Annotated in this window: 95 protein-coding genes, 1 tRNA gene and 1 pseudogene (2 of these 97 only partly in view); 61 read left to right on the top strand and 36 right to left on the bottom strand. The window is 46.4% G+C overall.

What is annotated here, in order from left to right; all coding sequences use genetic code 11:
• From BMW79_RS27035 to BMW79_RS27025, 3 genes are all read right to left on the bottom strand, one after another.
• Positions 1 to 390 carry the 5' portion of an RNA polymerase sigma factor gene (locus BMW79_RS27035; protein WP_089900566.1) on the bottom strand. The gene continues 207 nt to the left of window position 1, outside the view, so 390 of the gene's 597 nt are visible here — the first part of the coding sequence; the start codon lies at positions 388 to 390; the stop codon falls past the left edge of the window.
• Between the two features lie 461 nt (positions 391 to 851).
• The gene (locus tag BMW79_RS27030) at positions 852 to 2183 is read right to left on the bottom strand and encodes an ankyrin repeat domain-containing protein (protein WP_089900560.1); all 1332 of its coding nucleotides are present in this window, start codon (positions 2181 to 2183) and stop codon (positions 852 to 854) included.
• 4 nt (positions 2184 to 2187) lie between these two features.
• Positions 2188 to 3378: an ankyrin repeat domain-containing protein gene (locus tag BMW79_RS27025; RefSeq protein WP_089900556.1), complete on the bottom strand. Its 1191-nt coding sequence runs from the start codon at positions 3376 to 3378 to the stop codon at positions 2188 to 2190.
• A 344-nt stretch (positions 3379 to 3722) separates the two neighbouring features.
• Here BMW79_RS27025 and BMW79_RS27020 point away from each other — a divergent pair, with 344 nt between their 5' ends.
• Positions 3723 to 6173, top strand: coding sequence for a DUF5686 and carboxypeptidase-like regulatory domain-containing protein (locus BMW79_RS27020; protein WP_177192349.1), 2451 nt, complete (start codon positions 3723 to 3725; stop codon positions 6171 to 6173).
• Here BMW79_RS27020 and BMW79_RS27015 read toward each other — a convergent pair whose 3' ends face one another.
• Positions 6174 to 6698: a GNAT family N-acetyltransferase gene (locus BMW79_RS27015; RefSeq protein WP_089900550.1), complete on the bottom strand. Its 525-nt coding sequence runs from the start codon at positions 6696 to 6698 to the stop codon at positions 6174 to 6176.
• Between the two features lie 43 nt (positions 6699 to 6741).
• On the bottom strand, positions 6742 to 7347 hold the full coding sequence (locus tag BMW79_RS27010) for a DUF4304 domain-containing protein (RefSeq protein ID WP_143059279.1): 606 nt from the start codon (positions 7345 to 7347) through the stop codon (positions 6742 to 6744).
• Between the two features lie 110 nt (positions 7348 to 7457).
• Here BMW79_RS27010 and BMW79_RS27005 point away from each other — a divergent pair, with 110 nt between their 5' ends.
• The 4 genes from BMW79_RS27005 to BMW79_RS26990 all read left to right on the top strand — a co-directional run bounded on the left by BMW79_RS27005 (position 7458) and on the right by BMW79_RS26990 (position 11062).
• The gene (locus tag BMW79_RS27005; RefSeq protein ID WP_089904314.1) at positions 7458 to 7895 is read left to right on the top strand and encodes a DUF6194 family protein; all 438 of its coding nucleotides are present in this window, start codon (positions 7458 to 7460) and stop codon (positions 7893 to 7895) included.
• A 37-nt stretch (positions 7896 to 7932) separates the two neighbouring features.
• On the top strand, positions 7933 to 8496 hold the full coding sequence (locus BMW79_RS27000; RefSeq protein ID WP_089904311.1) for a Crp/Fnr family transcriptional regulator: 564 nt from the start codon (positions 7933 to 7935) through the stop codon (positions 8494 to 8496).
• An 89-nt stretch (positions 8497 to 8585) separates the two neighbouring features.
• Entirely contained in the window at positions 8586 to 8933 is a 348-nt protein-coding gene (locus tag BMW79_RS26995; protein ID WP_089900544.1) for a nuclear transport factor 2 family protein, read from the top strand.
• Between the two features lie 80 nt (positions 8934 to 9013).
• Positions 9014 to 11062 (top strand): endonuclease/exonuclease/phosphatase family protein, encoded by a 2049-nt coding sequence (locus BMW79_RS26990; protein WP_218150458.1) that lies wholly within the window; start codon positions 9014 to 9016, stop codon positions 11060 to 11062.
• A gap of 11 nt (positions 11063 to 11073) precedes the next feature.
• On the opposite strand, the gene BMW79_RS26985 is transcribed toward BMW79_RS26990, so the two are convergent.
• The 4 genes from BMW79_RS26985 to BMW79_RS26970 form a co-directional block, all read right to left on the bottom strand.
• Complete coding sequence (locus BMW79_RS26985; protein ID WP_245752694.1) at positions 11074 to 14088, bottom strand: glycoside hydrolase family 38 N-terminal domain-containing protein; 3015 nt, start codon at positions 14086 to 14088, stop codon at positions 11074 to 11076.
• 112 nt (positions 14089 to 14200) lie between these two features.
• On the bottom strand, positions 14201 to 15706 hold the full coding sequence (locus tag BMW79_RS26980) for a RagB/SusD family nutrient uptake outer membrane protein (RefSeq protein ID WP_089900541.1): 1506 nt from the start codon (positions 15704 to 15706) through the stop codon (positions 14201 to 14203).
• Positions 15707 to 15763: 57 nt separating this feature from the next.
• Complete coding sequence (locus BMW79_RS26975) at positions 15764 to 18832, bottom strand: SusC/RagA family TonB-linked outer membrane protein (protein WP_089900538.1); 3069 nt, start codon at positions 18830 to 18832, stop codon at positions 15764 to 15766.
• 181 nt (positions 18833 to 19013) lie between these two features.
• Positions 19014 to 20324: a glucosidase family protein gene (locus tag BMW79_RS26970; protein ID WP_089904304.1), complete on the bottom strand. Its 1311-nt coding sequence runs from the start codon at positions 20322 to 20324 to the stop codon at positions 19014 to 19016.
• A 245-nt stretch (positions 20325 to 20569) separates the two neighbouring features.
• Between BMW79_RS26970 and BMW79_RS26965 the strand changes: the two genes are divergently transcribed.
• On the top strand, positions 20570 to 21301 hold the full coding sequence (locus BMW79_RS26965; protein WP_089900535.1) for a GntR family transcriptional regulator: 732 nt from the start codon (positions 20570 to 20572) through the stop codon (positions 21299 to 21301).
• Positions 21302 to 21389: 88 nt separating this feature from the next.
• On the opposite strand, the gene BMW79_RS26960 is transcribed toward BMW79_RS26965, so the two are convergent.
• Positions 21390 to 22277 (bottom strand): hypothetical protein, encoded by an 888-nt coding sequence (locus BMW79_RS26960; protein WP_089900531.1) that lies wholly within the window; start codon positions 22275 to 22277, stop codon positions 21390 to 21392.
• A 154-nt stretch (positions 22278 to 22431) separates the two neighbouring features.
• Between BMW79_RS26960 and BMW79_RS26955 the strand changes: the two genes are divergently transcribed.
• The gene (locus tag BMW79_RS26955) at positions 22432 to 26463 is read left to right on the top strand and encodes a DEAD/DEAH box helicase (protein WP_089900528.1); all 4032 of its coding nucleotides are present in this window, start codon (positions 22432 to 22434) and stop codon (positions 26461 to 26463) included.
• A 3-nt stretch (positions 26464 to 26466) separates the two neighbouring features.
• Here BMW79_RS26955 and BMW79_RS26950 read toward each other — a convergent pair whose 3' ends face one another.
• Both BMW79_RS26950 and BMW79_RS26945 read right to left on the bottom strand, forming a co-directional pair.
• Positions 26467 to 27225: an SDR family NAD(P)-dependent oxidoreductase gene (locus BMW79_RS26950; RefSeq protein ID WP_089900524.1), complete on the bottom strand. Its 759-nt coding sequence runs from the start codon at positions 27223 to 27225 to the stop codon at positions 26467 to 26469.
• Between the two features lie 10 nt (positions 27226 to 27235).
• Entirely contained in the window at positions 27236 to 28954 is a 1719-nt protein-coding gene (locus BMW79_RS26945; RefSeq protein WP_089900521.1) for an IlvD/Edd family dehydratase, read from the bottom strand.
• A gap of 228 nt (positions 28955 to 29182) precedes the next feature.
• On the opposite strand from BMW79_RS26945, the gene BMW79_RS26940 reads away from it, so the two are divergent.
• The 6 genes from BMW79_RS26940 (at position 29183) to BMW79_RS26915 (ending at position 35211) form a co-directional block, all read left to right on the top strand.
• Complete coding sequence (locus BMW79_RS26940; protein ID WP_089900518.1) at positions 29183 to 31957, top strand: outer membrane beta-barrel family protein; 2775 nt, start codon at positions 29183 to 29185, stop codon at positions 31955 to 31957.
• Between the two features lie 6 nt (positions 31958 to 31963).
• Positions 31964 to 32731: a GLPGLI family protein gene (locus tag BMW79_RS26935; RefSeq protein WP_089900513.1), complete on the top strand. Its 768-nt coding sequence runs from the start codon at positions 31964 to 31966 to the stop codon at positions 32729 to 32731.
• Positions 32732 to 32742: 11 nt separating this feature from the next.
• On the top strand, positions 32743 to 33555 hold the full coding sequence (locus tag BMW79_RS26930; RefSeq protein ID WP_089900510.1) for an AraC family transcriptional regulator: 813 nt from the start codon (positions 32743 to 32745) through the stop codon (positions 33553 to 33555).
• Positions 33556 to 33623: 68 nt separating this feature from the next.
• On the top strand, positions 33624 to 34073 hold the full coding sequence (locus tag BMW79_RS26925; protein ID WP_218150456.1) for a VOC family protein: 450 nt from the start codon (positions 33624 to 33626) through the stop codon (positions 34071 to 34073).
• 104 nt (positions 34074 to 34177) lie between these two features.
• Positions 34178 to 34444, top strand: a complete 267-nt coding sequence (locus BMW79_RS26920) for a hypothetical protein (RefSeq protein ID WP_089900507.1) — start codon at positions 34178 to 34180, stop codon at positions 34442 to 34444.
• 251 nt (positions 34445 to 34695) lie between these two features.
• Positions 34696 to 35211, top strand: a complete 516-nt coding sequence (locus BMW79_RS26915) for a hypothetical protein (protein ID WP_089900504.1) — start codon at positions 34696 to 34698, stop codon at positions 35209 to 35211.
• A 37-nt stretch (positions 35212 to 35248) separates the two neighbouring features.
• On the opposite strand, the gene BMW79_RS26910 is transcribed toward BMW79_RS26915, so the two are convergent.
• Entirely contained in the window at positions 35249 to 35680 is a 432-nt protein-coding gene (locus BMW79_RS26910) for an acyl-CoA thioesterase (protein ID WP_089900501.1), read from the bottom strand.
• A 190-nt stretch (positions 35681 to 35870) separates the two neighbouring features.
• Between BMW79_RS26910 and BMW79_RS26905 the strand changes: the two genes are divergently transcribed.
• Positions 35871 to 35955, top strand: a tRNA-Ser gene (locus BMW79_RS26905).
• Between the two features lie 68 nt (positions 35956 to 36023).
• On the opposite strand, the gene BMW79_RS26900 is transcribed toward BMW79_RS26905, so the two are convergent.
• The 3 genes from BMW79_RS26900 to BMW79_RS26890 form a co-directional block, all read right to left on the bottom strand.
• The gene (locus BMW79_RS26900; RefSeq protein WP_089900498.1) at positions 36024 to 36782 is read right to left on the bottom strand and encodes a hypothetical protein; all 759 of its coding nucleotides are present in this window, start codon (positions 36780 to 36782) and stop codon (positions 36024 to 36026) included.
• Between the two features lie 131 nt (positions 36783 to 36913).
• Positions 36914 to 37669: an SDR family oxidoreductase gene (locus tag BMW79_RS26895; protein ID WP_089900495.1), complete on the bottom strand. Its 756-nt coding sequence runs from the start codon at positions 37667 to 37669 to the stop codon at positions 36914 to 36916.
• Positions 37670 to 37753: 84 nt separating this feature from the next.
• Complete coding sequence (locus BMW79_RS26890) at positions 37754 to 38131, bottom strand: helix-turn-helix domain-containing protein (RefSeq protein WP_089900492.1); 378 nt, start codon at positions 38129 to 38131, stop codon at positions 37754 to 37756.
• A 645-nt stretch (positions 38132 to 38776) separates the two neighbouring features.
• On the opposite strand from BMW79_RS26890, the gene BMW79_RS26885 reads away from it, so the two are divergent.
• Positions 38777 to 39586, top strand: coding sequence for a hypothetical protein (locus tag BMW79_RS26885; RefSeq protein ID WP_089900488.1), 810 nt, complete (start codon positions 38777 to 38779; stop codon positions 39584 to 39586).
• 74 nt (positions 39587 to 39660) lie between these two features.
• Complete coding sequence (locus BMW79_RS26880; RefSeq protein WP_089900485.1) at positions 39661 to 40446, top strand: methyltransferase domain-containing protein; 786 nt, start codon at positions 39661 to 39663, stop codon at positions 40444 to 40446.
• Between the two features lie 132 nt (positions 40447 to 40578).
• Here BMW79_RS26880 and BMW79_RS26875 read toward each other — a convergent pair whose 3' ends face one another.
• Both BMW79_RS26875 and BMW79_RS26870 read right to left on the bottom strand, forming a co-directional pair.
• Positions 40579 to 41766, bottom strand: a complete 1188-nt coding sequence (locus BMW79_RS26875; protein ID WP_089900482.1) for a hypothetical protein — start codon at positions 41764 to 41766, stop codon at positions 40579 to 40581.
• A gap of 318 nt (positions 41767 to 42084) precedes the next feature.
• Positions 42085 to 42462 (bottom strand): winged helix-turn-helix transcriptional regulator, encoded by a 378-nt coding sequence (locus BMW79_RS26870; protein ID WP_218150455.1) that lies wholly within the window; start codon positions 42460 to 42462, stop codon positions 42085 to 42087.
• A 177-nt stretch (positions 42463 to 42639) separates the two neighbouring features.
• Here BMW79_RS26870 and BMW79_RS26865 point away from each other — a divergent pair, with 177 nt between their 5' ends.
• The 10 genes from BMW79_RS26865 to BMW79_RS26820 all read left to right on the top strand — a co-directional run bounded on the left by BMW79_RS26865 (position 42640) and on the right by BMW79_RS26820 (position 57884).
• Complete coding sequence (locus BMW79_RS26865) at positions 42640 to 43242, top strand: FMN-dependent NADH-azoreductase (RefSeq protein WP_089904298.1); 603 nt, start codon at positions 42640 to 42642, stop codon at positions 43240 to 43242.
• Between the two features lie 301 nt (positions 43243 to 43543).
• Positions 43544 to 44119 carry an RNA polymerase sigma factor gene (locus tag BMW79_RS26860; RefSeq protein WP_089900476.1) on the top strand — a complete coding sequence of 192 codons (576 nt, stop codon included), beginning with the start codon at positions 43544 to 43546 and terminating at the stop codon, positions 44117 to 44119.
• 153 nt (positions 44120 to 44272) lie between these two features.
• A complete protein-coding gene (locus BMW79_RS26855) occupies positions 44273 to 45475 on the top strand; it encodes a FecR family protein (RefSeq protein ID WP_089900473.1) in 1203 nt (400 codons plus the stop codon).
• A 445-nt stretch (positions 45476 to 45920) separates the two neighbouring features.
• Complete coding sequence (locus BMW79_RS26850) at positions 45921 to 49547, top strand: SusC/RagA family TonB-linked outer membrane protein (protein ID WP_177192348.1); 3627 nt, start codon at positions 45921 to 45923, stop codon at positions 49545 to 49547.
• A gap of 6 nt (positions 49548 to 49553) precedes the next feature.
• The gene (locus tag BMW79_RS26845; protein WP_089900467.1) at positions 49554 to 51029 is read left to right on the top strand and encodes a RagB/SusD family nutrient uptake outer membrane protein; all 1476 of its coding nucleotides are present in this window, start codon (positions 49554 to 49556) and stop codon (positions 51027 to 51029) included.
• 52 nt (positions 51030 to 51081) lie between these two features.
• Positions 51082 to 51924, top strand: a complete 843-nt coding sequence (locus tag BMW79_RS26840) for a hypothetical protein (protein WP_089900464.1) — start codon at positions 51082 to 51084, stop codon at positions 51922 to 51924.
• A 31-nt stretch (positions 51925 to 51955) separates the two neighbouring features.
• On the top strand, positions 51956 to 52882 hold the full coding sequence (locus tag BMW79_RS26835; RefSeq protein ID WP_218150454.1) for an ABC transporter ATP-binding protein: 927 nt from the start codon (positions 51956 to 51958) through the stop codon (positions 52880 to 52882).
• Between the two features lie 13 nt (positions 52883 to 52895).
• Positions 52896 to 55208, top strand: a complete 2313-nt coding sequence (locus BMW79_RS26830; RefSeq protein ID WP_089900460.1) for a Gldg family protein — start codon at positions 52896 to 52898, stop codon at positions 55206 to 55208.
• A 6-nt stretch (positions 55209 to 55214) separates the two neighbouring features.
• Positions 55215 to 56519, top strand: a complete 1305-nt coding sequence (locus BMW79_RS26825; protein WP_089900457.1) for a MutS-related protein — start codon at positions 55215 to 55217, stop codon at positions 56517 to 56519.
• Positions 56520 to 56552: 33 nt separating this feature from the next.
• Positions 56553 to 57884: a MutS-related protein gene (locus BMW79_RS26820; RefSeq protein WP_089900455.1), complete on the top strand. Its 1332-nt coding sequence runs from the start codon at positions 56553 to 56555 to the stop codon at positions 57882 to 57884.
• Positions 57885 to 57938: 54 nt separating this feature from the next.
• Here BMW79_RS26820 and BMW79_RS26815 read toward each other — a convergent pair whose 3' ends face one another.
• On the bottom strand, positions 57939 to 58919 hold the full coding sequence (locus BMW79_RS26815; RefSeq protein WP_089900452.1) for a hypothetical protein: 981 nt from the start codon (positions 58917 to 58919) through the stop codon (positions 57939 to 57941).
• A gap of 194 nt (positions 58920 to 59113) precedes the next feature.
• Here BMW79_RS26815 and BMW79_RS26810 point away from each other — a divergent pair, with 194 nt between their 5' ends.
• The 9 genes from BMW79_RS26810 (at position 59114) to BMW79_RS26770 (ending at position 70491) form a co-directional block, all read left to right on the top strand.
• Positions 59114 to 59845: a DUF6597 domain-containing transcriptional factor gene (locus BMW79_RS26810; RefSeq protein ID WP_089900449.1), complete on the top strand. Its 732-nt coding sequence runs from the start codon at positions 59114 to 59116 to the stop codon at positions 59843 to 59845.
• Between the two features lie 63 nt (positions 59846 to 59908).
• The gene (locus BMW79_RS26805) at positions 59909 to 60454 is read left to right on the top strand and encodes a dihydrofolate reductase family protein (RefSeq protein ID WP_089900446.1); all 546 of its coding nucleotides are present in this window, start codon (positions 59909 to 59911) and stop codon (positions 60452 to 60454) included.
• 242 nt (positions 60455 to 60696) lie between these two features.
• Positions 60697 to 61257, top strand: coding sequence for an RNA polymerase sigma factor (locus tag BMW79_RS26800; protein WP_089900443.1), 561 nt, complete (start codon positions 60697 to 60699; stop codon positions 61255 to 61257).
• 90 nt (positions 61258 to 61347) lie between these two features.
• On the top strand, positions 61348 to 62322 hold the full coding sequence (locus BMW79_RS26795; RefSeq protein ID WP_089900440.1) for a FecR family protein: 975 nt from the start codon (positions 61348 to 61350) through the stop codon (positions 62320 to 62322).
• A gap of 30 nt (positions 62323 to 62352) precedes the next feature.
• A complete protein-coding gene (locus tag BMW79_RS26790; protein ID WP_089900436.1) occupies positions 62353 to 65628 on the top strand; it encodes a TonB-dependent receptor in 3276 nt (1091 codons plus the stop codon).
• 163 nt (positions 65629 to 65791) lie between these two features.
• A complete protein-coding gene (locus BMW79_RS26785) occupies positions 65792 to 67222 on the top strand; it encodes a hypothetical protein (RefSeq protein WP_089900433.1) in 1431 nt (476 codons plus the stop codon).
• Positions 67223 to 67306: 84 nt separating this feature from the next.
• Entirely contained in the window at positions 67307 to 68707 is a 1401-nt protein-coding gene (locus tag BMW79_RS26780; protein ID WP_089900430.1) for a hypothetical protein, read from the top strand.
• 54 nt (positions 68708 to 68761) lie between these two features.
• Entirely contained in the window at positions 68762 to 69493 is a 732-nt protein-coding gene (locus BMW79_RS26775; RefSeq protein ID WP_089900426.1) for a hypothetical protein, read from the top strand.
• On the top strand, positions 69490 to 70491 hold the full coding sequence (locus tag BMW79_RS26770; RefSeq protein ID WP_177192347.1) for a S41 family peptidase: 1002 nt from the start codon (positions 69490 to 69492) through the stop codon (positions 70489 to 70491). The genes BMW79_RS26775 and BMW79_RS26770 overlap by 4 nt, the downstream gene beginning before the upstream one ends.
• 89 nt (positions 70492 to 70580) lie before the next feature.
• On the opposite strand, the gene BMW79_RS26765 is transcribed toward BMW79_RS26770, so the two are convergent.
• Positions 70581 to 72131, bottom strand: a complete 1551-nt coding sequence (locus BMW79_RS26765) for an FAD-dependent monooxygenase (protein ID WP_089900418.1) — start codon at positions 72129 to 72131, stop codon at positions 70581 to 70583.
• Positions 72132 to 72226: 95 nt separating this feature from the next.
• Here BMW79_RS26765 and BMW79_RS26760 point away from each other — a divergent pair, with 95 nt between their 5' ends.
• From BMW79_RS26760 to BMW79_RS26750, 3 genes are all read left to right on the top strand, one after another.
• Positions 72227 to 73198 (top strand): helix-turn-helix domain-containing protein, encoded by a 972-nt coding sequence (locus BMW79_RS26760; protein ID WP_089900415.1) that lies wholly within the window; start codon positions 72227 to 72229, stop codon positions 73196 to 73198.
• Positions 73199 to 73278: 80 nt separating this feature from the next.
• The gene (locus BMW79_RS26755; RefSeq protein ID WP_089900412.1) at positions 73279 to 76020 is read left to right on the top strand and encodes a family 78 glycoside hydrolase catalytic domain; all 2742 of its coding nucleotides are present in this window, start codon (positions 73279 to 73281) and stop codon (positions 76018 to 76020) included.
• 169 nt (positions 76021 to 76189) lie between these two features.
• A complete protein-coding gene (locus tag BMW79_RS26750) occupies positions 76190 to 78193 on the top strand; it encodes a PAS domain-containing sensor histidine kinase (protein ID WP_089900409.1) in 2004 nt (667 codons plus the stop codon).
• Positions 78194 to 78329: 136 nt separating this feature from the next.
• Here BMW79_RS26750 and BMW79_RS26745 read toward each other — a convergent pair whose 3' ends face one another.
• On the bottom strand, positions 78330 to 79835 hold the full coding sequence (locus BMW79_RS26745; protein ID WP_089900407.1) for a glycoside hydrolase family 43 protein: 1506 nt from the start codon (positions 79833 to 79835) through the stop codon (positions 78330 to 78332).
• 262 nt (positions 79836 to 80097) lie between these two features.
• Here BMW79_RS26745 and BMW79_RS26740 point away from each other — a divergent pair, with 262 nt between their 5' ends.
• Together BMW79_RS26740 and BMW79_RS26735 are read left to right on the top strand one after the other, a co-directional pair.
• Entirely contained in the window at positions 80098 to 81018 is a 921-nt protein-coding gene (locus BMW79_RS26740) for a hypothetical protein (RefSeq protein ID WP_089900404.1), read from the top strand.
• Positions 81015 to 81428 (top strand): hypothetical protein, encoded by a 414-nt coding sequence (locus BMW79_RS26735; RefSeq protein ID WP_089900401.1) that lies wholly within the window; start codon positions 81015 to 81017, stop codon positions 81426 to 81428. The genes BMW79_RS26740 and BMW79_RS26735 overlap by 4 nt, the downstream gene beginning before the upstream one ends.
• A 379-nt stretch (positions 81429 to 81807) precedes the next feature.
• Here BMW79_RS26735 and BMW79_RS26730 read toward each other — a convergent pair whose 3' ends face one another.
• A complete protein-coding gene (locus tag BMW79_RS26730; RefSeq protein ID WP_089900398.1) occupies positions 81808 to 82377 on the bottom strand; it encodes a Crp/Fnr family transcriptional regulator in 570 nt (189 codons plus the stop codon).
• 471 nt (positions 82378 to 82848) lie between these two features.
• Entirely contained in the window at positions 82849 to 83526 is a 678-nt protein-coding gene (locus BMW79_RS26725; protein WP_089900395.1) for a TIGR02117 family protein, read from the bottom strand.
• An 88-nt stretch (positions 83527 to 83614) separates the two neighbouring features.
• Between BMW79_RS26725 and BMW79_RS26720 the strand changes: the two genes are divergently transcribed.
• Positions 83615 to 84358, top strand: coding sequence for a hypothetical protein (locus tag BMW79_RS26720; RefSeq protein WP_143059278.1), 744 nt, complete (start codon positions 83615 to 83617; stop codon positions 84356 to 84358).
• An 89-nt stretch (positions 84359 to 84447) separates the two neighbouring features.
• On the opposite strand, the gene BMW79_RS26715 is transcribed toward BMW79_RS26720, so the two are convergent.
• The 5 genes from BMW79_RS26715 to BMW79_RS26695 form a co-directional block, all read right to left on the bottom strand.
• Positions 84448 to 85362 carry a bestrophin family protein gene (locus BMW79_RS26715; RefSeq protein ID WP_089900390.1) on the bottom strand — a complete coding sequence of 305 codons (915 nt, stop codon included), beginning with the start codon at positions 85360 to 85362 and terminating at the stop codon, positions 84448 to 84450.
• Positions 85363 to 85374: 12 nt separating this feature from the next.
• Positions 85375 to 85860: a hypothetical protein gene (locus BMW79_RS26710; protein WP_089900388.1), complete on the bottom strand. Its 486-nt coding sequence runs from the start codon at positions 85858 to 85860 to the stop codon at positions 85375 to 85377.
• A 109-nt stretch (positions 85861 to 85969) separates the two neighbouring features.
• Entirely contained in the window at positions 85970 to 87328 is a 1359-nt protein-coding gene (locus tag BMW79_RS26705) for a sensor histidine kinase (protein WP_089900385.1), read from the bottom strand.
• A complete protein-coding gene (locus tag BMW79_RS26700; RefSeq protein ID WP_089900382.1) occupies positions 87312 to 88031 on the bottom strand; it encodes a response regulator transcription factor in 720 nt (239 codons plus the stop codon). The genes BMW79_RS26705 and BMW79_RS26700 overlap by 17 nt, the downstream gene beginning before the upstream one ends.
• A 17-nt stretch (positions 88032 to 88048) precedes the next feature.
• Entirely contained in the window at positions 88049 to 88624 is a 576-nt protein-coding gene (locus BMW79_RS26695) for a histidine phosphatase family protein (protein ID WP_089900380.1), read from the bottom strand.
• Positions 88625 to 88870: 246 nt separating this feature from the next.
• Between BMW79_RS26695 and BMW79_RS26690 the strand changes: the two genes are divergently transcribed.
• A complete protein-coding gene (locus BMW79_RS26690; RefSeq protein ID WP_089900377.1) occupies positions 88871 to 90004 on the top strand; it encodes a terpene synthase family protein in 1134 nt (377 codons plus the stop codon).
• A gap of 5 nt (positions 90005 to 90009) precedes the next feature.
• Here the strand turns inward: BMW79_RS26690 and BMW79_RS26685 are convergent, their stop codons facing one another.
• Positions 90010 to 91746 carry a hybrid sensor histidine kinase/response regulator gene (locus tag BMW79_RS26685; protein ID WP_089900374.1) on the bottom strand — a complete coding sequence of 579 codons (1737 nt, stop codon included), beginning with the start codon at positions 91744 to 91746 and terminating at the stop codon, positions 90010 to 90012.
• Between the two features lie 257 nt (positions 91747 to 92003).
• Here BMW79_RS26685 and BMW79_RS34005 point away from each other — a divergent pair, with 257 nt between their 5' ends.
• Together BMW79_RS34005 and BMW79_RS26680 are read left to right on the top strand one after the other, a co-directional pair.
• Positions 92004 to 92171, top strand: coding sequence for a hypothetical protein (locus tag BMW79_RS34005; RefSeq protein ID WP_177192346.1), 168 nt, complete (start codon positions 92004 to 92006; stop codon positions 92169 to 92171).
• A 62-nt stretch (positions 92172 to 92233) separates the two neighbouring features.
• Positions 92234 to 93307, top strand: a complete 1074-nt coding sequence (locus BMW79_RS26680; protein ID WP_218150453.1) for a class I fructose-bisphosphate aldolase — start codon at positions 92234 to 92236, stop codon at positions 93305 to 93307.
• Positions 93308 to 93346: 39 nt separating this feature from the next.
• Here BMW79_RS26680 and BMW79_RS26675 read toward each other — a convergent pair whose 3' ends face one another.
• Both BMW79_RS26675 and proB read right to left on the bottom strand, forming a co-directional pair.
• On the bottom strand, positions 93347 to 94594 hold the full coding sequence (locus tag BMW79_RS26675; protein WP_089900369.1) for a glutamate-5-semialdehyde dehydrogenase: 1248 nt from the start codon (positions 94592 to 94594) through the stop codon (positions 93347 to 93349).
• A gap of 36 nt (positions 94595 to 94630) precedes the next feature.
• On the bottom strand, positions 94631 to 95665 hold the full coding sequence (proB, locus tag BMW79_RS26670) for a glutamate 5-kinase (protein WP_089900365.1): 1035 nt from the start codon (positions 95663 to 95665) through the stop codon (positions 94631 to 94633).
• A 117-nt stretch (positions 95666 to 95782) separates the two neighbouring features.
• Here proB and bla point away from each other — a divergent pair, with 117 nt between their 5' ends.
• Complete coding sequence (bla, locus tag BMW79_RS26665; RefSeq protein ID WP_089900362.1) at positions 95783 to 96682, top strand: class A beta-lactamase; 900 nt, start codon at positions 95783 to 95785, stop codon at positions 96680 to 96682.
• 40 nt (positions 96683 to 96722) lie between these two features.
• Here the strand turns inward: bla and BMW79_RS26660 are convergent, their stop codons facing one another.
• The gene (locus BMW79_RS26660) at positions 96723 to 97193 is read right to left on the bottom strand and encodes a hypothetical protein (protein WP_089900359.1); all 471 of its coding nucleotides are present in this window, start codon (positions 97191 to 97193) and stop codon (positions 96723 to 96725) included.
• Between the two features lie 69 nt (positions 97194 to 97262).
• Positions 97263 to 98342: pseudogene (locus BMW79_RS26655) on the bottom strand (alkene reductase).
• An 88-nt stretch (positions 98343 to 98430) separates the two neighbouring features.
• Between BMW79_RS26655 and BMW79_RS26650 the strand changes: the two are divergent.
• The 4 genes from BMW79_RS26650 (at position 98431) to BMW79_RS26635 (ending at position 101311) form a co-directional block, all read left to right on the top strand.
• Positions 98431 to 99345 carry a helix-turn-helix domain-containing protein gene (locus tag BMW79_RS26650; protein WP_089900356.1) on the top strand — a complete coding sequence of 305 codons (915 nt, stop codon included), beginning with the start codon at positions 98431 to 98433 and terminating at the stop codon, positions 99343 to 99345.
• A gap of 15 nt (positions 99346 to 99360) precedes the next feature.
• On the top strand, positions 99361 to 99630 hold the full coding sequence (locus BMW79_RS26645) for an ArsR/SmtB family transcription factor (protein WP_089900353.1): 270 nt from the start codon (positions 99361 to 99363) through the stop codon (positions 99628 to 99630).
• A gap of 152 nt (positions 99631 to 99782) precedes the next feature.
• The gene (locus BMW79_RS26640) at positions 99783 to 100535 is read left to right on the top strand and encodes a glucose 1-dehydrogenase (RefSeq protein WP_089900350.1); all 753 of its coding nucleotides are present in this window, start codon (positions 99783 to 99785) and stop codon (positions 100533 to 100535) included.
• 26 nt (positions 100536 to 100561) lie between these two features.
• On the top strand, positions 100562 to 101311 hold the full coding sequence (locus BMW79_RS26635; RefSeq protein WP_089900348.1) for a glucose 1-dehydrogenase: 750 nt from the start codon (positions 100562 to 100564) through the stop codon (positions 101309 to 101311).
• Positions 101312 to 101554: 243 nt separating this feature from the next.
• On the opposite strand, the gene BMW79_RS26630 is transcribed toward BMW79_RS26635, so the two are convergent.
• On the bottom strand, positions 101555 to 102982 hold the full coding sequence (locus BMW79_RS26630; protein WP_089900346.1) for an aminotransferase-like domain-containing protein: 1428 nt from the start codon (positions 102980 to 102982) through the stop codon (positions 101555 to 101557).
• Positions 102983 to 103178: 196 nt separating this feature from the next.
• Positions 103179 to 104609 carry an aminotransferase-like domain-containing protein gene (locus BMW79_RS26625; protein ID WP_089900344.1) on the bottom strand — a complete coding sequence of 477 codons (1431 nt, stop codon included), beginning with the start codon at positions 104607 to 104609 and terminating at the stop codon, positions 103179 to 103181.
• A gap of 97 nt (positions 104610 to 104706) precedes the next feature.
• Between BMW79_RS26625 and BMW79_RS26620 the strand changes: the two genes are divergently transcribed.
• The 11 genes from BMW79_RS26620 (at position 104707) to BMW79_RS26570 (ending at position 113336) form a co-directional block, all read left to right on the top strand.
• A complete protein-coding gene (locus BMW79_RS26620; RefSeq protein ID WP_089900342.1) occupies positions 104707 to 105054 on the top strand; it encodes a nuclear transport factor 2 family protein in 348 nt (115 codons plus the stop codon).
• Positions 105055 to 105081: 27 nt separating this feature from the next.
• Positions 105082 to 105522: a carboxymuconolactone decarboxylase family protein gene (locus BMW79_RS26615; RefSeq protein ID WP_089900339.1), complete on the top strand. Its 441-nt coding sequence runs from the start codon at positions 105082 to 105084 to the stop codon at positions 105520 to 105522.
• 117 nt (positions 105523 to 105639) lie between these two features.
• Positions 105640 to 106530 carry a DNA-3-methyladenine glycosylase family protein gene (locus tag BMW79_RS26610; protein ID WP_177192345.1) on the top strand — a complete coding sequence of 297 codons (891 nt, stop codon included), beginning with the start codon at positions 105640 to 105642 and terminating at the stop codon, positions 106528 to 106530.
• 9 nt (positions 106531 to 106539) lie between these two features.
• Positions 106540 to 107025 carry a methylated-DNA--[protein]-cysteine S-methyltransferase gene (locus tag BMW79_RS26605; RefSeq protein ID WP_218150451.1) on the top strand — a complete coding sequence of 162 codons (486 nt, stop codon included), beginning with the start codon at positions 106540 to 106542 and terminating at the stop codon, positions 107023 to 107025.
• Positions 107026 to 107153: 128 nt separating this feature from the next.
• Positions 107154 to 108572, top strand: coding sequence for a pyridoxal phosphate-dependent decarboxylase family protein (locus tag BMW79_RS26600; protein ID WP_089900329.1), 1419 nt, complete (start codon positions 107154 to 107156; stop codon positions 108570 to 108572).
• On the top strand, positions 108565 to 109488 hold the full coding sequence (locus BMW79_RS26595; protein ID WP_089900326.1) for an EamA family transporter: 924 nt from the start codon (positions 108565 to 108567) through the stop codon (positions 109486 to 109488). Before BMW79_RS26600 ends, BMW79_RS26595 begins: the two co-directional genes overlap by 8 nt.
• A gap of 124 nt (positions 109489 to 109612) precedes the next feature.
• Positions 109613 to 110053, top strand: coding sequence for a GNAT family N-acetyltransferase (locus BMW79_RS26590; RefSeq protein WP_089900323.1), 441 nt, complete (start codon positions 109613 to 109615; stop codon positions 110051 to 110053).
• Positions 110054 to 110060: 7 nt separating this feature from the next.
• Positions 110061 to 110624, top strand: a complete 564-nt coding sequence (locus BMW79_RS26585) for an NUDIX domain-containing protein (RefSeq protein ID WP_089900320.1) — start codon at positions 110061 to 110063, stop codon at positions 110622 to 110624.
• A 20-nt stretch (positions 110625 to 110644) separates the two neighbouring features.
• Positions 110645 to 111466, top strand: coding sequence for a 23S rRNA (guanosine(2251)-2'-O)-methyltransferase RlmB (gene rlmB / locus BMW79_RS26580; protein ID WP_245752690.1), 822 nt, complete (start codon positions 110645 to 110647; stop codon positions 111464 to 111466).
• Positions 111467 to 111503: 37 nt separating this feature from the next.
• Complete coding sequence (locus BMW79_RS26575) at positions 111504 to 112355, top strand: hydroxymethylglutaryl-CoA lyase (protein ID WP_089900317.1); 852 nt, start codon at positions 111504 to 111506, stop codon at positions 112353 to 112355.
• A gap of 9 nt (positions 112356 to 112364) precedes the next feature.
• Positions 112365 to 113336, top strand: a complete 972-nt coding sequence (locus tag BMW79_RS26570) for a GSCFA domain-containing protein (protein ID WP_089900314.1) — start codon at positions 112365 to 112367, stop codon at positions 113334 to 113336.
• A 74-nt stretch (positions 113337 to 113410) separates the two neighbouring features.
• On the opposite strand, the gene BMW79_RS26565 is transcribed toward BMW79_RS26570, so the two are convergent.
• Complete coding sequence (locus BMW79_RS26565) at positions 113411 to 114871, bottom strand: MFS transporter (RefSeq protein WP_089900310.1); 1461 nt, start codon at positions 114869 to 114871, stop codon at positions 113411 to 113413.
• A gap of 161 nt (positions 114872 to 115032) precedes the next feature.
• Between BMW79_RS26565 and BMW79_RS26560 the strand changes: the two genes are divergently transcribed.
• Positions 115033 to 115343, top strand: the beginning of a protein-coding gene (locus BMW79_RS26560) for a patatin-like phospholipase family protein (RefSeq protein ID WP_089900307.1). It continues 1960 nt past the right edge of the window; only the first 311 of its 2271 coding nucleotides appear in the window; the start codon lies at positions 115033 to 115035; its stop codon lies off the right edge, out of view.

The following is a 115343-nucleotide window of genomic DNA, read 5'->3' as shown; positions in this document are numbered from 1 at the left end:
CATCGCCTTTTGTACCTGCTGGAGGATATCCCTGGAATAAATGTGTGCTTCCTCTTCCCGGTGGCTTTCCAGGAAGTAGTTGCGTAAATATTTCAGGTAATTATCCTGGGCATTTATTTTCCGGAGACGGCTATATATCAGGTTACGTGCACTGATAAACAGAAAACCTTCAAGATTGGCCACTGTGGAAAGGGTGGTCCGTTTCTCCCAGATCATGGTGAAAACGTCCTGCGTGATATCTTCGGAAATCTCGGGAGATTTGCTCAGGGCCAGGGCTGCCGAGTAAATCCGCTCCCAGTAACGATCAAACAAACAACGGTATGCTTCCGGATCTCCTGCAGAGATGCCATTCAACAGATCACGATCGCTGCTATTTAAGTAACACTCCATGAATAGTAGGTGCAGGATTTATATTTGAAAACGGAATGTGCTAAAAGTAATAAAATATTTATGGGTAGCGATGGGAAAGTTTTCGGGGGAATATTTATTGTAAAGCAGGCTGCATGTTGAAGTATACGATGGAATCTGACCTTGTTATTCTATATTTATGCTCTTATTCTATACTATGCGTGTAAAAACTAAAATAACCCATGATGTTCCTGAGGGGTGGAAAAAGAGCAAATTAGCCAGGATATTGTCACTTCTTGCAGCGATTTTCTTTTGTACAATGGCCGCTTTGGGTTGTTATGTCCGATTCTTTTATGAGCCAGACTCACCTCTTTACATAGCGGTAGGTAACGCCAATCATACATTGAACTTTTGTCTGGGCATGGTATGTTGTTATATTTATTATTGTATAAAACGCAAATAAAAAAGAGCTGTCTGATTTTTCCAGGCAGCTCTTTTAGTTTTTACACCCCACTCAACACCTTCGCTTTCTCCGCATCAAATTCGGCCTGCGTCAATATCCCTGCATCCAGCAATTCCTTCAGATCCATCAATGCTTTTTTCTTATCGGTGGCCGGTGGCGCCGTTGTAGCCGCAGCTGCTGCGGTGGCTTTGGCTGCCGGTGAATGATGACTGAGCAACAGCGTGGCTATTTCATTAAATCCTTTGATAGCAGCATAGTCTATTGCCTTTTGTTCTTTTGTGTTGACGACCGTCACATCGGCGCCTTGTTCCAGCAGGTATTTCACGATGTCCTTCTTTCCGCCGGAAACGGCATAATGAAGGGCGGTATTCCCCGACTCGTCCTGGATATTCACATTGGCATCGCGCTCCAGCAAAAGCTTGACCATGCTCAGGTGCCCGTTCTTCGCAGCTACATGTAACAGGCTTTCACCGCCATAGCTGTAGGTATGGCTAAAGCTGAAAGTGCTTTCGAGCGACAGGTTATTACTGCTTTCTACCCAGTCGAGGTAACTGTTCATACTGGTGGTGGCTTCGGATAGCGGCTGACTGAAATCCACGGCCACGCCTTTATCCAGGAAGAGGCTTACCATTTCCTTCTGGTTATTGGCGCAGGCATACCAGATGGGAGACAGTCCGTTTTTGGAAGTGATTTGTACGTCTGCACCATGACTCACCAACAGGTTGGTAAGTGCGCGGTTGGTGTCATAGCAGGCAATTAGCAGGGGAGATTCTCCGGCATCATTGGTTTGATTTACATCCGCTCCATTTTCAATAAGACAGGTGGCCATAGGAACATTTTTGGCCCGCACCGCCGCAATCAGAGGTGTTTCCCCGGCTTTGTCGCTTGCATTTACATGGGCACCATGATCCAGCAGCGCCTGCACAATTTCCTTGTTCCGCCATGCTGCTGCAATCAGCAGGGGAGTAGCCGCCTGGTTGTTGGCCTGGTCCGCATTCATTCCTTTTGCCAGCAAGGTATCAACCAGTTCCTTCTGCCCGGTTCTGGCAGTCAGATGCAGGAGATTGTTGCCCTGGTGATCATTGATGTCGGTTCTGGCACCGTTTTCCAGCAGGTACAAGGCGGTTTGTTTTTGTTTCTGCAAACACGCAAAATAGAAAGGGGTTTCACCGTTATGGTCTTCATAATCCAGCTCCGCACCTGCTTCCAGTAATAGTTTTACGATGTCAAGATAACCCTGGTGGGCGGCGTAGTGAAGTCCGGTTCTACCTTTTTCGTCGGTATATTTTACATCTACTTCGTTATTAGCCAGTAGTATTTCTGCAATTTTTCTTTTGCCGCTTTCACAGGCAACTATAAAAGACATGGACATGTTATCAGGATTTATGTTTCAGGAGCAGTTCTACCGTTTTTGATTTCAGGTTATCCTGTGCCGCCAGGTCGAATGGCGTCTGGTCCTGGTCGTTGGTGACATTCACGTCGGCGCCTGCTTCAATCAGCAGTTTCACTTTGCGATATAACTGTTTGGCGGCTTCCTGCTGGTAATTTACATTGTATGCACATACTTTATGGAGAAGGGTATTGCCCTGGTCATCACGGCGTTCGAGTTCAATGGCGCCGGTATCCATGATGGCCTGGAGTACTTCCGCCGGATATTCTGCGACCCAGTCGAGTGCAGCTTTGCCTTTGGAATACCACGGAGAGGTCTGGTATATATCTGCGCCATCAGCAATCAATGCTTTGATCAGGGCGGTTTCACTTTCAGAGCCACGGCTACGCATCCGTATGGCGCCACAGATGATTGTTTCTCCGTTATTATTGATCATTTCGAAATCAGGCGCGGCATATTGGGTAAGGTGTTTGTACAGTTCTGCGGTGCATACATGGTGAACGATGGCCGTATAAAAAGCGGATTCTCCTTTTTTGTTCTGTTGGTTGAGATCTGCGCCATGTTCCAGCAGGAAGGTGCTATAGGCTTTTGTTTGCTCGCCTATAACCAGGTGTAGCGGCGTTTCTCCGGCTACATTACCGGCATTGGGATCTACACCGTTGCGGATCAGGTAATCGAGATAGAGCAGCCCCTTGTCTGTTTTAATACCGTAGGTCCGTACAACTTTATATAAATAGGTGTGATCGTAATTATCTTTCCGCTGAAGGTCGCAACCGGCGGCAACGAGTAGTTCAATATGCGCCAGCGGAGCATTCTTTGTAAAAGCCAGTTCCAGCAGGGTTATATCCGCAACGGCGTCATTGATATTGTCTGTCCTCGACAGGAAAGACTCCAGGAATGCCAGTTCTTCCGGCGTATCACCAAGATTCCTGAAGATGGATTCAAAAATGCTGCCGTCTAGTTTATCGTATTCATACACATCGAGATCCACAACGCGATCCTTTACCAGCCTGTCTACCAGGTCAAAAGCTTTTGCACGCAGGAGGGTATCTGTTATTTGTCTTTTGTCAAAATCGGCGAGGTTGGCGGGTAATTTTTCTCCCTGTTCCAGTCGTTGGCGGGCATCTTCCAGATTACCTCTTCGTAAAGTTTGGGTAAGTTCAGTTACTTCGTACATAAATTCCTGTTACATTTTGGGTTAATGATGATTACCGGCATGGTCCCGGCTTTTCTGTTTCAATATGGTCCGCATTGCTTTTGCGGGTTGGAAAATAAGCAGGAATGCCGACATGGAGAAATGAAATTTTTCTTTATATAAAGAAGAATAAGCCATTTCCGGCTGAAAAGATGAAAAACGGTTAACCTTGCCGCAATAGGGGGAAGGATGAATTGCAGCGTCATATCAATAGCGGTAACATGGGAAGGTCCCATTTTATATAAGCGTGAATAATATTGATGCGGTCTACCTACAACTGTATTGGAAATCCCTGGATTTTCTGTTTCTGCCTGCTTTTTATCGTCATGAAGATTCATGCGCAACAACCGCTGATGGTGACCGGAAAGGTGGTATCAAAGTTTACAGAAGAACCATTACCTTTTGCAACCGTTTACTGGAAAGCGGCTGGCTTTGGCTGCATGACAGATAGCGTGGGTGGTTTCAGTCTCAAAAGAAGTCATCGCGCCATAGATACACTGGTGGTCCGCTATGTAGGTCATCACCTGGCATTTGTACCCGCGCCGGTGGCTTACAGCCAGCCGGTACTGCTGATCCAGCTGGAAACCATTATGAAAGATGTGGTGGAAGTAAAGGAGAAGATGAACCGTGGCCTGATCTGGTGGCGGAAAATTGTAGCGAATAAGCCGCAGAATGCACCCGGCCATTACGATACGTACTATGCAGAATTGTATAATAAATTAGAAATTGATATTGCCAATCTCCATAAAACTAAATGGCAGCATTCTCCTATGCTGCAGCCGTTCCGGTTTTTACTGGAACAGGTAGATACCACCTCCGAAAGCCAACCGTTTCTGCCGGTTTTTCTTAGCGAATCTATCAGCGATTATTATGTGGTAGCAGCTCCGCCCCGTGTAAGGGAGGAAATTAAAGCCTTGCACAGCAGCGGTATCAGGAATGAATCCGTGATGGAATATCTTGGTGGCATCAACCAGAAAATTAATTCCTACCAGGACTATATGCAAATCTTCGGAAGAGAGTTTGTAAGCCCGGTGGGAGTTACCGGCAATAAATACTACGACTACAAAGCCCTGGATACCGTCTGGCAAAATGGTTCACAGTATTTTCACCTTGCTTTTACGCCAAAGCGGGAAGGCGAAAATCTTTTTAAGGGCGATTGCTGGATCCATGCCGGCACCTGGGCGCTGCAAAGGATCAGCATGAGCGTGGCCGGCGCCGTGAATATTAACTTTGTAAAACGACTTGATATTATCCAGGTATTTGCCCCTTTAAATGAGAAAGAATGGGTAAGTGTAAAAGATAAATTTATCGTAGAACTGGCGCCCATGGGGAAAGACAAAGCCACATTCATTGCCCGCAAAACGAGTTACGCACAGAAAATAAAAGTAAACGATTCCAGTATCGCCGTGCGGATAAATAAAAACCGCAATAAGGAAGAAGTGGTAATTGCAGATACGGCTACCACTACCGGGAATGAATACTGGCAACAAAGCCGCCCGGAAGCATTGACCGGCAACGAAATACTCGCTGCCGGCCTGATAGATACACTGAAATCTATGCCGGCATTCAAAAGGTTGTGCGATAAAGCCACGCTCCTTTTTGACGGCCATATTAAAATGGGAAAAGTAGAAATAGGTCCGTGGTACAAATGGGTAAGCCGCAACCCGGTGGAAGGCCTGCGGCTGCGCTTTGACCTCGGGACCACGGCCGCATTCAGCCAACGTTTGCGCCTGTATGGTTATCTTGCCTATGGCACCCGCGACGAATCGCTGAAAGGCAAAATGGGCATGTCCTGGGATCTGCCAGGTAACGGTGAATACACACTGCTGGTATCTTATAAAGATGACCTGGATAATCGCCAGCGGGGTTTCAACAACGAAGAAGTTTCACTGGATAATATATTCGGTCAGGCTGTGCGGCGCCGTGGAATTCCGCAGAAATTTATCCGCGAGAAAGAAATGAAACTCAGTGTTATCAAAAAGCTACCTTTTAATTTTTCAGTGGAAGGTACCGTGATACACAGCAGTTTCAGCACCTTTGCGCCACTGCCGCCCCAGAAAATTTTTCTTCGCGATGAAGACGCCGGTAACGTCGTGAATGCAGAAGGACAATTGAAAATAAGATACGCACCCGGCGAAAGGGAAATACATACCCTGCGCAAAACAAGACGTATACGCAGTCAGCTGCCGGTGGTAGAAGCACGGTGGACCATCGCGCCGCAGGGCGTGCTGGGTAGCAAATACAGCTATGAAAAGTTGGACCTGAGTGTAAGTCATCGCTTCCGTATTCCGCAATGGGGAAGGGTAAGCTATATGGTATATGGCGGAAAATTCTTTGCAGACAGACTGCCATTTATGTTGCTGCAGATACATCCCGGTAATGAAACGTATTACTATAACAAAGAATCATTCAGCCTGATGAATAAATATGAATTCATCAGCGACCGTTATGCAGGAGTGAATATTGAACATACTTTCGATGGGAAATTACTCAATCTGCTGCCCTTTATGCGGAAAACAGGTATCCGTCAGTTCTGGAATGTGAAATCGGTGGTAGGCGATCTTTCACCGGCCAACAGGATCTATAACAGGATAGAGTATCCGGGTTATGGCATGCGTTCCTTTAAGGGGAACGTATACACGGAAGTAGGTACCGGCCTGGATAATATTTTCCATTTCTTCCGCGTAGATGCGGTTTGGCGATTATACCCTAATGGGGCGGCCACTTCGCATAAATCTAACTTCGGGATTTTTGGCAGTTTCAGGTTACAGTTTTAACTACACCGCTTCAAATTCTTTTGGGTACTGTACGGTGCCGCTGATATTTTCTAATCCATTTTCTACCAGCTCCAGACCCATAAACACTTCGGGTGGTATTTCAAAAGGGGCTTTGATTCCCCATTTTTCTGCGGGAACGAAACCAAATTTTGGATAATAATGTTCATGACCTAACACGATAACAGATGTAAATCCCAGTGCTTTTGCTTTCGCAATACCGGCATTAATCAGCTGACCGCCGATCCCGGTTTTCTGGAAAGACGGACTAACGCCAACAGGTGCCAGAGCTAAGCTCTCAAACACTTTCCCATCGGAGCTGATAATATTAATTTTTGTAAAAAGTATATGACCAACCACGGTATTGTTGATGCTGGCAACCAGCGACAGCTCCGGTATAAACGCCGTCGTGTTTTTCCGGAGAGCATCCACCAGCCTGGCTTCGTCTTCCTGTTTGAAAGCGGCATGATGCAGGTCATATACAGCGTTGTAATCTGCCGGTTGTTCTTGTCGTATGTTGGGGTGCATTTATTATGTTCTGGTGTGTTACAAAACTTCGGATTTCACATTTTCAGGAGAACGGAATACTGAATATGCCATATTCTTTCCCATGGCTTTTCAGGATTTCATTCATCTTGCCTTCGAAGAAAGGCCATCTCTTATCATCGCCCAATAATTTTTTCAAGGCGTCGATGTATGTTTTTAGTAAAGTGTGATTGTCTGTCAGCGCCAGGTAACTTACCAGTTTTTCGTAATTCTCCAGTCCTCCACGTTCACACATCAGTTTAACAAGATCATTGGCAGATCGAATCTTATCAAGTACGTCCATGGCCAGGTCCAGGTCGGTGGTTATTTGTGCGGCAGTAGTGGTATCCGCCATATAACGGTCCTGCCCGGCATTGATCAGGTCTGCGATGCGCCGTCTGAAATGACATTCAAATTCTTTGGGTTGCCCGTTTTCTGCGATGCCAATGGTACGGTCCAGTTCCGGTGAGTAGATGCCAATATTGATGTAGAAATAAGCTTGCTGTTGTACTTTGCCTTTCTGGATATTAACATCAAAAACAAGATCCTGGGTTGTTTTATAAAAGTCCAATCCTTTTTTACGGAATTCATTTTTCTTTAACAAGGGTGCAATGGCGCCTGATACCAGCAGGTCGAGAGATGTTTTTGTCATGGCATTAAAATACAAAAAATGCGTTTTCTACCCAAAGGTTTTCATCATTGATGGTATTTTATATCTTTCGGTTTACTTCATTTTCTCTTACAGAAGTTTTAATTGAACATATGAATTCAGCCACTATCCAACGTTACATCACAGAAAATTTACAGGACAGCCGTTTGATTGAAGCAGAAGGAGACACCTTTTTCTTTTATGGCGCCGATAATAATTTTCCGTTTGCCACGATTGTAACCAAAGACAATGACTTTGATCATTTATCGAATCTTAACCGTGCTGATGTGTATCGGCTGAACATCGGTGTTGGCGCGGAAACATTCCGGAAATTATTTGACAGGAAAATTTCCCGGGAAGATGCAGAACATCCGGAATTGCTGGGCTACGATTTTACCGCCCTTGACCAGTTGATGCCTCATCCCCTTTATGGAAGAATGTATTGGATATCGGTACTCAATCCTGGTGAAGCTACCTTTCAACAGCTCAGCCCCTTACTGGAAGAGGCTTATCAGCTGTCGGTAAAACGGGATGCAAAACAGCAGGGCTAGACCGGGTTTTTTAGAAAAAATCACGGTAAGTTTGGAAATGGAAAATTTACTGCGATACATCCATTCCCTGACACCGTTCAGTGAAGAAAGCTGGCAAACGCTGCAACCCGCACTGACGGAAATGGAACTGCAAAAAGATGAATTCCTGCTGGAAGCAGGTAAAGTATGCCATGCGCTTTACTTTATTGACAGCGGCTTTTGCAGGGCCTGGTACAACAAAGATGGACAGGACATCAACACCGCTTTCTTTTTTGAAAATGACATTGCCACCAATATCAGCAGTCTGGCTACCGGGGAAAAATCCGCTTTCTCTATCCAGGCAGCGGAACAATTAAGCGTGGTCCGCTTTGATGTGAAAACATTGCGGGAAGTATCTGCCAAAGATCCTGCTATTGATGCGTTGGGAAGAAAATGCCTCCAGCTCATCGCCGCAAAACAGGAAAAACATGCAGCAATGTTTAAGCTGATGACCGCACAGGAACGGTATGAATACCTGCAACAGCAGGATGGCCGGCTACTACAGCGGGTATCTCTTACACAACTATCCTCCTACCTGGGAGTGGCCCGCGAAACCCTCAGCCGCATCCGCAGCAGAAAATGATGCCTGTTGTTTTGTGACGATTGTCACAGGTGAAAACGATATCAGCAAAGGATCTTTGCAGATATATTCACCTTTAAACAGCAACAGATATGAATACGACTCACTCAAAAGAAACCGTGTTACGGTTCCTCACTGCCCTGAATGAAGAAAATTTCACTGCCGCACGGGCATGTGTAAACGAAGAGCTGACCTTCAACGGCGTACTGGGCGTTCGTCATGGCGCCGACGCATATTTTAAAGATATGGAACGGATGAAATTGAAGTATACCGTCCGCAAAGTGTTTGCAGAAGATGACAATGTGTGCGTCTGGTACGATGTAGTAATGGAGGGCATCAGCGTACTTACCTGCGGCTGGTACCAGTTGGTTGGTGGCCGGATCCAATCTTTCCAGGTAGTATTCGACCCACGGCCGTTATTGCCTCCTGTCGGAAAATAGTCATGAAAAAAATAAAAAGCCGGTTTATCCAAACCGGTTTTTTATTTTGTGGAACGAAGTGAACAATAAAAAAACGAACAATGACTATCAAGGGTTTCTTCCGCTATTGGAAAATGGAGGCTTTACTCATCATATGCCTGTTTTCCGGCGCGCTCTTATCTCATGCACAAACCATCAACCAGGCGCTCCTGCTGGATGGTAACGACAATAATCCCTGCATAGGTATGGATATTATCCGCCGGGAATGGACCATTGAAGCCTGGATCAAAGGAAACGACAATGTATGGAAGGAACGCGAAGTGATCATAGGTGGAGGCGAATACGCTGAATACCCGCATGTCGATAATCTGCCTTTGATGATTAAAAACGGTCATCTGCACAGCGCAAAGGCCAATATAACGGCGCCGGGTATACTGGATAACAACTGGCACCATGTAGCCGCTACCTGCAACGGTGCGGAAACAAAATTATACCTCGATGGAAAGGAAGTAGGCAGCGCTAAAGGGGCCATCGACATTTTACCAGGAGCTATTGGTACCAATGACCAGGACTCCAGTACTTTTGGCGGCTATATAGATGAAGTGAGGATATGGACAAAAGCCTTACCGGCAGCTACTATCCGCAAATGGATGTATCAGCCGCTTACTGCCCGCCATCATGATTTCGCTGCACTGAAAGGCTACTATCCCTTCGATGATATGCAGGACGATGTAAGTCTGAATATCGTAGGGAAAGGCCACCAGGCCTATCATATGCGCAATACCCGCAAAAAATACAAAAGTACACTGCCACTGGCTACCCTTGCGAAAAACGATAATCCATTGTTCAGCATACCGGCGGGCAAACAGCAACTGTTCAACGCCGTGACTATACAAAGTGAATGGGATGCAGATCAGGGTGGCGCCAATGAACAGGTCCTGAAGTTGCGTATTGTTGCTAACGGTAACGCCTCTCCGTTGAAGCTGACCAGCCTGCAATTGGATCTGTCCCGTAACACACGCTTGTCTGATATAGGAGCTGTGCATGTATACTACACCGGGCAAACCCCAAGGGCTGCCAATAGAAAGGAATTGTTTGGAACCGGGAATGTTCCGCAAAGGAGTATGAAATTAATACTGCCTCCGGCAGATGGATACCCGCTTCAGAACGGAGTCAATTATTTCCTGGTTACTTTCGATGTGAAAAAAGACGCAGTGGCAGGAGATACCCTGTATGCTGATGTTACTTCGTTTGCACTGAACGGTGTCGCCTATACGCCGGAAGCAACGCATAGTAATATTGCCAAAACAGTATTGCCGGTACAACCCAATACAGTAAAGCTTTTGCAATGGAATATCTGGCATGGCGGTGTTCACGTAGGGAATAGCGGCCGCGAACGGGTAAAGGAACTATTGCTCAAAACCAACGCAGACATTATTTCCATGCAGGAAGCTTATGGTACGCAGGAATTCCTGAAGGAGTCGCTGGGTTACCAGCTGCAGACTTCTGCACCCGGCGCCAACCTCGCGCTGTTCAGCCGTTATCCGCTGGAGAAACATCTGTCTAACGATAATTTTAAGTCCAATACAGCGACTGTTCAGCTGCCCGGCAACCGGAAAGTGCTGATCGGCAACTGGTGGCTGAGATATGCTTATAAACATGAATACACCGACTTTTACCCTATCCCCGGATTTAATACCGACGACTGGATCAGGGAAGACAGCGAACTCGCGGTAACGGATGCACGAAAAAATATGCAGCAGGATATTGATCCGCTGCTGAAAGCAGATGCTTCATTGCCGGTGATATTAGCAGGGGATTTTAATTCGGGGAGTCATCTCGACTGGACCGCCAGGGCGGCATTTTTGCATTACGGCTATGGTCCGGTGGCCTTGCCCACATCGAAAGTAATGCTGGCGGAAGGTTACCGCGATAGTTACCGGGATCTGCAACCTGATGAGGTAACACATCCCGGCGGAACTTTCGCGGCTATCTATGGACATCTGCAAACTTCACGCATCGACTTTATCTACTATAAAGGACCGGGTATCAAAGCCCTGTCTTCCAAAATTATCCGGACCGCCCCCGAAATAGATGATGTGTGGGCTTCCGATCATTCGGCGGTTTTAACCGTATTTAATATAGAATAAGAAACGTCCTTTTATTTCCTGGCGACACGGATCATCAGGATGCCTTTTGCAGGTATCTCAAAACTATCTGACAGCGTTTTCTTGTTGGTTTCCAGTAAATCACTTTCAGAGATGCTCAATGCATTCTTTGAAGTGAGCGTCACCGTGGCTGTATGATCGGCACTGTTGACCAGTTGCAGCAGTACGCCATTGCCATCTGCAGCAGGGTAAAGATTTTCCACATACACCGGTCCTCCGTTTATATCGAAGAAAAGACGTTCTGAAGCAGGGCCGCTGGCGGCAGTAACAACAGGCGGCTGATGATGTTCCAGGCCTGCACGATTTACCACGGCGGCATCATAGGCGCCATGTACCTGCAGGTAGTAGTGAAAGGTGGTTGGCCCTTCCTGGTCGCGGCGGAAATTGGTATGCCAGAGATTATTCATCACCCAGGAAGAAATGAGTGGCTGCTGTTCTGTGAAGGCGAGCCAGCGGGGTGAATTATGCAGCCCGCCCAGCAAACCCGCTGTAGGATATTGCCCGATTTCAAACAATGGTGCATCCGGGCTGGACCAGGTAACGCCTACGTTTTTATTGGAAACATCTACCCAGCGTTGCTGCGTATACCAGTTCCTGTTAGTATACGGCAGTTGATCTGCTTCGGCGCGGATACTTCCCCAGGGAATACTGTAACGTACCTGTGCGCCCGGTACATGGAACGGAAATACAAAGTGTACGCTTTCCTTATCGCCGATGGCTTTTTTGTCGAGGGTATTGATGAGGGTAATCTGGTCGCTGCCTGCTGCCAGCCTGATTTCCCGGGTGAGTGAATTGGCGCCGGGTGCAGGTGTAGTGATCAGTAAACTTACCACCAATGGTCCTTTTTCTTTGATCCGGATATTGGCTTGGGCGCTGGAAACTACCTTTTCAGCAGAATCGCCTGGCATATAGGAGTATTGATTCAGACCGGCAGCATCGGCCAGGTTGCCATCGTAGCCCTTTTTGCGTAGCTCTGTGATATTGCCGGTGTTGGGATCTACCCGGATGGTGTAAAGGCCATTATCCAGGCTGTTGGCTGTGACAGTAGCTTTCGTGCCGGTTGTTTGTGGGCCGGCATGTATGGTAAATCTTTGTTTGGAAAATGGCGGAAGTGCGGTGGCTAGAAATGCCAGTTCGCCGGTACTCAGTCTTTGCGAGGGTAATTTTTTCCCCTGGCTGTCTTTTACCTGGTCGCCTGCCTGGCTAAGAGCCGCCGGTATCAATACCACTGCGGTATGTGGCTGGCCGAGCGTATTAAACACATCTACTGCATTGGCTGTATTTCCCGTATATTCTTTAGCGTTATCCCCAGCGGCATTTGCAGCCCCGTTGGTACTGCTATCCAGCAATGCGATCGACTGCTGCTGTGCGTTCAGTGCAAATGCCTGCTTGTATCGCCATTGGGCGATTGCTTTAGGATCCTGTGGTTCTGATACGCTGTTATACGCGCCCCAGGTATGTTCGTTGAACATCAGCAGGTTCAGCCAGGTATTATGAAAAGAATCTGCAGGGTAGCCTGGTTTATTGCGGATAGCCCAGATGGCGCCCGCCTGTTGCAGCCGGTCGGAGGCCTGCCGGTTAATGGCAGTTTCCCTGGCGCCGGAGGCGATGCCGTCTGTCCAGTATTCAGTGTAATCACCGCTCATGACCGGTATTTTATCTTTCCAGGCGGTTTCAAAATCCTGGAAGAATTGTTTTACGGAGGTGATCACCAGTTGGGGAGATGCGTACCGCTCATTCCATGCTTTTACTGCGTCCGGCAGTTCGGGGTCTATGGGTGCATTATCGCTCATGGCCCAGGTAAGCAGGGTCATGTTATAGGGAAATGTTTTTTGCTCCAGCTGCGAGAGATAATCAAACAGGTATGGGTTCAGAAAATTATCGCTGGGTTTGCCCGTATAATAAGGTTTGGGATCTTCCACGGTAAAGAAGTTCGGGATTTTACTTCCTTTCAGCGTATAGCCGATAGAGTAGGGGGAGGATTGCCAGAACAGCACCTGTTGCTGACCGGAGGCATCGCGCCAGTAGAAAGGTTTATCGCGCCATTGCCCGGAGCTGCCGATGCGGTCGTTGGCATTGGGCGCACTGAGAAAGTAATGAACGCCGGTAAGATTCGACTGGCTGATCAGGCCCCATGAAGCGCCTGGTACATCTCCCTGGAACATGGTGTGGATCTGCATCCCGTAATCTTTTGCCAGGCGGGCGCCGGTGCTGAATAATTGCAGCAGCTGGGCGGAAGAGGTTGCACTGGTATTGGTATTGGCATAAGCGCCATCCAGGTTGATCCAGCCTTTCTGTACTGCTTCTTTGAAGGCCTGTTTCTTTTCGTTGCTCGCAGTGGAAAGATATTTATCTACTACCCAAAGGGCTTCTGTATTCCATTTAAAGCGGGCTTCCACCGGATAGTTGGCCGTGCGGGCCGCTATTTTGATGGCTTCATCAATGTTGTTCATATGAATGGCCAGCACTTTTGCCTGTACATTCGTATAGCCCACGTCCACATGGGAGTGCGGCATAAGATACACCTTCCATTGCCGCGCCGGTGCTATAATACAGCGGGCGGTATAAGTTTGTCCGTCGCTGACCAGGCGTACAAACAGCTGGGCATCCTTCTCCACCGGTGGTCCGGGGAGTGCCAGTTCATAATCCGTCATACCAGCGGTGCTGGCAGGTAGCGTGGTGCTGTCTTCCCGCCCATTAAATTGGGTATACACCGTAGCAGCCTTATAACTGCTGCCTCCATGAAAACGGATCCTTACCATGCGTGCTGCGGCGCCATGATCCCGGAGATAGGCGACGGTAGGCTGTAATTCAATGCTGGTAAAGGAAGTTGACTGATTCGCCGGATTCGTTTCAGCAGATGTGCGGCGTTGCCGGTTGGTCTTCGTGTCTGGGGAAGACTGGCTGTGGCTGGCGGGAATAACGGCCTTCTGCGCAAGAGCACAGGCGCTTCCGAGGCAGCTACATAACAGGAGTGATGCTATGATATGCTTCATATGTACAAACATACGTACATATTTTAGGATTATGAATAAATAGCTATCTGAAATCACGAAAAAAGATCGGGGAGATGACCGCCTTAACGAGTGGTCATCTCCCCGAAACTAAAAAAGTATACGCTTAGAATCCGGTATTATTCGGAAGCAGTTTAGGATTTACATCTATTTCCTGTTTAGGAACAGGGAACAGCAGGTTCTTTTCCGCGAAAGTGGCGCCGAAAACGGTTTTGTGTCCTACGAAATTATCCCAGGCACCGGTTACATCATTATGTACTTTCCGGGTCCGTACCATATCGAACCACATTTTATTTTCAAAGCACAGTTCATAGTAGCGTTGGGCCCATACTTCCTGTTCGAAAGCAGCCTGCGACATACCTGCTGGCAGCGGTGCCAGCTTCGCACGGGCACGTACGCGTCTCAGGTATTCAATAGCATCCGCGTTGGGAGCGCCTTCCGCACGGTTGGAAGCTTCCGCATACAGCAGGTACACATCTGCGAGGCGGTAAAGCGTATAGTTGAGATCCGACTTAGCGGTACTTACAACAGCAGAAGAATCAAACCATTTATAGATGTAAGGTCCTTTAAACGTAATGGTATCAACGGCAGGGTTTTTCTTCTTGTACTTGGTATAGAAGAATTGTCTTTCCTGTACACGTTTGTCACCGGCAGGGAAAGACGCAATAAACTGCGGAGTAGGATACACTGCTCCATACTCATCAGAATACTGGGAAATACCCGCGTAGTTAGGAATGGTTAAAGGTGTCAGTGGATTGATACTTGGCACGGCGGCCGCGTATTGTACCTGAAAAATAAATTCGCCGGTATTTTTATTTGCCGGGTTGATCATGTCAGTGTATTCAGGGAAGAGGAAATAACCGCCCTGTGTGATCACGGCCTTGGAGGCTGCGGCGGACAGGCCATAATACTGGTTACCGCCGTTGATAGCCGCTCCGGCGTAAGTCAGGTATACATCTGCGAGTAATGATTGCACGAGCCCCATTGACACACGGCCGGTTTTATCGGACCATGGCAGCGTGGATTTGGCGGCAAGTACCAGGTCTGGAATAATGATCTGGTCGTAAATATCCTTGGCTGCAGTGCGTGGCAGATTCAGGTTCAGGTCTTTTGGCACTTGGGTTACACTGGGAACCGCACCATACATTCTCACCAGGTGAAAATAGTAGAGTGCGCGCAGGGTATGCGCTTCGGCCAGCATGTTTGTTTTAACAGCATCTGTAACTTTTGCCTGCGGCAAATTCTGGATGGCCAGGTTACAGGCGCCTATACCCATGTATAAACGTTGCCACCAGGTATCGAAATAGAAGGAGGTCGCATTGTAGCTCAGGTTCTGGAAACTGGCAAAACCGGTTTGTCCCAGATCACTGTTCGATTTGCCTGTCATGAACTCCATCAGGTTGTAAACATTACCACCATAGGAAGACGGCTGGCCCTGCAAAAAGCCCTGCAGATACTGGTAAGAGCCATCTGCAATGGCTCTTGCCACTTTGGGATCCGACAGGTCGGCATCCGGCGGAATGAAATTCGAAGGTTGCTGTTCCAGGAACTTTTTGCAGGAGCAGCTAAGCAACACCAGCAAGACGAGTATGATATGTTGAGTCGTTTTCATTTTCTTATTTTTAAATTCACTAAAAAGGTTATCACATCAACGGGTACACGTTTTTCATCAGAAGCTGACATTCACACCCAGGTTCCACACGCGTGGGCGGGGATAAGGGAAGAAGTCGATGTTCTGGGAGAAACCGGTGTTGGTACCATAACCGAAGTTAAAAGTGTCTACTTCAGGATCATAACCAGTGTATTTGGTGATCAGGAAAAGGTTTTGCACGCTCGCATAAATGCGGAACTTGGTGATATGGCTTCTTTCCAGCCATGATTCCGGGAAGGAATAACCCAGGGTGAAATTCTGACCTCTGATATAGGAACCATCCTCTACCCACCAGGTATCAAAATGGGAATCCTGTGTGAATTTGTAGCTACGCACCTGTGCAATATGCGTGTTCTGATTTTCCGGAGTCCAGGCATTCAATACAGTAGCCAGGCTGTTTGCCAGCGTCTGACGGTCTTCGGTAGAGTGCTTGAACGCAGCAGCGGTATTTACACCCTGTACAAAACGGATATCAAAAGTGAAGTCCCATCCTTTCAATTTAAATGTACTGCTGAAAGTACCGGTCCATTTTGGATATGCACGGCCTATGATGCCGTATACCGCGTTGCCATTGGCGTCATACTCATATTTTCTGTCGCCGGGTAACAGGGAATGCTTGGCTGCTTCCGCTGCTTCATCGGTGCTGTAGGTACCTAAGCGGTTCATACCATAAAACGAACCAATGGGTTCACCTACCCGCAGGATATTGGTCTGACCCAGGAAGTTGGGACCAGGGAAGATATCTGCGTTACCATCGTTGAGCGTCAGGATTCTGTTTTTGTTGGTCGCAAAAACAAAGGTGGTACTCCAGGTAAAGTTTGGTTTCTGGATGTTGATCGTGCTGAGGTTTACTTCCAGACCGGTATTTCTCACTTCTCCCACATTTTTATACACATTGGGGGTGTACATACCGGCAGACCATGGAATAGGCGCTGCGAGCAGGAGGTCGGAGGTTTTACGGTTGTAGTAATCCACGTTCAGGTTAATGCGGTTATCTACCATTACTAATTCCAGACCTGCATCAATCTGGTTGGAACGTTCCCATTTCAGATCAGGGTTACCCACATATCCGGGGATCAGGGTGGGTTGGTTGGCGCCATTTAACACCACCTGGTCTGGTCTGAGTTGTGCTAAACTCTGGAACAATCCAATTTCCTGGTTACCGGATGTACCGTAACTGGCGCGGATTTTCAGGTTGTTGATCGTTTTGCTGTTTTTCAGGAAGTCTTCTTCAGACACACGCCATGCGGCGGCTACTGAAGGGAAGAACGCAAACTGGTTGTCCTTGCTGAATTTGGAAGAACCATCATACCTGCCGGTAGCAGTAAAGAGATATTTACCTTTAATGCTATAGTTCACACGCGCATAGTAAGAGTTCATCGACCATGGCTGTGTCTGGGAAGTGATATTGGCGCGTACCGATCCTGCCGCCTGGTAGTTCCACTGGAAGTAATCAGACAGGAAGTTCTGCGTTTCCGAGAGATTGTTTTGTGCATTGTATTCCAGGAAGGAAATACCGGCAATGGCGTTTAAGGTATTGTTGTTTTTGAATGTTTTATTGTAAGTCAGGTAGTTTTCTGACTGCCAGTATTTGTTGTAGTCGTTGGTAATCCTCGCTACACCACCCTGGTCCTGTGATAAGTGGGGCAGGTTACCGGCAGAATAGAAGTTTGCTTTATTGCTGATCTGGTCATAACCAAAGTCTGTTTTGAATTCCAGGTCTTTGGTAATGCGGAACTGCATATAGAAGTTACCCAGGGTATGCATCTGGTTGTTCAGGGTATACCTGTTCTGGGCTATCTGTACCGGGTTTGGACCTCCTTCCAGACCGGCAATGTCGTAGTTGCCTGCCCAGGTGCCATCAGGATATCTTACCGGAACGATGGGTACTTCTTCCGTTACCATCCTGGGTACGTTCAGGGAACCATTACCATCAGATACCAGTCTTTGGGTACTGGATACGATATTCAGGCTACCGCCTATTTTCAGCCAGTCTTTTACCTGGTCATCAAAAGTGGCCCTGGCGGAATATCTTCTGAACCAGGAATTGATCATCAGACCATTCTGATCGAGATAACCGAGGGAAGCGCTGTATAAGAGTTTGTCGGTACCGCCCTGGAAATTCAGCTGGTGACTGGTAGAAACGGCTGGTTTATAGGTTTCCTTTTCCCAGTTGGTGTTGTACAGTGGTTTGTTGTTTTCATCAAACAGCAAAGGATAGTGGGCGTGATCCAGTATAGCGGTAGGCGTCCAGGTGCCATGATCCGGGTCGAACTTGGTGGCATTGGCAAAAGCTTCGTTATAAACTTTTACAAATTCATCGGAGTTCAGGGTCCGGAGGTGGCGGGCCAGGGTGCTTACGTTTACATCTCCCTGGTAGCTTACCTGGGTGGGGCCTGATCTACCGCGTTTCGTGGTGATCATGATTACACCGTTGGCGCCTCTGGCACCATAGATCGCGGTAGAGGAGGCATCTTTCAATACTTCGATAGAGGCGATATCGTTCGGGTTGATGGCATTACCATCTACACCGGCCACACCGTCTACTACATATAGCGGGTCAACAAACGAGTTGATGGAGCCAATACCACGGATACGCACTTTAGCTGCCTGGCCGGGGGCACTGCTGTTGATGTTTACATCCACACCGGCAATTTTACCCTGCAAAGCCTGTGAGATGTTGGGAACAGGTGCGTCCATGATCCTTTCTGCTTTTAAGGAAGATACGGCACCGGTGAGGTCCGATTTTTTCACCGATCCATAACCGATCACCACCAGGTCGTTCAGGGTGTTTACCTGCACTTCGAGGGAAACGTTGATAGTGGTTTGATTGCCCACCACGACCTCCTTGCTTCCGAATCCGGTGAAGGAGAATACAAGGACGGCATTCTGATTCGGAACCGTAACGGTGTAAACGCCATCCACATTGGCAATGGTGCCGGTGGACGTACCTTTCACAGCGACCGTCGTATTGGGGATCGCGGTTCCGTCAGCGGCACTGGTGACCTTGCCGCTTATCTTAATCTGGGCCATAGCCTGCATGGAGAATAGCAGGCATGCAAGCACATAAAATAGTTTTGCTTTCATAACAAGTCTTTAGAGATGATGGAATAATAGCCGGTAAATTGTACGTTTCAGTTGATGTTAGTCATAGATGTGTCTATGACTGCAAGTGAGATTTGGTTTTATTCATGTGATGATGTGTTTTTAATCAGTTAGATCCGGTTGATGAATAAATAATAAATGAGCAGGCTTAATTGTTTAATTATTACTGCTGATTAATTGCCCATTTTTTCAAAAGCGTGATGGCGTCTGATAAAACACCTGCTTCTCCCCGAAAATTGCCTGATCCTTTTGGAGTGCCTGTCTGAACGTCGTACCATTCGAAGAAACCGTTGTGAGCAATGACGCGGTCGGTCATGGGTTTGAGCTCTGCTACTGCTTCCTGTATAAATCCGTTTATAATGAGGGCTTGTATCATGCGTCCGCCAAACCAGGTCCAGTCGCCTGCGTTCTGATACACATAAGGGTGCATATTCGGAAACTCCTGCGCGGGGTAAGGCGGGTATACCGTAATGCCAATGGTGGCGAATTTTTCTTTGGCGGCGGCCTGTGTCATTTGCCGGTTAATAGCTGCTATTTCGCTGGCGGTATGGAATCCTGCCAGTATCGCACAGGCGGAGCCTCCTGTATAAAGTATTTCCTTTTCGTTGAAGGACGGGGAAAACGGACTGCCGTCCAGGTAAAGATGCGGGATATATTTCTGTGCTTTCGTATCCCACAGGTATTTGCGTACATTTTTGCGGATCCCGGCCGCTACGGCGCGCCAGTCCCGTTGCGCCTTATAACCGGGAGGCTGCATGGCCAGGAAATCCTGGATGGCGATTACGAACATCGCGTTATCGTAAATATCTATCGCCCACTTCGTTTTATCGTTGATAGCCACGCCCCAACCGGTTTCTGGTTGAACATCCCCCCAGTCGATGGTAGTGGCTCCGGTGATTAAACCATATTTTTCCGACCAGCGCTCTTTCAGTAGATACTCCATGGAGGCCTCTATCCGTTGCAAAATCGTTTTATCATTAATCACTAAAAAAAGGAAGGCCTGATCGCCGGTAGCTGTCACGTATTTTTTGATCGCCTGGATCAGGGAAGTTTCCTGGTCGGTTTCTACTGTATTCTTATGCGCTGCCCATTCCGGCGCCAGATCTGAATAACGGTACTGGTAGCCGCCATTCGCCTTTGCGCGCGGGATAACGCCATCAGGGATATTCCCGTCTGCCGCCTGCATCCGGAAAAAAAGCAGCAACATTTCTTTCACCTGGGCATGTGGAAGTACCTGCAGGGAACCGTTAATAAAAGTATTGAAATCCCGGATCCATACTTCTCCGTAAGAAGTACCCGCCGTAAAGTCTGTCAGTAATCTCAATGCACGCGCCTGGACCGTGTCCAGACGGCTATCTGCCAGTATCGTGGCAGCAAGGTTTTTTGGGTTATTCTGAGCAGCCAGGTTTCCGGAAAGGAAAACAGGAAAACCAATACCTGCTATAAAGGGAATTATCGAAAAAATCTTTTTCATAATGTGGCCCCGGATATTATGTACAAACATATAAACATAAATTTATTAATGCAAGAAAAGTTTTTAACATCGTCTTAACAAGATCGTATGCTAATAATTAATTTAATATCAAATAATTATGATGTTAAAAATAAATTCATATTAATTAGTCGTACTTATTCTTATCTTGAAGCGCCACCATACATACTGCCAAAATAAGCGCAGGTAAAATTGTTTTTCTTGTTTATTTCCCCTTGCTTTGCTGCATGAATTTGAGTATAGATCATAAAAATCCTTTACCACTTCATATACAGGCAGAAAACCTGTTAAGGAATATGATAAAAGATCCACAGTATGCCGGTGGAAAATTTTTACCTAACGAAGTCCAGCTCGCCAAACAACTGGCGATTTCCAGATCTACCTTACGTCACGCTTTAAATAAACTCGTATACGAAGGACTGCTGACCAGGAAAAAAGGAGTGGGAACAAAAGTAGCAGAAGCTGCCATCAGTTCTAAATCAAAGAACTGGCTCAGTTTCACGCAGGAAATGACCGCGCGTGGCATTGTTATCAAAAACTTTGAACTGCATGTCACCTGGGTATTGCCGGATGAAACCATTGCCAATTTTTTTGAAATTAGCCCTAACAAGAAAGTACTGAAACTGGAACGTTTGAGAGGTAAAGCGGAAGGACCTTTTGTATATTTCATTTCCTATTTTCACCCGAGAGTGGGATTAACCGGTGAAGAGGATTTTAAACGTCCGCTGTATGATATACTGGAAAAGGATTACATGACGGTAGCCACTTTATCCAAAGAAGAAATCAGCGCAAAATCTGCCGATAAATTTATTTCGGGCAAACTGGAACTGGAATCAGGAAGCCCTATCCTGTTAAGAAAACGGTTTGTATTTGATCAGGGAGAACGACCTATCGAATATAACCTGGGTTATTACAGGGCCGATAGTTTTGTATATACGGTAGAAAGCAGAAGAGAATAGTTTGCGCTTTTAATAAGCGAAACAATAGAAACGGATCAACAGGAATACCACATCGTATTCCTGCTGATCCGTTTTTCATATTGCCTGTTTATGGCTTAGGAGCGGCGGCTACATCCTTTGTAACTGCCGGCCATACACCTGGCGCAGGGAAGCTCACACCTTTGGTAGCGCCTCTTACACCGGCATCCTGACCGAAGTAATACAGTGGCCAGCCTTTGTAGGTTAATTGTTTTTTACCGGCTACGGTAATGCTGCCGAATAATGTTTTGTCCAGCGTAGAGGGTACTACGATCTGATCCGTTTCGTAGATAGGCCATACCGCATTATTGGAAAAATCCGCTTTTGTAAATTTGTTGATGTTGAAACTATCCTTGCTGAATGCATAGAGCGTAAGTCCTTTAGCATCGGTGAAATACAATGTTTTACCGGTGCCTTCCGTATGATCCGCCAGGTAGTTTTTTCCGTCGGATCCAACGAGCTGGCCGTTTACAAGCTGTATGGAGTAATCTGCTTTAGCAACAAACCAGATGCCGCCAACGCCTTCTCCATTTGTCTGTCCGGGCGCTTCACGTACGTTGTAGCCGCCGGATGGTGGCGCATAGTAATACAGCGGCCATCCTTTATAGGTAGATTGCTTTTTACCATCGGTGGTGGTGATGGAGCCAAAGTCCTTGATGTCCAGGCCCGTTCCGAGTGCTGCCTGCGCCAGGTTGTCGCCGGCATAGTACACCGGCCATACGGCCGCACAGCCACCCGTGCAATTGTTGTTACCATTAAAATCATTGGAGAAATAATAAAGGGAATTACCATCTACGTCCGTCAGATGATTCCCTAAGGTAGCGTTGCTGCTCAATTGTACCACTGGCTTAGGTGTGGGAGGAGTGGACGGATCATCGTTTTTACTTCCGCAGGAAGAAAACGCAATGATACCAGACAAGGCTATCAATGAAAGAAGGGTGTTTTTTACGCAGTTCATACTGTTGTGATTTTTAGAAATTTGAAATAACATACGCTGTTGCGGGCTGTTGGTCAGTAACAGCCGGGTCAGACAATCGGTACTTATGCGTATTCGATAAAAACAGTAAAAAGGTTGTCTCCCGCTGAAAATATTTTCAGCTACTTTTGTTGCTATGGTCAATGAAAGTTTCTACCTCCGGCAATATGAATCCCAGGAAGGCGATACACGGCTGGTGATGGACGTAATGTCTGTGTACATGTATCCCCTGGAAACATTTACCATTACAGACGCGGTAAACCGGGTGGAAGAAATAAAAGGTATCAGGATCAGTGAAATCATAAAACACCTGATGGCATCCGGGTTGGTGATAAAGCATGTGACAGGCAATTATTCGCTGATCCCGGAATTGAACTTTATTCTTTTTCCGCTAAATATTAAACAGGCGCGTTATGCTACTTTGCTGGAAAGAACCCGCTACGCAGTACACGCCTTTTACAGCATCAGTGCCCGTATCCAGGATCTGCAGCAGGTGTTGGTGGCGTATTTTACGGGCGACCGCTTTTTATTATCGCCGCCTGTCCGGAAAATAGAACTGGAGCTGTCTGAATACCAGCCCTATCTTTCCTACCTGTTATATTTCCCCGTTTATGCCGGATTACTGGCCTTTTTCAGCCAGGAAAGCATGGACAAAATTGTATCCTTTGCATTAAAATACAATTTGCTGAAAATGCCACCGGTAGAGGAACTGGAAGCTTTTGCCCGGCAGTATGGCCAGGATTTTCCGGAACTGATGCTGTTGCAGGGACAACTACAGATAGCACCCGCTGATAAAACAGCGGATGATCTTTATGCCCAGGCAGTGATCCTCCTGTATCAGCGGCAACCTGAAAAAGCCCTGGCTTTTTTTGAAAAAGGAATCAAACGTCAACGGCAGTACGATAAAAAGAATACACTGCCGTTATCACCGTTGTTTGCGTTCTATTACGCCTTCACACTGGCTGTACTGCCGGGTGAACACGTAAATGCACTCATCACAAAAATTGTGAGCGCCTATGAACGCAAATTATTTCCGGCGATTACGCCTGCCATTTGCTTACTGCATTTTCATGCCGGCCGGAAAGAAAAAGGAGAACAATTGTTACTGCTGATTCTGGAAGGTGATGAAAGTTCTCTCCTGAGTTACTTGTCTGTATTGTGTTTGCAGCTGCTGCACCCCAAAAGTAAATTGCTGCGCAACTTTAGTATGACCGCTGCCCGGGTCATGAACCTGGGTATGGAACGTCACTACCGGTTACTGACCTACGAATATTTATATTTATTTAAGGGAGATGACTACCAGGGATATGCCTCTCTTTTCCAGGAAGCAGGCGCCATTGCCGGTTATCCGCCGGTATTTTCACAGATGGAGCAAACACCTGACTGGGAGCGATTGTTAAATACCCTCTTAGGGGCGGATAGCCATCTCACAAAAAAAGAAAAACAGGTGGTCGCCACCCGCCTGATTTACCTGGTAGATTTTGATCACTATAAAATACAACCGGTGTTGCAAACCTCGCAAGGCAGCAACACCTGGAGCAGTGGCCGCAATGTAGCGCTGAAGAAACTCAAGGAAGGAAAGGCGGAAGCCATGACTGAGCAGGATCTGCATATAGGCGCTACCGTACAAAAGGATCACTATTACAACTACGACGGTGAATCCTATTCCTTTGCAGAAACAGTCTGGGAAGAAATTGCCGGTCACCCGTTATTGTTTTCTGCAGATGATATCACGCTGTCTGTAGAAATCATTAAAGCACAGCCCGAACTAAGCGTTAATAAAACCGGCCATGGATATACCTTTAGCGCCAATATTGATGACTATGTCAGCGAAACCGTTTTTGTAAAGGAAACCAATACCCGCCTGAAAGTGATTCACCTCACGGCCCAGCAACGACGCCTGTTACAAACATTGCAGCAGATTCCGGTGGTACCTGCTGCGGGCAAGGATAAGCTGATCCAGGTGTTGAAAAGCATCGGCGCACACCTGACCATCCATGCGGATATGGGCGATATTGCCGCCAACATCAACAAGCGGCCGGGCGACAGCCGTATTGTAATTCAACTGCTGCCACTCGGCGATGGCCTCAAAGCCGGTATCTATGTGAAGCCATTTACCATAGATCCTCCTTACTGCAAACCAGGTATAGGGGCGCATAATATTATCGGCATCAGCAACGGAGAACGCTGGCAGGCCATCCGCGATCTCGCTAAAGAAAAAACTAATGTAACGGCGTTGCTCAACCTCATACAAGGCGCTATTGAACAGGATCTTGGTGATGATACCATCATCTTTGAAGACCCGCTGGACTGCCTGCAACTACTCGAAATTATTCATCAGTATCCCGAACTCGTAAGGGCCGAATGGCCCGAAGGAGAACGGTATAAAGTCCGTCAGCAGGCAGGATTCGCGCAGCTGAGCATCTCCCTGAAAGAAAAAGATCACTGGTTTATGTGCACCGGTGAACTGAAAATAGATGAAATGACGGTGCTGGCGCTGAAAGACCTGCTGGATACCACCCGCACGGTAAAGAAGCGATTTATCGCCTTGCAGAACGGGGAGTACCTGGCATTGACGGGCGATTTACGCCGACGGTTAAACGAAATGTCCAGCGTTGCAAATATAGATCAACAGGATATCAGTATACAGCCTTATGCAGCACCTGTGCTGGATGAACTGCTGGAGCAGGCAGGTAGTGTTACCACCGATGCTGCCTGGAAAGCTTTTTCCCGTAAGCGCAGCAGCGCAATGGAACTGGCTGTAACGGTACCGGATACACTGCAAACGGAGCTGCGACCTTACCAGGAAGAGGGTTTCCGCTGGATGACACATCTCGCTGCCTGGGGGGCAGGCGCCTGCCTGGCAGATGACATGGGCTTGGGTAAAACTATTCAGGCGATCGCGCTACTGTTACACCGGGCGCCCGACGGTCCTGCATTGGTGATTTGTCCGGCTTCTGTAGTGACTAACTGGAGCAATGAAATAGCACGGTTTGCCCCGTCGCTGAACGTAATATTGCTGCATAACGGGCATCGTGCCACGCTGATTAAAAGCGCCGGCCCGTTTGATGTGGTCATCACCACCTATGGACTGCTGCAGGCAGAAGAAAAATTGCTGGCCCGCGTGAAATGGCCCACCCTGGTGCTGGATGAAGCACATACCATCAAAAACTTCCAGACAAAAACTTCCAAAGCCGCAATGGCCATGCAGGCCGGATTTAAACTGATGCTAACAGGAACGCCTATCCAAAATCACATGGGCGAAATCTGGAACCTGTTTAACTTCCTTAATCCCGGGCTGCTGGGCAGCCTGGATCATTTCAATAAACAATTTGTTTTCCCTTCGGTGCGTAACCCGGAAAGCACCGTGAAACAGCATCTTAAGAAATTAATTGCTCCTTTCATTTTACGCCGTACTAAAACAGGTGTGCTGGATGAGTTACCGCCAAAAACAGAAATCGTAAAACTGGTGCCTTTGTCGTCTGATGAAGCTTCCTTCTACGAAGCATTGCGGCGGAAAGCCCTTGAAAATATCAAGGCACAGGAGGGTAGCATGGCGCAGCAGCATATCCGTGCGTTGGCAGAGATCAGCCGGTTGAGAATGGCTGCTTGTCACCCGCAGCTGGTGGATGCAGAAAGCGAGATCCCATCTTCCAAACTATCCGTATTCAGGGAGATAGTAGAGGAACTCGTGTCCAATCAACACCGGGCGTTGGTATTCAGTCAGTTTGTGAAGCATTTGGATCTTGTGAAGCAGCTGCTGAATCACCTGGGCATCACATATCTCTACCTCGACGGCAGTACGCCTTTATCGCAGCGGGATAAGCTGGTGAAGGATTTCCAGGCGGGCAAGGCGCAATTGTTTCTGATCAGCCTGAAAGCGGGTGGATTGGGACTTAATCTTACTGCGGCCGATTATGTGATTCATATGGATCCGTGGTGGAATCCGGCTATTGAGGAGCAGGCCTCCGACAGGGCGCACCGTATCGGTCAAACCCGGCCGGTTACCATTTACCGTCTGGTGGCGCAATATACCATTGAAGAAAAAATCATTGCATTACACAATAGTAAACGTGATCTGGCAGATCAGCTGCTGGAAGGCAGCGATCAGGCTGGCAAACTCAATGCAAGGGAGTTGCTGGACCTGATCGCAGATCATAGTTTATAGCGCTTAAAACGGCGAAGGACTGATACTCGTCCACCCGCCATCGATAATCAGGCTTTGCCCTGTAATATGCCTGGCGTGATCAGATACCAGGAATAGCGCTGCGTTGGCGATATCCTGCGTATGAGCAGGGCGCCCCATAGGCGTGAGTTCCGACCAGGTGCGTTCGTAGGAAGGATCGTCCAGCGTACGTTCCGTAAGGGTGGCGCCGGGCGCAATCGTGTTCACCGTAATCTTATGTGCAGATAATTCAATGACCAGGTTTTTTGCCAGCATTTCCAGCGCCGCTTTACTCATACCGTAGGCGGCCAGGTCTTTATGCGCCTGGTGGCCGGTAACGGAGGAGGTAAACAGGATGGAGCCACCCTGGGGTTGTTGTTTCATCTGGTTAGCGGCCGTTTGGGCCAGGAAGAAAGTACCGCCTAAGTTTACCTGCATCACCCGGTTAAATGCTTCGGGCGTATAGGTAAAGAAGTTACCAAACAGCGTAATACCTGCGTTGGCAATCACGATATCGAGTCTTCCGTATTCGGTAACGGCGGTATGTACCATCTGCTGAATAAAGGCCACATCGCTGGAATCGCCAGGCATGGCTATACAGCGGCCGTTGGCGGCGGTGATGGCCTCCGCAGCCTGTTGTGCGAGGGGCGTGTCAATATCATTCAGAATGACCACTGCGCCCTGCAAAGCGAGTTGTTTGCTTATTTCAAATCCGATGCCCTGTCCGGCGCCGGTTACGATCGCTACTTTGTTTTCAAATGTCATAAACCGGTATTTAGTGTGAGTCCCTGGTTACCTGGCTGCCGGAGCTGCCTTTCAGAAAATCGAGATCAGCGCCCAGATGCGCCTGCTCTACGTGTTGCTGGTACAGTTGCACATATCCACGGGTCGATTGCGGATACACCGGTTTCCATGCTGCTTTTCTACGGGCAATTTCTTCCGGGGTAATATCGGCATACAGGCGGCGCTGATGTACATCCAGTGTGATTACATCGCCTTCCTGGATAATGGCCAGGTTGCCACCAGCAGCGGCTTCTGGTGATACATGCAGTACTACGGTACCAAAACCGGTACCGCTCATCCTTCCGTCGGAAATGCGCACCATATCGGTGATACCGCGTGCCAGCAGTTTAGCCGGTAGTCCCAGGTTGCCTACTTCCGGCATTCCGGGATAGCCTTTAGGGCCAACGTTTTTCAGTACCAGGATACTGTTTTCATCTACCTCCAGTGCAGGATCATCGATCCTTTTTTTATAATCATCGATGTCTTCAAATACAACGGCTTTGCCGGTATGCTGCATCAGGTGCGGACTTGCAGCAGATGGCTTGATAACGGCACCATCTTCGCAGATGTTGCCTTTCAATACCACGATACCGGAAACGGCGTTAAAAGGATCTTCCAGGGTAGAGATGACTTCTTTATTATAGCTCACTGCATCGGCGTAATTGGCGCCGATCGTTTTTCCATTAGCAGTCATACAATCAGTATGCAGGTGTTGCAGGAGTGCATTCATGACGGCGGGTAAACCACCGGCGTAATACAAATCCTCCATGAAATAGCTGCCGGAGGGCTGGAGATTGGCAATCAGGGGGATATTGGCCGAAAACGTGTCCATATCCTGCAGATTCAGTTCTATCCCGATACGGCCGGCGATGGCCAGCAGGTGGATAACAAAATTGGTGGAACCACCAATGGCGGCATTTACGCGGATCGCATTCTCAAAAGATTCCCTGGTCAGGATATCAGACAGTCGCCGGTTTTCGCAGACCATTTTCACGATTTCATTGCCGGAGAGTTGCGATAACACTTTTCGTGCGGCGTCCGGCGCCGGTATAGCTGCGTTCTGTGGCAGTGATAATCCCAATGATTCTACCATACAGGCCATCGTGGAAGCGGTACCCATTACTGCGCAATGGCCGTCGCTGCGGCACATGCCGGCTTCTGCCATGGCCAGTTCTTCGTTGCTCATCCGGCCGGCCCTCACATCTTCACTAAACCGCCAGATATCACTGGTACCAATGCTATGGCCCCGGTGCCGTCCGGTGAGCATGGCGCCACCAGATACCACAATCGTAGGGATATTGACGCTACAGGCGCCCATCACCAATGCTGGTGTAGTTTTGTCACATCCACATAATAATACTACCCCGTCAAGCGGATTGGCGCGGATCGATTCTTCCACATCCATACTCACAAGATTCCGGTATAACATGGCGGTAGGTTTGATCAGTGTTTCGCCCAGCGACATTACGGGGAACTCCAGCGGATAACCACCGGCTTCCAGTACGCCGCGCTTCACGGCTTCCGCCAGTTCCCTGAAATGAGAATTACAGGGGGTGAGTTCCGACCAGGTGTTACAAATACCTATAATGGGCTTGCCTTCCAGTTCATGCGAAGGAATCCCTTGTTTCTTTAACCAGGCCCTGTAAATAAAACCATCTTTGCCTCCACGGGCAAACCAATTGCTGCTTCTGAGTGAATTTTCCTGCTTCATAACGTGAGTCGATATGCGATAAGGTACAATAAATTATGGATTTTGAAAATCAGTGAGATATAATTTTCCATATGGCTCATTACAGGTCTGCTTATCAACCTGCTTATTCTACATGATAAGTAGGTTATCATTTAACAGATGTTTATCACAGCGACTCACCAAAGTCTAAAATTTATTATGGAATTTTAATCCGATAGCATCTGTACCCAATAACCTGTATACTCCACAATGAAGAAACTATCCGGACTGATCATCTTTTTGATTGTCACCCATTGCTGCTTTGCGCAGCAGGCTACAGTAAAAGGAAATGTGTCGGACACACTTAACCGTGTGCAGTTGTCAAATGCAGTCGTAGCACTGCTGTATGCCAAAGATTCCATCTTGTATAAGTTTACCCGAAGTGATGAAAAAGGACATTTTGAAATAAGAAATGCCGCACAAGGAAAGTATCTGCTACTGATTAGCTATCCTTCCTTCGCTGATTACGTTGAGCCTTTAACGTTATCAGATACTACTGTGGTGAAACTGGATAAAGTGATGCTCACGCAGAAGTCCCGATTGCTCCAGGAAGTAGTGGTGCAACAAAAAGTAGCGGCCATAAAAATGAAGGGCGATACCACGGAATTCAACGCCGGTAGTTATCAGACGGCTGCCAATGCCTCTGTAGAGGAGCTGCTGAAAAAATTACCGGGTATCCAGGTAAATAGCAAAGGCCAGATTACGGCCCAGGGCGAAACAGTGAAGAAAGTACTGGTGGATGGAGAAGAATTTTTCGGAGATGATCCAACGCTGGTCACCAAAAATCTACGGGCAGATATGGTAGATAAAGTGCAGCTATATGATAAGAAAAGTGATCAGTCGGCCTTTACTGGTATTGATGATGGTGAGAAGTCGAAGACCATCAATATTAAGCTGAAGGAAGATAAGAAGCATGGTTACTTTGGTAAAGTCGCTTTAGGCGCCGGTGACCAGGGATTTCATGATAGCCAGGCGATGTTGAATATATTTAAGGGCAAGAAGAAATTTGCTGCGTTTGGCATCATGTCTAATACTGGTAAAGTAGGGCTGGACTGGGGCGACCGCGAAAAATTCGGTTCAGGAAATGGAGAGATGTCTGTCAATGACGATGGCGACATGGAGTTTTATTACCGTGGCGATGACATGGATAGCTGGGATGGCCGCTTCCAGGGCAACGGGTATCCCCTGGTACAGACCGGAGGCCTGCATTATACCAATAAATGGGACCGCGACCGGCAGAGTATGAATGCCAATTATAAACTGATGAAATTGTATGTGGATGGTAACAGCGAGTCATTATCGCAGAATATTCTTCCGGATACTATTTACTATAATCACTCAAAAGAAAGTTTTAAAAACAGTATTTTCCGTAATCGGGTCAATGGTAATTACGAACGGCAGTTTGATTCCACTTCTTCGATAAAACTGGAAATTGACGGAGGACTGGATCATAAAATCTCCAGCGCTTTAAACAGCAGTGGCATGGAGAAAAATGATATGATCATTAACCGGGGTGAACGCAAAACATCCAACGTAACGGATGTAGGAAGCATGAACGCTAACCTCTTATGGCGCAAAAAGTTTAAGAAAAGAGGACGTACCCTTTCCCTCAACCTGGCGGAAAATTATTCCCGCACTAACGGTGAAGGCATGCTGGATGCTTTTACTGAGTATTATAAATTAAACAAGGTGGATTCTGTGCAACATACCGATCAGCGCAAAACCACCAATAATGAGAACATCAGTATTAACACCAACCTGGCTTATACGGAACCTTTGTCCAAATCGTCGTCGCTGTTGTTTAACTACGGCGTTAGCGTGGATAACAGTCATTCCAACAGGAACTCCTACAATCAGGGTGCCGGTGGGAAGTATACCGCTATGGATTCCCTGTACAGCAACGACTTCGCTTTTAATATACTGACGCATAAGGGTGGTATCCGTTATGGTTATACGAAAGACAAGATCCGTTTTAATATAGGCGGTAACGTTGGGTTCACCGATTTTAACCAGAAAGATATGTACCGCCATACCGAGGTTACCCGGAGCTTTGTAAACTGGTACCCGCGTGCGATGTTCCGCTATAATTTTTCCCAGCAGCGGCGGTTGTCGTTTGATTATAACGGGTCTACCCGTCAACCCGGCATCGACGACCTGCAGCCAATCCGGGTGAATGATGATCCGTTGAATATCCAGATTGGGAACCCATTACTGAAGCCATCTTTCAATAATTCCTTTAGTCTGAATTTTTCTGATTATAAGGTGATGACCAGCCGGAGTATCTGGGGATATATATCATACGAATCTACCGTTAATAGTATCAGTGAGAAGAGTTATGTGGATACATCCGGCAAAAGAACTACGCAGGCTGTGAACGTGAATGGCAGCAGGAGCGCACATTTCCGGACTTACCTGAGTTGGAAAGTGGTGCCCCTGGATATGAGAATAGGGGGTAGTTTGAATGGCGGCCTTAACCGGAATGTGAATTATGTGAATGGATTGCTCAATATCACCAATGCCTCCGATGCCGGGGCAAGTCTGCGGCTTAATAAGGATAAGGATAAGAAGTATGAAATGTATTTTGAAGGAGAAGCAAACTATAATACCAGTGTATCTTCAGTAGATAAAAGTCTGCGTACCCAGTACTGGACATACAATTTTTCGCCGGGTGCAAATTTTTATCTGCCACTGAAACTGGAGCTGCATGCCGATCTGAACTATAGTATCCGTCAGAAAACGCCGGTATTTACCACCAATAATAATGTGGCTATTCTGAATGCATACGTGGCGAAAAAGTTTGGAAAAAAAGAACTGTTGCAACTTAACTTCTCCATGAACGATATTCTAAACCAAAGTATTGGTTTCGACAGATCTATACAATCAAACACCATCTATCAGCGTACTTACAGCAAGATTGGCCGGTATGGCTTATTATCTTTTATCTGGAATTTCAACAAATTAGGCGCAGGATCTCCTAAAGAATAATCAATTATGAAAAGCATCTGTATAATACTCAGTGTATTCGTGATCGTGATACTGTCTGTTTTTCCGGCAAAGGCGCAGCATACCGTGTTTTTGCAACAGGGGCGTATTGAATATGAAAAGCGGGTAAATGCCTTTGCCCGTATGGATGAGCTGAATAAAGGGGAAGAGAACTCCTGGACAGAGATGATTAAGAAAGGAATGTCGCAGTACCAGGTTACTTATTTTGATTATGCTTTCACCAATAGCACCACGCTTTATAAACCCGGCAGAGATAATCCCGATAATAAAGTGATTCCCTGGCAGGATGCTCCTGCAGAGAAGAACATCGTGTATTCCCGGCTGGACAGTATGCAGAGTATTGCCCAGAAGCAGGTATTTGAGCAAAATTATCTCGTGAAAGACACGATGCGACAGATCCGTTGGAAGATTACGGATGAAACCCGAAAGATCGCCGGATTTGATTGCCGGCGGGCCAATGCGGTTATCATGGACTCTATTTATGTGGTGGCCTTTTATACCGATGCGATTGTAACGCCTGGTGGTCCGGAGTCGTTCAGTGGCTTGCCCGGTATGATCCTGGGAGTGGCTTTGCCGCATGAGCATATCACCTGGTTTGCCACGAAGGTATTGGTAGATGATGTGAAACCGGAGACATTAAAGCCGCCGGTAAAGGGTAAACCTGTGGACAATAAGGGGATCCGGGAATCTATAACAAAAGTACTGGGGAAATGGGGCCGTTATGGAAATTCATATATTAAGTCGATTATGTTATAATTGCAGCAGAAATGGCTGTCTTTTCCCACATACGCACTTTGTACACACCCGTACAACCTTTTGTGAAGCAAGGGGAGGGGGAGGTCGTTTACCGTGAATTGCTGCCGGATCCTCGTTTACAGGAATATGTGTTCTGTTACTGGCAACTTAAAATGGACAGACCTATGCCACACGCTTTCGACTATCGCGTAGTGGCGGATGGCTGTATGGATATCTTCTTTGAATGGCAGCGGCCACAGGAATCATTTGTAATGGGTTTCAGTGACGCCTGTACGTCATTTCCCCTCGAAGGGCCTTTTGATTACGTGGGTATCCGGTTTTTGCCGGGTATGTTCCCGAGGCTTTTTCATAGTGATGCCGGTGAATTATCGGATCAGGTGACTGCGCTGGCAGATGTAGCGCCGGTGGCCGCCCGATTGTTATCGGATCATTTCCGGGAGGGGATGGGTCTGCATCGGCTGCAAACCCTGCTGGATGGATTTTTAATGCAGGTAGTCAGCAAAGCGAAGGAGGCAGATCACCGGGTACAGGAAGCGGTAGATCTGATTGTGCGGACTGCCGGAATAATTACGTTAAAGACGGAATTGCCGCCGGGGATCAGTTCCCGGCAATTGAGACGTTTGTTTTCCTTTTATATAGGAGATACTCCCAAGGTATTCAGTAAGGTGGTACGTTTCCAGCAGGTGCTTCAATCTACACATGCAGGGGAAGGGATCCGGAAAAACAGGTCGTACCTGGATGCCGGTTATTACGACCAGGCCCATTTCATCCGGGAATTTCAGCGGCTTTATGGCCTCACTCCGGCGAAAGTCTTCCACAAGTAAGTTTGTCCCTTTTTTACAATTTTCCTTCTTTTTCGCGGCTTAATTTTGCTTTTATAAACGGAAAGCATATGAAAACGAGCATGTTATTGCTTACTTTTTCTTTTTTTGTAACCAGTATTTATTCACCCGTAAAACCAGGTAAAATGAAATTGAATGCAGGCGTCGTTACAGCTAAGATTGCGGAAAGTAAAAAGTTTTACACGGAAGTATTAGGCTTCGGGGTTACGTTTGAAAATGAGTTTTATCTCTTGCTCCATACGCCGGATAAGCAGGCCGAGCTTAGCTTTTTGCTGCCGGAACATGCCTCGCAGCAGCCGTTGTTCAGACCGGCGTTCAATGGGCAGGGAATGTACCTCACCATTGAGGTGCCTGATGTAGACAAGGTATATGAGGAGATAAAAGCAAAGGGGATAGCTGTTCAGATCGCCATCCGGAATGAGCCCTGGGGCGACCGGCACTTTGCTATCAAAGACCCCAGTGGCGTGGGTATTGACATTGTAACTTACGCACAGCCCTGATCCCGTTAACATTATTTTAAGTTAAGGAAACCTTAAAAGGGTGCCTGTTGGCACCATACAGGAACCATTTTTGTTTTCTATGAGTTGAACCAAAAATTTTAACCATGGCAAAGCAAAGCAAGGACGCAGTAAAAACCGAAATTCAGGAATTGGCAATTGGAAACTATAAAAGTTATCCGGACGATTACGAAACAGCACCTGCAGCCGTTTCTGAGAATATTGACTCATTGGCAAAGGGCTACTGGGATAGCCGGGAATATAAAGAAGTAGAGCGTGATGAGCGACTGGGCATCCATCTGGAAGATTATCAGCATTGGACAAAAGAAGCATATGACGCATTTATGGCATCCAACCAGTCATCCATGAACTGATTTACCACCACATTATCGATATAAACGGCTGCGGGAAAGTTGCAACTTTCCCGCAGCCGTTTTTTTATTTGTTGTTATCACAACCATTTCTCCGCCAGCATTGTTTATTTAAGACGGTGGATTCACTGCCATAATGTAGTGGGCACTACACCTGCTTTAATTATACTACACCATACTCCGAGCAGTGTGCGTTACCCCCTGATTGCATAGGGCTTTGGCTGAACCTGCCATTAATCCTAAATTTTCAGTGCATGAAAAAGCTTATCTGTTTGTTGATGATCCTGGGTGCGGCCTGGCGGTTAACGGCTCAGACCACCGCAGTGTCAATTGTTTTGCCGGATGAAGACCTGGTCACCCAGATCTTTGGTAAGAACAAGGAGTCATTGCTTAATGAGGCGTTAAAGATCTCCCCGCTGGAGCAACAGGCCTTTCAATCTGCCTTCCTGGAGTATGAAACGGAAAAAAGTCCGTGGTTATCGGAGCGTATTGCCCTGGTAAAGATGTACAATGAGGAGTTTTCTTCCATTGATGAGAAGAAAATGAACTCTCTAACCAGGCAATTTATTGCGAATGACCTGGAATTCGGGCGCTTGCAGATGCGCTATTTCCGGAAGTTCAACAAGTTGCTGGGGGCTACAAGGGCTGCCCAGTTCTTCCAGTTGGACAATTACCTGGAGCAATCTACGCGGGTGTACCTGCAGCACCAGTTGCCTTTTATTAAGGAGCTGGAATCTGACCGGCAGGCGAAACCGCTTACAGCCAGGTAACAACATTATTCCCGGCATACCGGTGATGGTATGCCGGTTATTCTTCTACAAAATCTTCACTACGGGGTATGGCCCTGAACTTTTCCATGAGTTCGGGAGAAAGCCCTGTAAGCTTGCGTTTAGCTGTATCGATCCATGCGCCATCCACTATTACGGTCGCGGATTTTACACCGTCGCCCCGGAAGATTTCATGTTTAATGGACCATCTGGAGCCATCAGCGCGGCATTTCGTCATTTCACAGGTTACCCTTACTTTATCGTTCGGGCTTATTTCCCGGTGGTAGATCAGTTCTTCCCGGAAGAGGATGGGCCCGAGCTGCTGCTGCATAAAATGGACTGCGGTAAGTCCTACCTGTTCCAGCAGGCTCAGTCTGGCCTGTGCGGCGAAATCGGCATAAGCCGAGTGACGCAGGTGCATATTGGCGTCTATCTGTGACCATAATACAGGTCCTTCAAAGAATACATTCATATTTAAATTTACGGAAAAGTGGTGTAAAACGGAGGGGTAAAACGGGGAGGTTAACTACCAGTAACGGCTATACGTAAACTATTTCAATCCCCGGATGCCTGCCAGGGGGCGGTGTCTTAACGAATTTTTTTTATAAAAAAAAGTAAAACAAATTTTTTTAGAATCAATTCCTTTTATACTTTCGCAGCCTGGAGAGTTGGCAGAGCGGTCGATTGCGGCAGTCTTGAAAACTGTTGACTGTAACAGGTCCCGGGGTTCGAATCCCTGACTCTCCGCAAAAACCCCTGATAATTTTATTATCAGGGGTTTTTAATAAATAAACATCTTATCATCTTATTAATTGCTATTTCGCATTTAAATCTGACTTGAAATACCTGAATTTTAAATTCTCTCCATTACCCGTCCGTGTTCCATTATACAATTCAAGTGCTATAGTATTTTCGTCAACCCAGATCAGGTTATTAATTGACCATTCGTTGGTGTAATAATTAAGAGCGGGCGTTATTCCTTTTAATCCTATCCCTGTTGAAACATTGAATAAAAAAATCTCTGCTCTGTGTTCATAATAGTTGCTATAATCAGGGCCGTCATACGATGAACAAACTAATAGTTGATCACACGATGAAGAAAGTAACATTTTTAATATTCCGGCATCATAGGATGAAGGCATTAACATTTTTCTATCTGTATTCCTTTCTGCCAGGTAAGTTTCACAGATTTCTTTACAGTCGTGAATTACATAAATACCTGAGCCACTGATAAATTGTCCGGAATCTAAAACGCAATTTGTTTTATATCTGTTTTTGCAGGATAGAAACTCATTCTTCGATATTTCCGTAAAATTTAGTTCCCGGCTACTATACAACGAGTCATTATGCAATATCAGCGCATTATTATTGCCTGCTATTAAATTCATCGTCTTATTTGTCTCTACCTCGCACAGGTTATCGATATTGTAATCAGCGTTTCCTGCATAAACAAAACTTTCGCCGAAGCTGAGTTTCTTTTCGATCTGTCCGGTGAATTTTTTCTGATAATTATTCTGTCCAACACTAATTATCGATAAAGAAAGTAGCAGTATCAAAAAAAGATTTGTTTTCATATTATCTTAATGCTGGTAAATAATCTATTGCACAGACCCTGTTGTTCTTCCTGCAAAGCTCGCCACAATTATTTTATTTCCCCAATAGTTTGATATACATATTAAAAATTTTAACCGCAGGTATAATTTCTTTATCTCGTGGTATAACCACCATTCGCAAAAATAGTTTGACCAGTAATCCACCATCCATCAGTAACCAAAAATTCTACGAGTGGAGCAATATCTTTGATATTGGTCAAACCGCCCAAAGCAGACGCCTGCTTGTGATAAGCCACCGCATCGTCACTCTCTTGCCCATAGAAGAATGGCGTATCCATTGGTGCTGGAGCAACCGCCGTTACTGAAATGCCTCGGGTACCAAATTCTTTGGAAGCTGCACGGGTAAAATGCTCAACCGGTGCTTTCGCCCCTGCATAGGTGGAATAATATCCCGTGAAGGCAGCCAGTAATGAAGTTACAATCGTATTGATTTTACCGTTGTCATTTAATTTCTTGCCTGCTTCCTGAATAAAGAAATAAGCTACTTTAGCGTTGATATCACTCATACTGTCGTATTCTTCCTCAGTGGTATTTCCAAAGGGTTTTTTCAATACTTTCCCCACGGTGTTGATCGCGATATCGACACCTCCGAATTTTTCGATAGCAGCATCGAATAGTTTGGTGATATTTTTGACTTGCGTGAGGTCTGCCTGAAATAAAAATGCTTCTCCACCGGCGTTTATAATGTCGGCCAGTGTTTTTTCAGCATCGGCTTTTGTACTGCCACTGTTATAATGAATGACTACTTTCGCTCCTTTGGATGCGAAAGTACGGCTTAATAGTCCGCCTAAATTTTTTGCGCCTCCTGCAATTAAAACTACTTTTCCGTTTAAATCGTTTCTAGTCATTTTGTCTGATTTTTAAATGTTTACAATTGATATGACAAAGATGACTAACTAAACGATTGAGCACATGGTGAACTTTTCGGAACTTTATTTTTTGTTTTCTTTCCGGAATTGTCCGGGAGTTTGCCCTGTAAATTTTTTGAAGAATTTAGAGAAGTTCGAAGGGTCGTAAGTGAGTATTCCTGCAACTTCTGCTACTGATTTATTGCTTTCAGAAAGTATTGATTTTGCGTGGTCTATAATCTTTAAATCATAAAAATGGCAAGGATGATTTCCTGTTTCCCTTTGTACTGTATCAGAAAGATGCTTATGCGAAATGAATAATTGACTTGCGATTTGATTGATTTCCATAAAGTCGCCAACACGACCCGAAACAACATCGGCAATGTGTTTGTCAAGAAACTGAAAATAGTTTTCGGTAATCTCTTTGCTCCTTTTTAGTATGTCCTGGTTAGGTTCTTCCATCCCATTTTTATTTTCATAAAATATAACAAAGATGTGTCTTTTTTAGGGATTATTTATGGTGAACTTTTCGCGCTCTTTTTCCTTTAAGAAGTAGTTATTATCCTGGCCTCATATATTAATCAAAAATTCATCTGCATTTGATGAGAGAAATGGCTGTTTTATTCCTGGAAAATTCACTGACAGATTGTGCATGTCCTCCCGGAGGAGATTAGCTTTGGGCATTTTATCAATCGGGAAGTTCTTCATAGCAACCTGTATGAAAAATTATATATAGAATTGAAAGATTATTTTGAAGCCGATCGTATTTACCACACCATTGAATTTGATATAGACATTCCCGAAGATTATAATCCTGGTACCCCTCAAAGAGGTACGATATTAAGATCTCGCCTCTTTTTGTATACCAGATATCCCACATCACTCAAGCCTGAATGCTGATTAGAAAATATTTTATCGTTGCTGCTATTGATCAATGGCTATTGATCAGAAATCTTAAATCCCTAATTCGTTTTTTTTATATTCATCAAGTAAAGGTTTCTTCCTTTGCTTCTCAATAGATGTCGATATATTTATATAGCGCTGAAATATACAAAACCGGAGCTGCCGGAATAACTATCATTACACTATTCATTCTATATTACAGGTATGAAGAAGATATACAGATTTGTTGAAGATTTTACAAGTGACGATGTCGCTTTTTTAGCTACGCTGGGGATCAAAGCAAAGGAGGGATTCGATGCCATCATGATTGATGCGGATTCCCCTCAACTGAATGTAATAAAAAAACGCTTTAGAAAAACCTGGACAGATACGCTTTCAACAGAAATGGTATTTGATGAACAGGATTTAAAATCCGCTAAATTCCTGCATATATATGCGGAGAAGTATTTAGGTTATGCGCTCCCGGATACGGACGGGGATGTTTTTGACGTGGCGGCAAGAGATCAGGAATATGGAATACTCAGAGGTGAGCAAACCGGATTTTTTAAAATGAAGGGGGAACCTAAATGGGGTAAATGGAAAATTGCTTCTTTACATTTTACAGAACACATCTTTTTTGTAAATCCTGTGGTTTATGAGGATTGCTTCAAACCTTTAAATATAGCTTGCAAACCGGTATTGGATCTAAAAACGAAGGCTCCCCTGAAGACGATAGTACAGCTGGTACAGCAAGGAGTAGCTCCATCTAAACTGCACCTCAATGCCAGGTATATTGATGAAATGGAAGCTGTACAAGGCTGGAACCTCACAAAATATGTTCTAAGGGCGGACATGCCTTATCCCATGTTTGAAGACAACCCTGGCGGATATGATTTTTTTTATACGCAGGAGTATTTTGGGAGTGGCGGATTTGCACAAAGAGGAACAATTATTTCTAACAAGCTTTACGAAATTTTATTGAATAATAATTTAACCGGACTAAATTATCATCCGCTTATAGCATCATCCATTTGAATATTTGTCTACACTTTAAACCTTATCAGATTTAGATGGTCCCATGACTTGTTATTTATTTTAAAATAAAAGACATGCAGGAAACTGGCACTAATGCAACTGATATTAGTAAAATTCAGAAAAAATTGGAGTTGGCTGGAATGCAGCCTTTACTGGATTTACTGGCACGCGTCAGTAATGAAAATATTAATAATGTTATCGATATTGGCTGCCGCAATGGCTTCTCGACCGAAGTCTTGAAAAACCGCTTCCCGGAGGCCAATATTTGTGGGATGGATAAATCAGCAGCTGCGATCGAAGCCGCCCGTAAACGTCTGCCGGATGTATCATTTAGCGTAGCAGATCTTTCTACCTGGGAAGATGACGGGAAATATGATTTAATATTTTCAGACTCGGTACTTCAGTTGGTATCAGCGCATGCCACTATACTGACTAAGTTAATAGGTCAACTCTCCCAGGGTGGTACGCTGGCTATCCAGGTGCCTGATAACGCGGAGCAGCCGATGCAGGAAATACTGCGCACTATTTCCGGTGAAGGTCCGTGGGCACATAAAATTGACCCGGTTATTCAGCGAATGGCGGTAGAAAGTGCAGATTGGTACTACCAGCAACTCAGGGATAAAGTAACCCGTCTTGAGGTATGGCGCACTACCTACTATTTTTCAGCCGCCAATCCGGTAGAAGCAAGCGAATGGTATAGAGGAACAGATCTCCACCTCTATCTCGACCCGCTTGAGAAAGAAGAGCAGCTTGAATTTTTGTCTCTATACAGTGCCAGGGTAAATGAAACCTATTATCCGTTTTTTGAAGGTGGCCGATTATTGCCTTTTTCACGGCTATTCTTTATTGCCACACGCTAAGCATAGTATATACCGCCTTTTTATACCACATCTTTCCGGTAAAATTTTTAATGTCTCAAAGTAATGGCTATCCTGTTTTATCCTGGTAGCCATTACTTTGAGACATTCTTCTTTTAATGAATGGTAAACTATTTACAAATCACCGATACCAATCTGGTTGCTGGTATAGTCCAGGAGAAAATAATGATTGGTGAAGAACTCTAATCCCAGGATCGATCTGCCAAGTTTGCCGGATTGATTGGGGACAATTCTCATACGGTATTCATTTTTATCAGTGTTGAACTGATAAGAGAATCCTTCGTTGGTGGAAAAATATACCGGCATATTACTATCCAATACATAAGGATCGGGAGAGGGTGTATCCGGATCAGATATACTACCACCTGTAGCAGTACCGGTATCGAATAGTATGGCTCCGGCAAACTGATCTCCATCTGCATAGATAGTGCCATGCACCTGTGGGGAGAAGGCGGCGCCATTAGCGGCAGATCCCTGCTGTTGCATAATATAATCTGTTTCAGATCCCGGATCTATTCCAACCTGTAGCAAGGGGGCGCTGTAAATAATACGGCTGCCACTCTGATTGATGACATCCGCATTTTGTATTGCGTTTAAAGCACTCAGGGACATGCCTGCATTCACACCAGCTCCATAATCGAGATAGGAGAACGGGCCTTTCATCTGACTCCTGGAGGCTACCCGGTCAGCGTTGGAGATAACCTGATTATTGACGCCGCATATACCATCCACCATTGGATCGGGGTCTAATGGTGCATGTTTTCCGGTGGCTGTTTTGATGCCATTGTACACCAGGAATACAGACATCTCCCGGGTAGTTACATTACCGGCATCATCCCCTAAAACCATGGTAGCATAGGCAATCTGTCCATAGTATTTCCTGGTATAGGGAGGCTCACCATAAGAGGTGGAATCCCTGGCATTGGTAATGGTAATGCCATCTATTGTCAATGAAGTTTGCCCTTTCAGATCAATACCATTCTGCGTGATCATTTCCTGGGGCAGTACAGCGCCTGCATTCAGCACCATACCCTCCGAACCGGTGTCAAAAACGGTTTTCAGATTAACAGTTTTCGATCCGATCTGTGTAATGGGCATCAACAATCGTTTTACGTAACCACCATCATTCACCATTAACAGGTTGAGTGTAACTGGCTGGGTGATTACATTTAAAGGTGTTGTCGTGGTGGGCACAGGGTCCGGCATATTAGCCAGGTCATCTTTTTTGGAGCATGCGGTCAGCAGCAGGGAAGACGCAATTGCGAGTGTCAGCGTCTTCTGGATACTTCCTCTTAATTTCATTCGGCTAATGTTGTTTTAATGTTAATGAACAGTGTAGGAAACTTGGATGTTGTTGTAAACCTTATGTAGATAAAGGGTTGGATCCATGGGCAAAAAAAAGCCAGTTGGTAATGATGGGGCATTACCAGGGACAGATTGCTGAAAACATGCTCTATAACATAATTTTGAGCATTTTGGACGGCGGCGGGTTTTGAAGGTTTAACAGTAACATAAATAAAAAATCCGGACGTAGGGTTAACCGGGTAACAAAGAGGAGAATGATGAAGGCATAACTAACGGCATGATACCGGCTGATGCTATATAGGATCGGAAACCTAATCAAGACTGCTTTCTCATGCTTGCCTTGATTTTCTCGCGGTGTTGTCCTCCCCACGTGCTAAGTTCACCTATCACATTTTTTAAAGTGCGGCTATACGCTGTTGCTTCATAAACAATACTCACCGGCGTAGTCGGATATACATGACGTTTAATAAAGTCATTTAATTCCAGGTCTTTTAATTCCTTGGCCAATATCCTGGAAGATATCCCGGGAATTTCCTGCTGAATTTCATTAAAGCGCTTTGATGATTGCACCAGGCAAAGGATTAAAGCCAGTTTCCACTTTCCATTAATAACAGATAGTGCATCAAGCATATTTTTGAGCGAACCTGCGCATGCTTCATTGTCCGGAAGGGACTCGGTTATCATTGTCTCCATACATGCAAAGGTAACTACATTACCTCAATGTAACCGCTTCCCTTTATGTAAGTACCTCCCGTAGACCATCTGGTAACCATAATTTTGCCTTTGATAATTCAAGCGAAAGAATTCTTTCGCAGGAGATAAAAAAACCGGATGAACCGGGGAATAAAAACTTATAAACAGGCATTTTTTATGAAACGTATTCTTCATTTAATTTCAAGTATACAGGCAAAAGGATCACACAGCATTCAGCTGGGTCGTGCGATCGTTGAAAAAATTCAGGAAAAATATCCAGGCAGTCCCCTGGAGGAATTAAATCTTGTCGATATCGACATTCCACATTTAAATCCGGCAGTACTTCGCACGTTCTTTATTCCAGGGGATCAGCTGACCGAAGAAGATAAAGCATCCATCCGTTTTTCTGATGAAATGGTTAAACAGTTAATGACTGCAGACATCATTGTAATTGGTGCGCCACTTTATAACTATACTATTCATACTTCGTTAAAAGCCTGGATTGATCATATTACAAGGGCAGGTATAACTTTCGGATATGGTGAAAATGGTCCTGTCGGAAAAGTAACAGGAAAGAAGGTGTATGTGGCCATGTCGTCCGGAGGGATTTATTCTGAGGGACCAGGCAAGGCCAACGATTTTGTTGCGCCTTATCTGCATGCTTTCCTTGGTTTCCTGGGTATGACTGATCTGACCGTATTCCGTGCAGAAGGATTAAAAGTGCCGGGTGTGAAAGAGTTGGCCATGGAGAAAGCCCTGGATAGTATAAAAATTGATTAGTTAATCCTGTCAGGAACATAAGAGCGAAATCCCTGATACAAAGGTGCCTAAAGCCTGTAGATAAAAAATCTACAGGCTTTTTTGTTTTCACGAAATGCCCCGAAAGTTGTCACTTATAATGTACAGGAGGAGTTCCTGTTTTCTCTGATTGGGAGTATTTTCATAAAATTAAATAAACTTTGTATTTTGCTAATGCTACATCCACGGCATCTGATTCCAAGTAATCACCCTGGTATGGGTGATGCCTATATCTATTAAATTCACCTGATGAATGTAATCAAACCAATTGGATAACAGTAACATGCATATTGATCATCCGGAGTTGCTGGCGAGGATAGCAGATGGGAATGAAGCCGCGATGAAGCACTTTTTCCAGTCTTTCTATCCCCGGTTAAGATATTTCATTCTAGACGTTTTAAAGGATGACGCTGAAGCCCAGGACATCGCCCAGGAAGCAATATCTATCTTCTGGAACCGGCGTGAACACTTCAGGCATGCTACTATTAGAGAAGCGGGCGCTTTTCTTTTTACTGTCGCGAGAAATAAATGTCATGACCACCGGAAACACCTGCAGGTGAAATCGTCCAAACAGGGAGAGATCATCTATAGCCAGGAAACCATAGAAGATATACTGGAAGCAAAGATTATAAAAGAAGATCTTTTTAACCGGGTATATGCGGAAATATTGACTTTACCCCCCAGCCAGGTGCAACTATTGAAGATGATCTTTGTAGAAGACCTCTCTACGCCTGAAATCGCTGAACGCCTTGGCATTACCCCCAATAATGTCCGCAATCAAAAAGCAAGAGCGCTTGAAAAGCTCCGCCTGCTGCTTGAAAAGCGGAGACTGATGATATTTTTTTCATTTTTTTATTAATTCTTTGTGATGCCTGCCCGGGTTCAGTCGTTTACTTATCATACGGGGCAATTTTTACGCTTTGGAGGTTATACAAATGTATGATCCCAGGCGCACTAAATTTTCCATGTAACAGCACCAGGCGATGCATTCATTGGGAACAACTACTAACGTATGAAAGTCAATATGGATCAGATAAAGGACATTCTCTATCACCATTTCAGCGGGCAGCCGCTGAATGCAGAGGAGAATGCGCTGCTGGAGCAATGGCTGAATCAATCCGCTGTCAACCGGGATCTGTTTGATCAGATCAGGGATAGCGGTGAAATTGATAAATATCTTTCCATTATGCTGGACGACCGGCATACAGAAGAGGCTTTTCAGAAGTTTAAAGCAAATAGCGCGAAGGAATTGACGGATACTGACACACCTGTTCGCCGCATTCCTTTTGCCCGCAAATGGCGTTGGGCTGCAGCGGCTGTTCTACTGCTGGCAGCCGGCACCTGGTTTTGGAACTACCATCATCAAGAGCGGCTATCTGCCGGAAATAATAACAACAACTTACCGGCGGATGTAGCACCGGGTGGCGCCCTGGCTACCCTGACCCTCGCTGATGGCAGCAGCATTACGCTCGATAGTGCGGCTAATGGTAAACTGGCGCAACAGGGCAATGCACAGGTGATAAAACTGAGCAATGGGCAGGTCGCCTACAATGCCGCAGGCCTGAGAGGTAAAGAAATGCTATGGAATACCATGTCAACCCCCAAGGGTGGCCAGTATCAGCTGGTGCTACCGGATGGCACAAAAGTCTGGTTGAATGCTTCTTCTTCCATCACATTTCCCGCAACTTTTGTTGGAGATAAACGCACCGTTAAAATTCATGGCGAAGTCTATTTTGAAGTCGCAAAGAATGAACAGCAGCCTTTCACCGTGGACATAAACGGGAAGGCGCTCGTGCAGGTATTGGGAACAAGCTTTAACGTTAATTCCTATGACGATGAGGAAAGTATTAAGACTACCCTTATCGATGGTAGTGTGAGAATAGTCAATGATCATCAGAAAATGGTACTTAAACCGGGACAGCAAGCCGTTATCGCGTCTGCCGGCGAGGACATCAATGTTAATTCATCAGCAGATCCAGATCAGGTACTGGCCTGGAAGAACGGCATATTTGATTTTACAGGCGCCGATCTGAAAACCGTTATGAGACAATTGGTAAGATGGTATAATATCGAAGTGGAATACAGGGGAACTGAATCTGATATAACATTCGAAGGGAAAATGTACAGGAACGTACATCTGAAAGATGTGCTGGAAGGCTTGCAGAAAATGGGCGTGAAGACGGAACTACAGGGGAAAAAATTGATTGTCTTTTAAATAGCTATTACCAATCTGCCGCCGTTGCCGCATCGTTGAGTGCTCCGGCAAAAAAATCGAAAACCAACCAAAATGTCTATGTCAAAAATCCAGAAATGTCAGCTGGCATCAAGCCAGCGGTAAAGACTGTAGCAATGCCCGGGAATCGACTGACAGTTTTTATCTGACAACTACAATTACTGTTTAGCTGCTACTACGGCTGCTGAGTTCAGGTCAAATGAAACATTTGATCTGGGGATGCTTTGTCCCTGAAAGAAAACAAAATGCCGGAAACAAAACCGCCCGGGCGTGCAGGCCTGGGCGGTGGAAAGTTCGGGCAACGTAAACAAAGTCCTGGAGGACTGCCTATTTATCACCCAAACAACACAAAAGTATGCTAAAAACTGCTATTTGTGAATGGCTGGTTCGCCGCAGCAATCACCACATCACCAAAATCATGTTAGTCATGAAACTAACTACACTCTTTTTAACGGTTGGTATTTTAACCGTTTGCGCCAGGGGCGTATCACAGCATGTTACTTTTAAGGGAGAAAAAGTATCCTTAAAATCTGTTTTTAAATCGGTAGAGAAACAAACCGATTTCCTGTTCCTCTATCCTGAGTCTGCCCTCCGTTCTTCCAAACCTGTTTCTCTGAACGCACAAAACCTGCCACTGGAGCAATTTCTGGCGGAGGTGTTCAAAAGTCAGCCACTGGAATACACCATCAAAGGCAAAAGTATTTTTGTTTCGCCTAAAGTGGCGGCCCCAAAGCAGGAGGGTATAAGCGACCCACCTGCAGATACTTTGATATGGGTTATAGGGAAAGTACAGGACGAACGTGGCGGCCCCGTAATAGGGGCAAGCGTAGCCGTAAAAGGAACGGAATTGGGTACTACTACCAATACAAATGGAGAGTTTGCATTTAGAAATGTCAGCACCCATGCAATCCTGGTTATTTCTTCTATCGGGTTTGAAAAAGAAGAAGTAAAAGTCAACAAGGGCAGTTTAAAGATCACCCTGTCCAAATCTACCTCAGAACTGGGCGAGGTGACCGTTAGCACCGGTTATCAGCAAATAGACCGCCGGCGTCTTACGAGTGCCATCACTACCTTAAAGGCAAAAGATATCCTGAGTGCCGGTATGTTTTCTATCGACCAGGCGCTGGAAGGACGCGTGCCCGGCTTATTCGTGATGAATCCATCAGGAGATATCGGGGTAGCCCCAAAAATCCGGATCCGTGGTACCTCCACTTTATTAGGCAACCGGGAACCCGTTTGGGTGGTAGATGGTGTAGTAGTAAATGACCCGGTAAATATTGATCCGGCCAGCATTAATGATCTCGACTTTGTAAACCGGCTGGGGAATGCTATTTCCGGGCTAAAGCCTTTTGATATAGAACAGATCGATATCCTGAAAGATGCTTCTGCAACAGCACTCTATGGTGTGAGAGCAGCGAATGGAGTTATCGTGATAACAACAAAAAAGGGAAAAACCGGGGCGCCGGTTGTCAATTTTAATCAGTCTACCAGCATAGTGCAGCGGTCGCATTATACAGACGCCAACGTAAATGTGATGAACTCCCGCCAGCGCATTGATTTTTCAAGAGACCTGATAGATAAAGGATTGAATTATTCTGATCACATCAACTATGTAGGATATGAAGGTGCGCTGACTAAATTGTACAACGGAGAATACTCTTATGAAGCGTTCCAGCAGGATGTACATCGCATGGAAACCATTAATACCGACTGGTTTGATGTTATTCTTCACAATGCTGTTTCCACCCAGAACAATCTGAGCGTTTCAGGCGGAAATGAGAAAACAAAGTATTTTGCTTCCGTAGGCGCCGCCACGCAACGCAGTACGATCAGGGGAGACAAAATAGATCAGTACTCCGCATTGATTAAATTAAATACCGCTTTATCGTCTAGGCTCACCTGGGAGTTGAACTTCAGAGGTAATACGGAGAAAAGGGACTTTGTATCCAGCTCCGTAAATGCGCTTTCCTATGCATACAATACCAGCAGGGCAGTACCGGCCTACAATGAAGGAGGCGACCTGAATTACTATAAGCGGTATAGCAGTAGTGCCTCCGATTACTTCCGGTTTAATATCCTCAATGAAATGGCGCATTCCCGGAATAATATTGACGCATCAGGTCTTGCCCTCAATACCAATCTCAATTACAAGTTAAATAAACACCTCAATGGAACACTGTTACTATCCTTTAATAATAACAATACGGAAGACCGCACCGCTTATGAGGAAAACACTTTTTCTGCTGCAGAAATACGCCTGAGCGAGTATGGAATGCCGGCGGATCCGGCAAGAACTACAATGCCTTACGGTGGGGAATACCGTTCCTCTAACGTGCGTAACCGCTCTTATCTGGTGCGTGGACAGGCGAATTTCACTCATCCTGTCGGAGTGAACAAGCGTGATCAGCTGGATATAACGATGGGCGGCGAGATGTCTTCGAATCAATATAACGGGTTGAAAATGATAAGGAGAGGGTATATGAAAGATCGCGGTCAGATCTTTGCGCCGGTAGACCCGGTTAAATATCCGAAATACGCGGAATGGTCCACCATCAATAATATGGATCAGATCACCAATAACCTGACCAATATCGTTTCGGGATACCTGGCCACTGCCTATACCTTCAATGACAAGTATATCCTGAATTTCAATACCCGTACAGACTTCTCCAATAAATTCGGCAGCCGGAGCCGCGAAAAATTCCTGCCCACCTGGTCTGTTTCAGGCCGCTGGGATATAGACAAAGACTTCTTTAAAAATTCCAGAGCGGTGAATATGATGGCGCTGAAAGCATCTTACGGATACCAGGGAAATATGCTGGATAATCAGACGCCAGACCTGATTATTAACCAGGGTTCCCTGGACCCCATCAGCGAGGAGTATTATTCCACCATTGCCTATTATCCCAACCCTAATTTAAAATGGGAGAAAAACGGAGAGTTGAACATCGGCCTGGATTTCTCGCTGTTCAATAACAAAATTCAGGGTACTGTCAATTACTTCGACAAGAAAACAGAAAATGCCTTCCTGGATAAAAGAGTAGCAGATATCAATGGGCTTACCACCTATGTGGTGAACTCCGGTACTATCCGGAACAAGGGAGTGGAAATAGCGTTGAGCTTTATGCCCATCAATAACCTCGGCCCCAAAGGAGGCGGCAATGGCTTTTCCTGGCGTATTGATCCGCAGTTGGGGCAGGTCCTCAATTCTATCCTGTCTAACAGTATTAATCACTATGGGCTGAATAAGTACCTGGGCAGCCTGAATGCCAACCTGTACAATGATTACCTCACAGGTAATCAAACTGTGAACGGTAAGGCGGTAAATACCTTCTATTCATACGCGTTTAACGGTCTTGATCATAAAACAGGGAAGCCTACTTTTAAAAATGACGATGAGGCGCTGCGCGACAAGTACAGAAGCGAAGAGCCGGATGACGTTTTCCGGCAGGTAATGGTGCCCACCGGCAACCGGATTCCTACTATACAGGGTGGTATCCTCAATACCTTCAGCTATAAGGGATTTGCACTGAGCTTTAATCTCGCTTACAGTCTGGGTAGTAAAATCAGGCTCACAAAATTATATACCGCTACCGACCAGCAGCTGAATTCCGGTGTCGCTGCACCCATGCCGGAGAACAATGTAAGGCTTGAATTTGAGAACCGCTGGAGAAAGCCAGGGGATGAGGCTTTCACCAATATTTCGGCACTGATTGGTGGTCGCGATTTCTCGCAAACATTGAGTCACTGGTCTATGAGCTATCCTTTCAGTTATGCTAAAAACATGTGGGAAATGTACGATAACGCAGATATCCGCGTGGTGAGTGGTAGCTACCTGAAGCTAAGGACGATAAATTTCCGCTATACACTGCCGGATCATTTAAACAAGTACCTGAATATAAAAGCGGCGAATGTGATGTTCTCTGCGATGAATGTCCATACCTGGGCCAGCAAAGATCTGCATGGACAGGATCCGGAACAGACGGGCTTTGGAGATATGATCCAGGTATCGCCCAGGCCAACTTATTCGTTCACCATTGATGTATCTTTTTAAAACAAGATGATGAAAAGTATTCGTTCTTATACATTCATGATACTGGCGCTCTTCCTGTTTACCGGGTGTAAGAAATTTCTGGAAGAGCAATCGCAAACACTGGCATATGCCAAAACCTGGCAGAAACTCGACGAAGTGCTGCGTGGTGAAGTATATGTTATCAATAAAGGTTTGCCATTCAAATTTTTGAATACCATGGACGATGACATTGCTGATTATGTCAGTTCCGTTTCTTTTATTGATGCGCGCAGCGATGTGTTCGGGTTTTATACCTGGCAGGCCAATCCTTTTACGGCAAACACGTTCATGCAGCTGACCGATAACACCTGGGCGCCGGTATACAGGCGGATCAATGCTGCAAACATTATCGCCTACCAGGCGGCTAGCTCAAAAGATGATCCCGCCCAGCTGAAACGTATCCGGGGAGAAGCGCTTTTTATGCGGGCGTATTACTACTTCTATATGGTGAATATATACGCTGCTGCGTACAAACCATCTACCGCTGCTACCGATATGGGCGTGCCTCTAAAGATCAGCGAGTACGTGGAAGACCGCTTTTTTACCCGCTCTACAGTGGATAGTGTTTATCAGCAAATGGTAGCGGATCTCGAAACGGCGGAACAATGCCTGGAAGGCGCAGGACAACGCAATACCTACCGGGCAGATATAAACGCCGTAAACCTGTTACAGAGCAGGATATATCTCTATATGCAGCAATGGGAAAAATCAATTGCCGCCGCAGATAAAGTATTGGCACGGAAGCCCGCGCTATCTCAGCTGGCAGCCTATATTCCGCGTACCAGTTTTCTCACCAAAGAAGCGCCGGAAGTAATCTTTACGCAGGACGGCAATATGATCATGGGCATTATGCCGGAGGTTTTTCCGCCTAAAGCCATGCAACCCACAGCGGAACTGATGGCGCTTTACACCGGTAATGACCTGAGAAAAAGCGCCTTCTTTGAACTGAGCAGTGGCAAATACCGCTACACAAAGGTGTACAGCTCTTCCATGAACAATATTATACCAACGGAAACTGCATCCGATGTTTTTACCATGCGTGTTGCAGAAGCCTATCTGAATAAAGCGGAGGCATTGGCAATGCTGAAAAAAGATCCGGAAGCCAACCAGGTGATCAATACGTTGCGGCGTACCCGTTTTCCGGCCGCTTTTTTTCAGCCGGTTGACTTATCCGGCGCCGCCCTGGCGGCTTTTGTCCGGGATGAGCGCCGGAGGGAACTCAGCTTTGAAGGACACCGCTGGTTCGATCTGAAGCGCTATGCGGTAAACTCCGTTTATCCCTTCTCGAAAAAGATCATTCACCAGTACACCGATGTTTTCTTCGGTGGTAGTCCATTTGTAAAAGCATCATTGGCCCTGGAACCCAATGATCCGGCTTATGTATTTCCAATACCCGCAGACGCTATCATATTTAACCAGGGAGTACTTAAACAAAATCCGCAAAGACCAGACAGAACTTTTTAATCGTAAAGCTATGAACAGGATAAAAATAAATTGTCCGATAATATATGGTTTGATGATTCTTTTGTGCTGCTTCGGCTGTAGAAAGGAAGAAAAAACACAACCTTCACCGGATGTGCCGGATGCTTTTGTACGGCACGATAATTCCGCCAATGCAACCGATCACCAGATTTACCTGTATTACAAGGAAACCGGCATCGCGATATTATACAACGATACGGTCGCCGCAAATCCACTCGTTACACTGAATCTATGGTATCATCTAACGGTCATTGATTCGCTGGTAACGTTTACCAGGCTGACCAATGAGGCCGATATCCTGCAGGGCATCAATTTTATCAAACACAGTATCGTTCCCTTTCTGGGTACTTCCATGAAGCCGTATGCTTTTTTTCTCACAGATTCGCTGTATACCTATGATTCACCATGGCGTTACAATAAAGTCATGTTATCCTCTTACCGGGGGCTCAAAGCGGTGGCTTTGGGATTTGTATCCGGTATCCGGGATATGGACGCCATACAAAGGAAAGCCTACCAGGTAAGCGTATTCAAGGCCATCTTCATTCCTTATCTGAATGCCAATTCATCCCTGTTGACGGAATTCTATAAGGTGAGTGCCACCTGGTATGGGAAAACAGCCAACGGTACGCAGTTTAACGGAGATTATATCCCTTACCGTGTGAAAGAAGAATACGGTTTTCTGAGCGATGGCACGGAGTCGGACGATTACTATTCCATTGGCACGCAGGCAGATGACCTGGACCGTTATCTCACGGAAGTGCTTGGGCAGTCGGCCGCTTCATTCACCGACAAATACGGCCAGTACCCACAGGTCATGAAAAAATATAAGGTTTTACGCGAGGTATTTACAACACTGGGATTTACCATGCCTGAATAAAGTACAGGCCATTATTGCTTAAAAAAATATTATGAGTGCTATTATTAAACTGGAAGGGCTATCGCATAAGTATGGCAGTGCCTGGGCTATCAGGGATATCAACCTGGAAATCGACCGCACGGGCGTGATTGGATTATTAGGCGCCAATGGCGCCGGGAAATCCACCACCATGAACATTCTATGCGGTGTGTTGAAACAAACGGAAGGCCGGGTATATATCCAGGGATTGGATACGCAAAAAGAGCCGGAACAGGCGAGAAAACAAATTGGCTTTCTTCCACAGCATCCGCCTTTGTACCTGGATCTTACTGTGGATGAGTTTCTCGTATATGCGGCACAGTTACGACGCATTGAAAAAGCTAAAGTAAAGGCAGCGGTGAGCGAAGCCAAGGAGCGCTGTGGAATAGCGCATTTTAGCAATCGCCTCATCCGGAATCTGTCGGGCGGTTATCGTCAACGGGTGGGCATTGCCCAGGCGATCATCCATAAGCCGAAACTGGTAGTAATGGATGAACCTACAAATGGTCTTGATCCCAACCAGCTGATTGAAGCCAGAAAGCTGATCCGGGACATCGGGAAGGATCACACCGTGCTTTTGTCGTCGCACATTCTCTCTGAGATCCATTTGCTTTGCCGCGAAGTAGTGATGCTGGAAGGGGGGAGAATTATTTTTTCAGATAGCATGGATGCCTTTAATAATTATGTGCGGCCACACAGCATCCTGATGCGCCTGGAAAACGCACCGGGAGCGGCAGATCTGCTTAAGATCAACGGGGTCACCAGCGTTGATTTCCTCAACGATAAACAGGTACGGGTATACTTCGAGGGCGGTGAAGAAATTGCAGAGCGACTCGCAGCCACCAGCACACAGGAAGGATGGCAGCTTCGTGAGATCAGCCTCGACAAAAGCCTGCTCGACGATATATTCAAACAGTTATCCAATCAGATTCACGCTTAAAAAAACGACATTGATGATCTTTAAGATAGCCAAAACCGATCTCCGGAACCTTTTCTACTCACCCGTTGCGTGGTTTCTGACAATTGCCTTCTGGATACAGACCGCCTACTTTTATATGAACTCATTGTTGCCCAGTGCAAAATGGTATGGCATCAGCGTTAGCAATGATCCTAAATTCAAAGGTAGCGGCGGTTCGTTTACGGCGCAATTGTTCCTCATGGGAGAGAGCATTTTTGCCAACATCCTTCAGAACCTGTATTTATTCGTTCCGCTGCTGACGATGGATCTGATCAGCCGGGAAATGAACAACGGTACCATTAAATTGCTGTATTCCTCCCCGATCAAAACCCGCGACATTGTTTTTGGGAAGTACCTCGCCATTATGTGCTACAACCTGCTACTGCTGGGTATTGTAGGCATCTTTCTATTAACAGGCTACCTGAATATACAATCTGCGGATTACGGCATATTACTATCCTCTGCATTGGGCTTCTATCTGCTGGTATGCGCTTATACCGCTATCGGCCTGTTTATGTCCAGCCTGAGCACCTATCCGATTGTATCTGCCATCGGCAGTTTTATTGTGATACTGGTGCTGGGGCGCATTGGCACCTTATGGCAGCAATATGATTTTGTGAGGGACCTGACCTACTTTCTTTCTATTTCAGGGAGAACCGGGAAGATGCTGACAGGACTTATCACCACAAAGGATATTCTTTATTTCCTGGTGGTCATCTACCTGTTTGTTGGCTTTACCCTGATCCGCCTGAAAGGCGCCAGGAGTTACCGGTCATGGCCGGTAAGAATTGGCCAGTATGTCCTGGTTTTTGCTTCTGCCATATTAATCGGTTTCGTTGGTTCCCGGCCCGGACTGATTGGCTACTGGGATACCACCGCCGGAAAGGTGCATACCTTACGGGACAATACCCAGCAGATCATCCGGGAGCTGGGAGATGAGCCTGTAGAAGTAACCCTTTACACCAATCTCTTTGCGGAAGGCAGCGCACTCGGATTTCCCGAAAAGCGTAATGAGTATTTAACCAGGCTATGGGAACCCTATCTGCGTTTTAAGCCCAACATCACTTTCAGATATGTTTACTACTACGATCTCAAAAAGCAGGACAGTATGCTGTACTGGCGGTTTCCGGGTAAAAATATAGACCAGATCGCAAAAGAAGTAGCCAGGGGATTTGAAGAGCCTTTGTCTCAATTCAAAACACCTGCGGAGATTCGCCAGGAAGTTGACCTGGAGCCGGAGAATTATGAGATGGTGATGCAGCTGTCCTATAAGGGAAGGAAAACCTTTTTACGCACGTTTATCGACAATGTATTCTGGCCCCAGGAAGCACAGGTAGCTGCTGCGCTCAAACGCCTTCAACTCGCCAAAATGCCGAAGGTAATTTTTCTCACAGGCAATCTGGAACGCAGTGTTTACAAATCAGGTGATCGGGAGTATTCTGGTCATAGCACCGATAAGCAATCCCGTAATTCGTTAATCAACAACGGTTTTGATATCGATACGCTTTGCCTCGATAACCAGGATATTCCCCGGGACGTCAATATCGTTGTGCTGGCCGATCCGAAAACGGCGCTCAGCGAAATATCTCAAAATAAACTCAGGCAGTACACCGACAACGGAGGGAATCTGCTAATAACAGGAGAACCGGGCAAACAGGACATATTGAATCCGGTATTGGGAAAAATGGGGGTGCAGATGATGGCCGGAACGCTGGTGCAGGTAACCCGGAACTATACCCCCGATATGGTTACTCCCTATATAACCTACGCAGCCACCGGTTTGGCAGAACAACCTAATCTGCTGCGCCTGAGGGCGGACTGGGATACTGCACGTTTACTGATGCCCGGGGCAGCTCCGCTGACACAATCCGATAGCAACGCCTTTCACATGGAACCGCTGATGATCGCGGATGCAAGTACCTGGCTGAAAGCCGGCAAGCTGGTCACAGATTCCGCGCCTCCCGTTTTTAATCCTGCTGAAGGAGACATTAAAAGTAGTGGGTTTATCACGTCATTGAAGTTGACACGATCCGTTAATAACAAACCACAACGCATCATCATTTGCGGCGATGCGGATTTTATGAACAACAACTGGCTTCGTACCAGCCTGGGTATAGAGCAAGCATTTTACAGCTGGATGGATAATAACGATTTTCCGATCTACGCGCATTATGCGCCTCCTTTGGATGATAAACTGAATATTACCTACCAGGGGGCCGTGATAGAAAAGACAATCTACTTATGGCTGATACCCGGTTTGTTATTACTGGCCGGTACGGTTTTATTAATCCGCCGGAAAAGACAATAAAAGCATATGAAGCAATTGCAGATAGATGAACAGACGATCGCCGATCTACGTTTTTTCGGTAAAGGCGATGATAGCGGTATCTACGAAATATATAACCAGACAATTACCCGTGGAGGGGAAGCACTACTGGAGTTTATGTTCCGGAACCCACTGTCTGATGCCACAGCTATCCGGAACCGGAATAACCTGATCCGGCAGTTCGCGGAACTCGGGCTTTCTTTTCCCTTTGAAGCCACCTCTTTTGATATGGCCGAGAAATACCTGGCAGATATCCCCGGTCAAACGAGAGACACCACCAGACAGAAACTGAGCGAAAAGGATTTGCAGCAGGGAACTACTGCCGTTATCACTTTGCTCAGGCAGGCAAAGGATTTCATCAGCCAGCCATCGGTAGTGAATCTTACTGCTTACGCCACCGAACGTGCAGCAATAGCGTTATTGCTCGACCGGCCGGCCCTTTTGCCCGCATTAACGGAAACGCTTCATGGAAAGCTATCGTATGCCGTTACTACGGCATACGACCAGCTGTTTAGCGTGCAGGAACACCATACGATAAAGCAGGTGCTGGAAAACATTTACCTGCTGGATGTTTATCTCACGGTAGCGAAAGTGGCCAATACACGGAAATTTGTTTTTCCACTGGTGCATGACAAGGGTAACAGCCTCATAAAATTGAAAGGCGTATTCCATCCGGCGATAGCCAACGCTGTAGGCAATGATATTAGCCTCGGAGGCGACCGGAATGTACTGTTTCTCACGGGTGCAAACATGGCAGGGAAATCTACCTTCCTGCGCTCACTGGGTACGGCGCTCTACCTGGCACATATGGGATTCCCTGTGGCAGCCCTTTCCATGGAGTTTTCAGTGATGGATGGTATGTATACTACCATTAATCTGCCCGATAATCTTGGTATGGGGGCCAGTCACTTTTATGCGGAGGTGCTGCGTATTAAGCAACTGGCTATGGGGCTGAGTAAAGGGAAATCCCTGTTTGTTATTTTCGATGAACTATTCCGGGGAACTAATGTAAAAGATGCACACGAAGCAACGGTAGCCGTTACCGCCGCTTTTTCCAACTGCCGGAACAGTGTGTTTGTGATCTCTTCGCATATTGTAGAAGCGGGAGAAGAATTGTCGCAAATGCCCGCCGTTGGCTTCTCCTATCTGCCTACAAGAATGAATGGCCATACGCCGGAATACACCTACAGGCTGGAAGCGGGCATCACGGGCGACCGCCACGGCATGGTCATCATCCGCAACGCAGGTATCCTGGAGGTGTTGAAGAACGGAAAGAAACCGGTTAATACGTAGCAGGATAATAATTATTTTAATTAAACATACAAGATGAGTTTCCATATAGACAGGCAAACACGGGAAGAACTGAACATGAACGGAAAGTTCCGTACAGATTCCGTTTATCATCTGTTCAATAAAGTCAGGAGCCGTGGTGGGGCACAGTTGCTGGATGAGATGTTTCGTTCCCCCCTGGAAGACGTGACGGCCATCAATGCCCGCAGCAGTACCATCCGCTACTTCCAGCACCTGGCCATCCGCTTTCCCTTCGATGCACAGCAACTGACAGAAGTACGGGAATACATAGACACCAGCGCGGGAAAAAACGAGGTGCTGAACTTTGGCAACCTGTTGGTGAAAACGATGCTTTCTACCCTGGTACATGATGAAGGGCTGAAAAAGATAGTGCAGGGATTGCAGGCAACCATTGCCACGCTGCGCAACTGCAGCACCTTTGTAGAAATGCTCGGGGATACCGGTACTGTCTACGCTGAACAGATCCGGGAGATCCGGGAAATTATGCGTGATAAAACAATCGAAAAATTGTGCGGCGTCAACATTTACGAGGCACTGTCTCTTAAAAAACTGGCTTCCTATGATTACTTCCTTAGAAATAAATTCCGCAATAAGATAGAAAAGATACTTTCGTTTATCTATGAAGTGGATGTATTTATTGCTGTAAGTGAAGTGGCACATGCACGGGGTTTTGCTTATGCAAGGGCGAAGCCGGCTGCCGCCAATGTATTTTATGCCGGAGATCTCAAACATCCGGCCATTGATGGCGCCATTGGTAATACCGTGAAGATGGATAATAACCAGCATATTATTTTCCTTACAGGTGCAAATATGGCGGGCAAATCAACCCTGATGAAGGCCATCGGCATAGGACTATACCTGGCGCATATGGGGTTTCCTGTGGCAGCATCGGAATTAACCTTCTCGGTTCGTGAAGGCTTGTACACGTCTATCAATACCGCCGATAATATCGGCCTGGGGTACAGTCATTTCTACGCGGAGGTGATGCGCGTGAAAGAAGCGGCGGACGCGGTGGCCAGCGGGAAAAACCTCTTGCTGATCTTTGATGAACTGTTCAAAGGAACCAATGTTAAAGATGCTTATGATGGTACATTGGCCGTTACTACTGCTTTTGCGGAATATCACAATTGCCTGTTTATTGTTTCGACCCATATCATTGAAGTCGGCGAAGCACTGATGGATAATAAAAACGTTCGTTTTGCCTATATGCCAACTGTGATGGAAAATGGCCGTCCGCGCTATCCTTACCAGCTGAAAGAGGGTATTACGGAAGACCGGCAGGGCATGACGATTATAAAAAACGAAGGTATTTTATCATTGATAACAGGAGGAGTAACGGTAAAATAATATAGCTGTAGGAAAGGAAGCAACCAATTTTGATTGTTTCCTTTCCTATGGCTACTACTTAATATTATAAAAATAGATGTCAGAAAGCCAGTCATCTCCGGGCTCGTAAAAAGATTGAATAACTCTGTCTCGCATCACTTCGCCGGGCGCTAATGTGAAAGAAATATCTGTATAAAACCATTCCCCTTTTTCAAACCGTTCTCTTTCCAGACCTGTTACCGTTATTGTTTTGTTAGTTATATTCTTAAGTCCCCTTCTTTGCTCATCTTCCCAATAACTTTTCTCATCTTCCACTTCAGCAGTTGTTACATTACCTTGCCCATCATAAGCAGGGACGATGTTTCTTATTTTTTTTGTTTTCTCTACCCGTTCTGTATACTCAACAGGCGCCAGTGATTTTTTATTCAGCGGAACCGGGTATTTCGACTTCATCAATTTTACTATTGCGGCATATTTTTTCTTATTCAAAGCAATCATTTCCGTTTCGGAAAGCGTTTTTTCAACCTCCGCCGGCTGCTTATCAGCGATGGGAGCACTAACCGGTTTATCCGCTATTTTTGTATTGGGTGCTTTATCGGGAACGCTCGCTACAGGCGGCAAAGCAACGGCGCTATATTTTCCATTGATAATACCATCCCATTTTCCTGTTCCCCTTGTTTTTCCGGAGAAACGTGTATTGTCAAGAAGATTAATGGCATAAACATCCAGGATGATAATCGCTGCAGCATCATCCTTTTTATAACCGGAGAAAGAGAAGGTTTTACTGTCCGGGGCATAGCTGCCACTCACATATTCCGTAGCGGTAGCATTCATTTTATCTTTATAGTAATAAAGCCCTTTCTTGTCGATGCTTACTATAGACCAGCGGATAGTGCCCTTAATTTGCTGGTTATTGTCCACGGTCAGGTTGCCATCTCCCAGAAATTCATCGCTGGTATTGGCCATGGTTTCCCGGATGGTAAATTTGTATTGCTGCGCATTGGAATAAATAAAGGGGATGAATAATAATCCTAAAAGACCAATTTTCTTTATCATAAGGGGTACGTGTAAAAGGGGATTTGATTACAATATTTATTTTGGTATACTATTTTCAAATTTAATATATAATTGAGACACCGTCAAACGTAGTTATTACGGATACCAGACGCTTCCCCCTTGCTTTTGGAATAATTGTTTAGCTTTATAGATCATTGTATCTAACCCGGTAAGTTATAAATAAATTAATTTTAATGGAATATCATGACGCTAAACCTTCCACAGCCTTACAAACCCACATCCATTCCTTTTGGGAGTTGAAAGGCGATGATACCGACCAGCAATGGGAACGGATCTTCCCTGATGGATGTCCGGGGATCATTGTAAACCTGGGAGCGCCCTGCAAAACGGATAATGGCCAGTCGACGATGGATTACGGAAAGACCTACGTAGTAGGCGCCATGACTTCCTTTAAAGATACTTTTATTGACAGGCATACACATCTGCTCGGTGTATGTCTGAAACCAGCCGCATTCTCTTCTTTTTACAACTACGCCTCACAGCATGAATTGACGGATCATACGTTTGAATTTGATTTATCGTATTCGCTCGATGCCGAAAAGATAAAAGCCGATTCCAATACTTATCTCAACAGGTATTTTTTAGATAGGAAGAAGAGCAGCCATCAGCCTATGCAGCCTATTTTAAATGATATTCATCTTTCCAATGGAAATTTAAGCATCAGTGAAATAGCCAGGAGGAACTTTACAACGGTGCGGCAGCTGGAAAGGCTTTTTAAAATACAGATCGGTTTAACACCAAAGGAATATGTAAAAATCATCCGCTTTCAATTAGCGCTATCTATGATGAGCGATGTAAGAAAGAAAAGCTTATCAGATATCGCTTTTGAATGTGGTTTTTATGATCATGCACATCTTGCGAATGAAGTAAAACTCCATACAGGGTTAACTCCTTCTCAACTTTAATTTTGTCGTGTTTTTCCAAAAGACCAACCAGGTTCCGGAGTTAATTTTGCAAAAAGCATTTAAATGAAAAAAGTAATTCTGAACTTAGCAGTTACGTTAGATGGATTTATTGAAGGTCCAAATGGAGAAATAGATTGGTGCATCATGGACGACGATATGGACTTCGGTGGCTTTATGAAAAGCATTGATACCATCTTTTATGGCAGAGTAAGCTATGATGCCTGGGGAAATTTTCAACCCGATGCCAGCACAATTCCTGCGGAAAGAGAGATGTGGGAAGGGATCCACTCAAAAAAGAAGTTCGTTTTTTCACATCAGCATCGCCAGGATGATAAAGCTACCTTCATTCATTCAGATATCGCCGGTAAGGTGGCAGAAATCAAGCTGCAGGGAGGCAAGGACATCTGGTTGTATGGTGGTGCCAGTCTTATCAAAACCTTCATTAACGAAGGGCTTATAGATATATATAAGGTATCTGTACATCCGGTAGTGCTGGGTACCGGGAAACCATTGTTTGAAGATCTGAAAGAACGCATTAATCTGCAATTAACGGCCACCGATGTTTTCAGATCGGGCGTGGTGCAGCTTACTTACGAACCTGCGAAATAAGTCGGCGCTATTAGTTGCCAAAGGCAATTCAAAACGTGATACAACATCCGGTAATGGAGATTGTATCACGTTTTTCTTTGAGTAAATTCGGGTAACTGTCAGCAAATCACTTTTCGCTGCTGCGATAAATTTGCAGTGCTCAACCACTTATCCCATACTCCGATAATGTTAATATTATTTTAATACAACTAACCTTTAAGCGTAATAAGGAGGTCTTATGTTTGCATATATCTGTACAAGCTATGGAATGGGAAACCCTTTCTGAAAAAACCCTGATCAAACTTCTCAAAAAACAGAATATACTCGCGTTTAATGAGCTTTACTACCGTTATTGTAGTGAGTTGTATGCTACTGCCTATAAGAGATTGCGTTCGAAGGACATGGTTCAGGATATTATCCAGGAGATTTTTATATCGTTATGGAACAATGCGGAAAATTTTGATGAAGAACTTCCCCTGCGGCCTTATCTGTTCAAATCTTTAAAGTATAAAATAATAGATGCAATATATAAGGACAAGAGTAATTCACATGTATCGCTTACAGATCTGGGTGGTATTGAGTTAACCATAGAAGCATGGCCCAATGATCCTTTGATGGTAAAGGAACTGGAAACATTCCTGAACAATGAAATTGATAACCTGCCATTAAAGATGAAAGAAGTGTTCCTGATGAGCAGGAAGCAATATCTTCCAAATGAAAAGATCGCAGAGTTGCTATCGATTTCCTCCCAAACCGTAAAAAACCAGATATCGTTGGCCCTCAAGCGTTTGAAGCAATCGCTTGATAATTACAATGCCTACTAAGCCTCCCGAAGATTAACAAATTGTTACGCCCGTTTTCGTTATGGTACTTCCCCCTGTTTGAAGAGAAGTATATAGTATAAAGGAAATTTTGTGAATCCAAACGAAACAAAAATAAGGGAGCTGCTCGGCAAGTATTTAAATAACACGCTATCAGCGGAAGAAAGTGTATTGCTGGACGAATGGTATGCGTCTTTTGATGCTGCGTCGGATATTCCGGCGGCATTTGCTGACCCACGGGAAGAAGCCGCTGTCCACAATACCATGTTAAAGAATATACATCATCATATACAACCGGCTAAGAAAACAGGACGGCGTATTATGCTGAAAATAGCTGCAGCAGCGGTGTTGGTAGGTATAGTAGCAACGAGCCTGGTTTACTTCCTGGTGAAGCCGGCAGCAAAGAACAATCTCGTCGCTGAAATGAATGTGGTAGTGGTACCTGAAGGAAGAATGAAACTGGTAGAACTCACAGACGGTAGTAAAATATGGTTGAATGCAGCCACTAAGTTCAGCTACCCGAAACAGTTTTCTGCTACTACCAGGGAAGTAACCCTGATTGAAGGGGAAGCATTCTTTGATGTAGCACATGAAACAGACCGCCCGTTTATCGTACATAGTAAAGGACTGAGCACACGTGTATTGGGCACCTCCTTTAATATCGATGCCTATAGTTTCTCCAAATGTGTGAAGATCTCCGTAGCCACTGGTAAAGTGGGCGTTAGCAAGGATAAGGAGATTATCGGCTTTTTAACGCCAAACGAAGAGTTACAGTATAAGTTACTGGTCGATAAATCTGTGAAAACAACAGGAAACGGAGATATTGCCAGCTCCTGGAGAACCGGAAAAATCGTGCTGGACTATGTAGACTTTGAAAGTCTGAAAGCCATTCTGTTTAATAATTATAACTATACACTGAAAGCCGGTAAAGGAAAGCCAAACCTGAATCACCTGCGCTTTTCAGCCACATTAAAGAAAACAGATCACATCGAAGATGTCATGAAATTGCTCAGCGCAATTAATAAGACCCGCTACTCGATTTCTGACAGTATTATTACCATGTATTAATCCATCTTATTGACATTAAATTTTACTTATTTGAAACGCTTTTTACGTATTGGGACACTGATATTCTTTTCTATTTTCAATGCCAGCATGTTGATCAATGCTGCCGGTGTAAAGGCTCAGAAGTTATCTGAGGTGAGACTGACGGTAGATTTTGATAAACAGAAACTCGCAACAGGAATTGAAAAATTAAAACAACTGACAGGATTGTCATTTGCATATAACAAGGATCTTTTTAAAGAAACAAATATCTCCAGGATGTCGTTTAAAAATACCTCACTGGATGTAATACTTCACCGGATGCTGGAAGAAACAGATTTTTCCTATAGCATGATGGACGGAAATATCCTGATCAGCCGGGATGCGGCCAAGAAGAACCAACGGGCAGAACCCGGTCGTGTAGCGGGTAAAGTAGCGGATGGAAAAACGGGAGAGGCCATACCAGGCGTAACTATTATCATGGCTGGTGCCGCACAGGAGTACGGTACTACGGATGTAAACGGCAACTACATCCTGAAACTGCAGCCCGGTAAATATAAGCTGGAGTTCAGGTTTATAGGATACCAGACAAAAGTGATTACAGATGTGGAAGTAAAGGAGAATACATTGACACCTTTGAATATCGTGTTACAGCCGGCGTCGCGGCAACTGAAAGGTGTGGTAGTCACCAGCTCTTACCGCCGTGAGTCACAGGCATCGCTGTATTCCCTTCAGAAAAACAGTACGGCCATTACCGATGGTATCTCAGCAGACCTGATCCGTCGTACACCCGACCGCAACGCCGGAGAAGCGATGAAAAGAATCACCGGTGTAAGCGTGCTGGATGGTAAATATGCCGTAGTAAGAGGACTGGCAGATAAATACAACTATACATTGCTCAACGGCGGATTGCTACCCAGTACAGAGCCAGACAGACGCACCTTTAGTCTGGATCTGATCCCTGCCCAGGCGATTGAAAATGTAATCGTTACAAAAACGGCCACAGCAGACCTGCCGGGAGAATTTGCAGGAGGTGTGGTACAGGTAAATACGAAAGATTTTCCTGATCAGGATTTTCTCACTTTGTCGCTGGGAACCGGTTATTATGAAGGACAAACAGGAAATGCTTTTTTTAGGGATAGAAAAGGAAGCAATGACTGGATGGGATTCGATGATGGGGGCAGAGAGATACCGGCACCATTAAAAGTAACTTTTGCTGAGTTAAACAGGAAATCCCCTGAAGAAAGATTTAAGCTCAGTAACCTGCTGAGCAAGGGATGGGAGCCGGTAAGCGCTGGAAAAGCACAACCCATACAGCAGGTGCAGGTGGGATATGGGAAGACATTCAATTTTAAAGATAACAGCAAGTTCGGTATCGTGGCGATGGCCAGTTACCGGAAAGATGAAACCATTGACCAGGTAGAACGTTACGACCTGGCGCGGTACAAGAAGTTTCAGGGAGAAGGAGGACCAGGTGATACGATAGGATTTGCCAGGTATTATCCGGATGAGAAGGATTACCGTTATCTGGTGAATGCGGGTGCATTGGTGAATGTCGCTTACCAGTTCAGACAGAACAAAGTTTCTTTGAAAACAATGTTTAACCAGAATTTCGAATCTGTGACGATAATCAAGAACGGAGGGAAAACGCTGGGAGAAGGCCTGTATGATATTGCAGGCAGCAGGGTAGTGGATATGCATCCAACGCAGAAAACGTTGCTGGGCGGACAGTTGCAGGGAGAGCATAAGTTTGGTATAGAAGGTCCGGTAACGCTTACGTGGAATGTATCGTACAACAAAGTAAGGAAATACGAACCCAACCAGGTACGACTGGGTTATCGCAACACTTACATGGCGGACTCGGTCAATTACAAAGACTGGAACTTTATGGCGCCGGAATTTGGTTCTATAGAATCATCGAGCAAGTTATATACCGACCTGAAGGAAGATGCCTACAATCTCAACTTTGCAGTTTCTACGCCGTTTAGCATTGCAGGGCAGCCCCAGATATTGAAGGCGGGCGCTTTCACACAGTTCCGCAAAAGAAATTATGTTACTAATAATCTTGGATATTTCGATGCGGCACGTGGGGTAACACCTGGAAATGATGCCGGGGGATTTCCTTCAGGAACGCCGGTTAACTTCAACCAGCCGATAGATAAGATACTGAGTCCGGAAAATTTCAGACCAGGCGGATTGGTGGCAGTAGTATATGAGTTGCCCGCCAATCAGTATACGGGTGGCGCGAACCTGGCATCTGCTTTTGCCAATATGGAAAGCCAGGTGTTCGATAAGCTTAAATTGATCTATGGGGTAAGGGTGGAATTTTATGCAATGAGTTTGAGTACCAGCAAAACGCTTTCGCGCAAGGTAGTGGGTAGCGGAAGTCCCGGAGATGATCAGGCGCCTTTGGATTACGTGCGTTACAATACAGATGTATTGCCTTCTGCAAGTGCTATTTATAGCCCGATACCAGCCATGAATATACGGGCTGCGTATTCGAAAACATTAACCAGGCCGGAGTTCAGAGAGATCAGCCCATATGAATATTTTGATTTCGTGAATGGCTATTCTACCGTAGGAAATCCGGATCTGAACCGGGGAACTATTCAGAATCTTGATTTCAGGGTGGAGTGGTTCCCGACAGCAGGGGAAATTATTTCAGGCTCCCTGTTTAAGAAAGATTTACACGACCCCGTAGAAGTGGTTACGCGTGGTACCACCTCCACCACTTCTTACATCAGAACATATCAGAATATAGAGCAGGCGCTGGTATGGGGCTATGAGTTTGAACTGAGAAAGAACCTCTATTTTGGTGCAGGCCCTGAGTGGTTGAAGCATATTACCCTGTTTGGAAATTATTCCCGGATTTATTCTAAAATCAGGGGTAAGCGGGATGCTGTGCCTGGTGAAACAGATGCGAAGTTACAGGAAAGACCTTTGATGGGACAATCGCCTTATCTCCTCAATGCAGGCGTGCTTGTCAATGCGTTTAAAAATACTTTCAGTTTTTCCGCAGCACTCAATCGCGCAGGCCGGCGTATTGTGGTGGTAGGAACAACAGCGGAAGAGAGAACAGATATCGCGAATTACCCGGATATCTACGAAAACCCAAGGAATCAACTGGATTTGCAGATTGCCCAGAAATTTTTGAAACAACGGCTGGAGATCAGGATCAACGCATCAAACCTGCTTGATGATGATTACATACAGTACCAGGATTTTGACCTGAATGGCAGGTATTCAGGAAATACTTTTGATGCAACCACTTTTTCAAGGAAATCATTCAGGAATTACACATTCACGATCACTTACAATTTTAAAAAGTAAAGCTGGAGAAGTAAACGGTTTTTAGCGCGCGCAGGAATCGCCATTTTTTCAGACAATAGTTGAAGGCAATTTTCACCGGAATCTTGTTAACGGCTATGTATTGTCCCAACCCAGGGAGCCCTTTTTTAATCCATTTATTTATATCACTAAAAGTTCACCAAAAATGAAAACGATTAGTAAATTGTTAACTATCGCAGCACTGACTGCATCTTTTGCGGCGTGCAAGAAAAGTGAAAACCTCGACAGGGACATCGTAACTGGCCCTAACCCTAACGTTGACACCATTAAAGGATTCATCACCACTTCTGTTAGCCTCTCAGCAAGCAAAACCTACGTGCTCAAAGGCCTGGTAATTGTTAAGAACGGTGCTACCCTCACCATTCCTGCCGGAACAAGGATTGAAGGTTTCACTGCAGCAGGTGAAAAAGGTACATTGGTGATTACCAGAGGATCAAAACTGATCGCAAACGGTTTGCCCGCTAATCCTATTATTTTCACATCCAACAAAACCAGCGGACAGGCACATGGCGATTGGGGTGGTATCATCGTTTTAGGTAATGCACCTACCAACAAACCAACCACTACTGCCATTGAAGGTATTCCAAATACTTCCGATGCACAGTACGGTGGTAATGTAATCGGAGACAACAGCGGTTCTATCACCTACACCCGTATTGAATATGCAGGCGGTGTTTTCCAGGGTGCATTAGGCAGCAATAACGAAGTAAACGGTCTGACTTTTGGCGGCGTTGGTAACGGTACTACCGTACACCACGTTCAGGTTAGCTACAGCGGCGATGATTCATTTGAATTTTTCGGTGGTACTGTTAGCCCTTCTTACCTGATCTCTTACCGTGCTATTGATGATGATTTCGACTTCGATTTCGGTTTCCAGGGTAAACTGCAGTTCCTCGTTGCACTGCGCGATCCTGAAATCAATGACCAGTCAAAATCTAACGGTATTGAGTGTGATAACGACAATACAGGTGTGGCTACCAATACACCGCGTACACATCCGGTTATTTCCAACCTGACTATACTGGGTAACAATGGTGTGGCCGATTCTAATCCGCTCATTCCAGTGACCTCTACTACCGGTACTCCTGGTGCATTTCAGGCAGGTGCCCATTTCCGCAGAAACACTGGCCTGGAAGTGCGTAACTCTATCTTCCTGGGATATCCTGCTGCAGGTCTGCTGATCGACGGTAACGTTACAGCTGATTCGCTGACAAATGGTACCTCACAGTTCAGATACAACTTTGTACACAGCAACACTGCAGGAAGTGCTTTTGCAGTGGCTTCGGGTACTACTTCTTATACAAATGCTACCCTGAAAGCTTTCCTGACAAATGCAACCAATCTTAACGTAGAACTGGCCAACGCAGGCGATGCCAGCCTGGTTAATCCGTTTAACCTGAGCAGCCCTGTATTAGGACAGTTCTTCATCAGCTCAACTACAGCGGTAACTGCTACAGGTGCTAACTTCACCGGTGGCAGCTTTACAACCGGATTTACTTCGGTTGCTTACCGTGGTGCATTCCCTCCAACAGGCGGCACCAATGGTTGGGGTGGTACTACATGGTCCAGCTTCTAAGCAGGATGTGTTATCATTCATTTTTTCTCTGATGAGATTGGCAGTTACTGCCAATCTCATCTTTATATTTCAATATTAAACCTGATGAAAAAAAACTACTCCCTGTTATTACTCAATTTGCTGATCGCCTCCAGTTGGTTGTCCTGCAAAAAAGGAGACGATATTGCCAGCCATGTGAAACCAGTGGCAATGCTGCCTGTAGAGATAAAAACCAACCGTACCCTCCACAGCGATACGGTATACACTTTTGAATCAAATGTCGTGGTGAAAGACAATGCAGTACTGACCATAGAACCAGGCACGGTGATTAAATTCCAGAAAGGGAAAGGAGCCGCTGGTTATTTTGCCATCACCAGGGGCGCCAAAATTATAGCAGAAGGGACTGCGGATAAACCTATTGTGTTTACCTCAGGTAAACCGGCCGGTGAGCGTTTGCATGGGGACTGGGTAGGACTATACATTTTCGGGAATGCGCCTGTAAGCACTTACGATGAATCAACCGGGGGCGCCGGTACAGAAATGAGTCTTACTGAAGCAATGGGTGCTAGTGCACCTAAAGGCGGCGGAAATGATCCTGCAGATAACTCCGGCGTATTAAAATATGTAAGAATAGAATTTGCCGGCAACACCGGTAACGGTGATGGCTACGGCTTTGCCTGCGTTGGTGTGGGAGCAGGTACCATTATCGAAAACGTATCATCCAGTTATACACAGGTGAGCGGTATGGGATTTTTTGGAGGAACGGTAAACGCCAGGCACCTGGTGGCCTTCAGTAACCGCGTAGCCAGCATTATCTATTCCAATGGATATACTGGCAAGCAACAGTTTGTAGTAAGCTATAAGCATCCTTACTTCGGATCCACCGGTACTTCCTTTATCAGTACCTGCGATGCTCTGATGGTATTCAATGACATCAAAGGATATCCTTTAACCGATAACACAAGGCCTGTCCTTTCTAATTTCACCGTGATAGGTCCCTATAATAACCCTGGTTATAATAATGCTTTACCCTGGAATGCCGCATTGAATGTAACTAATGGCGGCGCTTTTGTACTTCGTAATACGATCCTCATGGGAATGCCTAAGGGTGGTATCAAATTCAGCGAAGATATGGCCGCTCAAAGATTGTTGAATGGAGAATCCGCATTTTCAGCCAACCTGGTACACAGTAATATTGCTACAGATGCTTTTACCGTAAATCCTGATGCGGTATATTCTATAGATGCTGCGGCTGTTACCACTTACGCTTTGGATCATAAAAATAAAATGTATGCAACACCGGCAGAAATAAACCTGGCGGATCCTTTTAATTTTTCACAACCGGGTCTGCTTCCTAAAGGCGGTGAACCGGCTATGTCCGGCGCCGATTTTGACGGCGATGATTTTAAGAGCTTCTTTACGAAAGTAAATTATATAGGTGCTTTTGGCACGGAGAACTGGCTGGACAAATGGACTAACTTTTATCCTGTAAGTACTAACTATTGATATAGCTTGTTACGTATCTGCATATTCAAAGGGTGTATCTGCCTTTTTTTGCTGATGGCCTTTCATCCCTGTTTTGCCCGGCAGCAGCCGGAGAAGGGCTTCCTGGCGGGCGTCCTTTTATCGGCACGCACTATAAATGACGAAGCGATGTCTTCACTGGTTTATCGCGGCGCCACAGCTGGTGTTACGCTCCGTTTCCTGGCAGCACATCCGCATATTACCCATGATGTGGCGGCATGGGGCGCCTCCGGCCGTTTGCAGGATAAAAGTAGGCAGTCTTCCCTTCGTGAAAATGAATTCGGAGCGGCTTACCAATGCCTGTTTCCGTTTCAGCAATCCCGTGGCCTGCGGTTTTCCCTGGGCGGAGAAATAAGCAGTTTCCTGCAGCTCCGGGAACACCAGGATTATAATAACAACCCGGCATATTATGTCTTCAATTCTTCCATAGGGCCTGTTGTTAAAGGAACATATGAATTTTCCGGCAGATGGCAGTTGAGTACGTCCTTATTTTGCCCGGCAGCTTCGTTACTGTCTGTATCTCGTGGTACGGCTAACAAGGAAAATGATTTCTATTCCTCCACCTGGAAATCCATTTTAAAAAATACACAACCGGCTTTCTGGAACAGGTATGCCGGGTTGGGAATCAATACCATCCTGTATTTGCCGGTAGGGGAAACGAACCGGTTGTACTTCGCCTGGAAATGGCAGTACTACCGCATTGGCGACACAGGCGACTTACAATCTGCAGCGAATACCATCACCGTCAATTATTACTTCTCCCTATGATCAATATTGTCAGAATATGCTTATATGCCCTGTTATTATTCTCCCTGACAGGTTGCGAAAAGGCCCTGATAAAGGATCCTGTTGAAAGCCCTGTGGCGGTTTTTGAAAAATTATGGAGCGTAATGGATGCCCGCTATGCAATGTTTGATTACAAGCAAACAGACTGGCCGGAAATATACCGGAAATACCGCCCCATGATAACGGCACAAACCAGCAACGATGAGTTATTCCGTGTTTGCAGTGAGATGCTGGCTGTGTTGAAAGACGGCCATGTGGCTTTACTGGCCGGGGAACGCCGCTTCATTTATAATGGCTATTATACTTCATCGCCTCATAATTTTAATATGGAGGTACTGAAGAAAAAATATTTACCGGGAATGAGATACCAGGGCATCGTGGCATATGCTACTTCCGGGAAGGTGGGCTATCTTTATATCCCCTCCTTCCGGGAAGATTTGCTGGCCACCGACATGGATCTGGCATTGCAGCAACTGGCACATTCCACCTCTCTCATCATCGACGTAAGAGACAATACCGGTGGAGGTTCTGCTAAAGTGGATGCGCTTACTGCGCAATTTATGAAAGAGAAAATGCTGCTGAAATATGATATTTACCGGAAGGGACCGGGGCATAACGATTTTTACGCTCCCATCGCTAAATACCTGTCGCCTCAAAATAATGCCTGGACCGGTATCCCGGTTTTTGTATTGGTCAATAAACGCTGTTTCAGTTCGTGCAACGACTTTGTACTGTATATGTCGCAGTTAACGAATGTAAAACTGGTGGGTGATCAAACGGGGGGTGGAGGCGGTACACCATTCGATTACGAACTGCCCAATGGCTGGCTGTTAAAATATTCCGCTTCTATGGCCATCTCCCCGGAGGGGGAAAATATAGAAGATGGCATTTCTCCCGACTATCGGGTATCCAACAGTTTGGAAGATGATAGCCAGGAAAGAGACGCTATTTTTCAGTTTGCGTTCGATAAGTTACAATAAGCAGGTGAGCAACTGTTTTTATATATCCGGGGCTTGCCCCGCAAAACGTGATACAAAATCTTTTGTATCACGTTTTTTTTCAAACATTCCTATTTGCTTAAAATCAGCTGTATCACATCTGACAAATGGCCGGGTGTTAGTTTAGCCGCCACAAAATCATCTGGTCTGATGAGCAGCGCTTCGTTGTTTGTCGTGTTGGTGAGCATCTTCCATTGTTCCAGTACATTTTCGTTCAATACTACCAACTGCACCTGTAGGTTATTGCATGCTGTCTGCCAGTCTGCATGGCTATTGGCGATCAGCACAAACTGGCCTTTTACCCAGTCGAGCGATGAGCTGGTATGCGCTTCATCGAGCCATAGATGTGGCATACGCGTTCCTGGTTCCCCTGTAAAGTAAGTAAATGGCAGGTTCGCTTCCCTTATTACCGCCGTCGAACGATATCCAAAGTTAGGTACGCCCATGAGGTCCAGTGCTTTGGTGACCATCAGCGTGTCGTTTATCAACCCGTTTTTTTCGGCAAGTTCTCCGGAGAGGGTGGCGTAGAACGCGCCCACCGGTTGCCTTTCCGTTTGATAGGTATCCAGTAAATGATCTCCTGCCTGCTGTTTCAGCACGGCAGATAATTTCCATGCTAAATTCTGTGCATCCTGGATACCGGTGTTGGCGCCTTTTCCCGCGTAGGGCGTCATGGTATGTGCGGCATCTCCGGCCAGGAAGATCCGTTGGATGCGCATTTGATCGGCAATGTTGACGGTGAGTTGCCAGGGCATTACTTTCAGGATAGTAATTTTAATATCAGGTAATCCCAGCATCTGATGAAGAATGGTTTGTAATTTTTCTTCCGGGTAGTCCGCTATTGTTTCTCCGTTTTCCGGATGGAACCGTAAATGAAAAGCCCATTTGTCTTTGTTGTTGATGGCTAAGAGGAAACCGGTCATCTCGGGAGTGTCTGTCAAAAACTGGCTGAACTCACGTTCTTTTACCAGTGATTCCAGGTTGGCTTCGAAATAAATGTTCAGCAGATCTGTGCCGGGAATATTACCGGAGGTAGCTACGTTCAGTTGTTTCCTCACGATGCTGTTGGCGCCATCTGCGGCAATCATGTAGTCGGCCAGGATCGTGTATTCTTCCCCGGTAGCCCTGTTTTGTATCATTGCTTTTACCTCTTTTTCAGTTTGTTCAAAACCAATCAGCTGGTGATAGAAGCGTAGATCTGCGCCCTGTTTTTCCGCCGTATGACGCATAATGACCTCGCTGATATCCTGTGTACAGCGGCATACCCGTTCCGGAGATTTCTCCACCAGCGCTTTCATGGCTTTTTGTGCGGCGATAAGCTTTTCAGGTGTCATTTTTTTAATGGCAGTGCCGGGGTTTTCCAGGGTATCCAGCAGGTTGTTGCCACGCAGCACGCCCCAGGAAGGCGCTAATGCCTTTCCCCCTTCGCGTAAATCTTCCTGAATGCCCAATCCTCTGAATAATTCCATTGTCCGGATATCAATGGTTCTTGCCCGGGGATATATAGAGGTGCCGATGTGTTTTTCTACCAGGATAAAATCAACACCCTGTTGCGTTAAATATAGTGCAGCGGCCAGACCGGTGATGCCGCCGCCCAGAATGATTACTTGCGTTTTTTCCATATTGTGCTGTTTTTTTAATGCGATAGCACAAAATTAGGCGACCGGAGAAAGATAAAATAGTTACATTAGTTCATATAATAGCTCTAACCGGTCATATGATGGCAGCGAATAAAAAAGAGAAGCAGGTAGCAGCCTCTGTAAAAGCAATTACCGGCAAACCCGGAAATGGGGTCACCGTTATTCCGCCCGCCATAGGAACGGGTTATATAAAAGGTTTTGCGCTCAGTCCGCAATTGCGGCTCATCGTAAGACAATATGAGTTGAAAGAAAACCTGATGCTGGACCGGGGCATGGCGGAAGAAGAAGCGCAGTTTATAGTCATTGCGTTTCATCATATTTATCAATCGAAAGAGGAAATGAAGCACCGGCCATCGCCTGCCGCTGCAAACGGCAGATCGTTGCCTTCTGTACAGGTGGCGACTACCGGGTTTAATTATGAACTGCTCCCTGCCAATAAGAAAATCAATTCCATTGTTATTACGGTCCACACGGATTATCTGAAAGAGCTGTTGCAACCAAAGGAGGGAAGTACGTTGCTGCAAATGATCACCTCCGGCAGCCAGCCCTTTTTATTTGAAGAAATAATTTCACCTCAGATACAGGAAGTGGCAGCGGCGATTGTTACCGCAAACCCTACGAAGGAACTGACACATTTTTATTATAAGGTAAAAGCAGAAGAACTGATTTATTTATTGTTTGCGGCACTGCTGAAAAGAGAAGATACCACGCTGCAGGCATTGAATGCAGCAGATGTAAAAACGGTATACGAAATAAAAGATAAAGTACTGTCGGACATGAGTACGCCTCCTGTGTTAACGGAACTCGTGAAGATGTCCGGCATGAGTGAATCAAAATTGAAGCGTATTTTCAAGCAGGTTTTCGGAAATAGTATTTACAACTATTACCAGATTTTCAGGATGAAGGAAGCGGCTTACCTGATCAGAGAAATGAAATTGTCGGTATCAGAGGCTGGTTATCGTTTGGGGTTCTCCAACCTCAGTCATTTTACAAGATTGTTTGAAGCGCATATCGGCGTGAAGCCCAAGAAGTACGCTACCGGTAAATAGTGTCAAAAACTGCATACGATATATCAAAAAGGCATTTCTGTACAGGATAAATTTGGTGATCAATTTACAGTCCACCTGGTATGAAATTATCTTTTCTGTTTATTTTATTTTGCCTGCCATTTTTAGCTATAGGGCAGAGCAGTATACTGGTACAAAATCAACGTTGTGAGTATTTAATCAATCCTGAAGGAATCGACGAGCTTTCACCACGTCTGAGCTGGACTCTGGGCGCGGTAAACGCAGCTGCTTTCGGGCAGCGCCAAACGGCTTACCGGATTATTGTCAGTTGTTCAGAAGATAAACTCGCCGAAGGAGAGGGAGATATCTGGGATTCCGGCTGGACACCGTCGGCCGACATGCAGCACATTGTTTATAAAGGACAAGCCCTGGTATCCGACCGGTATTACTACTGGAAAGTGATGGTGAAAGATGAGGCCGGAAGGAAATCGGCCTGGAGCCCGGTGGCTTATTGGAGTACCGGCTTGCTGAAACATGCGGAGTGGACGGCCAGATGGATAGGCGCTACAGAGGTGCTTAACCCGGCATTGGCGGACTGTAATATAGCGGACCCCTGGTTTCGTAAAACGGTAACGCTGGAGAAGCAACCCCGTAAAGCAGTAATGTTTATTGCCTCCGTGGGATATCATGAACTATATGTGAATGGAAAGAAAATAGGGGTCAATGTACTGGCGCCTGCGGTGACAGATCATACCAAACGGGCGCGTTATATGGCCTATGATATCAGCCGGGAGTTAAAGCCCGGTAAGAATCAGATAGGGATCTGGCTGGGCGCTTCCTGGTCGGTATTTGGTGCTTATGCTACGCCGGATAAACCGCGTGCGCCCATCGTGATTGCCCAGGCGGATGTGTACAATGAGATAAACAGCAAGCCGGTGATGCGCATACAAACCGATACCAGCTGGAAAACACATCCAAGTCCCAATCAATTGTTGGGCAAATGGGAGTTTGGTAATATGGGTGGTGAGATCTGGGATGCCGGTAAGGAGATCACCGACTGGAACGGGCCCACCTGTGATGAAACAGATTGGAAGAAGGCAACGTTATATGCGCCTCACTTGATGCTGACCAGCCAGATGGTGGAGCCGAACCGCTTATTCACTGAGATACACCCGGTAGCTATCGAGCAACGGGCGGATGGTTCCTATCGTGTAGACATGGGCGTTAATTTTGCCGGATGGACAGAAATCAGGCTGAAAGGAAAACCTGGTCAGCGGATAGACATGCTGTTTTCCGAAAGGGAGAAAGATGACATGACCTTTCGTATCCGGAATGCCTTTATACCGGGTAAATCAGGAGAAGGAGTGTTTAAAAACCGTTTTAATTATAGTTCAGGAAGATGGATTACGATCAAAGGCCTCACAAAAAAGCCGGAACTAACCGATATACGTGGCTGGGCTATTCACACCAATTACCGGCCGGCGGCAAGCTTTGAATGTTCAGATTCATTGCAGAACTGGATTTACAATACTTTACGGTGGACAATGGAGAATATTTCTTTAGGTGGCTATATCGTGGATTGTTCTTCACGGGAGCGACTGGGTTATGGAGACGCAGACGTTTTTGCAGAAACAGGGCTGTTCAACTATCACCTGGAAGCGATGTTCACCAAATGGATGGAAGACTGGAGAGATGTGCAGGGAGCAAGGGCCATGGATCCGTTGAATTATGGTGGAAATGCGGATGACGGCATCATCCCGCATACGGCCCCCACTTATCAGGGCGGCGGCGGCCCTGCGTGGGGTGGCATGTGTATCATGTATCCATGGCTTATTTACCAGCACCAGGGAGACACCCGTATCCTGGAAAAGAACTTTGACACCATGAAACGATGGTTGAAATTCCTGGATGGACATACGCAGAAAGACAACCTGATGGTACGTTTCGGCGGTGCCTGGGATTTTCTGGGCGACTGGCTCTGGCCCAATGCCAATGCAGAAGGAATGAATAATGATAAGCCGGAAAATATCTGTTTCAATAATTGTTACCGGGTGTACAATTTACGTACAGCCGCCAAAATAGCGCGACTGTTGGGACGAACCGCCGAGGCACTGGAGTGGGAGCAGAAAGCGGAAGCATCGGCGCGGGCTATTCACGCAAAATATTACAATGCAACGGATCATAGTTATGCCGACAGTTCCATGGGGAACCTGGCAATCGCCCTGTTTGCGGAGATACCACCGCCCGCGCTTCGTGAAACCGTGATGGAACGCCTTGAAAAGGAGATCCTCGTGGTGCGGAAAGGACACCTGCATGTGGGGATCACGGCGGGAGGCATTCTTTTCAAAGTATTGCGGGATGCGGGGAGGGACGACCTGCTCTATTCTATGACGTCTCAAACGGAGTATCCTGGCTGGGGTTATATGAAGGCCAACGGTGCCACCAGTTTATGGGAAATGTGGGAGAAGGATACGCCCGGCCACTCCCTGATGCACAGTTCTTTTCTTTATCCGGGCGCCTGGTATATAGATGGCATCGGCGGCATCCGCGCTGATCCCCGTTTTCCGGGATTTCAACATTTCATTATCCGTCCCCCTAAACTCCATGCCCCGCAAATGACATGGGCTAAAACCACGTATGAGTCGCCCGTAGGGAAGATCGAAACCTCCTGGCAAAGGAAAAATGGTGATTTCAATCTGCTGGTAACTGTACCGCCCGGCGGGAAGGCCACTGTTTATTTCCCTTCTGCCGGAAATGGTCCTGTTAAAGTATCTTCTGCTTTTGCTAAAAACAAAGGCACTGCCAACGGATATACCTTGTTTGAGGTGCCGGCAGGGGTATATGTTTTTTCCGGGAGAGAATAATAAAAACGGCTGTTATAGATAAGAGAATTAAAAGCCGTTGCCTATCTTGCTGCTGGTATTTACCTGATGCCAGCGCATCATGGCCCGGTTCCTGTATTATCGCGGATAATACGGTCGCGGTGGCATGAAAATTGTCGCCGGGCTTTTAGTTCCCGAATAATTTCTATATATGTTGGAGTATACCAAGCCTGATCTTCCTTCCGGTTCTTCCTCTTCTGCAAATGGATTATTGACAGATAGCGAGCAGCGGTTCCGTAATATGTTGCTGCAATCTCCTGCGGGTTTTGCTATCTTAAGCGGGCAGGATATGGTGGTGGAGTTTGTGAATCAGGCGATGTTACGCTTGTGGAAAGGTGATGCTGATATTGTGGGAAAGCCACTGCTGGAGCTGATGCCGGAAATGGGCGGCCAGTCATTCCCCACATTAATACAAACTGTTTATAGAACGGGGCAGCCGCATCATAGCTATGAAGAAAAGGTAACGTTGCAGAACAGTGAAACCGACGCTTACTATGACTATGTGTATCAGCCTTTGTTTGCTGCTGACGGAACTGTTACGGGGGTGTCGGTGATGGCCACAGACGTTACCGTGCAGGTGGAAGACAGAAAGAAAGTAAAGGAAAGCGAGGCGCGTTTCCGGGCGCTGGTTATGGCTACTACGGAAATGAGATACCGGATGAGCCCTGATTGGAAGGAAATGTGGGAATTACAGGGGATGGGTTTTCTGAAAGATGTTAAATCGCCCATATCCCACTGGGATGCCCACTATGTTCCGGAGGAAGAGAAGCCACGCCTTTGGGCTGCCATACAAACGGCCATTGCGTCCAAAACTATTTTTGAAATGGAACACCGGGTACTGCGGGCCGATGGCTCGCCGGGGTGGGCCTTTTCCCGGGCTGTTCCCATTCTGGGCAGTAGCGGTGAAATCGTTGAATGGTTCGGCGCCGCCAGGGATATCACTATCCGCAAACAAATGGACGAGGCGCTGCAGCAGGCGAAGGAAGACCTGGAAGGCTACAAGCGGCTTTATGAAACGATCACCAATAATACCCCTGATCTCATATATGTATTAGACGTAAACTATCGCTTTACATACGCCAATGAGGCACTGCTCACCATGTGGGGCAAGACCTGGGAACAGGGAATCGGCAAAAGTTTGCTGGAAAACGGATATGAGCCCTGGCATGCCGAGATGCATGAACGGGAGATAGACCAGGTAGTGGCCACCCGGAAATCAGTACGGGGAGAGGTTTCCTTCCCGCATGCCGTGCTGGGCAAACGCATCTATGATTATATCTTCGTACCGGTAGTCAATGAAGAAGGCGATGTAGAGGCAGTAGCAGGAACCACCCGCGATATTACCGAAATACGGCTGGCAGAGGAAGCGTTGCGCCGCAGCCGCGAAGAACTGGAAGTATTGGTGGAAGACAGGACCAGGGCGTTGCACCGCTCTAATGAAGACTTGCGGCAGTTTGCACATGTATCCTCACATGATATGAAGGAACCGGTGCGAAAAATCGTATTGTTTGCCGGTTTGCTTACCGATGAATGCGGGCATCAGCTGGATACAAAAAGCGCCAGGTATCTTGCTAAGATATCTGACTCGGCTAAACGTATTTATTCCATGATTGAAGGAATACTGTCTTTTTCTTCTTTCCAGGAAGTAGACCTGGAAGTGGGGCAGGTGGATCTCAACAGTATCCTGAAGGAGGTGGAAAGCGACTTTGAGGTGGTGATCCGGGAAAAACAGGCCAGCATCGAGTATACAGATCTGCCATTGATAGCAGGTTTTCCTTTGCTTACGTCACAGTTATTTTCTAACCTGATCAGCAATGCGCTTAAGTTTTCCACTCCGGAACGTGATCCGGTGATCCGCATCAGCGCAGCGCCCGTGTTAGTGGAGGAGTTGCTGAAAGAGAAGCTGGACGAACGGCGTCATTATGTAAAGATCGTAGTATCGGACAATGGTATTGGCTTTAACGAGCAATATGCAGATAAGATCTTCCAGATTTTCTCCCGTCTTAATTCAAAGGACCAGTTTGAAGGTACAGGTCTGGGGCTGGCGCTATGCCGGAAAATATCGGAACGTCATGGTGGTACGATATGGGCCAACGGCAAAGAAAAGGAGGGGGCTACGTTCAGCATTATTTTACCAACGCCGGACCCTGCGTAAATGGGTGGATTTTCCCCAAATCCACATCCGGGCAATCTGACTGAGGCATTTTTTACACTAATCGTTGCGATGGGGCCTTTTTCCGAACCGGAGCCGGTAAGCGTTATGTTAAATCTTACCGGCCCCGGTGTTCATTTTAGTGGGTATACTTAATATCGAAGAAGCCAAATACGCCGTTTTCTTCCGGGCTGCCCTGGTAATTCAATCCCGGGCGGGGGCTGCGATCCCATGGTGGCAGTGAGGCAATGGAATACGGCTGCTGGTTGGGGGTGAGTAGCTGCCAGTCTGCTGTTTGTTTCCAGTAAACGGTGCAGGTGAAATCCGGTGATACCGTCATTTTCAGGTAAACAGGTGCATTCGTTTGCGGGATGGTAGCTTCACTGAGCACCTTGCGTTTGCCATCTCCCGATACCCAGAATTCTACTTTATTATCACGCACGGCAATACCTGCCGAAGAAGATACATCCCCATAGATGATCAATCCTTTAGCGGCCTTATTGGTATTTAAAACGGCGGTGCTGATTTCGTAGGCAGCAGCATAAGGTCTTACGGTGAGCGCTATACCAGATGGGTTTTTATCATTGGATTTGCCAGACAGATATAATTTACCCTTTGCCTGCCGGAACACCGGCTGTGTATTCCTGAAATCCCATTGCCAGAAGACAGGACCTTTTGCATTTTTAAAATCATCATGGAGATTGAAATCTTTTTGGGGATTTTCCAGCGCGGGCGTATGCTGTAATACCGGCCACTGGTCTTTATTCCAGGATAGTGCGGCCATTAGTGCCTCTCTGCCGGTAAATACATTGCTGGATTTGTTGTAGGCATGATAGATATAGTAGTTATTTCCGCTGGCATCTTCAACAAAAGTACCGTGGCCGGGGCATTTCCAGTCGCCGCCATCTGTAAGTACGGGGTTGGCAGCATAATCCTCATAGGGGCCTTTGAAAGAGGTAGCCCTTGCCACGCGCACGTTATAACTGCAGGATACTCCGCAGCAGTTACCAACAGAGTAGAAGAGATAATAATATTGATCTTTTTTCAGGATGCTTTGTCCTTCCATTCCCTGGCGTCCTTCATCTTTCATCAGGGTAAAGGGTTCGCCCCTGAGGGAAAGCCCGTCGTCCGATAGTTTGCTGCCAAGCAGCTCAATAGGTCTCTTATCGAGTCCGTATGCTTTCCAGGTGATATATAACTGCCCGTTATCGTTAAAAACAAAAGCGTCTATAGCTTCCTTGCCATATTCGATAATAACGCCATGATCTTTAAAACCCCGATCCGGGAAGCTGGAAGTGGCTACACCAATACAGGAGATGCCGTCGCTTTTTCTTCTGGCGGTATAATAAACGAAGTAGGTATTGTTATGGAAATAAAATTCCGGCGCCCAGAAGGAGGCGGTTGTCCAGGTAGGGGCCTGCTCAAACAGGAAGCCGGTTTGTTTCCATTGTTTCAGGTTATTGGATTGGAAAATGGGAAAATGAGGTCCCCATTCGCTCGACGTTCCGATAGCGTAATAGTTATTGCCTTTCCGGATAATGGAGGGGTCTGCGAAATCGCCTGGAATATTTGCCTGTTGTGCGCTGGTATGCTGTCCGCAGGCCAGGGTACTGATCAGTACTGCTGCTAAGAGTTTAAATTTCATCTTCGTGGCTTTACTATATTTAATCCGGAGCAAAAATAGCCTCTTCGGTGGCTGCTAATTCATTAAAGCATCTCATTTGTTCATCTTATAGTCTCATTATACCCGGGAAGCTATATGGATGTTAGCGTAGAAAAAAGTATTTTGCGCTACAGCCATTCCCTTGATTTTAAAGATATCAAATTCTGAATCAGAAAGAAAGTATGGCTGGATAGGTTGGCAGAAGCGAGCGATTAGATTTACCGTTTTTTATTAAATTCCGTCTATGTTTGTTACGTTAGTTCAGAAAAATCTTTTATTGTTGTTTGTCCTGGCGGCGATTTTTTTGATCAGTATATTTTACCGTTATTGGTTTCAAAATGCAATAGATTCGCCGCCCCTCCCATCAGTATATAATACTTACCCTACCCTGGAAGAAGGCGTACATGCCGGCAGCTATGCGATCCGTCCGTTGTTCAGCAGTGATTTCGATACGCGGTCGCTTTCCGCTCCTTTTTATGATGAAAAAAGTAAAACAGCACTTATCGCTTCCATCCCCGGGGAAATGGGTGAGCGCCAGGATGAACAAAGTTTTTATAAAATTGATAGCGAGGGTAAAGTAACAGACTCGCTGACTATCAGTAATGAATACCGGCGTATTCATCCCATGAAGGGATTTCTGCTTCATCCCGAATATTATAGTACCTGGTGGATGGATGGAGATACCATCCCGCATTCATACGTGAAGGAACAAGCAACATATGAGCAACTGAAACAACAGTCGGATACCGTTTTTTATCTTTCTTATAAAGATGCCTGGAATTACAGAACAGATGCGTTTAAAGAAGAAAAAGATGTTGTATTATTTCTGATCCGCCATCAATGGCATGCCCTGTATGGCAAAGGATTATATCAAAAAATGAATAGCGATGAACTTCCCGACCTGGCGAATGATGGCCTTGTACTGGAACAGGTGAAGAAAGAAAGTCTTATTAATGAAAAAACAGATTCCTGGTTTGGCACCAGTTTCCTGTACCTGACCATCCAACAGGATACACTCCGGTTTAAACATGAAATGGTACTGGAAGGGAGTACAAAAAAAGAGTTCTGGCGAAGCCTGAATTATTATCACGCACACAACGCACCATTTGCATTGTTGCGTTCCAATGACAGGTATTATGGTGTACAGTTAAACAACAGCAAATGAAATTAACTTTTGGTATAGCCGCTCTGACAGGCTTTCTGGCTACTGTGATCTATATTGTTACCATTATTACCCGTAAGGATCTGGGCACTTACGGCGGACTTTTCCTGTTGTGTTTTTGTCCGTTGGTAATGGGCGCCGTTATCGGCTGGTGTTATGCCCTCGTTTATCTGGAACAGGCAAAATTCCTGGCACCGCACTTTGTTTTTCGCTTCCTTATTCCATTGCTGTTACTTTCATCGATCGCATGGTTAAGCGTCAGGAATATCTATATGCCTAAGTTTCAGAACTATTCATTACAACAATACCTGCGTATTGTCGGTGAGTTTGCATTTGATTTTTTATTGCCGCTGACTTTGGTCGCTGCGTTGGTAAGTGTTGTACTGACCATCTGCTGCAATACGGCTAAATAACTGCTTCCCCTTTTCCCCACCCTTTAAGGATGGGGAGGGGAAATTACCCAACTGTAGTTACTTTACTCCATAGCAATGCCACGCCAGATCCACAGCTGGTTTGGGGGTTAAACAATAGATAAATAAATGTTTTTGAATTGTTGTTGTACGGTTGTTCTTTCGGTTTTTCTAATGAGTCGTTTGTTGTTTGTACGGATGGATTTTCGGTACTTGTTTTTGTTGTATAGGATCGAAATTAGAGAATTGGAATGAGAAAAAAAGTGCCATTTGTCCTCAAATATTATCGTCTTAAATTTGGTTTTTTCGAAGGGTTGTTTCTCCTGATGTTATGTTGGGATGCAATTGTATCAAGGATAAATAGCAGCGTTTTTTGCTTGAATCATTGTCTTATTTCAGATCTCATCCGGGAAAATGTCCTGGAAGCAACCCCAAGATAAGAAGCAATGAATTTTGTTGGAACCCTTAACAGCAGTTCATTGTGGTGTTCCAGCAGGAAATCATATTTTTCAGATGCGCGTTGCTTTCTCATGCCTAACAAACGCTCATCACATTTACAATAATAATGCTCAGTAAGTTTGCGCCCTATAATATTGAACTCGAGGAAATTCGCATAGATATCCATCAGATCATCGTGATGAATACATGCCAACTCGCAATTTTCCAGTGCCTGAATGGATTCGTGACTTGGAATCCTCCTGAAGAAAGATTGTACTGATACGATAAAGTCATTCTCCATCATAAACCAACTCGTGATATCTTCCTCATCTTTTTCATAGTAAGCTCTCAATAACCCTTTGGATACAAAGAATAAGTGATTGCAAACCTCTTCCTGCCGTAGTAACATCTCCCCTTTCTGGAGTGTCATAATTTTAAGTTTGTTGTTGATTTCATTTTTGAGATCCTGAGAAATCGTGCCCAATGTAGAAAGTAAAGAAAATAAGGAGTCCATAATGGTTATATGTTTTGAGGAATAAAAAAAATGATAATAAATATACTGAAAAGTACCGGCAATAACCTGTGGAAGAGATACTTCCGGAGGTTAATAAAAAACAGGAATCAATGATTTTGTTTATAGGTAGTTAATCCTTTTGTAATAATCGCTGGTTAGCTAAATAAATCATTGGGGCTAAATGTAACAGCCGACGCAAGTAATGCGCCGGCTGTTATATTTAGAGGAAAAGTAATCTCCCCCCTCTTCCCTCCCAGATAAGCCTTTTACCTACACATAACCTGCATTTATCAGGTACGGGATATCGAGGACTTAAGTATAAGTTATAAGTAAGTTATAGGCAGGTGAACCTAGCTTGACACTAGCACTCCACTAGTATTAAACCCCTGGTCGGACAGGCTTCGAGACCGGCACTAAAATTCAGTATGCTTTATCCCAGGACAGCTGCAAACTGCCACTACAACATGAGTATTACTTGCGGTACTGATAAAAAATCCCCGTATCGAAAATCGTCCACCGGCAAGCCTTTTGGCCGCAACTTTTTAAACCGTTATTTGCCCAGGTATTGCAGGTATGAAACAGGTTATAACTGCCTTTGCCTTCATAAAACGCATCGTTGCGGTCGTAGTTGGCATTGGTGGCAATATATACCGGCATGCCATCGGCGCCGGTTAAAAAGCTGTTATTGATATAGGCGACTAACCGCGCATATTGCGAAGAACTGATCATAATCCGGTGGCAGCTTTCATCTTCTGTAAGCTGACGGTAATAAGTGGCGTGAATGGCAGATGTACTCAGGTTAAATGCCGCTTTTAATGCGGTACTGGCTTTAAGATCATTCCAGGTGGGTGTTTCCAGGTAAAAACCTTTATCACCCCAGCCGAAGGCCAGCCATTGGGCAGTAGTATCCTTGCCGGTGGTATTGCCAAAAGGAATGCGGGTACTCCAGTCGGTTTGTGCGGTACGTACAGGTACTACCAGGTCGGTATGTACCCCGTTGGTAAGAATATAGATCGGAATATCGGCATCGGCTACGGTTTCCCGGTCGGTGCTCATGCGTGACAGGGTGTAGGCTGAAAGCAGGTACAGGCCTATCAGCAGGAGAAAGGTTAACAACGAGTAACCGGTAATCTTAAGCGCTTTTTTCAATTGTTTCAGGTTAGTTCAGAACGACAAATTAGCATATTTTACTATTTTTGGAGCTAATCAGTTTTCCAACCCTGATATCGATATGGCTATGTTCCCATTTTGGAGTGACTATTATTATCTTGTTATTGCCCTGCAAATTTTTTGCCTGGTGCACGCGTTTAAAACGGGCAACCGGGACTGGCTTTTCTTTATTCTATTTGTGCCCATGATCGGATCAGTGGTGTATTTTATCCGGGAAATCTTACCGGATATTACCAGTGGCGCCTTTGGCGAAAACCTTTTACGCACTTTATGGCCCAACGGGCGGATCAACGAATGGGAGAAAAAGGTACGTATATCCGATACCGTAACCAACAAAATGCAGCTGGCAGACGCCTATGCGCAGCAACAGCAATATGATAAAGCTATTGCGCTCACGCTGGAATGTGCGAATTCTTTCAGTAAGGATCCGGGAATTATTCTGCAGCTGGCACGGTTGCAGTTCCTGAATGGCGAATATGCATCCAGTATTGTGAGCTTTGATAAGGTGAACAGCTTTAAAGGGGTGCGGATGAGCAAGGCAGAAGATGAATTGATGTATGCGCAGGCATTGGAGCAGGTGGGTGAAACGGCAAAGGCAGAAGAAGCCTATCAGAAAATTATACAGGTACATCATTCGCTGGAGGCAATGTATTATTATGGCTTGCTGCTGAAAAAGCAGGTCCGTATTCCGGAAGCCAGGGCACAGTTTGAGAAAACCCGGGCAGAAATAGATTTGCATCCGAGATATATCCGTCGTACAATCCGCAAGTGGGTCAGGTTATCAAAAAAAGAACTGGCTGCTATAAAATAGTAAAAGGCCCCGGTGGATACCGGGGCCTTTGTCTTAACGCTATAAATTACGGCCCCTTTTAGGATGGGCACCTTAAACACAAATCAGCTTTAAAGTACATAGTAAGCAGGTGTTTCCACCGGCTCTTCGGGAGCATTGTATTGCTCGTGTAACATTTGCCGGAGGTCTTTTTCAATATTCCGGGCAATGGTCGTTACTGGTGTATCTGTAGGTTTATTTTCAAACGGGTCCTGCAGGTTGATCGCCATTTTTTCGATCAGCAGGAAAGATGCGGCTATGGCTACTACCAATGGTATTTCCATAAAGCCCAGCACATCTATTAAGGCAAACGGCAATAACAGTATAAAGAATATAACGGTGAAATGGGTGTAAAGGCTATAGGTAGCCGGGAACACGGTGTTTTTGATACGCTCGCACTTACCCATGGAATCACAGAGTCTGGATAGTGTCTGGTCTATCGCAATCTGTTGGTATTGGTTTATCCATCCCTGCTCCATGGCGTATTTCAGGTCTTTTCCGTGTAAGAGCAACAAGGCAGCCGGTACGTTATCATATCTCATCACATAGCTTAATTCCCTCCTTGATAATAATCTGTCTACCCCTTTGAGTGGATCTGTCTTTCGTAACGATTGTCCCAAACTATGGCACCATGCTGCCTGTCGCTTTACAAAACGCTCCTGGAAAAGGGTCAGGTCTTCCGACTGATACGTTGCATCCATCAAGCTTAGCACCTGCCTTGTCAGTGAGCGCGAATCATTTACTACGGCTCCCCAGATCGTTCGGGCTTCCCACCAGCGGTCATACGCCTGGTTGGAACGAAATGCGAGCAATAAAGACAACACCGTGCCCAGCACCATCGGTACCGATATAGGAATAACCAGGCTGGTGAAATCGTATTGGTAGTAGAGTATGTTGATGGTGAGCGAATAAATGGCCACCAGTAACAGTTCCACTCTTATCTTACCAAAAATATATTTTAAGGGGATATTTTTCTTCAGTAGCATAACCTTGCTTTTTTATTCTGTTGCCAGTAAAAGTGCAGAGATGGTCGACTTGTCTGCCACATACTTCCGTCTCTGTAATTGAATTTTCATTTTTGGATAATTGCATTTGCTGAGCAGTTTCTCCGGATCAAAGCTTCTTTTTGAAGGCGGATTATAGTCGTGGTCAGCAGGCTGAATGATCAGGTCTATATTCTGCGCCAGCAGGAAATTGCGTAATGCTACGCGGGTACTGCCGTGAAAGAATTCTATTCTCAGCTGATTGATAGCGGAAGAATATTTATTACGGATAATTTCACAGCCATCCTGGAAGTCGGAGGAAATCAGTTCCACATGTCTGCTGTTACGGGTGTACGTCATCAGGTCAAACAAAGAATCCGGCATTTGCAGGGCATGCATTAATATGATATTTACCTGCTCGCAGGGATGCTGCGCCACAATGCTGTGAACATAACTGAGTGAGCGGATAGAGAAGTCTGTTGGTATGAGTATATTTTTCATATCTGGTAGCTTTTATAACAACAAAATTATTGCTGTGAAATAAGTAACCAGTAAGAGCGGGGTTAAAAGGTAGCAAGAATGTGGTAAGAATTCGGTAAGAAAGCAGGCCCTACAGTGGAAGTTCCACCCTGATCTCGGTTCCGTGGTTTACCTCACTGTTCACAATGATATCTCCTTTATGCATACGGATAATATTCATGGCCAGCGGCAAACCGATACCATAACCTTTAAAGCGGCCGGTATTGGAAGCACGGAAGAAGGGAGAGAAGATATAGGGCAGGTCTTCCTGGGGAATACCGATGCCATGGTCTTTTACTATAACGATAATTTTCTTTTCCGTGGCGGCCAGTGCAATAGATACGGGTTCATTGTTGGAATACTTGATGGCATTCATGACAATGTTGCTGAGGGCCAGTTCCAGCAATTGTTCGTTACCGGGGATGATTAATTTGTCTTCTTCTTCCGGAAACAGGCTGTAATCTATTTCCACTTTATTAATAGGCTGTAACTTATCGATGGTATTTTTTACGGTAAACAGCAGTTCATCGCTGCGGATCTGTCTCCATTCCTGTTTCTTTCCGTCAAATCCGGTCTGGGCCAGGTGCAGCAGGCTTTTGGTAATATGTTCGAGCCGTCCTGCTTCATGGAGGATATTTTGCAGGGCATAGATATAGTTACCTGCGCTGCGTTCCTTATTCAGGGCCAGTTCGGCTTCACCGATAATGGCGGTAAGGGGGGTACTCAGTTCATGGGAGGCGTTGCTGACAAAGTTGTTCTGTGTTTCAAAGGCGGTTTCGAGCCGGTCCAGCATATTATTAAAGGTGCCGGCCAGGTCGTTGATTTCATCGCCGCTGTCATCTACGTTTAGCCGTAGGTGTAAGTTCCGCGAGCTGATACTTTTTACCTGTATCATCATATGCCGGATGGGCTTCAGGATATACTTGGAAAAGAAAATACCGGCGCCCACAAGGATCACGCTGGAAGCTACAGAGCAGATAATCAGGATTTTGCGCAGCCATCCGAGGTATTCTACGCTGTATTTATTGATAGCGGAAACAATCACGATATAGAGTCCCTGTTTGCTCTTGTACAGTACGCCCTCATAGAAGCGGTCGCCTTCCCGGAAGGTGGCTTTATTTTCCCTTCGTACCTGTTGGTAGAAGGAGTTGGGCAGGGAGAGCGTTTCATCCTTATGTACTGTACCATCGGCACTTACCTGCAGGAAATATTCTTTTTCAGCGGGTAGTTTTTCCAGGTGTTCTTCCCGGATTTCATTGTAGATAACGGAGTCAGATTCGTAATAGGGCAGGGTGGCTTTCGCAGTAAGATAGGCGCGTATTTCCAGCCGTTTGTAGAAGTCTTCAAACGAATGCTGGTTGGCAAAATAAAATACCAGTATACTCATAATGAGAATAGTGGAAATCGTTAAACCGGCAAATACCAGTAATATCTTAGTGCGTATCTTCATCGGCCTTGGTTTCCCGGATCATATACCCCAGTCCAACTACGGTATGTATCAGTTCTGCCGGGTTATGTTTATTAATTTTTTTCCGGAGATAATTAATATATACGTCTACAACTTTGGTACTCATATTAAATTCGATGCCCCATACCTGTTCCAGTATTTCCAGTCGTGACAATACTTTCCGTGGATTTTTAAGCAGGTATTCCAGCAAGCGGTATTCAGTAGCCGTGAGCTGGATATTTTTGCCGTTCCTGTTGGCGGATTTGGTATCGGTATCGAGATCAAGATCTGCGAGACTGAGAATAGCGGTGCTGGGGGTAACGGGAACGGGTATATCTACATTTGTTTTCCTGCGCATCAGGCTGCGTATGCGGGCTTCAAGTTCCTGGAGTTTGAAAGGTTTCACCAGGTAATCATCAGCGCCGCTGTCGAGCCCCATCACAATATTCTCTGTGGTACCGAGGGCGGTGAGCATAAGAATGGGCACTTCCAGTTGCGCGTTGCGCAGGGAGCGGCATACTTCTATCCCGTTCATACCGGGGAGCATCACATCCAGTATAATGAGCCGGAAGGATGGGTTCTGGAGCGCCATCTGGAGCCCGCTGTTGCCATCCGGGGCTACGCTGACTTCATAGCCAGCTTCTGAAAGGCCACGGGTAATAACAGATACTACAGCAGGTTCATCTTCTATTAATAATAGTTTCATGAACGGCAAATATAGGGCTATTCGAGATGGCTCACGCAATTAAACAACTCGCATTTCCAGTTTTCGTCGGAGAACTGCAGCCGGGTAATAGAAGTATTTTTCATGGCGGGAGTTGGATGCATTTGTGGCATCAGGGCATCGAGCAGTTGGCGGATAAAGCTGCCATGGGTGACCAGCAGGATTTTTTTGCCACTGTTTTCAGACAGGAGGTCCTGCATGAAAGACAGGCCCCTGGCAACAACGGAAGCATTGCTTTCCATGCCGAGGTCCATTGCTTTCCAATGGGGGCCCCATTGAAGTTGCCGTTCTTCTTCTGTTGTTCCTTCAATAAGACCGCCGCCGGCTTCGCCGATCCGTTTGTCTTCTATGACGCTTTCTATGGATAATTCCTGTGCAATGATAGCTGCTGTTTGTTTGGCGCGCAGCAGATGGCTGGAGTACATCAGGTCCCAGTCTTCCCCGGTGAGCCGTTGTCCCAGTTTCAAGGCCTGCGTAATGCCTTCTTCATCCAGCGGGATGTCTGAATGGCCTTGCAGTTTGCCGGCTCTGTTCCAGGAAGTGGTTCCATGCCGGATAATAGCGATCTGGGTCATATTGGTCTTTTTATCTTTCCGGGGGACAAATATATATAAAACAGGGCGGGGTTAATAGCAAAATTCCGGAAGCAGGGAGAATTCAGTACGTTTTTGTACATTAAAAGTATAATATATTTGTTCGGAATATCACCCAATACCTTCCTTTCATCCGCCGCAGTTTTGTTCCTGCCAAGAATCAGTATGCCCTATAACCGGATCTAATTAATACAATTTCACCATTTTCTTACTCAAAAATTAACATTTATGAAACACAATGTTCAGATGATGGCTCATGCCAGAATGCAAAAAATTCAGAAAGAATATGCAGTAACAATGACAGCAGGCACCCCCAGTTTTTCTTTATTACAATTATTTAACTACGGCGATTTCCGGTTGGAGGATTATTGCCGCTCATTTAAAAAACATCCGTTTGCCTCCTCCCTGGCGAAAGCTGCACGGTCTTTCGGAGAGGAATATAACATCTGGCACAGCAATGCGGAACACTATATCACCTGCGCTATCTTTTTGTTCCCGGATGCGGGGCTCAGCAGAATGTTGCCGATTGTGAAGAATCTTGCGGTGGACTATTACCTCAATGACACCATGGGCCGTGAAGTGTTCGATAAACTTTCTACGCCGCAACAGGCAAGCGCAAAAAACATTATCAACAGGATGGCGGCTGCCACCGTACTGGAAGATGAATACACTGATTTGGCCGCTATTGAAATCGCGAACAGGGATATCCTGCAACAGATGAAAACCTCCTCTCCGGAAGCATGGTTCAACGAATTTTTACGGTTATACAATTACCACATCAAAGTGACCCACCGGAACGGTAATGCCGCTGAACTGGGCCGTATTCCTACAGTGGCCGAGTACACAGATCTGCGTTGTCATATGGCGGGAATGCATCATGTAATCAGCCTGATCGATTACAGTATCGGTGCATTTACAGATCCAGCCTGGCTGGAAAAGAAGGGCGTCGCAGCGAAGCTGGCAAGATTGCAATATGTTACGGCGGCCATCGGCGGTTTGATGAACGATATGTTCTCCTTCGAAAAAGAAATGATTGACAACGGGGCAGATTCTAATCTCATCGCGGTAATTGCCTTGAATTATCCGCACTATTCACTGAACAGTGTATTAAAAGAAGCCGGAGATATTGTACAGGGCCTGCTTCGTGAGTTTATGTTACTGCTGGAAGAAATGAATACCGTTTGCATGGATAGCGCCATATCGGATCCGGACGCTGCAGAACAGTTGAGAAAACACCTGGATGGTCTGGAACGTTGTGTACAGGCCAGCTGGGTATGGCAGGTGCACACCCTGCGTTATAAGCGGCCGCAATCCATCTGGTTCGAAACACAGCTGACTACAGAAATGAGAAAAGCAGTTTAGGTTTTTTACACCCGCTCCTGTAACTCAGCATCGAAATGGCGGATATGCTGGTTCATAATGGATAACAGCTGACTGTGATGTACTGGTTTTTCCAATACAGCACTGGCGCCGGCTTCCAGGAGAACCTGTTGTGTTGCTCCACGTACGTCACCGGTGGCGATTATTACAGGAATATGGGCGTATTGCGGTAATGCCTTCAGTATTTTTAATGTATCCACACCATTGAGTCCCTGCATGTGATAATCCATAATAATCATATCAGGGACATTTTTTTGCACCTGCTCCAGCAACTCAATACCATTCGTGGTAGCCGTTACTTCGCAGCCTATTTTTTGCAGCAGCATCTGGAGGATCTTTGAATTGATCTCATCATCTTCAGCCATCATCACATGAATGTTGCTCAGATCTCTTTCCTTTACTTCCTCATTCATCCCTGCCGGAATATCCGCAAGAGAGGCAATAGTTAACGGTAAGCATAGGGTAAAACAGGTTTCTCCGCTGGCGGAACTGCTAACGGTAATGCTGCCGTTCATAGCCTTCACTTTATTCTTTACAATATATAGTCCAAGTCCTGTTCCCTCTGTATGGTTATTCCGGGTACCTACAAAAGGCTCAAAAATCTCGCTTAACTGCGCTTCCGGGATCGGAGTACCCTGGTTCACAAACTGCATCTGCCATTGCTCTTCCAGCCGCGTAACATGGATATTGATCGTCGTATTTTTATCGGCATATTTGATCGCATTCCCCAGCAGATTGGTGATCACCTGGTTCAGTTTCAGCGTATCGCATATGATGACCTGCGGCATTTCGTGAATGGTCAGGCCAATCTTTATCTGCCTGGAGCGCGCTATAATCCTGTTTACATCCGTTATCTTGTTAATGAAAGGTGTCAGTTCAATTACTTCCATCACCGTATGCTCTATTTTCCCGGATTCTATCTGCGCCATATCCAGTACGTCGTTGATAATACGCCGGGTATTGTTGGTGGCAGTAAGCAGGTGATCTATAAGAGGCATTATTTTCCGGAGGTTGATATCCAGTTTTGCTTCCCGTTTTAACAGCTGGGCTGCTCCATAAATCGCATTAAGCGGGGTACGCATTTCGTGCGTTACCTGGTACACAAACATCCGCTTGAAATGGTTGGCTTTATGAAGGGCATCATTACTCGCAACATACGGACTGCCAACAATCAGCACCAGCAGCATCACGCCCATCACTGAAAGCGCCTTAAATATAACGGTAGTAGTATGGTTGAGGGAAATGGTAGACACAAAATTGTCATAGTAGTTCGCTTCCAGTACGAACAGTATACCCATCGATGTAACAATACAGATGCGCCTGGTCCATTTATCTTTGAAAATAAGAAAGGTGATCAGGAAAAGAAAAATAACCATCGCCTGCAACTCAATAATGTTTCCTAGTAGCAATCCAAAATACAACGAGGCCAGACATTGGGTGAAAAAAGTAATCAGCGAAGCAAGATGGTGCTTTTTATAATGGTTTAAAAATATGGGAGATAACGCCAGTGAAGCTTCAAAGGACGCTGGCAGCAGAATGGACAACTGCCCGCTCATGGCGTAATACACACTGCCCACGCAAATAATGAGGATAACGATCGCGAGACTAAGCGAATTCACTAAAGTTATCCTGGTAATCAATTCATCATCTATGATGCCCTGAGTGCCGGTATTAACGATCTTATGAATGGTTTTTTTCAGGCGCGCTATTAGTGTTGTAATCATTTTGGATAGTCGTAGCGTTTTAGTGATATTGAATTCAGGATAGTACTGTAATTGTAGGTATAAATAATGTATCAATGATCTTCTGAGGGTAATCTCCAGTTGTTAGTTCTTCCGGCATCCTTTTTTAAGGGGCTACAGACACCGTCTTCCAAAGTTATAATATTTATTCCTAAAGTCAAATTCGTTTCTTTTTTTTAATGCCGCTTTAATCTTCTCCGGCTATTCACGATTTATAAGGAATCAGTACATTTGTTATTATGGAAATGAACATCAATCCCAACGAAGAAAAAACGGAAAAAAAGGAAGAAACAGTAAAGCCGGAACCCGTTATCCACGATGGTTCCGGAGGTGCATTTGAAGGCACGGAAATGGTCACGGAAGAGCGGGAAGAAAAACCACGTCCGAAGGAACCAACTCCTTATTGAATGTTGCCCGGATGCAGTGCGGTTTTAAATCCTTAAATTAGGAGTACTAAAAAGTCATGCTTATGTTATCCTTGGAAAAGATCAGCGAATTATTAGGCAAAGAAAGTGATACCCTGCTACAGCATCAAAGCAATACCATCAGCAAAGATCTGCTGCATCTGCCGGGACCGGATACGGTCAATAAGATTTACCAACCTTCCAGTCGTAACCCACAGGTGTTGCGCAGCCTCGGGCAATTGTTTAACCACGGCCGCCTGGCGGGCACGGGTTATATGTCTATCCTTCCCGTTGATCAGGGGGTAGAACACAGCGCCGGTGCATCGTTTGCAAAGCACCCGGCTTATTTTGATCCGGAGAATATTGTCAGGCTGGCCATTGAAGGCGGCTGTAATGCAGTAGCTTCCACCTTTGGCGTGTTATCTTCCGTAGCCCGCAGCTATGCACACCGTATTCCTTTTATTGTAAAACTGAATCATAATGAACTGCTCACTTATCCCAACCGGGCAGACCAGGTGATGTACGGTACCGTGGAAGAAGCCTGGAATACAGGCGCAGTAGCCGTTGGCGCCACTATTTATTTTGGTTCTGAGCAGTCCGACCGGCAGATCGTGGAAGTATCGCAGGCCTTTGAAAGGGCGCACGAACTGGGCATGGCCACCATTCTATGGTGCTACCTGCGCAATGACGCCTTCAAGAAAGATGTAGACTATCACCTGTCTGCCGACCTTACCGGGCAGGCTAACCACCTTGGGGTTACCATACAGGCAGATATTATCAAACAGAAGCTGCCGGTAGTCAATGGTGGCTACAAGGCGCTTAACACAGGTAATTCTTCCTATGGTAAACTGGATGAACGCATTTATACCGAACTTACTTCCGACAATCCGATTGATCTGTGCCGCTACCAGGTAGCGAACTGTTATATGGGACGCATGGGATTGATTAATTCCGGTGGCGCTTCCGAAGGAGCTGCTGACCTGGCAGAAGCGGTACGTACTGCCGTGATCAATAAAAGAGCCGGTGGGGTAGGGCTGATCTCCGGGCGGAAAGCTTTTCAGCGCCCGATGGCAGAAGGAGCCGCCCTGCTGAATGCTATCCAGGATGTATACCTGAACGAACAGATTACTATTGCATAATACCACAAGAGCAGGCGTTAATGCCTGCTCTTGTTCTTTTTATCTTACCTGGCCGTTACCTCTCAAAAACCATTTCTCTGTTACCAGCTTTTCCAGTGCAAAAGGTCCACGTGCATGGAGTTTCTGTGTAGAGATCCCTATTTCCGCACCCAGTCCGAATACACCGCCGTCCGTGAATCGCGTAGAGGCGTTCACGTATACCGCAGCGGCATCCACTTCATTGAGAAAACGCTCACTGATGGCTGTGTCGCGCGATACAATCGCTTCCGAGTGACGGGAAGAGAAAGTCTGGATATGCGATAACGCTGCCTGTACATCCGGCACTACTTTTACCGAACATTTCAGGGAGAGAAATTCCCGGCCGAAATCTTCCGGTTGTGCCGCGAACAGATGCGGATAGTTATTTTTCTGCAGGATGTCAAAAGCTAACGGGTCCGCATATACGTCTACCGCATATGGCAGCAGTTGCGGCGCCAGCAATGCAAGGAAATCCGCTGCTACGGCTTCATCCACCAGCACCGTGTCCAGCGAGTTGCACACCGATGGGCGCGACACTTTCGCATTGGTGACGATAGCGGCCGCCTGCGGCAGATCTGCTGTTTTTTCCACGTAGGTATGGCATACACCCGCACCGGTTTCGATGACGGGCACCCGGGAGTTGGTCCGCACAAATTCGATCAGCTGCTCAGAGCCACGCGGAATAATGATGTCGATATATTTTACCGCAGTGAGCATTTCCATTACAAAGCTGCGGTCGGTAGGCAGCAGTTGTACAGCGGCGGTGGCTACATTAAATTCTTTCAGCACTTCCTGGATAAGTTGCACCAGGATGGTATTGGTATAAAAGGCATCGGTGCCGCCACGCAGCACACATACGTTGCCGGAGCGGATACAGAGCGCAGCTACATCTACAGTTACATTGGGTCTTGATTCATAGATCACGCCAACTACCCCTAACGGGACTGTTTTTTTCTGCACCAGCAGGCCGTTGTCCAGCGTGCGTTCCAGCACCAGCACATTGGCGGGATCCGGGAGCGCAGCAATATCTTCCAGGCTGGAGGCCAGGTCGCGGATGCGGGCATCTGTCAGCAGCAACCGGTCTTTCTTCGGGTCCTCGTCAGACATGCGGTCCAGGTCCTTTTTGTTTTCTGTGGTAATATCTTCTGAGCGGATCAGGATCACAGCGGCCAGTCTGCGCAGCAGGGCCTGTTTCTCCACATCAGGAAGGGTGCGGATGGAAACACCTGCCTGTTGGGCCTGTTCCAGTAAAGGTTGTATCGTTTGCATGATCATTTTTACTTTAGCCCCGGTGAGGGGAATTCTTTATAACAACACAATATCATCGGCATGCGCCACTTCAATATTCTGCGCTTTATGATGTGTATCCAATGTATCTGAACTGATTTTCGCCCTGCCTACGGCAATCGCGATGTTTTCTTCATTTACGATTTCGATCACTTCCCCGCATTCGAATTTCTCCAATACGGTTTGTACACCCACCGCCAGCAGGCTATGACGTTTTTCCAGCGCCTGTTGCGCGCCGGCGTCTATCTGTATCCTGCCGGTAACCAGACTGCCGCTGGCCAGCCATTTTTTACGGGCGGGCATGCTGCAGGGTTGTGGTAAACACAAGGTACCTGTTTTGCCTGCAATGGCATTGAGAATACCATCTTCCGTACGGATCCCGAAAATCACCACACGGATACCCATGCGGGTAGCCAGGCGGGCGAAGGTAAGTTTGGATACCATGCCGCCTAAACCAAGACTGGATTTCTCTTTATCTGCCAGTCCGAGGGCGGCTTTATCGATTACATCTATCTGTGGTACCACCTGTCCGGAACGGTCCAGTACACCGGCTACGGAGGTGCTGAACAGCAAGAGGGAGGCGCCAAAGCCCACGGCTATCAGCGTGGCCAGCTCGTCGTTGTCTGAAAACTTCAACTCCAGGCTGCTCACCACATCGTTTTCGTTGGCGATGGGAATGATGTTGCTGGCCCATAATTCCTCGTAGGTACGCTTTAGCTGCAGGAACTGATCCCTGTCGGAGAAGTGCTGCCGCTCACAAAGGCTCTGGGCCACGGCAATATTGTAAGGGGCAAAGTACCGGCTGTATTTATTCAGCAACAGCGGGTTTCCTACGGCCGCTGCGGCTTTGCGTTCGCTGATGCTGCCATTGTAGTGGCGTAAAAACTGTTTTCCTGCGGCAACAGCACCGGAAGATACCAGTACAATATGATAATCTTCGTGCAAAGTGGCTACCTGCCGCGCTATTCCGGCAATCACGGTTTCGTCGAGGTCACCATTCTGATGGGTGATCGACGCCGTTCCAAATTTTATAACTAATATCGGTTTGCTCAATTTCGTCTCTATTTGGAGCCTAAAATAATATTAAGGACGCGAAATTCTAAATGCATAATTTCGCCGGTTATGCAGTGAAACACTTATTTTGACTTTTACATGTACTAAACCCACTATATGATAAAAAAGATTTCTCTTCTCATATCGGCCACCGTAGCCACTTTTGTAGTGTCTTTGCCAACGGCGAAGGGGCAGCAAACCCTTCGCCGGCAGATAGCTGCTATTGCCGGAAATATATCAGGAAAAGTTGGCGTATATGCGGAAATACTGGAAACAAAGGATACTGTTTCCTTTAACCGCGATCAACGGTTTCCCATGCAGAGCGTCTATAAATTTCCTATTGCGATGGCGATGCTACACGCAGTAGATCAGCAAAAGTTCCGGCTTGATCAGCTGATACATGTTACCAAAGAAGATCTGATTGGTCCCAGAGGCGTCAGTCCTGTGCGTGATCTGCATCCGGAAGGCAATTTTGATATACCGTTGTCAGACCTGATCGATTATAATATCCGTTCCAGTGATGGGAGCGCCTGTGATGTGCTGTTGCGCTTACTCGGCGGTACGGCCAATGCCAATGCATATGTACATAGCCTGGGGGTAAAACAGATCGCCATCGCCACCACGGAGAAAGTGCAGGTGCCCAGCGAAATGATCCAGTACCAGAACTGGTCTACACCCGCTGCTATGACGCAGCTGCTCAGGATATTTTACCAGGAGCCGGTGCTGTCCGACAGCAGTCACCGCTACCTGATGCACCTGCTCACTACTTCCGGCCCGGGCGCAAAACGTCTGAAAGGATTGCTGCCGGCGGGTACCCCGGTAGCGCATAAAACCGGTACTTCGTGGACATCGGACGGATTGACCCGTGCTACCAACGATGTGGGGATCATTACTATGCCCAACGGGCAGCATGTGGCAATAACGGTGTTTGTGTCTGATGCAAAGGCCAGTGAGGCGGAGCGGGAAGGAACTATTGCAAAGATTGCAAAAGCGGTATATGATCACTGGAATAAATAAAAAGAGGGGGCTGAATAATTTTTATCCAGCCCCCTGAAAATTATTTCATGTACTTTTTGTACTCATTTTCGATGTCCATCACGTCTACTTTATGGAGGGTGTCTCCATCAAATAACCACATTTCCCAATTGTACTTTACATCGCTGAGATTCAGTGTGGATACGCTTCCTTTGGCGGAATGAAAAATGATTTTTCCGCCGGCCGGTTCGATGATCTTCAATCCTTTTTGTTCCAGGAATGCATGCGCATCCGTCATGTAGCTCTGGTAGTCTTCATTGATAGTATAAAAGGCTTCTTCCCCGTTGTCTTTTTTCAACTTTTCCAGTTGCATACTATCAGGATAGTGGAATACAGCGCAGGGACGTGTAATCTGATCTGCGGTTTCGGTAACAGGATGCGCTGGTGGCGCAGCGTCTGTTGTCACTTTCTCTTCCTGTATTTTACTTTCATGGCAGGCCGCTAAAGTAAAGAATGCTACAGGCAGGAGCAGGTGTTTTTTCATGGTTTTCATAGCAATAGAGTTTGGCATATTTTTACACGGGCGTGTGCCGGTGTAAGCGCCTAAAGATAATATAAAAATCTATTGCAATTTGTTCATAAAAGGATAATCTGTCAGTCCGCCGGCGCCACCTTCATAGAATGTATTTTTATGTCCCGGCGCTAACGGGTACTGATGCCTGAAACGCTCTGCCAGATCAGGATTGGAGATAAATGGTCTTCCGAATGCAATAAGATCTGCTTCATTTCGTTGCAGTGTTTCTTCTGCACTTTCAGCGGTAAAACCACCTGCTAAAATTAATCAGTTTTTAAATTGCTGCCGCAGTAATTGTATGTAGCTGGCGGGGATGGGTAAACTGCCATTTGTTGACTGATCAGAGAGATGAATATAGCGTATATCCATCTGGTTTAGTTTTGGTACCAGGTACATGTGTGTGGCAATTTCTTCTTCGTATAGCGGCAGGCTGTTGAGTGCGGCAAAAGGAGAAAAGCGGATGCCTGTTTTTTCTGCACCGGCGATACGGATAGTGCCTTGTGTAATTTCCAGTAAAAAGCGGGTTCTGTTTTCTATACTGCCGCCGTATTGATCGGTGCGTTGATTGGTGTGCGGATGCATAAACTGTTCGATCAGGTAGCCATGTGCCGCGTGTATTTCTATGCCATCGAAACCGGCTTCCAGCGCATTTTGTGCTGCCTGCAGATGGGTATCAATCATTTTTTCCACGGCAGCAGTGGACATAGCTTCGGGTACGGGCATGGGCAATGGTCCCTGTATGGTGTTTACGTTACCGTGGGCTGCTACGGCGGAGGGGGCCTGCAAAGGGCCGCCGCCGGGCAGGTTCAGCGGATGGCCGATCCGGCCGCTATGTACCAGCTGCACAAATATTTTACCGCCATTGGCATGCACGGCATCGGTCACTTTTTTCCAGCCGGCGATCTGTTGGGCGTTGTAAATGCCGGGCAGATGGGAATACCCCATGCCGCTGGGGCTCACGGCGGTGCTTTCCGCAATGATGAGGCCCGCGCCTGCGCGCTGACCGTAATAGGTAGCCACCATCTCGTCGGGTATTCCGTTGGTGGCTCTTCTTCTGCTCATAGGCGCCATGACGGTCCTGTTGTTCAGGGCCAATGTATGCGCGTTGACCGGCTCCAGTAATTTCATCTTTCGGTATATTTATTTCACAAAATTAGTAGGGTATTAGCCGCCGGAACAGGTAAAATGCGGGGGGATTCCTGTAATTTTGCAGGTTATGGGAGAACGGAATATCTATACACCCTTTGAATTGCTCCAGGCAGATATGTCGGACTGGGACCCCAGACCACAGGTCTATTTCTTTTTCGAGATCATCCAGATCCGGGAGGGAAGCGGTTTCCGTACGGTGAATAATAACCGCTTTCCTTATCAGAAGGGAAGTTTGTTTTTGTTTACACCGCGCGACTGCCGGGGATTTGAAGAAGAAACGCCTACCCGGTTTGTGTCTGTCCGTTTTTCAGAGATGTTCGTGGGACTGTCGCGTTCTGCGCAGGAGAAAGCGCGCATCGGGGAGTGGCTGCGGCAACTGGAGTATCTTTTCTTTTATCACAACCGGCAGGAGCAGTTGCTGATCCGTCAGCCGGATGATTGCAAGATGATGATGGCGTTGATTTGCAATATGATGGATGAGTATGAAAAGAAACCACCTTACTACCAGGAAAACCTGCAGCATTACGTGAGCCTGCTCCTGAATATTGTGGCCAGGAATGTAGCGGAAGATACGAATATCGCCGGTACAGAAGACGAGGCTCCCCTGATCAGCCGGATGATCGGGTATATCCGCCAGCATATTTATCACCCGGAACTATTGAAGCAGGAGCATCTGGCGAAGATGTTCAATCTTTCCCTCAATTATATAGGAGAGTATTTCAAAAAGCAAACCGGGGAGAGCCTGCAACAGTTTATTATCCACCATAAGCTGAACCTGGTACAGCTGCGGGTGAAGTACAGCGACCTCACCATTTCTGAAATCGCCGATGAGCTGGGGTTTACAGACGAAAGTCATATGAGCCGGCTCTTTAAAAAGTACCATGGGATGACGCCTGCCGCCTACCGGAAAGAGGAAATAAATAACGGAAATGACATGGCCGGAAAAAAAATTCATCGAAATATTTCGATATTTCAAAAATAGTATTACTTTTGTTCTATGGATTTAGCAGTTATAGAAAAAGCAGCAAATGCCATCGCCGACAAGCATCGATTATCTATTATAATGGAGATTGTTAAGAAAGGGCAGCTGGTTTGTGGTGATGTGTGTGGGTTTACGTGTTTGTCGCAGCCTACGGTGTCGCATCATGTGAAGATCCTGGTAGACAGTGGTGTACTGAATTCCGTGAAAAATGGCAGAATAGTGGAGCTGACGCTCAATAAGGAAATGATGAAACAATTATCGATGTTCTTTTTACAGTTGAGTTAAATTATAAATAAGCTGAGGTACTACCGGGCGGGTAATCAACAGCTTTTTTTATACTTTTATATATTGATACTTTTAAATTAATAAATTGATAGAGAGATTTTTTCTCTTTTTTTTGAAGGTAAAATATCGATAAACTTAAATAAATCAATAGGATGGACTTGTTAAACAATAAAACAGCTGTCATCACGGGCGGTAACAGCGGTATAGGATATGCAACAGCAGCAGATTTTTTAGCGAAAGGAGCTAAGGTATTAATCACAGGACGCAAGCCGGAAGCCGTACAGCAGGCAGCCGCAGCGTTGGGAGGAGTAGATAGTTTTATCGCAGACCAGGGTAAAACAGGTGATGCACAAAAACTGGCAGCGTATGTACGTGACCGTTATGGCAAGATAGATATCCTGTTTGTCAATGCAGGAGTCGCCGCCATCGAACCATTTACATCCGTTACAGAAGAATCTTTCGACACAGTGATGGACATCAACCTGAAAGGCGCCTTCTTTACAGTGCAGCACCTGCTGCCACTGATCAATGAAGGAGGCACCATTATCTTGTTATCCTCCGTCAACGCTTACTCGGGCATGCCGGGAGCTTCGGTATACAGCGCCAGCAAGGCAGGATTGAATTCATTAGGACGTACTTTATCAAGAGAACTGGCAGACAGAAAGATCAGGGTAAATGTGGTGAATCCCGGACCTGTAGCTACTCCCATACTGGAGAAGGCAGGAGTTCCGAAAGAAGCCATCGACGCAGAACGCCTGGCAAAAGTATTACCGGTAGGCCGGATCGGTCAGCCGGAAGAAATCGCCAGACTGGTATCCTTCCTGGCTTCAGATGATGCCTCTTTTATCACAGGAGCAGAATACAATATTGACGGTGGTATCAACGTACATCCATTAATCGGTTAATCCTCCAAAAACAAACAAAAACATTCATGTCCTCTCTGAAAGATAAAATAGTTGTTATCACTGGTGGTAACAGTGGCATAGGATACGCAACAGCAAAAGCATTTTTAGCAAAAGGAGCAAAGGTTTTGATAACAGGTCGTCAGCCGGGGGCGGTGCAAAAGGCAGTACATGCACTCGGACATCCTGCAGAAGGTTTTAAAGCAGATCAGTCGGACATGAATGACATACGTCGCCTGTATGAATACCTGCAGGGACGTTTCGGAAAAATAGATGCCTTATTTGTAAATGCTGGTGTGGCGAAATTGGCGCCGTTTGAAACGGTCACAGAAGAACTATACGATGAATTAATGAACATTAACTTCAAAGGTGCTTATTTCACCATCCAGCAATTACTTCCTCTTGTCAATGATGGTGGCTCCATTACGTTGCTGTCGGCCCTGAATGCATATGCGGGCTCACCGAATGCATCGGTATTATCCGCCAGCAAAGCTGCGCTGAACAGTTTGGGCAGAACCTTATCGAGAGAATTGTCGGACAGAAAGATCAGGGTGAATATTGTGAATCCGGGTATTATTGATACGCCGTTACTTACAAAAGTAGGCGTACCGGAAGCAGCCCGGCCACATTTGCAAAATATCACGCCATTGGGAAGATTGGGTCAACCGGAAGATATTGCGAGCATGGTTACTTTCCTGGCTTCAGACGAAGCCTCCTTCATAACAGGTGCAGAATATAATGTAGACGGCGGCCTGATGGTACATCCGTTGATCGGTTGATAAATGATCCTGGCGTTGCGGTGTGCAGCATTGTGCAAATGCTGCACCGGCAGCAAGGACATAAAAAGAAATTTCTTTGTTGATTTTACAGTTTAATGGTTGTTTTAGGATGTGTTTGTAAATCCCATTGGTTGCCTGCCGGATGCCGCTTGCTATACGGGCATCTGGCAGCAACTTAAAAGATTAGAAATTTAAGTTGTAGGTTTAACGGGCCGGGATATTCTTATCCCGGTCTTCGCTCTTTCAGCTCATCTTGCGGATGAGTTTTCCCAATGTCTTCAATCCGTCGTCTACCTGTTTACTCCACACCGGACCAAAACTGATACGTAAACAGTTACTATACCTGTTCTGCAGTGAAAAGATCCTGCCGGGACAGAAGCTGATCTTATGTTTCAGCGCCTGCTGGAACAATTCAAATGTGTTGATTTCTCCCTGTAGTTCTACCCACAACACACAACCGCCCTGTGGCCGCGAAATACGGGTACCTTCCGGAAAGTATTCGCCGATGGCCTGTGAATAGCGTAAACACTGGGTATGCAGCGTTTTTCGCAGGTTGCGTAAGTGAAACTCATACCGGCCTATCTCCAGGAAATGTCCTACCGCCGCCTGTGGCAAAGATGCGCAGGCGATAGAGTGGTTTTGTTTCATCAGCAATACTTTTTCCTTGTATTTCCCGGGCAAAGTCCAGCCTACGCGATAGCCCGGCGCCAGTGATTTCGAAAAGGAATTGCACAGCAGCACATGCCCATATTTATCAAAGGTTTTACAATTTACCGGGCGTTGTTTGCCAAAATACAGATCCCCGTAAATATCGTCTTCTATCAATGCGATATCATATTTCACCACCATGTCTACCAGTGTCTTTTTGTTTTTGTCCGGCATACAGGAACCCAGCGGATTATTGTAGTTGGTAACAAACAGGCAGGCCTTGATTTTATGACGGGGAATCGCTTTGTCGAGATAGTCGAGGTCCACGCCGGAAATGGGATGGGTGGGGATTTCCAGCACTTTGAGGCCAAGACTTTCTGCCAGCTGCATGGAGCCGTAATACGCGGGACTTTCAATCGCAATGGTATCACCAGGATTGGTAACAGCCGTTAAGCAGAGCGTCAGTGCATCCATACAACCGCTGGTGGTGATCACATCATCTGCTGTATAAGCGCCGCCCCAGGCGAGCGACATCCGCGCAATTTGTCCGCGTAGCAGTGCATTCCCCTGCAACTCTTCATAGCCGATCCCGTTGTTGGGCAATTCCCGCAGCGCATGTACGACGGCCTTCGCCATTTTGGCGGCAGGCATCAGGCCTGGTGGGGGCGTGGCCACCGAAAAGTTCAGGATATTCGGGTTTCTCATATGGCTGAACACTTCCATCACCATATCACTTACAGTGGCTTCACTGGCTTTCTTCACAGGCGAACAGGTGCCTGGCATGGCGGGCATACGCCTGGAATTAAAACGGATATAGTAGCCGGATTTAGGTCTGGATTCAATCAGGCCCTTTGATTCCAGGTGATAGTAAGCCTGGAACGCGGTGGTTAAACTAATGCCCTGTTGCTTGCTGAGCATGCGCACAGACGGCAGTTTTTCCCCGATTTTCATCACATCTTTTTCTATCAGCTGTTCTATGTTATCAGCTACCTGGAGATACAGGTGATCGGCAGTTTTTATCATGGCAGTACTAATCTGATCTGGTCAAAATTACTAAAGTGGCATCTGTTTTTGGGTTTTATTTTAGGGAGATGGGGAACGGGTAGTGGCACAAGGGATCTTCGATGGTGGCGCGGCGTGCATGGACATGCGGGCGAAAGCCGGTATCAGGCGGGGAGGAAAAAACGGTCGCTGTTGCAAACCAACAGCGACAGCAATATTATCGTAACTGCTTCCCGATCAGGCGTCCGAGCGTTTGTATAGCCCAATCCTGGTCATCGTTCCATGGGTTGGCATTTGTAAGCCGGATACAATTCTGATAGCGGTCCTGGCTGGAAAACAGGGACCCGGGCGTAAAGGTGATCCCCTGCTCCACGGCTTCTTCATGCAGTTGCCAGGTATTGATGCCGGCAGGAAGTACGACCCATAAGCTGATCCCGCCATTGGGACGGGTGAGTTGCGTATCTCCCGGAAAATATTCCTGGATGGCTTTCGTGATCTGCATGGTTTGCATACTCAGCGCCTGGCGCAGGGATTTAAGATGAAGGTCCAGCCGCTGCTGGTCGAGGAACTTATTCAGCACCAGTTGCGGTAGCAAACCGGTACTGCCGGAAGTCATAAATTTCAGCTGCGCTATTTTGTCCCGGTACCTGCCGCCAATGACCCAGCCCACGCGTAACCCGGCAGCAATGGATTTGGAGAAGGAAGAGCAGTAAAGTACCAGGCCTTCTTCATCATACGATTTAACAGTCCGGGGCCGCTCCGGTGCAAAGTGAAGGTCGCCGTACACGTCGTCTTCAATCAGTGGCACCTGGTATTTTTGCAGCAGTTGGGCCAGTTGCTCTTTGCTGTTGTCGGGCATACAGCTGCCTAATGGGTTATTATAATTACTAACAAAAAGACAGGCCTGTACTTTTTTGTGTTTAAAGGCATCTTCCAGTTTGTCGAGGCTTACACCGGTTACCGGATCGGTGGGGATTTCCAGCGCTTTCATGCCGAGGCTTTCAATGGCCAGCAGCAGGCCGAAGAAGGTAGGCGATTCAATGGCAATGGTATCGCCGGCTTTGGCAACTGCGCGTAAACAAAGACTGGCGGCTTCTATGGCGCCATTGGTAACGATAATATCTGACGGGGATACCGCCCGGCCCCAGTTGAGGCAATGCCTGGCAATATGCTTGCGGAAAGGCTCATGCCCCCTGATATCACCGTAAGGGATATACGAAGTATCCAGTTCACGGGCAGCAAGCTGCAATGCTTTTTTCAGTTTTACCGAAGGGAGCAGAGAGGTATCCGGAGAAGCGCCTATCAGGGAAATGGTTTTGTGGGACTGGCTGGTTTTCCGGAACATGGCCAGCTTTTCATTGATCTGTACTTTGGCGGGAGTGGGCAGCGGATCCGTTACCGGTGGTAGTTCAGGCCGCAGTTTTTTGGAGTAATGTACAAAGTAGCCCGATTTCTCCCTGGAGGCTACCCAGCCTTTCTTTTCGAGATGGGTATATACCTGTAATGCAGTACTGATGCTGATGCCATGTTCCTGGTGCAGTGAACGCACAGAAGGCAGTTTATCGCCCACTGTATAAACGCCTTCGCTGATCATATGCTGGATCTTTTCTGCCAGCTGAAGATAGATAAATCCGCTGTTCTTTTTCATCTTCCCAAAGGTAATCTGTTATGGTTTAATATTGATAATTCTGTATCTGTTTTGGTTATGTATTTTGCTGTTATTTTGTAATCCTAAACCACAACCGATGACTGTTGTTAAGCAATTGGCAGATACCCTGGTAAAGCTTTGCCGGGACTGGAAATTTCCGGAGGCACAGGCCACCCTGTTTCATACAGATGCGGTGAATGTAGAGCCGGATGGCCGCATCACAGCCGGATTGGCCGCCATTATGGCGAAGGAGCAAACCTTCCTGGATATGATCACCGAAAGGCATCTTTTGGAGATATCCAATCCGGTGGTGGCAGACGATTATTTTGCTGTACAGTTGCTGATGGATGTGACGTTAGCAAACGTTGGCCGCCGCATGAGAAATGAACTCTGTATATACCAGGTGCAGGACGGCAAAATTATCCGGGAGCAGTTTTTCTATTAATATCATCATTTTTAAAAAAATATAATCATGGAAGCAAGAATGGACATTTATAAACTGGCCCCTGGCTCGTTTAAAGCAATGATGGCCTTACAGACATTTGTGAATGAAAGCGGTCTGGATAAAACATTGGGAGAACTCATCAAGATCCGCGCCTCCCAGATCAATGGTTGTGCTTTTTGTTTAAATATGCATACCAAGGAAGCCCGTAAAATGGGTGAAACCGAACAACGTATCTACGGACTTTCTGCCTGGCATGAAGCGCCGTACTATACCGATAAGGAACGCGCGGCACTGGCGCTGACAGAAGCCGTTACCCTGGTAGCTTCTTCCCGTGTGCCGGATGATGTGTACAATGCTGCACTGGAAGTATTTACCGCCGAAGAAGTAGCTGTTATCGTAATGTCTATCGTAACTATCAACGCCTGGAACCGTATTGCTGTAACGTCAAGAACGTTGCCACAAGGATAAATAATGACCCGTTCAGGGGAGGATGATCCCCCAGTGTCTTCCCCTGAATTTAGCAAGAAAGCGTAAATACAAAACTCCTGTATTCCGTATTTTTGCAGCATGGCTTTGCAGAAAATAATGATCCCCATCAATGATCCTGCGCATTTCTCTTTTGCGGAATGCCTGCGGTTCCTGGGGCGGTCGGACAAAGAATGTTTGCATTACATACATGATGGAACAGTGCGGCGGATGCTGTTGTCGGAAGGAGAGCCGGTAGTGGTGGAAATTGCGCCCGCTGCAAAAAATGGATTTCTTGAAGCGACTGTGCTGGCGCCAGCCGGCGAAGCAGTGGCGGAAGCACCAGTTATTAGATATATCACGCATTGGTGGCACCTGGATGCCAACCTTCAGCCGTTTTATGACTATACCCTCACAGACCCGCTGTTAACCGGGCTGGCAGAGCAATTCAACGGGCTACGTTTGATTGGTATGCCTGATCTGTTTGAAGCCATTACCTGGCCTATCATCGGGCAACAGATCAATCTTTCCTTTGCCTACACGCTGCGGCAACGGTTTATTCAGCAGTTTGGTTATCGTGTTGCTTTGATGGGTACTGATTACTATTTATATCCGCATCCGGCGGTGATAGCGGCTTTGGAGCCGGATCAGCTCACGCCGCTGCAATTCTCCCGCAGTAAGGCATTGTACCTGGTGGAAACGGCCAGGCAGATGGCGGGTGGCGCCCTCAGCGAGACCTCGCTGGGTGTGTTGAGCTACGAAGCTGCGCTGGAGAGGCTGGTCGCCATGAAAGGCATCGGCAACTGGTCGGCCAACTATGCGCTGATGAAATACCGCCGGTTTCCGCAATCTGTATTATTGGAAGATGTTGGTTTGCAGAATGCAATAAAAAATAGATTAAATTTGGAAGCCAAGCCTTCTATGCCGGCATTACAGGAGTACACAAAACCATGGAAGGAGCATGCAGCATATGCCACTTTTTATTTGTGGCAGTCATTATTACCCCAATAGTTTTTTTTCATGGAAGACGGAATGTATCATTTACGTATAGACACCCCCGTTGGTCCGTTACTGATAAGCGGGACAACACACTTTATAAATGCGGTTTCTTTTACGGATGAACCGGCAGTAGATTTTCCACAGGCACCTGCTTTATTGCTGGATTGCGCACAACAACTATATGAATATTTTGCAGGAGAACGGAAAATATTTGAACTGCCTGTATCGCAGGAGGGTACCGAGTTTCAGCAAACCGTGTGGCAACAGCTGTTGAATATTCCATTCGGACAAACTATTTCATACCAGCAGTTGGCGCGCCGTATTCACAATCCTAAAAGTATCCGTGCGGTAGGTACCACCAACGGAAAAAACAGGTTAGCTATCATTGTTCCCTGTCACCGCGTGATAGGCAGCAATGGCACGCTTACCGGCTATGCCGGCGGGTTGTGGCGGAAACGCTGGTTGCTGGAACATGAACGTACCGACCTGTTTACCGGGTTGTTATAATAACTGCATGATGATGTAAAGAAAATAAGCGCTTCATCTGATATGGTCCATATTTACAAAACTGCATCTGTTTTCAGATCATAATTTATCTCAATTTTGTTCCAGCATTACCACCAATACGTGTAACCATGGAATTGAAATTGCAGGACGATCTGAAATATACAGATCAGTTATTACAGCTGACAAAGGATTTCAGCAGCCGGTTTTTATCCGCCATCAATCAGTTGGCAGCAGATAAGCAGGTGCATATCAATTGTCGTGTATCCATTCCCGATAGAGGCATGGGTGGCGCTGCAGCACTGGAAGCATTCCGTCAGCAGTATGGCAATAGTATTACTGCTGCCGCTGGTCCGCGCTACTGGGGCTTTGTTACAGGTGGTGTTACTCCTGCGGCACTTATGGGCGATTGGCTTACTTCGGCGATGGACCTGAATTCATCTGATAAAAGCTCTGCTGCCTATTATATAGAAACGGAAACCATTGGCTTATTAAAGGAATTATTCGGTTTGCCGGAAGCATTTCTCGGCTGCTTTGTATCCGGCGCTACCATGTCTAATTTCACCGGTCTGGCGGTAGCCCGCCAGTGGCTCGGATTACAGCTGGGAGTAGATATCGCCGCAGATGGCATGGCTGCTTTGTCCGGAATAAAAGTACTTTCTGCCACCCCGCATTCGAGTATCGGTAAAGCGATGTCTATGCTCGGTATGGGCCGCAACAGCATGGTGCGGATGCCCGTATTACCCGGCAGGGAATGTGTAGATATTCCTGCGCTGAAAGCATACCTGGAAGCGCATAAAGGACAACCATTTATTTATGTTGCCAACGCCGGCACCGTGAATACCGTTGATTTTGATGATCTGCGCGCGTTGGTGGAACTCCGTGAGGAATACGGCTTCTGGCTGCATGTAGACGCGGCTTTCGGTGGATTTGCCGCCTGCAGCGATCAGTGGAAACATTTGCTGCATGGCTGGGAACAGGCCGACAGCATCACCATCGATGCACATAAATGGTTGAATGTACCTTATGATGCCGCGATGATTTTTTGCCGGCACCCGGAATTGCAATCGGTGGTATTCCAGAACGCAGGTGCCGCCTACCTGGGAGATCCGGCGGCTCAATTTAATTTCATCAATCATATCCCTGAAAACTCGCGCCGGCAGCGTGCTTTACCCGCATGGTTCTCTTTGATGGCCTATGGTAAAGATGGTTATCGCTGGCTGGTAGAAAATAATATTTCATTGGCGAAGCAACTGGGAAGCCTGCTGGAAACAGATCCCAATTTTGTGGTGTTGTCGCCTGTAAGATTATGTGTGGTATGCTTCACATTGGAAGTGTCTCCGGAAGTAGAAGCGGAAGCAGTCAGTGAATACCTGGAAGCCGTAAATGCCAGTGGGGTGGTATGTATGACGGCCACTGTGTACAACGGTCGATCGGCCATCCGCGCGGCATTGGTGAACTGGCGTACCACAGGGAAAGATGTTTTGTTGGCTTATGATACCATGAAGGTATTGGCTGGAAAAGTAGTGAATAAATATACGTATGCGTAAATCAAATACAAATGCTTACATCGCGCTTGCCATTGTAAGTATTTTCTGGGGAACCACTTACCTGGCTTCCAGGGTGGGCGTGAGACATATGCATGGTGTGATGCTGGCTGGCCTCAGACAAAGTGCCGCCGGAATTTTAATCACCGGATTTTTTTTATTGAGAGGATATAAATTACCTGGTAAGCTGGTGTTGTCGAAACTGTTTGTGATTGGTACACTGATGATGTGTGGTGGCAATGGTTTGCTCACGTGGGCATTACAATATATTCCCAGCGGCCTGGGCGCCATTATTGCGGCCACTATTCCTATCTGGATCACCATTACCAGCTATTTCCTGGTACAGCGTACGCGGCTTAGTTTACAGCTGATCATTGGTATGATCCTGGGTTTTGGGGGAGTAGCAGGTATCTTCTATAATTATTTATCCAGCCTGATGAATCCCGATTTTCAGTTTGGTATTATCATCGGGTTTGTCTCCTGTATTTTTTGGGCACTGGGTTCTGTATTAACGGCGAAGTGGTCGCTGGGCGTGAATTATCTCTATGGTGCCGGATTTCAGATGATGTTTAGCGGGGTGATCATGTTGCTCGTTGCTACGTTGTTCCTGGGGCAGCATATAGCCGTAGCCACATTCACCACGGAGTTATGGGAAAGCTTGCTGTACCTGGTATTGGTAGGCTCTGTATTTTCGTATTCCGCGTATGTATTTGCATTAAATAATCTGCCGCCGGCACAGGTATCTATCTACGCTTACATCAATCCGGTGGTAGCGGTGCTGTTAGGATGGCTGCTGTTGCACGAAAGTCTCACATGGTTAACAGGCGTGTGTTCCCTGGTAACGATAGGTGGTGTGTACCTGGTGAACAGTGCGGTAAATAAAAGTAAGAAAAGTCTTGCAGCGACTGCAAAATTGTAATAGCTATAAATATTTTAAGGTAGAAGTAGCCAGATGCTCACCCCGGTTTTTACCGGACGGAGCATCTTTTCTTTTGTTAGGGAAATGCGTTAAATTGGGCAAGGATATTTAAATCTGTTATCTTATGGAAGTTATTCAGGCAACGGAGTTACATACGAATGAAGTGGCGGTATTGTTTGATGCCTACCGCAGTTATTACGACCAGGCGCCCGATTTCAAAGGAGCACTTGATTTTATTTCAGAAAGAATTGCAAAAAAAGACAGCGTCATATTTGTGGTATTAAACGGAGATGAAATTATCGGGTTTACGCAACTCTACCCGATCTTCACTTCGCTGGGTATGAAAAGAGGCTGGTTACTCAACGACCTCTATGTATTGGAGGAACATCGTGGGCAAGGCGCCGGAAAAGCACTATTGGATGCTGCTGCGGAATATGGTAAAACAACCGGTGCAGCCTGGCTGATGTTACAAACCTATATTGCCAACACAGGGGCACAGTCCCTTTACGAAAAAGAAGGATTTAAAAAAGATACCAACTCCTACTATTATTACAAGTCACTTTAAGGAAATCATGGACACAACGAAAAACCCCTGGACCATTCACTCCCGGGAAATGCGATATGACAATAACTGGATCAGCATCTGGCATCATGAGGGATTAAACCCTGCGGGGGGCGCCGGGATTTATGGGGTGGTGCATTTTAAGAATCTGGCAATCGGCATCGTGGCATTGGACGATGACATGAATATTTACCTGGTAGGCCAATACCGTTTCCCGTTAAAGCAATATTCCTGGGAAATTCCAGAGGGCGGCTGTCCGCTGGGAGAAGATCCGCTGGATACCGCCAGGAGGGAACTGTTGGAAGAAACCGGGCTGGTGGCTTCCCATTGGGAGGTGATTTCCCGGATGGCATTGTCTAACTCCGTGTCTGATGAAGAAGGAGTGATATTCCTGGCCCGTGGCCTGGAGCAACGGGAGCCGGAACCGGAAGAAACAGAGCAGCTGGCAGTAAAGAAAGTGCCTTTTGAAGAGGCCTACCGGATGGTCAATGACTTTGAAATCACCGATTCCTTATCGGTAGCAGCCATACAAAAAGTGAAGCTCATGGGCTATGAAGGCTTATTAAACAAATAAACCCGTTACCTTTGCAGCAAATGGAAAGGAAATTTAACGCTTTCAAAGGTGAAAGAAGAGAGGGGCAGCGAGGCCCTAAAAAATATGCAACGCAACGGCCAAAGCAATCTACCATGATTATTGGCCGTCAGCCGTTATTGGAGGCCCTGACTACGGGAGCGCCCATCGAACGCATTTTCATGCTGCGTACGGCTACGGGCGACATTATCCCCCAGATCCGGGAACTGGCACAAACCAACAATATCCCGGTGAACTATGTTCCTGTGGAAAAGCTCAACGGTCTTACCCAGGCAAATCACCAGGGCGTAGTGGCCATTGCAGGTAATGTAACCTACCTGGATCTGCAGGATGTTATTTCCCATGTGATAGAAAAAGGAGAAACGCCGTTGTTCCTGATCCTGGATGGTATTACAGATGTACGTAATATCGGCGCTATTGCCCGCAGTGCAGTGTGTTGCGGCGCACAGGCCATTATTATACCAGACAAAGGTATTGCCGCGCTGAACGAAGAGGCCGTAAAATCATCGGCCGGTGCCCTGGAAAAGATCGCGGTATGCCGGGTGAACAGCCTCAATAAAGCCATTGATACCCTGCATCTCAACGGGATCAAGGTTATGGCCAGCGAAATGGAAACGGAAATTAAATTATACGACTGCGATCTGAAAGAGCCGGTAGCGGTGATCATGGGGTCGGAAGATAAAGGCGTGTACCCCGCGCTGATAAAGGCTTCTGACATATTGTTCCGGATCCCGATGGCGGGTAATTTCGAATCATTCAACGTATCTGTGGCAGCCGGCATCATCCTGTATGAAGCGCTGAAACAGAGAACGGTAAATATTTAAGCGGACCTGCGGGAATCCGCACAGAAAATGGTTTACTATGCTAAAACTAGTGGAATGCCCGCGTGATGCCATGCAGGGTTGGCACCGGATGATCAGTACGGATGAAAAAGTGCAGTATCTGAATTCCCTCCTGAAAGTTGGTTTTGATACCATTGATTTTGGCAGCTTTGTGTCTCCCAAGGCCATCCCCCAGATGGCGGATACCAAAGACGTGATTCCCAGGCTGCAGTTGTCTGGTTCCAGAAGTAAGCTGCTGGCTATTGTAGCTAATTTACGCGGTGCGGAAGAGGCGGTGGTATTTGATGAAATCAACTACCTCGGTTTCCCTTTCTCCATATCTGAAACTTTTCAGCTGAGAAATACCAACAAAACCATTGCAGAATCACTGGAACAGGTGCATTCCATGCAGGAATTGTGCATCAAGAACCGGAAAGAGCTGGTAATCTATATTTCTATGGGCTTTGGTAACCCTTACGGAGATCCATATAGCCCTGAAATAGTGCTGCAATATGTGGAGGAGATGGTGAAGATGGACATCGGCATTATTTCCCTGGCAGATACGGTAGGAGTAGCGGATCCCGCCACCATCAGCGGGTTGTTCAAACACCTCATCCCGGCATATCCGGATGTGGAGATCGGCGCGCATTTTCACGCGTCCCCATATAACTGGGAAGAGAAAGTACTGGCGGCCTATGAGCAAGGATGTAAGCGCTTCGACAGCTCCATCAAAGGGATCGGCGGTTGCCCGATGGCCAAAGATGAGCTGGTAGGCAACCTGGCAACAGAAAACCTGATCGCGTTCTGTCATCAGCGGAAAGAGCCGCTGTCGCTCGATATGACCGCATTAAGAGGCACACAGCGACTGGCAGATGCTGTATTTAAAGCTTAACCTTATTACATGCAATTTCATTTGAGTTTTCCGGTGGCGCCACTATCGGACGCCATCCAGTACGATCATGAGCTGTTGCTGATGGGTTCCTGTTTTGCGGAAGAAATCGGGGAAAAGCTGGCGGAACACCGGTTTAATACCCTGGTGAACCCGCATGGCATTTTATATAACCCGCTCAGCATTACCAAAGCGCTTACCTCGTATCTCGACGGGAAAGTATATACGAAAGAAGACCTGTTTCTCCATAATGATACCTGGCACAGCTGGGATCATCATAGCCGTTTCTCCGGCCTTACGCCGGAAGCGACCCTTCAGAATATCCGTCAGATGCAGGCGGCGGCCACACAGGCTATGGAAAAGGCCGACTGGCTTGTGCTCACATTAGGATCTGCGCATGCATACGTCTTAAAGGAAAATAACCGCCTGGTAGGTAACTGTCATAAGGTCCCAGCAGGCAATTTCTACAAACGCCTGCTCACCGTAGATGAAATAGTGACGGCATTGGATAACATGATGCACCGCCTGTTTTTCCGCAACCGGAAAATTAATATACTCTTTACCGTTAGCCCGGTTCGTTATATCCGCGACGGCGTTGTAGAAAATAACCTCAGCAAAGCCGTGCTGCTGCAGGCCGTGCATCACCTGGTGAATAAATTTAACCGCCTGTTTTACTTCCCCGCCTATGAGCTGGTGATAGATGATTTGCGGGATTACCGTTTTTATAAGGAAGACCTGGTACATCCCAATGAACTGGCCATTAACTATGTGTGGGAACAGGTGGTGAAAACCGCCATCAGTGCCGGCAGCCAGGAATTACTGCACAGTATTGCAGATATTAACCGGGCGGCCCGTCACCGGCCGTTTAACCCGGAAAGTGCCGCGCATCAGCAGTTCCGGCGGCTTTATGCTACAAAAGTACAACAGCTGATGACCGCACATCCTGGTTTACAACTGGAGGATCTCTTACAGCAGTTTCAATAGCCTGTAAAAAAGTTCGGGGAGATGGAAGCTGCTATAGCAGCTTCCATCTCCCCGAAAATATATTACCACCGTACTTACAGCGGAATTCCCTTTTTATCTTTCAGGTAAATCATACCCACAATAAAACAGATCACCGCAATGCTGATCGGATAGATCAGTCCTGCCAGGTGATTACCCGTATTGGTAACCAGGATTGTGGAAATAGTGGGGAGCAATCCGCCAAAAACGCCGTTACCGATATGATACGGCAGCGACATGGAGGTATAGCGGATGCGCGTAGGAAACAATTCTACCAGGAAAGCCGCGATGGGCGCATATACCATGGTTACGAAAAGCACCTGTATAAAGATGAGGATCACCAGCCAGGTTACATGGGTGCGGCTTACGGTGAGTTCCTTTTTATCGGCGGTTTCCCTCAGGATGCTGCCATCGGTGTAAGTGTGTACCCGGCTGCTTTTGACTACCAGTTCGCCCGATTCGGTTCTGGAAGAATTGCTTTCTATTTTAAACAGTTCTGTTTGCTCCTGTTTCAGCTGTACGTTCCCAATATTGTCCATGGCCTTGTAGATCGGGTAGTAGGCCAGGGCCGCCAGCAGCATGCCGGTGAGCATGATCTTTTTGCGACCGATGCGGTCGGACAGGGAGCCGAAGTAAATAAAGAAAGGGGTGCCCAGCAACAGCGCAATCGCAATAATAATATTGGACTGTACGAATTCTATGTTCATCGTTTTCTGGAGAAAGGAAAGCGCATAGAACTGACCGGTGTACCAAACCACGCCCTGACCCATAGCGGCGCCAAACAGCGCTATCATCACCAGTTTCAGGTTTTCTTTATTGGCAAAGCTTTCTTTGATAGGATTGGTGGAAGTTTTGCCTTCTTTCTTCATCTGGGCAAACAGGGGTGATTCGTGCAGGCGTATACGTATGTAGTACGACATGATCACCAGCAGCACCGACAGCAGGAAAGGAATACGCCAGCCGTAGTTGTTGAAATCGTCTGGTGTCATGAGCATGCGGGTCAGGAGGATAACGCCCAGCGATACAAACAGGCCCAGTGTGGCGGTGGTTTGTATGAAACTGGTGTAGTATCCGCGCCGGTTGTCGGGTGAGTGTTCGGCCACATAGGTAGCCGCGCCGCCGTATTCACCACCCAGGGCCAGTCCTTGTGCGAGGCGCAGGATCAGTACCAGTATAGGAGCCAGTATCCCGATGGTATGATAACTGGGAATAAGGCCGATGGCGAACGTAGAGCCGCCCATGATCAACAGGGTGAGGAGGAACGTGTATTTACGTCCTACCATATCGCCCAGGCGGCCAAAAACGATGGCGCCGAAAGGACGTACAATAAATCCTACCGCAAAGGTGGCCAGCGTGGCAATATAGGCCAGCTGCGGATTACTGGGTGGAAAGAACTTTTCAGCAATGATGGCCGACAAACTGCCAAAGATGTAAAAGTCGTACCATTCAATGAGCGTACCAGCCGACGAAGCCATAATAACCTGCCAGATGTTCTGCGTGGGGAGCGAGTTTTTCATACGTGTTAATTGTGACGCTTAACTTTTAGTAGTTAGCTTTTTGCGGGGAATAAGATAACGAATATTTACTATGAGAGCAAATGTTCAACTAAAAATCTCTTGTGCTTAACATTCGGGAATGTCTATAAAGCCTTATCTTTAATAAGGGCCAATTATTTACAATGAAGCAGGGATCAAAAGCTCACATCTGGCAGGTTATCAGTTTATTGTTGTTAGCTTTTATGACGAGCCACTATACCGTGAAGGGGCAGCAAACGATCAGTAACAGACCTAAAATAGGATTAACACTCAGTGGTGGCGGTGCACGCGGCCTCGCACACATTGGCATCCTGGAAGCGATAGACAGCGCCGGATTGAAGATCGACCTGGTAACCGGAACCAGCATGGGCAGCATTGTAGGTTCGCTGTATGCCATGGGATATTCAGGAAATAATATTGAAGCAGTAGCCCGTAAGCTCAACTGGAATAGTTT

The organism is Chitinophaga arvensicola (assembly GCF_900110835.1).
GTDB classification, from domain to species: domain Bacteria; phylum Bacteroidota; class Bacteroidia; order Chitinophagales; family Chitinophagaceae; genus Chitinophaga; species Chitinophaga arvensicola.
This window is presented reverse-complemented; position numbering and strand designations above follow the sequence as displayed.

What these genes read in the sequence shown, in the direction of transcription:
- BMW79_RS26765 (WP_089900418.1), bottom strand. Translation starts at nt 72,131, where the DNA reads ATGGAAAAAACGCAAGTAATCATTCTGGGCGGCGGCATCACCGGTCTG.
- BMW79_RS26955 (WP_089900528.1), top strand. Translation starts at nt 22,432, where the DNA reads ATGGTCAATGAAAGTTTCTACCTCCGGCAATATGAATCCCAGGAAGGC.
- BMW79_RS26880 (WP_089900485.1), top strand. Translation starts at nt 39,661, where the DNA reads ATGCAGGAAACTGGCACTAATGCAACTGATATTAGTAAAATTCAGAAA.
- BMW79_RS26835 (WP_218150454.1), top strand. Translation starts at nt 51,956, where the DNA reads ATGAGTGCTATTATTAAACTGGAAGGGCTATCGCATAAGTATGGCAGT.
- BMW79_RS26820 (WP_089900455.1), top strand. Translation starts at nt 56,553, where the DNA reads ATGAGTTTCCATATAGACAGGCAAACACGGGAAGAACTGAACATGAAC.
- BMW79_RS26860 (WP_089900476.1), top strand. Translation starts at nt 43,544, where the DNA reads ATGCATATTGATCATCCGGAGTTGCTGGCGAGGATAGCAGATGGGAAT.
- BMW79_RS26935 (WP_089900513.1), top strand. Translation starts at nt 31,964, where the DNA reads ATGAAAAGCATCTGTATAATACTCAGTGTATTCGTGATCGTGATACTG.
- BMW79_RS26620 (WP_089900342.1), top strand. Translation starts at nt 104,707, where the DNA reads ATGACTGTTGTTAAGCAATTGGCAGATACCCTGGTAAAGCTTTGCCGG.
- BMW79_RS26650 (WP_089900356.1), top strand. Translation starts at nt 98,431, where the DNA reads ATGGGAGAACGGAATATCTATACACCCTTTGAATTGCTCCAGGCAGAT.
- BMW79_RS27005 (WP_089904314.1), top strand. Translation starts at nt 7,458, where the DNA reads ATGAATTCAGCCACTATCCAACGTTACATCACAGAAAATTTACAGGAC.
- BMW79_RS26565 (WP_089900310.1), bottom strand. Translation starts at nt 114,871, where the DNA reads ATGAAAAACTCGCTCCCCACGCAGAACATCTGGCAGGTTATTATGGCT.
- BMW79_RS26830 (WP_089900460.1), top strand. Translation starts at nt 52,896, where the DNA reads ATGATCTTTAAGATAGCCAAAACCGATCTCCGGAACCTTTTCTACTCA.
- BMW79_RS26640 (WP_089900350.1), top strand. Translation starts at nt 99,783, where the DNA reads ATGGACTTGTTAAACAATAAAACAGCTGTCATCACGGGCGGTAACAGC.
- BMW79_RS26635 (WP_089900348.1), top strand. Translation starts at nt 100,562, where the DNA reads ATGTCCTCTCTGAAAGATAAAATAGTTGTTATCACTGGTGGTAACAGT.
- BMW79_RS26950 (WP_089900524.1), bottom strand. Translation starts at nt 27,225, where the DNA reads ATGACATTTGAAAACAAAGTAGCGATCGTAACCGGCGCCGGACAGGGC.
- BMW79_RS26780 (WP_089900430.1), top strand. Translation starts at nt 67,307, where the DNA reads ATGAAAAAAAACTACTCCCTGTTATTACTCAATTTGCTGATCGCCTCC.
- rlmB (WP_245752690.1), top strand. Translation starts at nt 110,645, where the DNA reads ATGGAAAGGAAATTTAACGCTTTCAAAGGTGAAAGAAGAGAGGGGCAG.
- BMW79_RS26870 (WP_218150455.1), bottom strand. Translation starts at nt 42,462, where the DNA reads ATGGAGACAATGATAACCGAGTCCCTTCCGGACAATGAAGCATGCGCA.
- BMW79_RS26775 (WP_089900426.1), top strand. Translation starts at nt 68,762, where the DNA reads ATGGCCTTTCATCCCTGTTTTGCCCGGCAGCAGCCGGAGAAGGGCTTC.
- BMW79_RS26605 (WP_218150451.1), top strand. Translation starts at nt 106,540, where the DNA reads ATGGAAGACGGAATGTATCATTTACGTATAGACACCCCCGTTGGTCCG.
- BMW79_RS26990 (WP_218150458.1), top strand. Translation starts at nt 9,014, where the DNA reads ATGACTATCAAGGGTTTCTTCCGCTATTGGAAAATGGAGGCTTTACTC.
- BMW79_RS26615 (WP_089900339.1), top strand. Translation starts at nt 105,082, where the DNA reads ATGGAAGCAAGAATGGACATTTATAAACTGGCCCCTGGCTCGTTTAAA.
- BMW79_RS26940 (WP_089900518.1), top strand. Translation starts at nt 29,183, where the DNA reads ATGAAGAAACTATCCGGACTGATCATCTTTTTGATTGTCACCCATTGC.
- BMW79_RS26855 (WP_089900473.1), top strand. Translation starts at nt 44,273, where the DNA reads ATGAAAGTCAATATGGATCAGATAAAGGACATTCTCTATCACCATTTC.
- BMW79_RS27000 (WP_089904311.1), top strand. Translation starts at nt 7,933, where the DNA reads ATGGAAAATTTACTGCGATACATCCATTCCCTGACACCGTTCAGTGAA.
- BMW79_RS26630 (WP_089900346.1), bottom strand. Translation starts at nt 102,982, where the DNA reads ATGATAAAAACTGCCGATCACCTGTATCTCCAGGTAGCTGATAACATA.
- BMW79_RS26825 (WP_089900457.1), top strand. Translation starts at nt 55,215, where the DNA reads ATGAAGCAATTGCAGATAGATGAACAGACGATCGCCGATCTACGTTTT.
- BMW79_RS26590 (WP_089900323.1), top strand. Translation starts at nt 109,613, where the DNA reads ATGGAAGTTATTCAGGCAACGGAGTTACATACGAATGAAGTGGCGGTA.
- BMW79_RS26945 (WP_089900521.1), bottom strand. Translation starts at nt 28,954, where the DNA reads ATGAAGCAGGAAAATTCACTCAGAAGCAGCAATTGGTTTGCCCGTGGA.
- BMW79_RS26915 (WP_089900504.1), top strand. Translation starts at nt 34,696, where the DNA reads ATGAAAAAGCTTATCTGTTTGTTGATGATCCTGGGTGCGGCCTGGCGG.
- BMW79_RS26845 (WP_089900467.1), top strand. Translation starts at nt 49,554, where the DNA reads ATGATGAAAAGTATTCGTTCTTATACATTCATGATACTGGCGCTCTTC.
- BMW79_RS26715 (WP_089900390.1), bottom strand. Translation starts at nt 85,362, where the DNA reads ATGCTACTGAAGAAAAATATCCCCTTAAAATATATTTTTGGTAAGATA.
- BMW79_RS27030 (WP_089900560.1), bottom strand. Translation starts at nt 2,183, where the DNA reads ATGTCCATGTCTTTTATAGTTGCCTGTGAAAGCGGCAAAAGAAAAATT.
- BMW79_RS26675 (WP_089900369.1), bottom strand. Translation starts at nt 94,594, where the DNA reads ATGCAAACGATACAACCTTTACTGGAACAGGCCCAACAGGCAGGTGTT.
- BMW79_RS27025 (WP_089900556.1), bottom strand. Translation starts at nt 3,378, where the DNA reads ATGTACGAAGTAACTGAACTTACCCAAACTTTACGAAGAGGTAATCTG.
- BMW79_RS26980 (WP_089900541.1), bottom strand. Translation starts at nt 15,706, where the DNA reads ATGAAAACGACTCAACATATCATACTCGTCTTGCTGGTGTTGCTTAGC.
- BMW79_RS26660 (WP_089900359.1), bottom strand. Translation starts at nt 97,193, where the DNA reads ATGAAAACCATGAAAAAACACCTGCTCCTGCCTGTAGCATTCTTTACT.
- BMW79_RS26840 (WP_089900464.1), top strand. Translation starts at nt 51,082, where the DNA reads ATGATTCTTTTGTGCTGCTTCGGCTGTAGAAAGGAAGAAAAAACACAA.
- BMW79_RS26730 (WP_089900398.1), bottom strand. Translation starts at nt 82,377, where the DNA reads ATGGACTCCTTATTTTCTTTACTTTCTACATTGGGCACGATTTCTCAG.
- BMW79_RS27015 (WP_089900550.1), bottom strand. Translation starts at nt 6,698, where the DNA reads ATGCACCCCAACATACGACAAGAACAACCGGCAGATTACAACGCTGTA.
- BMW79_RS26815 (WP_089900452.1), bottom strand. Translation starts at nt 58,919, where the DNA reads ATGATAAAGAAAATTGGTCTTTTAGGATTATTATTCATCCCCTTTATT.
- BMW79_RS26865 (WP_089904298.1), top strand. Translation starts at nt 42,640, where the DNA reads ATGAAACGTATTCTTCATTTAATTTCAAGTATACAGGCAAAAGGATCA.
- BMW79_RS26700 (WP_089900382.1), bottom strand. Translation starts at nt 88,031, where the DNA reads ATGAAACTATTATTAATAGAAGATGAACCTGCTGTAGTATCTGTTATT.
- BMW79_RS26875 (WP_089900482.1), bottom strand. Translation starts at nt 41,766, where the DNA reads ATGAAATTAAGAGGAAGTATCCAGAAGACGCTGACACTCGCAATTGCG.
- BMW79_RS26770 (WP_177192347.1), top strand. Translation starts at nt 69,490, where the DNA reads ATGATCAATATTGTCAGAATATGCTTATATGCCCTGTTATTATTCTCC.
- BMW79_RS26960 (WP_089900531.1), bottom strand. Translation starts at nt 22,277, where the DNA reads ATGAACTGCGTAAAAAACACCCTTCTTTCATTGATAGCCTTGTCTGGT.
- BMW79_RS26645 (WP_089900353.1), top strand. Translation starts at nt 99,361, where the DNA reads ATGGATTTAGCAGTTATAGAAAAAGCAGCAAATGCCATCGCCGACAAG.
- BMW79_RS26930 (WP_089900510.1), top strand. Translation starts at nt 32,743, where the DNA reads ATGGCTGTCTTTTCCCACATACGCACTTTGTACACACCCGTACAACCT.
- BMW79_RS26885 (WP_089900488.1), top strand. Translation starts at nt 38,777, where the DNA reads ATGAAGAAGATATACAGATTTGTTGAAGATTTTACAAGTGACGATGTC.
- BMW79_RS26965 (WP_089900535.1), top strand. Translation starts at nt 20,570, where the DNA reads ATGAATTTGAGTATAGATCATAAAAATCCTTTACCACTTCATATACAG.
- BMW79_RS26695 (WP_089900380.1), bottom strand. Translation starts at nt 88,624, where the DNA reads ATGACCCAGATCGCTATTATCCGGCATGGAACCACTTCCTGGAACAGA.
- BMW79_RS27010 (WP_143059279.1), bottom strand. Translation starts at nt 7,347, where the DNA reads ATGACAAAAACATCTCTCGACCTGCTGGTATCAGGCGCCATTGCACCC.
- BMW79_RS26850 (WP_177192348.1), top strand. Translation starts at nt 45,921, where the DNA reads ATGAAACTAACTACACTCTTTTTAACGGTTGGTATTTTAACCGTTTGC.
- bla (WP_089900362.1), top strand. Translation starts at nt 95,783, where the DNA reads ATGATAAAAAAGATTTCTCTTCTCATATCGGCCACCGTAGCCACTTTT.
- BMW79_RS26585 (WP_089900320.1), top strand. Translation starts at nt 110,061, where the DNA reads ATGGACACAACGAAAAACCCCTGGACCATTCACTCCCGGGAAATGCGA.
- BMW79_RS26720 (WP_143059278.1), top strand. Translation starts at nt 83,615, where the DNA reads ATGTTCCCATTTTGGAGTGACTATTATTATCTTGTTATTGCCCTGCAA.
- BMW79_RS26595 (WP_089900326.1), top strand. Translation starts at nt 108,565, where the DNA reads ATGCGTAAATCAAATACAAATGCTTACATCGCGCTTGCCATTGTAAGT.
- BMW79_RS26760 (WP_089900415.1), top strand. Translation starts at nt 72,227, where the DNA reads ATGATGGCAGCGAATAAAAAAGAGAAGCAGGTAGCAGCCTCTGTAAAA.
- BMW79_RS26970 (WP_089904304.1), bottom strand. Translation starts at nt 20,324, where the DNA reads ATGAAAAAGATTTTTTCGATAATTCCCTTTATAGCAGGTATTGGTTTT.
- BMW79_RS26900 (WP_089900498.1), bottom strand. Translation starts at nt 36,782, where the DNA reads ATGAAAACAAATCTTTTTTTGATACTGCTACTTTCTTTATCGATAATT.
- BMW79_RS26910 (WP_089900501.1), bottom strand. Translation starts at nt 35,680, where the DNA reads ATGAATGTATTCTTTGAAGGACCTGTATTATGGTCACAGATAGACGCC.
- BMW79_RS26685 (WP_089900374.1), bottom strand. Translation starts at nt 91,746, where the DNA reads ATGATTACAACACTAATAGCGCGCCTGAAAAAAACCATTCATAAGATC.
- BMW79_RS26740 (WP_089900404.1), top strand. Translation starts at nt 80,098, where the DNA reads ATGTTTGTTACGTTAGTTCAGAAAAATCTTTTATTGTTGTTTGTCCTG.
- BMW79_RS26920 (WP_089900507.1), top strand. Translation starts at nt 34,178, where the DNA reads ATGGCAAAGCAAAGCAAGGACGCAGTAAAAACCGAAATTCAGGAATTG.
- BMW79_RS26985 (WP_245752694.1), bottom strand. Translation starts at nt 14,088, where the DNA reads ATGTTTGTACATATGAAGCATATCATAGCATCACTCCTGTTATGTAGC.
- BMW79_RS26735 (WP_089900401.1), top strand. Translation starts at nt 81,015, where the DNA reads ATGAAATTAACTTTTGGTATAGCCGCTCTGACAGGCTTTCTGGCTACT.
- BMW79_RS26680 (WP_218150453.1), top strand. Translation starts at nt 92,234, where the DNA reads ATGTTATCCTTGGAAAAGATCAGCGAATTATTAGGCAAAGAAAGTGAT.
- BMW79_RS26800 (WP_089900443.1), top strand. Translation starts at nt 60,697, where the DNA reads ATGGAATGGGAAACCCTTTCTGAAAAAACCCTGATCAAACTTCTCAAA.
- BMW79_RS26570 (WP_089900314.1), top strand. Translation starts at nt 112,365, where the DNA reads ATGCAATTTCATTTGAGTTTTCCGGTGGCGCCACTATCGGACGCCATC.
- BMW79_RS26995 (WP_089900544.1), top strand. Translation starts at nt 8,586, where the DNA reads ATGAATACGACTCACTCAAAAGAAACCGTGTTACGGTTCCTCACTGCC.
- BMW79_RS26575 (WP_089900317.1), top strand. Translation starts at nt 111,504, where the DNA reads ATGCTAAAACTAGTGGAATGCCCGCGTGATGCCATGCAGGGTTGGCAC.
- BMW79_RS26755 (WP_089900412.1), top strand. Translation starts at nt 73,279, where the DNA reads ATGAAATTATCTTTTCTGTTTATTTTATTTTGCCTGCCATTTTTAGCT.
- BMW79_RS26745 (WP_089900407.1), bottom strand. Translation starts at nt 79,835, where the DNA reads ATGAAATTTAAACTCTTAGCAGCAGTACTGATCAGTACCCTGGCCTGC.
- BMW79_RS26895 (WP_089900495.1), bottom strand. Translation starts at nt 37,669, where the DNA reads ATGACTAGAAACGATTTAAACGGAAAAGTAGTTTTAATTGCAGGAGGC.
- BMW79_RS26625 (WP_089900344.1), bottom strand. Translation starts at nt 104,609, where the DNA reads ATGAAAAAGAACAGCGGATTTATCTATCTTCAGCTGGCAGAAAAGATC.
- BMW79_RS26600 (WP_089900329.1), top strand. Translation starts at nt 107,154, where the DNA reads ATGGAATTGAAATTGCAGGACGATCTGAAATATACAGATCAGTTATTA.
- BMW79_RS34005 (WP_177192346.1), top strand. Translation starts at nt 92,004, where the DNA reads ATGGAAATGAACATCAATCCCAACGAAGAAAAAACGGAAAAAAAGGAA.
- BMW79_RS26705 (WP_089900385.1), bottom strand. Translation starts at nt 87,328, where the DNA reads ATGAAGATACGCACTAAGATATTACTGGTATTTGCCGGTTTAACGATT.
- BMW79_RS26975 (WP_089900538.1), bottom strand. Translation starts at nt 18,832, where the DNA reads ATGAAAGCAAAACTATTTTATGTGCTTGCATGCCTGCTATTCTCCATG.
- BMW79_RS26890 (WP_089900492.1), bottom strand. Translation starts at nt 38,131, where the DNA reads ATGGAAGAACCTAACCAGGACATACTAAAAAGGAGCAAAGAGATTACC.
- BMW79_RS27020 (WP_177192349.1), top strand. Translation starts at nt 3,723, where the DNA reads ATGAAGATTCATGCGCAACAACCGCTGATGGTGACCGGAAAGGTGGTA.
- BMW79_RS26785 (WP_089900433.1), top strand. Translation starts at nt 65,792, where the DNA reads ATGAAAACGATTAGTAAATTGTTAACTATCGCAGCACTGACTGCATCT.
- BMW79_RS26805 (WP_089900446.1), top strand. Translation starts at nt 59,909, where the DNA reads ATGAAAAAAGTAATTCTGAACTTAGCAGTTACGTTAGATGGATTTATT.
- BMW79_RS26810 (WP_089900449.1), top strand. Translation starts at nt 59,114, where the DNA reads ATGGAATATCATGACGCTAAACCTTCCACAGCCTTACAAACCCACATC.
- BMW79_RS26750 (WP_089900409.1), top strand. Translation starts at nt 76,190, where the DNA reads ATGTTGGAGTATACCAAGCCTGATCTTCCTTCCGGTTCTTCCTCTTCT.
- BMW79_RS26925 (WP_218150456.1), top strand. Translation starts at nt 33,624, where the DNA reads ATGAAAACGAGCATGTTATTGCTTACTTTTTCTTTTTTTGTAACCAGT.
- BMW79_RS26690 (WP_089900377.1), top strand. Translation starts at nt 88,871, where the DNA reads ATGAAACACAATGTTCAGATGATGGCTCATGCCAGAATGCAAAAAATT.
- BMW79_RS26610 (WP_177192345.1), top strand. Translation starts at nt 105,640, where the DNA reads ATGATCCCCATCAATGATCCTGCGCATTTCTCTTTTGCGGAATGCCTG.
- BMW79_RS26710 (WP_089900388.1), bottom strand. Translation starts at nt 85,860, where the DNA reads ATGAAAAATATACTCATACCAACAGACTTCTCTATCCGCTCACTCAGT.